The sequence below is a fragment of the Pseudomonas sp. NPDC087803 genome, from assembly GCF_044742995.1.
Lineage (GTDB): Bacteria > Pseudomonadota > Gammaproteobacteria > Pseudomonadales > Pseudomonadaceae > Aquipseudomonas.
In genome coordinates, this window is the sequence record NZ_JBIUVO010000002.1 from 115,085 (window position 1) to 212,507 (window position 97,423).

Below are 97,423 nucleotides of genomic sequence, written 5' to 3' on the forward strand. Positions count from 1 at the left end.
GACAAACGCCGGGCCGAGGGAATATTTGCCGGTGCCGAGCACGTCGTGTTCGGCGGTGGGAAACATCGCCGTCGGACCGAGTCCCCAGACCATTTTGCCGCCGCCATCGAAGCGGATCGGCTCCTTGGGCGAGAACACGCCGACGTAGGCCAGGTCACCGAAACCGCTGGTACGGTCGAACGGATCCTGGATCACCGAAGCGAAATCGCCGCGATCGTGCAGCAATTCGTTCGGTCCCATGCCGATCAGGTTGCCGGCCTTGCGGTTGACCGGGGCGCTGACGTAGCTCACCGGCAGGCGGTTGATCAGGTTCCAGTCTTCGCCGATGGAGATCGGGAAGGTCGGCATGAAGCTGTACTTGCCGAGCATCCGCGTGCCGTTGCTGTGCGGGCCCTTGAGTGCGGTGTAGTCGTACTGATTGAACAGCAGCACCAGGTTGCCGACCGGGTTGTCCATCAGTTTGGCGATCTGTTCGGTGGAGGGATCGCACCCGGCGGCGACGACTTTTTTCAGGTCGATGTCGAAGTCTTGTTGCAGGCGCTGGCAGGTTTCGGGGTCGCCCTTCCGGACGGTTGCCGGCGGTGCTTTGCCAAGGGTCGGCAAATCTCCCGCTGCATAGGCCAGGCCGCTGAAAAGCAGGCCGCATGCCAAGCTACTGTTGACCAAGGCATTCAGGGTTGTGGTGGCTGAGCGGGCCTCTTCGCGAGCAAGCCCGCTCCCACAGGGAATCTGTGTGTGTTGAAAAGCCAATGTGGGAGCGGGCTTGCTCGCGAAGGCCGCACCTCTGTTCCCAGCCTGCCAATCAGCCATCCCTGGCTCCTTCTAGAAAAACGCCAGGGTCATGTTGACGGCAATGCCGTTGCCTTCAGGGCGGTTCTTGGTGTCGAACTCCGGCACCCAGCGCGCACTGATGTTGGCTTGGGCATCGGCGAATTTGCCGGCCCAGGCGATCACCGGCCCGGCGCCGACCGAACGTCCACGGAAGCCATTGAGGCTGTCGGCGGTCTGCCCCTTGTCGTCGGTGACCTGTTGGATATAGCCGGCCGCGAGACCTGCGCTCCAGCCACTGCCGAAGCCATGAGTCCACAAGGCATCGAGGGTGAAAATGTTGCCGTTGCGGTAATCGGTGGCGGTGTTTTCGGTGTAGAACTCCAGGCCACTGGACAGGGTGAATTCGCCCCCCTTGCCGTCCAGATGGGTGAAGGCCACGGTGGGCATGAACGTGTAGTTGTTCTGCCCCGGGTTGGCCAGGCGATTGTCGTTGTAGGCGCCGGTCGGCACGTAGATCGGCAGGGAGAACGCGATGTGGTTCAACTCGTCGAAGTGGTAGCCGGCGGCAATCGGCGTGACCAGCGCATCGGCAAACTGAGTCCCGGAATCGCTGGTGCCGAGGGTGCGTCCGCGCGGGCCGGTGATGGCCGCGTCAATGTCGGTGTACTGCACTGGAACGCCTATTGCCGAGGCGAAGTTCCATGGGCCTTTGCCGGTGTCCCAGATGTGGGTCAGGTTGGTTATGGTGTAGGAGACTTTCATGTCGATCCCGGCACTGACCTCACCGGAAATCGGCGCGCCGCGACTGCCCTTGAGCGAGCCGTCGTACCAGATGCTGGTGACCGAGACGACCCAGCCCGGCTCCGGCGGAATGATCCCCGCGTTGGAGTACACCTGCTGCCCGGTGATCGGCCGGCCGACTCCACCTTCGGCCGCATAGAGTTGAGTACTGCCGATCATGCACAGCGCCAGCAGCGGACGCACAACGTAAGGCTTGACCATCACTGGCTCCGTTTATTGTTTTGAGTCGACCGGGGTGAGCAGTGGCATCTTCCACTCGCCGCTGGCCACTTGCGGTTTCGGCAGGTACAGGCGCAACACGCCGTAGAACGGCCCGTTCGGAGCCGGCAACCAGTTGGCCTGCTTGTCCTTGCCGGGATTGTTGTGCTGCACATAGAGGGTCAGGCCGCCGTCGCCATCGAGCTTGAGATCCGGCAGCATCCGCGAGTTGATCAGGTAGCGACCAAGCGGGTTGGCCACCAGCAATTTGCTCTTGCCGTCATACATGGTCAGCGACCAGAAGGCGTCCGCCGGGGGCAGGGCACCCTTGTCGAAATGCAAGGTGTAGTCATGTTTCGCCGCGTCGACCGGTTGGCCGTCCTTGTCGACGAAATAACCGATGTAGTTCGCCTCTTCGGCAGAGTTGCCGAAAATGCCCATGTTGGCGCCGGCGTAGCGATACAGATAATTGCCCTTGAGGTGATCGCGGGTGCCGAACAGGTCACCGCTGCTGATTTCGTGCGTGTCGACCTTGTCTTTCTTGAATGCGGCAAATTCAGCCTTGGCGTCGCTGATGCCATCTTCGAGGGCCTTGCGTTGCTCGGCGCTGAGCTGTTTCAGGTCGAAGGTCTGACCGGCACCGATGCCGATCTTGGCGAAGCGTGCGAGCAGGTCTTTTTCGACGTCCTGCGGCGGGGTGAAGGCGAGCATGAAGTTCAGGTAGCGAAACTGCTCCGGGGTTTCGCTCATGGTCGGCGTCGGTTTCGGCCAACTGACTTTCGGTGCCGGCGCCGGGGCTTTTTGTTTCACGTAGTGGCTCAGCGGCTCGACCTTGTAGCCTTTCTGGATCTGCTTGACCTTGCCCAGATCTTTTTCGTCGAACAGCTGCGTGCGGTACAGCGCGTAGGCGATATTGCTTTCGCTGCGCAGCAGCCGGTCGATGTTGATCGGTTGCTGACCCTGCCAGTCAGGCCCGGCGATCATGAAATGGCCACCGTTATTACCGGTACTGCGGGTGCCCAGGTAAGCGAAGTTCTGCGTATAGGCGTCGATCAGTTGCACCGAGTAGTAACGGTGTTCTTCGATCGGCGGCAAGGTCAGGATCAACGGCTCGCTGCGCAGGTCCATCCAGACGAACGAGTAGGGCGTGTCGGCGTTCGGCGTGACGAACGCGGTGTCTTTGGCGGTGAAGGCCTTGGCGGTGTTGCCGATCTGGTTGAACGGTGCCTTGAAGTTCGGACTCTTGCTGTCCACGGCCTGGGTGTACAGGGTCTTGTACATTTCTACTACCGGGAAGCCATAAAGATAGGCGTCCTTGGCGATGCCTCGGGCTTCTTCGGGGCTGGCGCTGAAATCGGCCCAGGCGCTGCTGCTCAGGGCGAGGGTCAGAGCGGTCAGCCATAGATTGCGTGTGTTCATGCGGCGTCCTTATTCATTGCACGACAGTGATGTCATCGAGTTTCCAACTCTTGTCGAAATAGGCTTCGGTCGGCGCGTACAGGCGGAAATAGCTGAACCAGTGCTTGCCGGGTATCGTTTGCACCCAGTTGCTCTCGAAGCCTTTGGGTGCGGTCGGGCCGAAGTACAGGTCCACCGAGCCGTCGGCGTTCTTTTTCAAGTCCTGACGCGAGGACAGATCGGCCTTGCGCTGCGGGTTGTCGATCAGGCAACGGCTGTCGATGTCGTACACGGTCATCGACCAGAACTGCTTGGCCGGCGGGTTGGCGTCGACGTGCAGGAGATAGGTCTTGCCGCCGTCGAGCCAGTCACCCTTGGCGTCGGTGTAGGCGCCGAGGTAGGTCTGGCCGAGGCCCGGTGTTTTGGAGACCATGCCTTTGGTGTTGGTCACCGCTTCGTAGAACCAGGCGCTGCGTTCCCACAACTGGTCGTAAAAGGCCACGCGTTGCGACGGTTCGGCGATGTTCAGCACCGTGTCCCAATGCCGGTCGGGCCAGTACTGCGCGTCAGGAAAACGCTTGGCAAAGGTGTTGGCCTTTGCGATCAGTTCACCGACCTGCGCGCCGGACTCCAGTGCCTGACGCTGCTGGGTGTTGGGGTTGAACGGTTTGTCCTTCTCGATGCCGAGACTGGCGAGCATCGCCATGTAGAAGCGGTCACGTTCGTTGACCGGTTCTTTCTGGATGATCTGGTGCAGCCGCTGCCAGTAAGCGATGCCGCGCGGCTGGGTACCCGACCACTTTTTACCGTCAGGCGACAGCAGGCGGGTCTTGCTCGGCTCGGCGCGTTTGGCGTAGGGGTACATCTTGAATTTCTCGACCAGCGCCTTGCCCTTGGCCGGATCCGGATCGAGCACCCGGAAACCCACCAGCACGTTCATGGTTTCCGATTTGGCCAGGTAATACTTGTCGGCATCGGCCGGTGGCTCCGCGCCCGGCGGCAGCACCAGGTATTTGCCACCCTGGCCTTTGTCCGGGCCGGTCTGGCCCATGTCGATGATCGCCCGCTGCCAGAAATCGCCGATGCCGCCGGCGGTCGGTCCCGGTGGCAGTTCAATCACCAGCGGCCCGGTTTCGCTGAGGTCGACGAAGCCGAGAATGTACGGCGTGGTGGCGTTGGCGGTGATCACGCCGAGCTTGTCTTCGTAGTTGTTGAGCACCATCAGATCGCCGCTGCGCGCGCCGAGCTTGTCGCGAAACTCTTCCTGCCATTGCGCGTAGGACACCAGCGGCAACGCCCACAGATAGCTCTGGGTCGCCTGCTGAAAATCCAGCTCGGCGTAGAGTTTGGCGATTGACTCGTGGGCCGGCAGTTCGCCTTCCATGGCTATCTTGCCGATACGGGTGTCGAGCTCCTGAGCACCAACGCCGCAGCTGGCGAACAGGGTCATCAGGCTGAAACCGGCGGCGCGCAAAGCAATGTGCATGGGTATTTCCTTATTTTCCGAACGTCACGTTGATCCCGGCGAACAGGGTGAATTGCGGCACGCCATCGCCTTTGCGTTCGACGGTCCACTGCGGTTCGAGGAAGCCGTTGAGAATGTTGCTGCCGGACTTCCAGACCTTGCCCGCACCCAGGCCGATCGGGATGTAGTGGGTGTCGTTCTTCAGGTCGAAAGTCCAGGTGCCGGTGGAGCGCAGGTACCAGCCTTTTTCCAGGTTATGAATGATGAAGGGCTGCAGGGTTGCGGTTTCGACGTGCGCGCGGTCGTGGTCGCCGGCGAACGAGCTCTGGTACTGCACCAGCGCACCGAGCAGGCCGCGCGGTGACGAGTCAATTGCCACCGCCGCGAGGCCGGCCTGCCACTTGCCGGTGCCCAGTTCATCCTCGGCGGCGGTCGGCGCGGTGATCTGCGGGCCGATGCCCAACTGCACGCCGTCGGTCTTGAGCAGGAAGATGTCGAACAGATTGAGGTCGCCGATGCCAGTGCTGTAGCCACCGTGCGGATCAGGACGGGTGCTGATCGGCATGGTTGCGCGCAGCAACTGCGGCACGCCGATGAAATCGTTGGGTGCGACCGGCAAGGTGCCGCGCAACAAAGCGTCGTTGGTGTGCAGGTTGCTGTCGAACAGCTTCGGCGTGTAGTAGTCCTGCAGGTTGGCGCCGGGAGCCAGGTTCAGCGGGTTGTTGCTTTTGTTGGCCTCTTCGGCGTTATTCGCTTGGGCACAAAACACAGGCGCCAGCGAACTCGCCAGCAGCAAGGCGTGAATCCCCATTTTCTTCGACATGATCCCCGTTTCCCTGGTGGCTACTGCATGGACGACCCGGCACTTCTCGGCCGTTGGACGTATTTCCTTTTTTATCAAGCCTGTAGGACACGTCTGAATGACGCTAGCAGCTAATCGGGAGTTAGCCAGTCGAAAGGATTAATTCTTTGGTTTTGTCTACAGAGTCACAGAACGATGGTGTAACGACTGGACAGCTACCGTTGGTCGAAAAGCGTGGAGCCCCTGTCAGACTTGACAGTTGCAGGGGGCGTGGAACCAGCGCTCTATGGCGGTGAGAGACCGATGTCTATCGGTCACCGAATGGACGGTTGAGAGGTGATGGAAATGGCTACTGGGACGGTCGAGTGGTTTAACAACAACAAGGGGTTTGGTTTTATCACGCCGGATGGCGAGAGCGGCCATGTATTTGTAAAAGACACTGAACTTGGCGCCTTTCGGTTTTCGGGGCTTGTCGAGAATCAAAGGGTTTCTTATGAGCCAAAAATAGACCCGAAAACAAATAAGGTTATAGCTGTAAATGTTCAACCGCTTTGAACATCCTCTTATGTAGGAGCTGCCGAAGGCTCGGGCCGCGATCGGACGATCTTTTGATTTTGCTCTTTAAGGTCAAAGTCAAAAGATCGTCCGATCGCGGCCCGAGCCTGCGGCAGCTCCTACAGGGGGGCGGGGATTACAGGTTTTTCTTGGCTTGCTCGCGGATCCGCTCTTCCTGCGCTCGTGCTTCGGGGGTGAACTCGGCGCCGAAATCCTCGGCGGAGAAGATCTGGCGGATCTCGATATCGGAATCGCCCGGCATCGGGTTGGGGCAGCGCTTGACCCATTCAATGGCTTCTTCTTTCGACTTCACTTCCCAGATCCAGTACCCGGCCACCAGCTCCTTGGTCTCGATGAACGGGCCGTCGATGACGGTGCGCTTGTCGCCGGAGAAATGCACGCGCGCGCCTTTGCTGCTCGGGTGCAGGCCATCGGCGTCGATGAGAATGCCGGCCTTGACCAGTTCTTCGTTGAAATTGCCCATGGCGGTGATCAGCTCTTCACTGGGCATGATGCCGGCTTCGGAATCGGCGCTGGCTTTGACAAGAATCATGAATCGCATGGCGGTTTCTCCAGGGAATGGGGGGATTCATGGTTTAGTCGAATGGGCCGCGCATGAATCGACAGGTCTCTGAATAAAAGATGCAACCCGGCGATTTAACAAATGCAACCCGACACGCTGCACTGCCAATTTAGGAGCTGCCGCAGACTCGGGCGGCGATCGGACGATCTTTTGATCTTGATAAAAAGATAAAGTCAAAAGACCGCAGCCTGCGGCAGCTCCTACAGGGGAGATGGGTTGTATACAATTTTTTGCGCAGGCCCCTGACAATTTTCAGTCAGGGCATAGGTCGTCGGACAATTTCGTGGTTAACTTCGGCCTCTTGCATGCTCAATAACCACGTTCAGAAGGACTAAAGTCATGGCTCAAGTCACCCTCAAAGGCAACCCGGTTCAAGTCAACGGCCAGTTGCCACAAGCCGGTTCCAAGGCGCCAGCCTTTTCCCTGGTTGCCGGCGATCTGTCCGACGTCACCCTGAAAGACTTTGCCGGCAAGCGCAAAGTGCTGAACATCTTCCCAAGCGTCGACACCCCGACCTGCGCCACCTCCGTGCGCAAGTTCAACGCTCAGGCCAACGACGTCGCCAACACCGTGGTGCTGTGCATCTCGGCTGACCTGCCGTTCGCCCAAGCGCGCTTCTGCGGTGCCGAAGGTCTGGAAAACGTAAAGAACCTGTCGACCCTGCGCGGTGCCGAGTTCATCGAGAACTACGGCGTGGCCATCGCTGACGGCCCGTTGAAAGGCCTGACCGCCCGTGCCGTGGTGGTGCTGGACGAGAACGACAACGTGCTGCACAGCGAGCTGGTCAAGGAAATCGCTGAAGAGCCGAACTACGACGCAGCACTCGCCGTACTGAAATAAGCGCTTTTACAATTGTTAACGGCCTGGCCCTGTCCAGGCCGTTTTCATTTGTGTATCAGTGTCTTGCCACACACCTTGAAACGTAAGTTGAAAGTAAATAGCCGGTAAAGCTGCTTTGCTTAAATCCGATCAGTGCTTATCGTTCAGCCTCCCGTAAAAAGAAGCCCACGCGCCCAATGGTTAATCAATCCATGCAATCGTCCTCTCGCAACTCCCGTCGCTGGCTGATCAGCCTGCTCGTCCTGTTGGTCATCGCCGTCCTGTGCTGGAAATTCTGGCCCGCCGGTTCGGCCCACAAGGAGGGCGCGGACAAGGCGGCGAGCGGCCATGCCGGACGTTCGGGGATGATGCGCCCAGGCTTCGGCGGCGCGGCCGGACCGATTCCGGTGCGAGTGGCGCCGGCGGTCACGGGGGACTTCCCGCTGTATTACAAGGCACTGGGCACGGTGACTGCGCTCAACACCATCAATGTGCGCAGCCGGGTCGGCGGCGAACTGGTGAAGATCAACTTCGAAGAAGGGCAGATGGTCAAGGCCGGCGACCTGCTGGCAGAGATCGATCCGCGTCCGTACCAGAACGCCTTGCTCCAGGCTGAAGGCACCTTGCTGCAGAATCAGGCGCAGTTGAAAAACGCCCAGGTCGACGTCGAGCGTTATCGCGGCCTGTTCAAGGAAGACAGTATCGCCAAGCAGACCCTGGACACCGCCGAAGCGCTGGTCGGCCAGTATCTGGGCACGGTCAAGACCAATCAGGCGGCGGTCAACGACGCCAAGCTCAATCTCGAATTCACCAAGATCCGTGCACCGATTGCCGGTCGCGTCGGTCTGCGTCAGGTCGACGTCGGCAACCTCGTCGCCGCCAACGACACCACGTTCCTTGCGGTCATTACTCAGACCCAACCCATCAGCGTGGTCTTCACCCTGCCGGAAAACAGTCTCGAAACCGTATTGGCCCGCTACCACAGCGGTGCCAAGCTGCCGGCCGAGGCATGGGATCGCGGCGATACCAAAATCCAGGCCAGCGGCGTGCTGCAAAGCCTCGACAACCAGATCGACGTCGCCACCGGCACCCTGAAATTCAAGGCTCGCTACGATAACCGCGACCAGTCGCTGTTCCCCAATCAGTTCGTCAATGTGCACCTGCTGGCAGATACCCTCAAAGGCGTGGTGCTGGCACCGTCGGCGGCGATTCAGTTCGGCACCAACGGTACTTTTGTTTACGCGTTGGACGGCGACAAGAAAGTCACCATCCACCAGTTGAAGATCGGCGCCAGCGACGGCAACAACACGGTGATCACCGAAGGACTGGCCGCAGGCGATCGCGTGGTGCTGGAAGGTACAGATCGCCTGAAGGAAGGCAGCGAAGTGGAAGTGGTCAACGACAGCAATGACGTGCCGACCACCCCGACCGGGCACCTGCAAGGCAAACCCGCCGCCAGTGCGCCAGACGCCGCCACGGCTGACAAGGCCAAGAAGGGCGCATGAACATTTCGCGGCTGTTCATCCTCCGTCCGGTAGCCACCACCCTGAGCATGCTGGCCATTGTCCTGGCCGGCCTGATTGCCTATCGCCTGCTGCCGGTCTCGGCGTTGCCGCAGGTCGATTACCCGACCATTCGCGTCATGACCCTGTACCCCGGCGCCAGTCCGGACGTGATGACCAGTGCCGTCACCGCGCCCCTCGAACGCCAGTTCGGGCAGATGCCGGGCCTGACGCAAATGGCCTCGACCAGCTCCGGCGGCGCTTCGGTGCTGACCCTGCGCTTCAGCCTCGACATCAACATGGACGTCGCCGAACAGCAGGTGCAAGCCGCGATCAACGCCGCGACCAATCTGCTGCCAACCGATTTGCCGGCACCACCGGTGTACAACAAGGTCAACCCGGCGGACACCCCGGTGCTGACCCTGGCGATCACCTCGAAAACCATGCTCCTGCCCAAGCTCAATGACCTGGTCGATACGCGCATGGCGCAGAAGATCGCCCAGATCAGCGGCGTCGGCATGGTCAGCATTGCCGGCGGTCAGCGTCAGGCAGTGCGGATCAAGGTCAACCCTGAAGCCCTCGCGGCGAACAGCCTGAACCTCGAAGACGTGCGCACCCTGATCGGCGCGTCCAACGTCAATCAGCCGAAAGGTAACTTCGACGGCCCGACCCGGGTCTCGATGCTCGACGCCAACGACCAGCTGACGTCGCCCAAGGATTACGCCAACCTGATCCTCGCCTACAAGAACGGCGCGCCGCTGCGCCTGAAGGATGTGGCGGAAATCGTCGACGGCGCGGAGAACGAACGTCTCGCCGCGTGGGCCAACCAGAATCAGGCGGTGCTGCTGAACATCCAGCGCCAGCCGGGCGCCAACGTGATCGAGGTGGTCGACCGGATCAAGGCGTTGCTGCCGAGCATCACCGACAACCTGCCGGCCGGCCTCGACGTCACCGTGCTTACCGACCGGACCCAGACCATCCGCGCCTCGGTCACCGATGTGCAGCACGAACTGCTGATCGCCATCGCGTTGGTGGTGATGGTGACGTTCCTGTTTCTGCGGCGAGCCAGTGCGACGATCATTCCGTCGGTGGCGGTGCCGCTGTCGCTGATCGGTACGTTTGGCGTGATGTATCTCGCCGGGTTCTCGGTTAACAACCTGACGTTGATGGCGCTGACCATCGCCACAGGTTTTGTGGTCGACGATGCGATCGTGATGCTGGAAAACATTGCGCGCTTCATCGAGGAGGGCGACAGCCCGATGCAGGCGGCGCTCAAGGGCGCCAAACAGATCGGCTTCACCTTGATTTCCCTGACCCTGTCGCTGATCGCGGTACTGATTCCGCTGCTGTTCATGGCTGACGTGGTCGGCCGGCTGTTCCGCGAGTTCGCCATCACCCTGGCGGTGGCGATCCTGATTTCGCTGGTGGTCTCGCTGACGTTGACGCCGATGATGTGCGCACGTCTGCTCAAACGTGAGCCGGAAGCGCATGAACAGGGCCGCTTTTACCGGGCCAGCGGTGCGGTCATCGACTGGATGATCGCCGCCTACGGGCGCAAGTTGCAGTGGGTCCTCAAGCATCAGCCGCTGACCCTGTTGGTGGCTATCGGTACCCTCGCGCTGACCGTGTTCCTTTATATGGTGGTGCCCAAAGGGTTTTTCCCGGTGCAGGACACCGGGGTGATCCAGGGCATTTCCGAGGCGCCGCAGTCGATTTCCTTCGCGGCCATGGGCGAGCGTCAGCAGGCGCTGGCCAAGGTGATTCTCGAAGATCCGGCTGTGGAGAGCCTGTCGTCTTACATAGGCGTCGACGGCGACAACGCCACGCTCAACAGCGGGCGCTTGCTGATCAACCTCAAGCCGCATGGCCAGCGTGACCTGAGCGCCACGCAGGTGATCGCGCGCCTGCAACCGCAACTGAACAAACTGGTCGGTATCCGTCTGTTCATGCAACCGGTGCAGGATTTGACCATCGAGGATCGGGTCAGCCGTACCCAGTACCAGTTCAGCATGTCCTCGCCGGATGCCGAACTGCTCAGTCAGTGGAGCGGGCGGCTGGTCGAGGCGCTGGCGCAGCGTCCGGAACTGACCGACGTTGCCAGTGATTTGCAGGACAAGGGCTTGCAGGTCTATCTGGTGATCGACCGCGATGCGGCCTCGCGCCTCGGCGTTTCGGTGCAGAACATCACCGATGCGCTGTATGACGCCTTCGGCCAGCGGCAAATTTCGACCATCTACACCCAGGCCAGCCAGTACCGCGTGGTGCTGCAGGCACAGGCCGGGGAGAAGATCGGGCCGGCGGCGCTGGACCAGATTCACGTCAAGACCACTGACGGTGCGCAGGTGCGCCTGTCGAGCCTGGCCCATGTCGAGGAGCGTCAGGCGCAACTGGCGATCACCCACATCGGCCAGTTCCCGGCGGTGATGATGTCGTTCAACCTGGCGCCCGGCGTGGCGCTGGGGCATGCGGTGGACATCATCGACCAGGTGCAGAAGGACATCGGCATGCCGATTGGCGTGCAGACCCAGTTCCAGGGCGCGGCCGAAGCGTTCCAGGCGTCGCTGTCGAGCACCTTGCTGCTGATTCTGGCGGCGGTGGTGACCATGTACATCGTGCTCGGCGTGCTCTACGAGAGTTACATCCACCCGATCACCATTCTCTCGACTTTGCCGTCGGCGGCGGTCGGTGCCTTGCTCGCGTTGCTGCTCAGCGGCAATGACCTGGGGATGATCGCGATCATCGGCATCATCCTGCTGATCGGTATCGTCAAGAAGAACGCGATCATGATGATCGACTTCGCCCTCGACGCCGAACGCACTCAGGGCATGGCGCCGGAGGAGGCGATCTATCAGGCGGCGCTGCTGCGCTTCCGGCCGATTCTGATGACGACGCTGGCCGCGCTGTTCGGCGCGGTGCCGCTGATGCTTGCCACCGGCTCCGGCGCTGAATTGCGTCAGCCTCTGGGTCTGGTGATGGTCGGCGGCCTGCTGGTGAGCCAGGTGCTGACCCTGTTCACCACGCCGGTGATTTACCTGTACTTCGACCGCCTCGGTCGGCGCTTTGGCAAAACCAATACCGAAGAGGTACCGGTATGACTGCCCGTACACATATCCCTTGTAGGAGTGAGCCTGCTCGCGATAGCAGTGTGTCTGTCCCTACCGATATTGAATGTGCCGACCTCATCGCGAGCAGGCTCACTCCTACAGGGAAGTGCGGTGAAAGTAAGGATCTTGGTCAATGAATTTGTCCGGTCCTTTCATCAAACGCCCGGTCGCGACCATGCTCCTGAGCCTGGCGATCATGTTGCTGGGCGGTGTCAGCTTCGGTCTGCTGCCGGTGTCACCGCTGCCGCAAATGGACTTCCCGGTGATCGTGGTTCAGGCCAGTCTGCCCGGCGCCAGTCCCGAGGTCATGGCCTCCACGGTGGCGACGCCGCTGGAGCGCTCGTTCGGCGCGATTGCCGGCGTCAACACCATGAGCAGCCGTTCCAGCCAGGGTTCGACAAGGGTCATTCTGCAATTCGACCTCGACCGCGATATCAACGGTGCGGCGCGGGAAGTGCAGGCGGCGATCAACGCTTCGCGCAACCTGTTGCCGAGCGGAATGCGCAGCATGCCGACCTACAAAAAGGTCAACCCGTCGCAGGCGCCGATCATGGTGCTGTCGCTGACTTCGGACGTGCTGGAAAAAGGTCAACTCTATGATCTGGCCTCGACCATCCTCTCGCAGAGCCTGTCCCAGGTGCAGGGTGTCGGTGAAGTGCAGATCGGTGGCAGTTCGCTGCCGGCGGTGCGTATCGAACTCGAACCGCAGGCACTGAACCAGTACGGCGTGGCGCTCGACGATGTGCGCAAGACCATCGCCGGGGCCAATGTGCGCCGGCCCAAGGGTTCGGTGGAAGACAGCGAACGGTTGTGGCAGATCCAGGCCAACGACCAGTTGGAGAAGGCCAAGGATTACGAATCGCTGATCATCCACTACAACAATGGCGCCGCGCTGCGCCTGAAGGACGTGGCCAAGGTCAGCGACGGCGTCGAAGACCGTTACAACAGCGGTTTCTTCAATGATGACGCGGCGGTGCTGCTGGTGATCAACCGTCAGGCCGGCGCCAACATCATCGAGACGGTCAACGAGATCAAGGCGCAGTTGCCGGCGTTGCAAGCGGTGCTGCCGGCCAGCGTAAAGCTGAATCTGGCGATGGATCGCTCGCCAGTGATCAAGGCCACATTGCACGAAGCGGAAATGACCCTGCTGATCGCCGTGGCGCTGGTGATTCTGGTGGTGTTCCTGTTCCTCGGTAACTTCCGCGCCTCGCTGATTCCGACATTGGCGGTTCCGGTGTCGCTGGTGGGCACCTTCGCGGTGATGTACCTCTATGGTTTTTCCCTGAACAACCTGTCGCTGATGGCGCTGATTCTGGCCACCGGGCTGGTGGTGGACGATGCCATCGTGGTGCTGGAGAACATTTCCCGACACATCGACGAAGGCGTCAAGCCGATGAAGGCTGCCTATCTCGGGGCCAAGGAAGTCGGCTTCACCTTGCTGTCGATGAACGTATCGCTGGTGGCGGTGTTTCTGTCGATCCTGTTCATGGGCGGGATTGTCGAGAGCCTGTTCCGCGAGTTTTCCATCACCCTGGCAGCAGCCATCGTGGTGTCGCTGGTGGTCTCGCTGACGCTGACCCCGATGCTCTGCGCCCGCTGGCTCAAGCCGCACACGCCGGGGCAGGAAAACCGCCTGCAACACTGGAGCCGTCGCGCCAACGACTGGATGGTCGGCAAATATGCGACCAGCCTCGACTGGGTGCTGCGCCATCGACGCCTGACCTTGCTCAGCCTGATCATCACGGTGGGCGTCAACGTCGCGCTGTACGTGGTGGTGCCAAAGACGTTCATGCCGCAGCAGGACACCGGCCAGTTGATCGGTTTTGTCCGCGGTGACGACGGCCTGTCGTTCAGCGTGATGCAGCCGAAGATGGAAACCTTCCGCCGCGCCGTGCTCAAGGACGAAGCGGTCGAGAGCGTCGCCGGGTTCATCGGCGGCACCAACGGCACCAACAACGCCTTCATGCTGGTACGCCTGAAGCCGATCAAGGAGCGCAATCTGTCGGCGCAGAAAGTCATCGAACGCCTGCGCAAGGAAATGCCCAAGGTGCCCGGCGCCCAGTTGATGCTGATGGCGGACCAGGACCTGCAATTCGGCGGCGGCCGCGAGCAGACCACGTCGCAGTACAGCTATATCCTGCAAAGCGGTGATCTGGGGGCGTTGCGCGAGTGGTATCCGAAGGTGGTCACCGCGCTGCGCGCACTGCCCGAGCTGACCGCCATCGACGCCCGCGAAGGACGTGGCGCGCAGCAAGTGACGCTGATTGTCGACCGCGATCAGGCCAAGCGCCTCGGGGTCGACATGAACATGGTCACGGCGGTGTTGAACAACGCCTACAGCCAGCGACAGATTTCCACCATCTATGACAGCCTCAACCAGTATCAGGTGGTGATGGAGGTCAATCCGAAATACGCCCAAGACCCGGTGACGCTCAATCAGGTGCACGTGATTACTGCGGACGGTGCGCGGATTCCGTTGTCGACCATCGCCCATTACGAAAACAGCCTGGAAGACGACCGAGTCAGCCACGAAGGCCAGTTCGCCTCGGAAAGCATCGCGTTCGACATGGCTGAAGGCGTGACCGTGGAGCAGGGCAGTGCTGCGATCGAGCGGGCGATTGCCAAGGTCGGTCTGCCGGAAGACGTGATCGCGAAAATGGCCGGCACCGCCGACGCCTTTGCCGCGACGCAGAAAAGTCAGCCGTTCATGATCCTCGGTGCGCTGCTGGCGGTGTATCTGGTGCTGGGCGTGCTGTATGAAAGCTACATTCACCCGCTGACGATTCTCTCGACCTTGCCCTCGGCCGGGGTCGGTGCATTGCTGTCGATCTATGCGCTGGGCGGCGAGTTCAGCCTGATCTCGCTGCTCGGGTTGTTCCTGCTGATCGGGGTGGTGAAGAAAAACGCGATCCTGATGATCGACCTGGCGCTGCAACTGGAACGCCATCAGGGCCTGTCGCCGCTGGAGTCGATCCGCAGCGCCTGCCTGCAACGGCTGCGGCCGATTCTGATGACCACCCTGGCGGCGATCCTCGGCGCCTTGCCGTTGCTGCTCGGCCGTGCGGAGGGCGCGGAAATGCGCCAGCCATTGGGCCTGACCATCATCGGCGGCCTGATCTTCAGCCAGGTCCTGACCCTTTACACCACGCCTGTGGTTTACCTCTATCTCGACAAGCTGCGCCACCGCTTCAACAAGTGGCGTGGCGTGCGTACTGACGCCGCTCTGGAAACTCCGCTATGACTGACCGTTCGCTTCTCAATCTGGCCACTGCCCGGGGCTCGCGTCTGCTGAGCCTGTCGCTGTGCGTGGCGATGCTCAGTGCCTGCGCCGTCGGCCCGGACTATCAGCGTCCGCAGACCGCCGAGGTCGCGCAATACAAAGAGGCTGAGGGCTGGCGTCAGGCCAATCCGAGCGATTCGCTGGCCCGTGGTGCCTGGTGGGAGTTGTATGGCGATCAGCAGCTCAATGGCCTGATCGAAAAACTCAACAGTTCCAACCAGACGGTCGCGCAATCCGAAGCCCAGTTCCGTCAGGCTCAGGCTCTGGTGCGCAGTGCCCGTGGGGCGTTTTATCCCAGTGTCGACCTGAGCGTGGGCAAGACTCGTTCCAGCCAGGGCACCGGCAGCAGCAGTTCGAGCCTGAGCAGTTCGGCCAGCGGTATTCGCGACACCTACAATGCGCAGCTGGGCGTGAGTTGGGAGGCGGATATCTGGGGCAAATTGCGCCGTGGCCTGGAAGCCAATGAGGCCAGCGCCCAGGCAAGCTTCGCCGATCTGGCGGCGATGCGCCTGAGCCAGCAGTCGGAACTGGTGCAGAACTACCTGCAACTGCGGGTCATCGACCAGCAGAAGCGCCTGCTCGAAGCCACCGTCGCGGCCTACGAAAAATCCCTGCAAATGACCCAGAACCAGTATCGCGCGGGGATTTCCGGGCGCGATGCGGTGGCGCAGGCACAGACCCAGTTGAAAAGCACCCAGGCCGATCTGGTCGACCTGATCTGGCAACGCGCGCAGTTCGAAAATGCCATCGCCGTGCTCACCGGGCAGGCGCCGGCCGAGTTCAGCATCGCTGAAAGCCAGAACATTCCGAACCTGCCGCAGATTCCGCTGAGCCTGCCTTCGCAATTGCTGGAACGGCGTCCGGACATCGCCTCGGCGGAGCGCTCGGTGATCGCCGCGAACGCCAACATTGGCGTGGCGAAAGCGGCGTATTACCCGGACCTGAGCTTGAGCATGAGCGGCGGTTACAGCAGCAGTACCTCGAAAAATCTGTTAACGCTACCGAACCGTTTCTGGTCGGTCGGGCCGAAACTGGATTTGCCGATCTTCGACGGCGGGATCCGCTCGGCTGAGGTCGATCGCACCGAGGCGGTGTATGACCAGACTGTCGCCAAGTACCGCCAGACTGTGCTCGACGGTTTCCGTGAAGTGGAAAACTATCTGGTGCAACTGAAGGTGTATGAAGACGAAGCCGCTGTGCGTCAGGAAGCTCTGGAGGCGGCGCGTGACTCGCTGCGCCTGACCCAGAACCAGTACAAGGCCGGATTGATTGCCTACATCGACGTCGTGGTGGTGCAGGCCACGGCGCTGAATAACGAGCGCACGGTGCTGAATATCCTGCAGAATCGCCTGATTGCCAGCGTGCAATTGATTGCCGCGCTGGGCGGCGGCTGGGACGGACAGCTGGCCAGCGAATAACCTGTAGGAGCTGCGGCACGCTGCGATCTTTTGACTTTGTTTTTAAACATCAGGATCAAAAGATCGCAGCGTGCCGCAGCTCCTACAGGCTGTGATGGTTGTTCCAGAGCCTTGCAGAACCATCAAACAAGCGTTTCATCGGGTTGATGGCAAAATGGTTACTTTGTCAGTGCGTTCTTCTGCGCAATCAGTACAATCGCCGCATTTGCCCGGCCGAGAATGGACGCAGTACGGCGCGGGTGGTTGCGAGAATCCCCATGCTCATCGGTAATTATTCCTTCACCCTGGTTTTCATTTCTTTGTGTGTGGCGATCCTCGCGTCCTACACCGCGCTCGACCTGACCGGGCGCATCGCCAGCGCCCGTGGGCGCGCAGTGCATTTCTGGACGGCGGGCGGTGCACTGGCGATGGGGGTCGGCGTCTGGTCGATGCACTTCATCGGCATGCTGGCCTTCAAGCTGCCGATCGACCTGGGCTACGACATTGCGATTACCGCGCTGTCGCTACTGATCGCAGTGCTGTCCTGCGGGTTTGCCCTGTGGCTGGTCAGCCAGCCGAAACTGCCGATTCTGCAACTGGCCTTTGGTGCTTTGATCATGGGCGCCGGCATCAGTGCAATGCATTACACCGGCATGGCCGCGTTGCGCATGACACCGGGCATCGACTACGACCCGACGCTGTTCGGTGCCTCATTGCTGATCGCGGTCGGTGCTTCGGCGGCGGCGTTGTGGATTGCCTTCCGCCTGCGCCAGCACTCGCCGTATGTACGCCTGATTCGCGGCGGTGCGGCGGTGATCATGGGCATCGCGATTGTCGGCATGCACTACACCGGCATGGCCGCCGCGCAGTTTCCCGAGGGCAGTTTCTGCGGTGCAACGCTCGACGGTCTCAAGGGCAACGGCCTCGATAATCTGGTGCTGATCACCACGCTGGCGGTGCTGTCGATCGCCTTGCTCACGTCGATTCTCGATGCCCGCCTCGAAGCGCGCACCGCCGATCTGGCGCATTCGCTGACCCTGGCCAACCGTGAACTGACGCAACTGGCGCTGCACGACACCCTGACCGGTCTGCCGAACCGCATGCTGCTGGACGACCGGATCAATCAGGCGATGAAAAAGGTCGAGGAACAGGGCGGCTGTTTTGCGTTGATGTTCATTGATCTGGATGGTTTCAAACCGGTCAACGATGCCTTTGGCCATCACATGGGCGATCAGTTGCTGCGTGAAGTCGGCGGGCGTCTGCGTGAAGACCTGCGCAGCCAGGACACATTGGCGCGGATCGGCGGCGACGAATTCGTGCTGCTGGTACGCCTGAGCGAACCCGACGATGCGCTGGGCCTGGCCGCGCGTCAGGTCGGGTTGATCGGCCAGGCGTTCCGCGTGGCCGAGCACGACTTGCAGATTTCCGCCAGCGTCGGCATCGCCGTCTACCCCGGTAATGGCCAGAGCGCCCAGGAACTGCTGATGAACGCCGACGCGGCGATGTATCACGCCAAGGGCGGCGGCAAAAACGGTTACAGCTTCTTCGATGCCTCGATGAACAGCAACGCACGCAAGCAGTTGCAGTTGTTGCAAGATTTGCGCGCAGCGCTGGAGCACAGTCAGTTCAGCTTGTACTTCCAACCCAAATTCGACGCCGCCAGTGGCCGTCCGGTCGGCGCCGAGGCGCTGCTGCGCTGGCAGCATCCGACCCAGGGCATGCTGCTCCCGGACAAGTTCATCGATCTGGCGGAGAAGACCGGCCTGATCATCGCCATCGGCGAATGGGTGCTCAACGAAGCTTGCCGGCAGATGCGCGAATGGTACGTGCTCGGTTACACCGACTGGCGCATTGCGGTGAACCTCTCGGCGTTGCAGTTCTGCCACGCCGGGCTGGTGCGGAGCGTGGCCAGGGCGCTGGCCACGCATCATCTGCCGGCGAACAGCCTGACCCTGGAAATCACCGAGACCACCGCCATGAGCGACGCCGATGCGAGCATGACGGTGTTGCAGGAGTTGTCGGACATGGGCGTCGATCTGTCGATCGACGACTTCGGCACCGGCTATTCGAGCCTGATGTACCTCAAGCGCCTGCCGGCCAACGAGCTGAAGATCGACCGTGGATTTGTCCGTGATCTGGAGCATGACAGCGATGACGCGGCGATTGTCTCGGCCATCGTCGCGCTGGGCCAGGCGCTGGGTTTGCGGATTGTTGCCGAGGGTGTGGAGACCGGCGTGCAGCAGGATTTCCTTACGCAGTTGGGGTGTGATTCGTTGCAGGGCTATCTGTTGGGGCATCCGCTGCCGGCGGACGCGTTCATGCAGAACATTGCCCGTGGAGAGGCCCTGGCGGCTGTCTGACTGCCTGCTGTGGCGAGGGAGCTTGCTCCCGCTGGGGCGCGAAGCGGCCCCTCTCTTAAAGCATGGCCTGCTGCGCAGGCCAGCGGGAGCAAGCTCCCTCGCCACAAAGGCACTCCAACGTCGAAACTGCGTGAGCGCTCAAGCCTTTGACACAGCCCATGCAAAACCCGTGAATGGCGGTTATTCTTCCACCCGACTGTTACGTGTGCATTGGGGGAAGGGCCAGCATGGATAAAGTCATTGTGATTACCGGTGGCGGGCGCGGAATTGGCGCCGCTACGGCGTTGTTGGCTGCCGAGCAGGGCTATCGGATCTGCATCAACTATCAGTCGGACGAACAGGCCGCGCAAAGTGTGCTGGAGCAAGTGCGCGCGCTGGGGGCGCAAGCCATTGCAGTGCGCGCCGATGTCAGTATCGAAGATGAAGTGGTCGCGCTGTTTCAGCGGGTCGACAGCGAACTGGGCCGGGTCACCGCGCTGGTGAACAACGCCGGCACCGTCGGGCACAAGTCGCGGGTCGATGAAATGTCCGAATTCCGCATTCTCAAAATCATGAAAACCAACGTGCTGGCACCGATCCTCTGCGCCAAGCACGCGATCCTGCGCATGTCGCCCAAACACGGCGGGCAGGGCGGCAGCATCGTCAACGTCTCGTCAGTCGCGGCACGTCTGGGTTCGCCCAACGAGTACGTCGACTATGCCGCGTCCAAAGGTGCGCTCGACACCTTCACCATCGGTTTGTCGAAGGAAGTGGCGGGTGAGGGAATTCGCGTCAACGCGGTGCGTCCCGGCTATATCTATACCGATTTCCATGCATTGAGCGGCGATCCGGACCGGGTCAGCAAGCTTGAATCGGCGATCCCGATGGCCAGGGGCGGGCGGCCGGACGAGGTGGCGGAGGCGATTGTCTGGTTGCTGTCGGACAAGGCTTCGTATGCGACCGGGACGTTTGTTGATTTGGGGGGTGGGCGCTGATCTTTGGTATTTGTGTTGGCTGGTCTGGCTTCTTCGCGAGCAAGCCCGCTCCCACAGTAGACCGAGTTTCTTCAGGTGGAATACGGTCGACAGTGGGAGCGGGCTTGCTCGCGAAGGCGTCATTAGCGGCAACATCAATCTGTCAGAACGACCGCACAATCCGCCCCAACGTCTCCATCGCTTTCTCCGAGTCCTCAGTCCACGGGCTGCCGTAATTCAGCCGGATGCAATTCCTGAAACGCTGGGTCGGCGAGAAGATCGGCCCCGGCGCGATGCTGATGCCCTGCGCCAATGCCATCTGAAACAACTTCAAGGAATCCATCTGCGGTGGCAGTTCCAGCCAAAGGAAGTAGCCGCCGGCCGGTTGGCTGACGCGGGTCTGCGCCGGGAAGTAGCGGGCAATCGCCGCGAGCATCGCGCTTTGCTGTTCTTCCAGGGCGTAGCGCAGTTTGCGCAGGTGGCGGTCGTAGCCGCCGTGTTGCAGGTAGTCGGCGATGGCCGCTTGCGCCGGCATCGAGGCGCACAGCGAGGTCATCAGTTTCAATCGTTCGATTTTCTGTGCGTAGCGCCCGGCGGCGACCCAGCCGATGCGGTAGCCGGGGGCCAGGCTCTTGGCGAACGAACCGCAGTGCATCACCAGCCCTTCGGTGTCGAACGCCTTGGCCGGTTTCGGCGCTTGCTGGCCGTAATAGAGTTCGGCGTAGACGTCATCTTCGATCAGCGGCACCTGATGCCGGCGCAGCAGTTCCACCAGTTCCTGTTTCTTCGCCTCGGGCATGGTCGCGCCCATCGGGTTCTGGAAACTGGTCATGCACCAGCAGGCCTTGATCGGATGGCGCTCCAGAGTTTGCGCGAGCACGCCGAGGTCGATGCCGTCGCGCGGGTGCACGGGGATTTCCACGGCTTTGAGTTTCAAGCGCTCCAGCACTTGCAGGCTGGCGTAGAACGCCGGGGCTTCGATGGCCACCAGATCGCCCGGTTCGGTCACCGCCTGCAGGCACAGGTTCAGCGCTTCGAGGGCGCCGTTGGTGATCAGCAGTTCTTCCATCGGCAGCATCAAGCCGCCAACCATGTAGCGCAAGGCGATCTGCCGGCGCAGTTGCGGGTTGCCCGGCGACATGTCGGTGACCACCATGCGCGGGTCCATCTCGCGCGCGGCACTGGCCAGCGAGCGCGACAGGCGCTGCAACGGGAACAGGGTCGGGCTGGGGAACGCCGAGCCGAAGGGCACGGTGCTCGGGTCCTTGATCGACTCCAGCACCGAGAACACCAGTTCGCTGACGTCGACTTCGGTGGAGTCGTTGACGTGGCTGCTGATCACCGGCTCCGAAAACGGGCTCGGCGCGTGGGTGTTGACGAAGTAGCCGGAGCGCGGCCGCGCGCGGATCAGGCCGCGACGTTCCAGCAGGTAATAGGCCTGGAACACCGTTGACGGGCTGACCCCGTAGGTCTGGCTGGCGTAGCGCACCGATGGCACCCGCTGCCCGGGGCCGAGCACGCCGGAGCGGATCAGTTCAGCGATGTCGTCGGCGAATTTTTCGTAGCGTTTCATCGGTATCCCGCGATGGACTGAATTTGGATTGCTCTTTGTGGCGAGGGAGCTTGCTCCCGCTTGAGTGCGTAGCACTCACAAGCTATTGGGGCTGCTACGCAGCCCAGCGGGAGCAAGCTCCCTCGCCACAGGGATCGCATTGTGAAAAAGAGGGCTGCATCTTAAGGGATCAGCGATTCATCGGCGCCACAAACCTGCTTTTTGCCACGCTGTAAATCTCTGGCTCGTCGCTGTCGGCGATCTTGAAGCTCAAGGTCTGCGAGCTGCTGGCCGGCCGCTCGGTGGTCATCGCCACCGACACCGGCACATCGACAATCTCCCCCGGCGCCAGGCTCAGTTCGGTCTTGCCCTGCAACTGGAAGCCGTCACCGTCCACCAGGCTCAGGTTGTAGTCTTGGCGCTGCTGGGTTTTGTTGATCACTTTCAGGGTGTAAATATTCTCGATCTGGCCCTGACCGTTTTCGCGGAACAGCCCGCGGTCCTTGGTCACGTCCAGCGAGACCATCGGCCGTTCGACCAAGGCCAATGCCAGGGCGCCGATCATCACCAGCAGCACCGCGACATAGCCGATCAATCGTGGGCGCAGCAGATGGGTCTTGCCGCCCTGCAATTCGCGCTCGGAACTGTAGCGGATCAAGCCGCGCGGGTAGTTCATTTTGTCCATGATCGAATCACAGGCGTCGATGCACGCCGCGCAGCCGATGCATTCCATCTGCAGGCCATCACGGATGTCGATGCCGGTCGGGCACACCTGCACGCACAACTGGCAGTCGATGCAATCGCCAAGGCCGGCCTCGGCGGGCTTCACGTCACGCTTGCGCGGGCCACGGTTTTCGCCACGGGCGACGTCGTAGGAAATCGCCAAAGTGTCTTTGTCGAACATCACGCTCTGGAACCGCGCATACGGGCACATGTGCATGCACACCGCTTCGCGCAGCCAACCGGCGTTTATGTAGGTAGCGGCGGTGAAGAACAGTACCCAGAACAGACTGACCCCGCCGATTTGCAGGGTGAACAGTTCTTCGGCCAGCGGCCGGATCGGCGTGAAGTAGCCGACGAAGGTCAGCCCGGTCAGCACGCTGATCGCCAGCCACAGGGTGTGCTTGGCCGCGCGCCGCGCCAGTTTGTTCAGGCCCCAGGGCGCGGCCTGCAGTTTGATCCGCTGATTGCGCTCGCCTTCGGTGACTTTCTCGCACCACATGAAAATCCATGTCCACGAGCTCTGTGGGCAGGTGTAGCCGCACCAGACCCGGCCGGCGAACACGGTGATGGCGAACAGGCCGAACGCGGCAATGATCAGCAGCGCCGAGAGCAGGATGAAATCCTGTGGCCAGAAGGTCGCGCCGAAGATGTGGAATTTGCTTTCGGCCAAGTCCCACAGCACGGCCTGACGACCGCCCCAGTTCAGCCACACGGTGCCGAAAAACAGCAGGAATAGAAAGCCCGCGCCGCTCATGCGCAAGGTGCGGAACAGGCCGGTGAAACTGCGGGTGTGGATCTGATTATCGGTGGAGCCGGCCTTCGCCTTCATTGGGCGACCAGGCACATTTTTAATGGTGGGGCTTGCTTCTACGGTTCGGACGGGGATTTGTTCGCTCATGGTCGTTCGCTCATCAGCCTCCATCAGGCGGATGAACTATGAGCGCCGATCTGTTTGCATAACAGACTCAGCTATTTGAATAAAAAGCGTATCAGATGGCTTGCGGCCCACGCCCTGCGACAACTTGAAGCAGCGCCGCAGCGCGGGCGCAAACGCCTATCGCAGGCGTCTGCACCGGGTGTTGATCCGGGTCAGTCAAATCACCGAATCACTCTCGTCAGCCTTCAGATGCTTGCGGCCGTCTTTTGCGCCGGCAACGGTCAATGCATCGGCTTCTGCTTCAGTGATGTAAACGCGCCGGCCTTCCATCTCAACGAACGACATGGCTTTTTCACTATCCGTTTTGACTTCCAGCGTGTCGCAGATACGAATTTCTTCGCCATTTTCGACGGTGAAGAAACACACTTTGGATTCGGGATTGGATTCATCGATTCGAACGGGCATGAGGCTGTCCTTTTTTCATGGGTACCTGAAAGGTTAGGGCGCGTGCTGCGCCGATCGTTCTGCGCAACTGATTAATGGTCGCCGCTGTCCATCACCTGACGACAAATAAAAAGGACGGAGCGATGAACGCCTGGTGGCATGAAGTGTGGGAAACGCTGCAAGCGGAGTTCGCCGACGTCGGCGATGCCTCGCAACTGACGCGCATCACCGTGCGCCTGTTGATGGCGGCGGTGCTCGGCGGGATTCTCGGGTTCGAACGCGAGCACAAGGGCAAGGCCGCCGGGGTGCGTACGCACATGCTGGTGGCGCTTGGCGCGGCGTTGTTTGTGCTAGTGCCGCAGACCTCCGGGGCTGAATCCGATGCGATGAGCCGGGTGTTGCAGGGCGTGATCGCCGGGATCGGCTTTCTAGGCGCGGGGACTATTCTGAAGAATCAGCAAGGTGATGAAGGCCACGTCAAAGGGCTGACCACGGCGGCCGGGTTGTGGATGACGGCGGCGATCGGGGTGGCGGCCGGGTTGGGCAGGGAAGCGACTGCGCTGCTCAGCACGTTGTTGGCGTTGGGGATTTTCAGCGTGATGCCACGGGTGGTGAGGTTGTTCGAGAAGGACGGCGAGAAAAACCAACACCTGTAACACACCGCAACCCCCTGTAGGAGCTGCCGCAGGCTGCGATCTTTTGCCTTTGATTTTTAAAAAAAAGATCAAAAGATCGCAGCCTTCGGCAGCTCCTACACGGGGCGCGCTGCTCAGACGATTACGGGGGGCATCGTCGTCGGCGGTTCTTCTTGCGGCGGTGGCGTGGTGCCCGGTGGTTCCTGTTCGGGGATCGGCTGTGGCTCGGTCTCCGGCAGGGTGGGGTTGTCGATGTTCGGATCAGGCGTTTCAGCCGGGATCGGGATGTTCATCTGTAGAACTCCGTGTGGCACATGGCGTGAGAAGTGCTTAAGTGGATTGACCGCCATGTGGCGAATTCGATCCGCTTTTTTATTCAGGCAAATCCCTGTGAACTTTTCCCCGCGCCGGTCGCTCGGAACCTAAGTCAGTTCACGTCGGGGCCGGTGCCTCATTGTGCACACTGTTCCGGTACAAGAGCGTCCTTGGGGCGTTAAGGAGAGATGCTCGATGTCTGCTGAAAAACCTTCAGAACAGAGCTACAACCCGCACATGCCGCTGTCGCAGGCGTTGCTGCTGCCGCGCATCGTGATCGAAAACACCATGCCGACCCTCGATGGCGGGCAGTTTGCCGTGAAGTCGATCGTCGAGCGTGAGGTGATCGTTACCAGCAAGGTGTTTGCCGACGGCCACGACAAGCTGGCCGTGCGCATTCGCTGGCGCGCCGAGGGCGAAGAGACCTGGCACAGCGAGGTGATGACCGAGCTGGGCAATAACAGTTGGCAGGGGCGGTTTCGTCCTGAGCGCCAGGGTCGCTATCTGTACTGCATCGAAGCGTGGATCGACCATTTCGCCAGTTTCCAGTACGAGCTGGAGAAAAAGCACAACGCCGCCGTCCCGGTGTCGCTCGAACTGCAAGAAGGCCGCAGCATGGTGCAGCAGGCCGCCGAGCGTAGCGAAGGTCAGCTCAGCGAACAACTCGCCGCCTTGCACCATGAATTGTCCGGCCTGCTCGAAACCGAGCAGGTGGCGCTGTTTCTGCACTCGCGCAGTGCGCAATTGATGGCGCAGGCCGATCACCGCGCCTACCTGAGCCTGAGCGCCGAATTCCCCATGGATGTCGAACGGGAACTGGCCGAGTTTGCCAGTTGGTACGAGCTGTTTCCGCGCTCGATCACCGACGATCCCAACCGTCATGGCACTTTCAATGACGTGCACTCGCGTTTGCCGATCATTCAGGACATGGGTTTTGACGTGCTGTACTTCACGCCGATCCACCCGATCGGCCGCGCCCACCGCAAGGGCCGCAATAATTCCCTGACGGCCGGCCCGGATGATCCGGGCAGTCCTTATGCGATCGGCAGCGAGGAGGGTGGCCATGAGGCGATTCACTCGCAGCTCGGTACTCGCGAAGACTTCCGCCGGCTGGTCGCCGCCGCCGCTGACCATGGGCTGGAAATCGCCCTCGATTTCGCCATTCAGTGTTCCCAGGATCACCCGTGGCTCAAACAGCATCCGGGCTGGTTCAACTGGCGCCCGGACGGCACGATCAAATACGCGGAAAACCCGCCGAAGAAATACCAGGACATCGTCAACGTCGATTTCTATGCGCCGGACGCGATTCCCAGTCTGTGGGTCGAGTTGCGCGATATCGTCGTTGGTTGGGTCAATGAAGGCGTGAAGATCTTTCGCGTCGACAATCCGCACACCAAGCCGCTGCCGTTCTGGCAATGGCTGATCGCCGATGTGCGGGCACTGCACCCGGAAGTGATCTTCCTCGCCGAAGCCTTCACCACGCCGGCGATGATGGCGCGGCTGGGCAAGGTCGGTTACAGCCAGAGCTACACCTATTTCACCTGGCGTAACAGCAAGTCGGAGCTGGCGACTTACTTCAGCGAACTCAACGAGTCTCCATGGCGCGAATGCTACCGGCCGAACTTCTTCGTCAACACGCCGGACATCAACCCGGCGTTCCTGCATGAGTCGGGGCGGCCGGGGTTTCTGATCCGCGCGGCGCTGGCGACCATGGGTTCGGGTTTGTGGGGCATGTATTCCGGTTATGAGCTGTGCGAAGCGGCGCCGGTGCCGGGCAAAGAGGAATACCTCGATTCGGAGAAGTACGAGATCCGCGTCCGCGACTTCAATGCGCCGGGCAACATCATTGCCGAAATCGCCCAACTCAACCGCATCCGCCGGCAGAACCCGGCGCTGCACACGCATCTGGGCCTGAAAATCTACAACGCCTGGAACGACAACATTCTGTATTTCGGCAAGCGCAGCTTTGATGGCAGCAACTTCATTCTGGTGGCGGTGAGCCTCGATCCGCACAACGTGCAGGAGGCCAATTTCGAACTGCCGCTGTGGGAGATGGGCCTGCCCGACGACGCAACGACCCATGGTGAGGATTTGATGAACGGGCATCGCTGGGACTGGCATGGCAAATACCAGTTCATGCGCATTGACCCGGCGTACCAGCCGTTCGGGATTTGGCGGATTACTGCCGCGTAAGACACACACCGTCCAGTGTAGGAGCTGCCGAAGGCTGCGATCTTTTGCCTTTGATTTTAGAAGCAAGATCAAAAGATCGCAGCCTTCGGCAGCTCCTACAGAGGAATCGCACAGAATTCAGCAGGAGTTTCACATGGCGAAGAAACCCAAGGCAGCCACCTTTATCAAAGACCCGCTCTGGTACAAGGATGCGGTGATTTATCAAGTTCACGTCAAATCGTTTTTCGACTCCAACAACGACGGGATCGGCGACTTTCCCGGCCTGATCGCCAAACTCGATTACATCGCCGATCTCGGCGTCAATACCATCTGGCTACTGCCGTTCTATCCGTCGCCCCGTCGCGATGATGGCTATGACATCGCCGAATACCGTGGCGTGCACAGCGACTACGGGACCATGGCCGACGCCAAGCGCTTTATCGCCGAGGCGCACAAGCGGGGTTTGCGGGTGATCACCGAGTTGGTCATCAACCACACCTCGGATCAGCACCCGTGGTTCCAGCGCGCGCGCAAGGCCAAGCCCGGCTCGGCGGCGCGAGACTTTTACGTGTGGTCGGATGACGATCAGAAATACGACGGCACGCGAATCATCTTTCTCGACACCGAAAAATCCAACTGGACCTGGGACCCGGTCGCCGGCCAGTACTTCTGGCACCGCTTCTATTCGCACCAGCCCGACCTCAACTTCGACAACCCGCAAGTGATGAAAGCGGTGCTGTCGGTGATGCGCTACTGGCTGGACATGGGCATCGACGGCCTGCGTCTCGACGCGATTCCGTACCTGATCGAACGCGACGGCACCAACAACGAAAACCTGCCCGAGACCCACGACGTCCTCAAGCAGATTCGTGCCGAGATCGACGCCAATTACCCCGACCGCATGCTGCTGGCCGAGGCTAACCAGTGGCCGGAAGACACCCAGCTGTACTTCGGCGACACCGATGCCGCAGGCGTCAACGGCGACGAATGCCACATGGCCTTCCACTTCCCGCTGATGCCGCGCATGTACATGGCGCTGGCCCAGGAAGACCGCTTCCCGATCACCGACATCCTGCGGCAAACCCCGGAAATTCCTGCCAACTGCCAGTGGGCCATTTTCCTGCGTAACCACGATGAATTGACGCTGGAGATGGTCACCGACAAGGAGCGCGACTACCTGTGGAATTACTACGCCGCTGACCGTCGCGCGCGGATCAACCTCGGTATTCGCCGGCGTCTGGCGCCGTTGATGGAGCGTGACCGCCGCCGCGTGGAACTGCTCAACAGCCTGCTGCTGTCGATGCCCGGCACGCCGACTTTGTATTACGGCGATGAAATCGGCATGGGCGATAACATCTACCTCGGTGACCGCGACGGCGTGCGGACGCCGATGCAATGGTCGATCGACCGCAACGGCGGCTTCTCCCGCGCCGATCCCGCGAGCCTGGTGCTGCCGCCGATCATGGACCCGCAATACGGTTATCTGTCGGTCAACGTCGAAACCCAGGCCGGCGATCCGCATTCGCTGCTCAACTGGACGCGGCGCATGCTCGCCGTGCGCAAGCAGTCCAAGGCTTTTGGGCGCGGCACGCTGAAAATGCTCTCGCCGAGCAACCGACGGATTCTGGCCTACACCCGGGAATTCACCGACGCCGACGGCAAGCACGAAATCATCCTCTGCGTGGCCAACGTCTCGCGTAGCGCGCAGGCGGCGGAACTTGATCTGTCGGCTTACGTCGGCATGGTCCCGGTGGAGATGCTTGGCGGTAATGCGTTCCCGCCGATCGGCCAGTTGAATTTCCTCCTGACCCTGGCGCCGTACGGTTTCTACTGGTTCGCCCTGGCTGCGGAAAACCAGATGCCGAGCTGGCACGTGGAACCGGCGCAGAGCCTGCCGGACTTCACCACGCTGGTGCTGAAAAAGCGCATGGAAGAACTGCTCGAAGCGCCAACCCGTACCACGCTGGAGCAGGGCATTTTGCCGAGCTGGCTGCAGAACCGCCGCTGGTTCGCCGGCAAGGACGCCGCCATCGAGCAGGTCAATCTGGCCTACGGCGTGCGCTTCGGCGATGCGCAGCATCCGGTGCTGCTCAGCGAGATCGAAGTCACCAGCGGCGGACAGACCAGCCGCTATCAACTGCCGTTCGGCTTCATCGCCGAGGATCAGGTCGGCCCGGCGTTGCCGCAGCAACTGGCACTGTCCCGTGTCCGTCGCGGGCGTCAGGTCGGTCTGATCACCGACGCGTTCAGCCTCGAAACATTTGTGCATGCGGTGCTGCACGGCATGCAGAACAACACCGTGCTCAGCTCCGAACAGGGCGAGATTCGTTTCGCACCGACCGCGCAGCTGGAAAAACTCGGCCTCGGCGCCGAATCGGAAGTGCGCTATCTGTCGGCCGAGCAGTCGAACAGTTCGGTGGTGATCGGCAACAGCCTGGTGCTGAAGCTGATCCGCAAGGTCGCCTCGGGTGTACACCCGGAACTGGAAATGAGCGCGTACCTGACCGAGGCCGGTTTCCAGAACATCTCGCCGCTGCTCGGCTCGGTGATCCGTCGCGATGGCGCCGGCGAAGACAATCTGCTGATGATCGCCCAAGGCTATCTGAGCAATCAGGGCGATGCCTGGGAGTGGACCCAGAACAACCTCGAACGAGCGTTGCGTGATGAGCTGGCCGACTCGATGTCCGAGCAGGAACAGCATTACAACGCCCTCGGCGAGTTGAAGGACTTTGCCGGCATGCTCGGCCAGCGTCTGGGTGAAATGCACCACGTGCTGGCGGCGCCAAGCGACAACCCCGACTTCGCCCCGCAAACCACCAGCGCCAAGGACGCCCAAGCAACCGGCAAGGACGTTGCGGCGCAGGTCGAACATGCGTTGAAGCTGCTCAAGCAGCATCAGAGTCATCTGAACGCGGCGGATCAGAAAATGGTCGCGCGGCTGCTCGACAACAAAAAGGTCATCCTCGGCCATGTGCAGGAACTTGCGCAGAAAGCCGTGGGCGGTTTGCGTATCCGCGTCCACGGCGATTTGCACCTGGGTCAGGTGCTGGTGATCAAGGGCGATGCCTACCTGATCGACTTCGAGGGTGAACCGGCGCGGCCGCTGCACGAACGGCGCGGCAAACACAGTCCGTACAAGGACGTCAGCGGGGTGCTGCGTTCCTTCGATTACGCGGCGGCGATGACGATCAACGTGCACAACGTCGATCACAGTCCGGAGTCGGAAGCGGCCCGGCATCGGGTTGCCGAGCGCTATCTGCGTGAAGCGCGCGAGGCATTTGTTCAGGCATATCGCCAAGCGGCAGCTAGTCTTGATCATGCCTGGCAGGATCCTGCGGGTGCCGACGCAGCGCTTGCGCTGTTCGGTCTGGAGAAGGCGGCCTATGAAGTGGCCTATGAAGCCGAAAATCGCCCCACGTGGCTGCCCGTGCCGTTGCACGGTTTGTATGGGTTATTGACGGGGCTTAAACCCTTTTCCGATCTTGGTGGAGAGTAGTCATGAGTTTCTCGAACAAGGAACAGGGTCACGCTAAAGAAGCGTTATTGCCGGCGGCGCAGGACATCGACGCACTGGTGCGCGCTGAACATCACGATCCGTTTTCCATTCTTGGTCCGCACGGCGATGGTGCCGGCGGGCAGTTCATCCGCGCTTATCTGCCGGGTGCGTTGAAAGTTGAAGTGCTGGACAAGGACAGCGGCGAAGAGCGCGGCGAGTTGACCGCCACGGAAACCCCGGGGCTGTTTGTCGGTCACTTCGATCAGGCGCGGCCGTATCTGCTGCGCACGCGTTGGGCCGGTGGCGAGCAGGTGGCGGAGGATCCCTACAGCTTCGGCCAGTTGCTCGGCGAAATGGATTTGTATCTGTTCGCCGAAGGCAATCACCGTGATCTGAGCAGCTGCCTCGGCGCGCAACTGACCACGGTCGATGGCGTCGACGGCGTGCGTTTTGCCGTATGGGCGCCAAATGCCCGGCGGGTGTCGGTGGTCGGCGATTTCAACGTGTGGGACGGTCGCCGCCATCCGATGCGCCTGCGCCATCCATCCGGGGTTTGGGAGTTGTTCATTCCGCGCCTGCAAGCGGGCGAGTTGTACAAATACGAAATCCTTGGCGCCCACGGCATCCTGCCGCTGAAGGCCGACCCGATGGCCCTGGCCACCAGCCTGCCGCCGGACACCGCCTCGAAAGTTGCCGCGCCGCTGCAGGTCAACTGGCAGGATCAGGACTGGATGAACAGCCGTCGTGAGCGGCAGAAGCATTCCGCGCCGCTGTCGATCTACGAATTGCATGCCGGCTCGTGGCAGTGCGAACTGGACGATCTGGGCGAAGTCGCCCGCCAGTACACCTGGCCGGAGCTGGCCGAGCGGCTGATTCCTTACGTCAAGGAACTGGGCTTCACCCACATCGAACTGATGCCAATCATGGAGCACCCGTTTGGCGGCTCATGGGGTTATCAGTTGCTCTCGCAATTCGCCCCGAGCGCCCGATACGGCACGCCGGAGCAGTTCGGCGAGTTCGTCGATGCCTGCCACCGTGCCGACATCGGCGTGATCCTCGACTGGGTGCCGGCGCATTTCCCCACCGATACTCACGGCCTGGCGCAGTTCGATGGCACGGCGTTGTACGAATACGGCAACCCGCTGGAAGGCTTCCATCAGGATTGGGACACGCTGATCTACAACCTCGGGCGCACCGAGGTGCACGGCTACATGCTGGCGTCGGCCTTGCACTGGTTGAAGCATTTCCATATCGACGGCCTGCGCGTCGATGCGGTGGCCTCGATGCTGTATCGCGACTATTCGCGCAAGGCCGGCGAGTGGGTACCAAATCGTCACGGCGGGCGCGAGAATCTGGAGGCGATTGATTTCCTTCGCCACTTGAATGACGTGGTCGAGCTGGAAGCCCCGGGGGCGTTGGTGATCGCCGAAGAATCCACCGCATGGCCGGGCGTCAGCCAGAGCACTCAGCAGGGCGGCCTCGGTTTCGCCTACAAATGGAACATGGGCTGGATGCACGACTCGCTGCACTACATCCAGCAGGACCCGGTGTACCGCGCGCATCACCACAACGAACTGAGTTTCGGTCTGGTCTACGCCTGGTCCGAGCGCTTCATCCTGCCGATCTCCCACGACGAAGTGGTGCACGGCAAGCATTCGCTGATCGACAAGATGCCCGGCGACCGTTGGCAGAAGTTCGCCAACCTGCGGGCTTATCTGAGTTTCATGTGGACCCATCCGGGCAAGAAGCTGTTGTTCATGGGCTGCGAATTCGGCCAGTGGCGCGAGTGGAATCACGATCAGCAACTGGACTGGTACCTGCTGCAATACTCGGAACACAAAGGCGTACAGAAACTGGTCGGCGACCTCAACCGTTTGTACCGCGAGGAACCGGCGCTGCACGATCAGGACGACGCGCCGCAGGGTTTCCAGTGGTTGATCGGTGATGACGCGATCAACAGCGTGTACGCGTGGCTGCGCTGGAGCAAGGACGGCAAACCGGTGCTGGTGGTGGCCAACTTCACCCCGGTGCCGCGTCAGGCCTACCGGGTTGGCGTGCCGTTCGCCGGGCGCTGGAACGAACTGCTCAACAGTGATGCCGACACTTACGCCGGGTCGAACTATGGCAATGGCGGCGGGGCGTTTACCGAAGAGGTGGCGAGCCATGGCCAGTCGCTGTCGCTGGAACTGAACCTGCCGCCGCTGGCGGTGTTGATTCTCAAGCCAGAGGGTTGATCCAGCACCCTGGTGCTGCCATTCGCGAGCAGGCTCGCTCCTACAGGGAAACGCATTTCAATTGTAGGAGTGACCCTGCTCGCGATGGCGTCAGTTGAAACGCCATCGCCCTTCGAGCCGAAAATCACCAACGCATACGCACCCCCAGACTGCCAATCAACCCGTTCAGATCATTGTCATCCACATCGCTGCTGTAATCGGCGCTGACATACAGGCTGACCGCCGGCGTCACCCGTGCCACCAATCCCAGCCCTAATTCGACCGTTGATGATTTGCGGCTGCTGCTGATCTTGTCGACCTGGTCCAGGGTCACCGTGTTGCCGGTATAGACCGTGTGCCAGAGGTTGGTGCGCACGTAGGGCTCCACGGGCAGACCGTTCACATCGTAACTGCCTTTGAGGCGGGCGCCGACGCGGCCGCTCCACGCCGACAGATCCGTTGACGAAGCATTGCCGGAACCCGCGTACGGCGTGTCGAGGGTGATGCGCTGGTTGATCAGTTGCGCCTGGGGTTCGACCACCCAGTTCCCGCCCAGGCCGATCGGGTAGCCGCCTTCGACCGAGAAGGTCAGCGCGCTGCCCTCGGTGGCCTGGCGCGCGCCTTGTTCGTTGCGACTGAAACCGCTGACCCGGCCACCGCTGGCCGACAGGTCGACATGCCAACCCTGCGCGCCAGTCAGGCTGTAATAGGCGCCGAGGCTCTGGCCTTGCAGGTTCAGGGTGTCGGTGGTCGGATCGGCGAGGGCGTGGCTGCTGATCAGGCCGCCGCTGTTGGCCATGATCTGATTTTGTCCGCCAATCAAGCCGATGGTCTGGGTGTGTCCGCCGGGGCTTTGTATGGTCATTACTGGCGGGCCTTTGAAGTCGCCATTGCCGGGCGTGGCAAAAACTGACGACAGCACGGCGGTTTGCGCTTGCCGAGCGCTTTGCCCGTACAGCCGGTCCCAGGCCGCTGGCGCCAGATCCTCGGTGATGAGGTCGGCGCCTTGCAAATCGGGACGCGGACTCAGGCGTTGTGGCTCGGGGGTGACAACGGTCGCCGGCAGGGTCAGAACGGGCATGTCCTGGCGATACCAGGGAGTGGTTTCATCCGCCGCAGGAGCGGCCTGCGCCTCCATGGATGAGCACAGCAGAATCGAACTCGACACTGTGCAAAACGTCACTTTGATTTCTTGTGGGGTGAATGAGCTTTTCATGGAGGTCTACCTTGCAAGCGCATGCGTGATCTCTTTTCTGGCGACTCTCCTACCCCGAACGAGGGGCGACCGAATGGAGCGGGGCGAACCGTGGCGCTCGATTTCGCGAGTGCCGCAAGGGTCGCCCCGGTTAGTGATTCCGGGGGTAGTAAGGTAGAGATAAGAAGAGTGATGCCCATGCGTCAAGAAACTGCACGATGAGCGGTAAAGCTAAATCAGGCAGCACAAGTGTTTGTTTTTCTGCACATATATAAGTCGTTGTTTGCAGGGGCAAACAGTACGAGCGCCGTGCTATAGAGGGTTCCAGTAGCCTGCTATCGATTTACCAACTGACACGAATCCCCAGATTTCCTGCCAGACCACGCAGGTCATTGCTGTCGATGTTGCTGCTGTAATCGGTACTGGCGTAGACACTTACCGCACGGTCAAGCGTCAACACCACGCCGAGGCCAACGTCTGCGGTCGAGGATTTCTGCTGAGTGTTGAGGGTGTCGGTGCCGTCAAAGGTCACCGAATCGGTACCGGAAAAGGTGTGCCACAGATTGGCTCGCAGATACGGTTCCAGCGGCAGGCCATTGACCTGATAACGGCCCTTGAGCCGCGCGCCGAGGCGACCGGTCCAGGCGCCGTCGGAGTCGAATGACACCCGCGAGATGCCATCGTCCTGGCTGTCGAGGGAGATTTTCTGATGGATCACCTGTACTTGCGGTTCGACCACCCAGGTGTCGTTGAGCGCGAACGGGTAGCCAGCCTCGGCCGAGAGCGTCAGGGCATGCCCGCGATTGTCCAGTTTCAATCCACGGTCGGAACGATTGTCGCCGTCGAAACGTGTGCCCATGGCCACGGTGTCGATGTACCAGCCGTAGGGATCGGTCAGCGTCCAGTACAGGCCATAGCTGTCGCCCTCGAGTTTGATCTTGCCCGCGCTGTTGTTTTCGAAGCCTTCGTTGAAGCCGTCGACATCGCCTTGAATCCGGCTATGGCCGACGAACAGGCCGATGCGTTGCGTCTGCCCGCCCGACGTCTGTGCGCTGTACAGGTCATTGCCGACCTGAAAACCATTGAGCGAACCGTTCAGGCGTGGCGTGACAGTCCCGGCCCAGGTCTGGTCGATGTTCTTGCCGTAGACCCGGCCCCAACCGGCACCGAAGGCACCGGTTTCGCTGAGCAGGCGTTGATCGCCCTGACGGTCGTGAAACGTGCCGAGTGCGCTGAGGGTCAGTTGCGCGGCGGCGGGGGGCAGCACCGACCAGTTCGGTACTTCCGGACGATAGATCGGGATTGGCGCAGCGCCCGCCACGGCGGCAGGCAGTACCGGCAGATCGGCGCTGGCGAGCGGTGGCGCGGGTTCACCGGGCGTTGTTGCCAACGGCGTAATTGCTGCAGCAACCGGGGCTGCCACCACCGGTACGAGAATCGGCGGCAGACTCGGATCGGGGTTGGGCACACTGACCACCTGCGGTGCGACGATGGCGGAACGCAGGTACCAGCTGTTTTCGCTCCCGGCGGTGACGCCGCCCTTGAACAGGTAGTAATCGTAAGCCCCGACAGACACAGGACCGCTAGAGCTGAAGGCAGTGTTGGTGCTGACAGTGGACCCCTGAGCCTGCACCACTTGAATGCCGTTTTCCTGGGTCAGTCCACCGAGCCCGCCGATGTTGGTGACGCTGATGACCGTGGCACCGCTGAGGCTGCCGTTGTTGACCACCAGTTTGTCGCTGGGCGCGCCATCGGCCCCCAACTCGCTTTGCAGCAACAACTGGCCGCCGTTGCCGACGTAGTTGCCGTTGACCGTCAGGGTGTCATCGGTGCGGCTGTTGTTGCGAGTCAGGTCGATGACCCCGGCGTTGTTGAAGGTCACGGCCTGGCCGGCCACGGCGGGTGAAACCGCGCCTTGGGTGGAGAACACGCTGCTGTTGGCATCGACGTTCAATACACCGCTGCCACTGCTGGCATCGCCCAGCACCAGACTGCTCGACCCCAGGTCCAGTTGCGAGCCGTTATTCAGATTGACTGTTTCCCAATTGGCAAAGCGTCCGGGCAGCGCGGTGCGAGTGTTGTCGAAGGTCAGGGTGTCGTTGCCCGCGCCGCCATCCACGTTGGGGGTCAGCGCCAGCACGCTGTCATCGAGGTTGCGCAGCGTTGCGCTGTCGTTACCGTCGCCCATCAGGATCGCCGAGCGGATGATCCCGCCGCCGTCCCACAGCAGCGTGTCGTCGCCGACACTGGCGCGGATCTCGCCGACGATTTCGCCGCCGGTCACAGTGATGCTGTCGTTGCCGCCGCTGACACTGATATTGCCGCCAATGCGCCCGCCGGAGACGATGATGGTGTCGGTGCCGAACCCGGTGACGAGGTTGCCGAGGATCTGCCCGCCGGACAGGTCGAAAATATTGTTGTCGAGTTTCATATCGACGCGGCCGATGGTGCCGCCGGTCATGCGCGCGACATCGCCGTCTTCGAAGGCGCCGACGATGGTACCGCCGGTCATCAGGAAGGTATCGCGGCCATCGCCTTGCGCGAGCGAGCCGATGGAACCGGCGCTCATGACGAAATCGTCGATGCCGGCGCCCTGGTTGACGGCGCCGGTGATGGTCCCGGAATTGATCACCACCCGGTCAACGCCGGCGCCAAAGGTCACGCTGCCATTGATCTGGCCGGTGCCATTGGCGGGCAGGGTCAGGCTGTTGTTACCGGCAAGATCGGTCAGCGAGCCGCTGCTGCCACTGTCACAGGTGAAGGCGTCGTTGCCGGGGCCTGGAATCAGTGAACAGGCGGCGGAGGCGGGTGAACTGGCGAGCAGCAGTGAGGCAGGCAAGAACAGCGTCTGCGGCAGCGCCCGCAGGTATCTGGAGTAGCGCGTCATGGCGATTCCCTGCGGCCACATTTGGGGAAATCATCCTTGAACGAGCATAGGTCTGCCTCGTGATGCTACTGAGGCACTACATGAAATCCATGCTCTAACGAATTGAATGCGCTACTCCTTGAGCTGATTTAGGTGTAGATGGTTTTGCTCTGCGTTCAAGTGCGACTGACCGACGGTCATGCCCGAACTACGATTACAGATGCACCTCGACCGCCAGCGGCAAGTGGTCCGACAGGTGCGTCCACGGCTTGTTGCCGAGGATCTGCGGGTCGTGGCTGCTGGCATTGCGCAGGTAGATGCGGTCCAGGCGCAGCAACGGGAAGCGTGCCGGATAGGTCTTGGCCGGCCGGCCGTGATGCCGTTCGAACGCTTCGTGCAGGTAATCGCGGCGGGCCAGGGCGGCGTTGCCTTGCAGCTGCCAGTCGTTGAAGTCACCGGCAATGATCACTGGCGCATCGTCGGGCAAGGATTCGAGCAACTGGCAAAGCAGCTGCAACTGCAATTGGCGATGGCTTTCCAGCAGACTCAAATGCACGCAGATCGCGTGAACTTCGGCGTGGCCCGGCACATCCAGCACGCAGTGCAGCAAGCCGCGACGCTCGGGGCCGGTGATCGACACGTCAAGGTTGCGGTATTCGCGGATCGGGTATTTCGACAGCAGGGCATTGCCGTGGTGGCCATCGGGATAGACCGCGTTGCGCCCGTAGGCGAAATCGCTCCACATGCTGTCGGCGAGAAATTCGTATTGCGAGGTTTGCGGCCATTCGTTGTAGCGATTGGAATGTCGCTCGTGTTCGCCCACGACTTCCTGGAGAAACACCAGATCGGCCGAGGTACTGCGCACCGCTTCGCGCAGTTCCGGCAGGATGAAGCGCCGGTTGAGGGCGGTGAAGCCCTTGTGGGTATTGACCGTCAGCACGCGCAGGCGATGGATGACGGCGGCGTCGACGGCGTGACGCTTGGGATCGCTGGACACGTTCACTCCTCTGAAAAAAACGGCTTCCTTTTCATGCGACTGGTCTGTGGGTGAGCAGTTCCTTCCCGATGCCTCAGGCCTGAACACAAATCTTGGAGCCGCCAGGAAACTGTGGGAGTGGGTGTTGCCATGAGCCATTAGCTCTGCGTTGGTCATGGGTTATGTGCCCTGACAAAAATCCCCTGTGGGAGCGGGCTTGCTCGCGAAGGCGTTCGACCAGACAACAGTAAAACAACCGAGCAAACCTCGGACATAAACGTAACCCCGCAAGGACGTTTAAAGTACACGAACCGTTACTCCATAACGGCTACAACGCCTTGCGCCATTACCTACGCGTACGCCAGAATCCGCCGGCTTACACGGCTATGGGCCGGGCTATATCGTTTCCCTGTCACTGAAAATAGTGATCGGGTTTGGTAGCCCGTCTTGAATTGTCGTTCTTGCGACACCTCCAAATGCTGTCTCTTATTGAGGACGGCTTTGTATGGTGGTCATGCGTGGGGCTCATTCGTGAGCGCCGGGTTTTGCCAATTCGACCGGTCTACCAACCCGCGCATGGCCGCCACCCATCGTTTGGTAGCGAGGGGTGATGGCTCCCATTTTTCAAATTGGAGCTTCATCTATGTTCAAAGCCACACCCAACCCCCCAGACGCCTCGATCCCATACGACCCAGCCCTCGACCCGCAGAAGATAAAAGCGGCAACCGACCGCGCCATCAACTTCTACCTCAACCCCGGCGCACTGAAAATTTCGATCCCTACAGCCTCGTCATGCAAGTCGAACAGAATCTTCCTCATCGATCCCACCGTGGATGAAGAAACCTTGCTCGTCGAAGCCTGCGAATCATTAGCCGCCGCCAGTGACATGGCCCGCGATATCGGCGACACCGTCGACCACTCACAGCGCCGGGCCATGCTGATGCTGCATCAGGTGATCATGCTCAGTGAACTGATGGTCAACCGAGTACTGGACGGCCACCGCGTGCCGAACTAATCACGCGGTCCCCTGTAGGAGCTGCCGCAGGCTGCGATCTTTTGATCTTGTTTTTAAAAAGCAACATCAAAAGATCGCAGCCTGCGGCAGCTCCTACAGGTCGTCATTCATTCAAAGTACCTCGATCGGAGTTCCAGCTGATGTCCGAAACCCCACCCAATCCGCCGGCCACAGACCCGGTGTCACCCTACGAAACCCTCAACTCCAGAAAACTCCACGAAGCCGCCGAACGCGCCCTCGACCACTACCTCGCGCCCGCGCACATCATGGCAACGCCCTACAGCCCCAGCAGCATGTTCCTCGTCAATCCACAAACCGACACCGAATCGCTGCTGGCCAACGCCTGCGAATCCCTGGCCTCGGCCACGGTCATGCTCGGTGACTTCGCCGGGACGCTGGAAGGGCCGAGCCGCAATACCGCGCTGGGCATTGCCCAAGTAGTGATGCTGGGGGAGTTGGCGGTGAATCAGGCGCTGGATAATGTGGTGCCAAAGGAATAGGCGCCGGCAGTTCTGGCCTCTTCGCGAGCAAGCCCGCTCCCACATTGGCTCTGCGTTGGTCATGGGTTATGTGCCCTGACAAAAAAAACCTGTGGGAGCGGGCTTGCTCGCGAATGCGGTGTGTCAGCCAACACCTTAGGTGCCTGACACGGCCTCTTCGCGAGCAAGCCCGCTCCCACAGGGGGGAATGTATTTCTTCAGATGAAGACGATTTCGTACGGCAAGCGCATGCGTTCGAGGATCACCCGGGGCAGCATCGGTGCGATGCCGATCGCCGGTTCGCCTTTGAGCTGGCTGGCGTAGGCATGGGTGGCGTGGCTCTTGCGGGCCACGGTCCAGGTGTCGAGTCGCACTTTGCGCGCGCGTTCCCAGGGGATCAGGTTTTGCTCGCGCTCCGGCCAGTGCCAGGCCCAGACCGGCACGTCATGGAAGGTTGCGCCGACTTGCGCTGCGGCTTTGGCACTGGCGCTGCCGACCGCCTGGTGGTCGTCATTGCCATCGTCGCGCCAGGTGCTGAACACCACGTCGCCGGGGCGCAGGTAGCGGGCGATGAAGTCGGTGAGGTCGGCCTCGCGGTCGAGCAGGGCGTTATCGGTGAAGCCGCCGCGCACCCATTTCAGGCTGTGCATCGGCAGGCCGAGGCGGCGCAGGGCTTCGACGCTTTCCTGAGGGCGGAACACGCTCAGGCGTTTTTCCGACCATTGTCGCGAGCCGGGATGGCTGGCGCTGCCGTCAGTGATCGACAGCAGTTGCAGCGGATGGCCGAGGCTGGCGAGCAATTGCAGGAGACCGCCGCAGGTCACCACTTCATCACCCGGATGCGGGGCGACGACGACGGCTCGGGCACCGGGGGGAACCAGACTGTGGGTATTGATGACGGGAATGTTGTCCAGCTGCTGGGCGCTGTTCCATATCTGCGCCGGCAGCGGATTTTCGCTGAGGGTTAACGGTTTCATGGGTGTTACGTCCTTGTCGTCTCTGGCCCTCAGTCATGCAGACGCCGTGGAAAAATCAGGCGCGCGCGACCCGTGAAGGCGGATGGATTGCCGTGCGACGCTCCGAACCCTGGATTGCCGCGCAGCAGAGTATTGCTCATGAAAGGTGATTCGTCGCGTCACAGATCAATCTGATCCGCTTTTTTTTGGCCAAGCTGTGCCACGTTTCGCAGATAGTCACCAAATCCACCGCGTGCCCGGCTGTCCAGTCGGGCGCTGGTATGCACTTGCGGGCGATGGCTCCAGGCGATATCGGCGCCACACCGCTCCAGCTGCCGCACCAGTTGCACATCTTCGTCGCAGGCCAGCGGCGGGAAGCCGCCGGCCCAACGATAGGCGTCGGCGCTGATGCCGAGGTTGGCGCCATGGATGTGCCGATGGCCGTCACGCGCCTGATAGTGGCTGTGATAGCGGATTTGCGCGGCTTCATCGAACAACGGATCCCAGTGTTCGACGGTCACCGTGCCGCACACTGCGTCGGCGCCCAACCCAAGCTGTGCCACCAGCCAGTCATCGGCCACCCGGCTGTCGGCGTCGGAGCAGGAAATCCAGCGTGCGCCGCGCTCCAGCAGGATCTGCGCGCCGGCGGCCCGGGCCTGGCCGACATTGCGCGCGTCGATGTGCAGGCTCAGCACCGGAAAGCCGCTGACGATCCGCGCCGAGCGGTCGGTGCAGCTGTCGAGCACCACCAGCACTTCGACCGGCTCGCCGGCCAACAGCCCGTGCTTACTGGCGCGCAGCGCGGCGCTCAGGCATTGCTCGAGCAGGTCTTCCTCGTTATGCGCCGGAATCAGAATGCCGATCATCGCAGGCCCTCCAGTGCGGCCACCGAGCGCGGCTCGCGGCTCCAGACTTCAAGGATGAAGTCCGCTTCCTGATGCAGCGCCAGACGCGGCAGCGGCAATTGCTCATGAATCAGGTCATGCACTTGACGGGCATTGAGCGGGCAGCCGTCGATGGGCGGACGCCAGTGGCAAGCGAGCAATTGCCCGTCGGCCGTCAAGGAATCACTGATGCGCCGGATCACTTCTGTCAGATCCCGGGCATCGAGGTAGTAGCCGATTTCGCTAAATACAATCAGGTCGAATTTTTCCTCCGGCCAGTCGCCGGGCAGACGACTTTGGCGCACCTCGGCGTGGTCAAAAAGGCTCAATCGGGTACGCGCCAGATTCACCGCCGCACTGGCGGTATCGCAACACAGCAAACGGTCGCAGCGGCCGGCGAGCTCGGCGCTGAGTTCACCATTGGCGCAACCGGGTTCGAAGATTGCCCGGTAATGTGCGCGGGGCAGGGCGGCGAGGGTGATCGCGCGTTTGCGCTGTTCATACCAGCGCTCGCGGAAGGCCCAGGGGTCGTCGTTGGCGCTGAATAACCCATCGAAATAGCGATCATCGACGCTCATAGGAACACCACCTCAAACGGTTGCAGCAGGCGATCCAATACGTACGGTGCCAGCACCGGTTGCAGCCCGGCCTGCGGATCGCCTTCCAGTTGGCTGGCGAAGGCATGTACCGCGTGGCGTTTGCGCGCCACTTGCTCGGGGGACAGCAGAATCTTGCGCGCGCGCTGCCACGGTACCGAGGCGTCTTCGGGGGAGGCCCAGTGCCAGGTCCATACCGGCAATTCGTGGCAGGTGGCGCCGACCCGCCGCGCAGCTTCGATACTGGCGCGGCCGGCGGCTTCGTGATCGCAGTGGCCGTCTTCGCACCAGGTGCTGAACACCACGTCGCCGGGGCGCAAGTGGCGCTCGATGAACGCGACCAGCGACGATTCGTCAGCGGCAACCTGGCTATCGCTGAAACCGCCGCGCAGCCATTTCATCCGGTGCAGCGGCACGCCGAGGCGGCGCAAGGCTTCGGCCGATTCCTGCGGGCGGACCACACTCAGACGCTCCACCGGCCAGCGCTCGGAGCCAGGGTGACTGGCGCTGCCATCGGTGACCGAGATCAGTTGCAACTGACGCCCGGCGGCCGCCAGCAACTGCAACAGGCCGCCGCAGCCGAGCACTTCGTCGTCCGGGTGCGGGGCGACAATCACCGCACGGGCGCCCGGCGGCACCAGACTGAGCACATCGACGCTGTCCAGCGCCGCAAGGTGCCGGGAGTGTTGCCATTGCAGCAGGGACGTTCCCTGGTGACCGATGATCGGATCGGGTTTGTTGGCGGCATTCATAGTGTCCAGGCCTCCTCAGGGTGTTCGGCCAGCGATTGACCGAGGGCGGCGAGGTCACGCTCGGCATGGCTCTGACGCAGAAACACCGGCAGGTCAGCGATCAGCCGGGCGAAGTGCCGATCCTTGCAGAACGGTCCGGCACCCAGCGCCCGCCCGACGTCGCGCATCACCTGCTCAGCCGACTGTTCGACCACCGCACGGGCACGCCGGGCCAGCAGTTGGGCATCGGCCTCGGGGTGCGCGTCGATGTGCAGCGCACTGAAACGCAGTACATTCGCCGCCGCGCACAGCGCCGCATCGACTGCGCCGAGATGGGCGAGGGCATGCGGCTCCGGGCGTTGTGCGCACTGTTGACGTAGCGCCTCGCCGATCTGCCGCGCCGCGCCGTACCAGCAGGCGGCGATACCGATCCCGCCCTGCCAGAAGCCCGGACGATTCAGGTAGTCGCCGGGTTCGCCGATGGCCTGGGCTTCGGCCGCGTCGAACAACACTTCGACGCTGCCGGTGGCGCCCATGCCGACCGCTTGCCAGCCCTCATTGGTAATGGTCACACCCGGTTGATCAAGCGCCACCGCGACCAGTTGCTGACGGTCCTCGGCGTCCCACGCGGTGAGCAGCGCATGGCTGAGCACCGCCGCGCCGGAGCACCAGGCCTTGCGCCCGTCGAGGCGCACCATGTGCCCGGCCGGGCGCACTTGCACCCGTGCCTGCGGCGGTTCGGCAGCCCACATGCCCCAGGTGCTGCCCGGCGTGGGCGAGCCTCCGAGCTGTTCGATGATCGCCAAGGCGTCGGTGTGGCCTTCGTAGAGCTTGCACAAGCCCAGATCGTGTCCGCCGACTTCGGCCAGACGCTGAAAGCGCTCCAGCGTGCGGCCGCTGCCCGGTAACGACAACTGATCCAGACCGGCCTCGACCAGCGCCCGCAGGCAATGACCGAGGGCCGCCGTGTCGGGATAATCAGGCGGGCGGCGCGCCAGATAGTGTTGCAGGTCCATATCAATCTTCTTCTTCGCGTTGCAGTTCGAACAGCAGCAGCGAGCGGCCAGTGACCGAATACTCATGGCCGAACTCGAAGCGCTCCTGACCGCGAATCGACGGCTGATTGGTGTCGATCATGCAGGTCCAGAAACTGCCTTCAGGCACTTCCGGCAGGCTGAAGTTGACGATGTCGTGATGGGCGTTGACCACCAGCAGCAAGGTCGCATCGGCGCCCTTGCGGCGGATCCCGGTTTCCTGCGCGCGACCGTCGAGCAGCATGCCGAGGCAGCGGTTGTTCGCGTCATGCCAGTGTTCGGTGGTCATCTCGGTGCCGTCCGGCGCCAGCCAGGTGACGTCCTTGACGCCGATGTCCTCGTTGTATTCACCGACCAGGAAACGCCCGCGACGCAGGATCGGGTAAGCCATACGCAGCTTGATCAGGCGTTTGACGAATTTGAGCAGCGCCTTGCCGTCCTCGCTCAGGTCCCAGTTGACCCAGCCGATCTCGCTGTCCTGGCAATAGGCGTTGTTGTTGCCGTCCTGGGTGCGGGCGAACTCGTCGCCGGCGACGATCATCGGCGTACCTTGTGACAGCAGCAGCGTGGCGAAGAAGTTGCGCATCTGCCGATGGCGCAGTGCGTTGATCTCCGGATCGTCAGTCGGGCCTTCGACGCCGTGGTTCCACGACAGGTTGTTGTTGCTGCCGTCCTGGTTGTTCTCGTCGTTGGCCTCGTTGTGTTTGTCGTTGTACGACACCAGATCGTTGAGGGTGAAACCGTCATGCGCGGTGATGAAGTTCACCGACGAGTACGGCCGCCGTCCACGCTGATTGAACATCTCGCCGGACGCGGTCATACGGCTGGCGAAGTCGGCAACCTGAGCGTCGTCACCTTTCCAGAACGCGCGCACGGTGTCGCGGAATTTGTCGTTCCACTCGACCCAGCCGGGTGGGAAGTTGCCGACCTGATAGCCACCGGGGCCGCAGTCCCAAGGTTCGGCGATCATTTTCACCTGACGCAGCACCGGGTCCTGACGGCAGGCGACGAGGAAGCTGTGACGCTCGTCGAACCCGTCGTGATAGCGCCCGAGAATCGTCGCCAGATCGAAGCGGAAGCCGTCGACATGCATCTCGCTGGCCCAATAGCGCAGCGAATCGGTGACCATCTGCAGCACGCATGGGTGACTGAGGTCGAGGGTGTTGCCGGTGCCGGAATCGTTGATGTAGTAGCGCTTGTCGTCCGGCATCAGGCGGTAGTAGGAGGCGTTGTCGATGCCGCGCATCGACAGGGTCGGGCCTTGTTCGTTGCCCTCGGCGGTGTGGTTGTAGACCACGTCGAGGATCACTTCCAGATTGGCCTCGTGCAGGTGCGCGACCATCTCCTTGAATTCGGCGATCTTGCCGCTGGCCAGGTAACGCGGGTCCGGGGCGAAGAAGGCGATGCTGTTGTAGCCCCAGTAGTTGGTCATGCCCTTGTGCAGCAAATGCTGGTCGTTGACGAAGGCATGGATCGGCAGCAACTCCACGGTCGACACGCCGAGTTTGCGGATGTGCTCGAGCACGTCGTCGACCATCAGCCCGGCAAACGTACCGCGCACGTTTTCCGGCACCGACGGGTGACGCATGCTGATGCCGCGCACGTGGGTTTCATAAATGATGGTTTTGTCCCACGGCACGCTGACCCGATGGTCGTTGCCCCAGGTGTGCGCCGGGTCGATGACCTTGCACTTGGGCACGAACGGCGCGCTGTCGCGTTCATCGAAACTGAGGTCGGCGTCGGGGTGGCCGATGGTGTAGCCGAACAGCGCCTCGGACCATTTCAACTCGCCGACCAGTTGTTTGGCGTAGGGGTCGATCAGCAGTTTGTTGTGGTTGAAGCGGTGGCCGTTGGCCGGGTCATACGGGCCGTAGACACGGTAGCCGTAGATCAGCCCCGGATGGGCGTCGGGCAGATAGCCGTGGAAAATCTCGTCGGTGTATTCCGGCAGTTCGATGCGTTCGAGTTCGACTTCACCGGCATCGTCGAAGATGCACAGCTCGACTTTAGTGGCGTTGGCGGAAAACAGCGCAAAGTTCACCCCCAGACCATCCCAGGTTGCGCCGAGCGGGAAGGGCAGGCCTTCACGGATTCTGGACGGCTCAGCGTGCGCTGCGGGCTCGGCTTTTTTTGGACTGGACATGATTGCTCCTGCAAAACGGGTTGGTTCGAATAACGGATCAACTGTGGGAACAGAATCTGTGGTGAGGGGATTTATCCCCGATGGGCCGCGCAGCGGCCCTGCGACTGCTTCGCAGCCGATCGGGGATAAATCCCCTCACCACAGACATCTCTTCCTGACAGAGGTTATTTGAGGTTTCTCGAGGACGAGTTATCCCAATGTGGCGAGCGAACCCGCCACACGGTCATTCAGTTCAATAATCCGGGTGGGTCAGTTGGCCGGGGGCTTGCGCGGGGCGCGCGGCTTTTTCTCGGCGGCTTTTTCGCCCGGTGGAATCACTTTGGCGGCGCTGGAGGGCTTGGCTTTGGCGTCCGTAGGCGCCTTGGGCTTGGCCGCCGGCGTCTTGCTTTCGGTGGCTTTGCCGTTCGCAGTCTTGCCAGCGGTTTTACTGCCAGCGGCTTTTGGCGATTGCTTCGGCGCCAGGGCCTCGGCTTCGGCCAGTTTGCGCGCCATTTCCCAATGACGGGATTCATGACCTTCAGGTTTGCCCTCGGATTCCCAGATCTGATAGGCAAACTCGCGGATGCGTTTATCGTCGGTACTCATCGCAATGCTCCTGAACTGAACTCGTCGTTACGTAAAGAGTTGGATAAACAGATTGACCGGGAAATCCCCCAGCGCGGCGCTGACGTTCAGCTCCCTGTTTTTTGTGACTGCGCTGCTGTGAAAAAGTCCCTTCAGGTTTGTGTCAGAGGCGGCGAACGGTAAAACCACTCGCGTATCGCCCCAGCGCAGCGCATCCACCTGTGGCACGGCACTGTTTTCCAGCAACGTCGCGCAGCGGATCGGCACGATCACGATGGCGTGGTTGCCCTCGTGCTCACGGGCGAACGCGAGGACGTTGTGCGCCTGCTCGCCCAGCACCTCCAAGGCCTGATAGGTGCCCCGGCGAAACAGCTCGGCGTGTTCGGCGCGCAGGTTCAGCACTTGGGCGATCAACGCTTGCTTGATACGCCCGTCACGCCAGTTCGCCAGCAGTTCCTCGAGCGGCGCGTGTCCGTCCAGGGCTTGCTCGCGCGCGGCGTAATCCACCGGCCGGCGGTTGTCCGGATCGACCAGGCTGAAATCCCAGAACTCGTTGCCCTGATACAGATCCGGCACCCCCGGCACGGTCATGCGCAGCAAGGTTTGCGCCAGACTGTTGAGGGCGCCGGCCGCCGCGATACTGTTGACGGTCTTGCTCAGCGCCGCACGCAGCAGCTCGCCTTCCTCACCGGTGAGCAGTCTTTGAGTAAACGTCTGCGCAGCGTTTTCGTAGGCTTCGTTGGGCGCACTCCAGCTGCTTTGCAGCTTGGCTTCGCGCAGGGCTTTCTGTTGCCACTGCCAGATACGCTCGGCGTAGTCGGCAAAACCTGACTGATCGTCATCACGCAATTGCAGCGGCCAACTGCCGAGCAGCGCCTGATAAAGGATCAGTTCATCGCCGGACGACGGCAGTTGATCATCGTCGCGCAGCGGCCGGGCGAGGGCGCGCCACAACTCGACCTGCTCGGCGTACCAGTGACTGCGTTCGCTGAGTATCGCCAGCCGTGCGCGGGTGTCTTCGCCGCGTTTGTGGTCGTGGGTGGCGGTGGCCAGCAAGTTGTCGGGAAACGCGTCCAGGCGTTGCTGATTGACCGCATGGAAGTCGCTGACCGGTGCGCTGAACTGTTCGGTGTTGTAGCCGACATCATTGCGCGACAGCAGCACTGCCGAACGATACAGCGCGGTATCTTCCACGGCTTTGGCCGCTGCCGGCGAAGTCAGTTGCTGGAAACGTACGCAGGCGTGCTTGAGGATCTTGCGCGAGCGCCCGCGCGGCTTGTGCCGCCAGGGCGTGCCACCGAGCCAGGCGGCGACGCAGTCGAGCACCGGCCAGTCGCCTTCGCCCAAGGTCTGCCGAGCGCCGGCCATGGCCTGCTGGAAGAATTGCTCATCCTGCGCCGCGCGACCGAGCGCGCTGATGTAAGTGCGATACACCGGGAAATGCACGATCAGCGCCTGCAACACGCGGCGGATCGCACCGAGGGTCAGGTCGCGGGTCATCAGGTCGTCGCGCGCCACTTGCAGCAGCGCCTGGGCGACGCTTTCAAAATCGCTGGCCAGCGAACCGTTGAGGATCTGCTGGCGCGCCAGTTGCGCTTCTTCGATGAACGCCGCCGGGCGCTCGGTACGGCGCTGCCACAGGTCGCCGAGTACGTGTTCGCCATCCGGGTCGTGTTGCAGCAACGACAGTTGATTCATGAACTCGTAACCGGTGCTGCCATCCACCGCCCAGTCGGTGCGCAGGGTTTCGCCGGCGCCGAGAATCTTCTCGACGTAGATCGGCAAGTGCCGGTCCGGCGCGAGTAAATCCAGGCGCCGCCGTAGTTTGCGGCAGTAACCGCGCGGGTCGGCGAGGCCGTCTATGTGGTCGATGCGCAAACCGTCGACCAGCCCTTCGGCAATCAACTGGAAGATCTTGCCATGGGTCGCTTCGAACACCGCCGGGCGTTCGACACGCAGGCCGCCGAGTTCGTTGATGTCGAAAAAACGCCGCCAATTGATGTCGTCCGCGGCGGTGCGCCAACTGGCGAGACGGTAGCTTTGGCGCTCGAGCAACTGGTGCAGCTTGTCGAAGCCTTCCGCAGTCGTGGAATCGTAATGCGCGAGACTTTCCTCGATTGCGGCGCGGATCTGTGGATCGCTAGCGAGCTCTTTCAGTTCTTCCTTTAGCGGCATCGCCAGCGCATACGCGTCGGTCTGGTAGCTGAGGGTACTGAAACGATCGGCCAGGGACTTCAGCGCCTCGACCGGTTTGAGCAGTTCGCCGTAGTCATTCGGGCAGATCGGGAAGTGGTGGTCGTAATGCTCGACGTGGAAGCGTCCTTGCTGCGCATCGAAGTGCAGTTTCAACGTGCCTTCCTGCAGGGCAATGCCGTAGTCGCTGCCGAGAAACGGCAGCAGCAACTGGCCTTCCATCAACGGGTCGGGCGAATGCCACTGAATGTCGAAGAACTCGCCGTAGGGGCTCAGTCGGCCCCATTCCAGCAAGTCCAGCCACCACGGGTTGTCGCCGCCACCGACCGCCATGTGGTTGGAGACGATGTCGAGGATCAGCCCCATATTGTGCTCGCGCAGGCTGCTGACCAGACGCCGCAGCGCCGGTTCGCCACCGAGTTCCGGATTGACTTGGGTCGGGTCGACCACGTCGTAGCCGTGCATCGAACCGGCGCGGGCCGCGAGCAGCGGCGAGGCATAAATGTGGCTGATACCGAGGCGGGCGAAGTACGGCACCAGCGGCACGGCCTGTTCCAGGGTAAAGCCTTTGTGAAATTGCAGGCGCAGGGTGGCGCGCAACGGTTGGTTGAACGAGCAATTCATTGGTCACGCTCGGCAGCTTGCAGGCGGGCGCAGGCCAGCAGTTCCAGACGGCGCGCCGCGTCGACACCATCGAGCAATGCTTCGCTGTTGCCGGGCAACCGCCGCGACCAGTTCGGGTGGCTGTCGATGGTGCCGGGCAGGTTGGCCTGTTCGTCAATGCCCAGCGCGTCCTCCAGCGGAAGCAGCACCAGCGGCGCGCGGGTATGACCGAGGAAGCGTACGCTGGCATCGACCACTTGATCGGCCTCGTGGGATTCCTCGCGAAAGTTCTGCGGGTCCTGACTCAGTGCGCCGCGCAGACCTTCGCGTTCACGCTGGCGATGGCGGCGCCATTCGATTTCACCGTTGGCATCGACGAAGCCTAAACGGGAGTTCCAGTCGATATCGCGGCCATGCCACCAGCCATTGAGCGTTGGCAGATCGTGGGTGCTGGTGGTCGCCAGCGCGTTGTCCGGCCAGTCGAGAATCGGTTTGAAACGGGTGTTGTCCTGTTCGAACAGCAGCACGCGCATGCCGAGGATCGAGCGGGTGCTGAGCTTTTCCCGCAGGCCGTCGGGCACGGTGCCAAGGTCTTCGCCGAGGACGATCGCCTGATGCCGGTGTGATTCGAGGGTCAGCAGGCGCAGCAGATCGTCAAACGGGTAATACAGATAAGCGCCATCGGCCGGCGCGGCGCCGTTGGGGATCACCCACAGCCGTTGCAGGCCCATCACGTGGTCGATGCGCAATCCGCCGGCGTGGGCGAAGTTGGCGCGCAGCATGTCGATGAACGCCCGAAAGCCGTTGCGGATCAGGCCTTCAGGGGAAAACGCGGAGATCCCCCAGCCCTGACCGGAGCGATTGAGAATGTCCGGCGGTGCGCCGACAGTGAGCGAGGCGAGCAGTTCGTCCTGGAAGCTCCAGGCCTGGCTGCCGGCGCCGTCGGCACCCACTGCCAGGTCAGCGATCAGGCCGATGCCCATGCCAGCGCTGCGTGCGGCGGTTTGTGCACGTTCCAGGCAGCGGTGGATCAGCCATTGGCAGAAGGCGAAGTAGCCGATGCGCTCGGCGTATTCCTCGGCGAAGGCTTCGAGGGCGGCGCCGCGCGGGTCGTGCCAGTGTTCTGGCCATTCGCGCCAGTCGAGGTTTTCGCCACGGGCGGCGCGCATTTCCTGAATCGCTTCGAAGCGGCAGTGATTTTCCAGGGCTTCGCCACCGGCATGGCGGAAACTGGCGAAATCCGGGTGCAGCGGATGCTCGCCGGCGACGAAACCGTCGTACAGGGCTTGCAACAGCTTTTGTTTGGCGGCGGCGGCGCTGGGCCAGTCGATGAGTTTGAGGTCTTCCAGATGCTGGAATTGTTCGGCCAGACCGCTGGCGTCGATTGCATCACGCAAGGCCCGCTCGCCAAGGATGGCGCCCGGCGCCGCGTAGAGGGAATTAAGGAATAGCCGACTGGACGGCGAATAAGGGCTGTAGCGCCCGGTATCGGCGCTGAACATCGCATGCAGCGGACTGATCGCCAGTGCCTCGGCACCGCGCTCGCCGGCCACCCGGGCCAGCTCTTCCAGCGCCTGAGTGTCGCCGAAACCGCCATCGCCGGGGCGGCGCAGACTGTACAGTTGCGCGCTCAGGCCCCACACGCGAGGGATCGGATTGTCCACCGCATCAGCGACGCTGAAACAGCGCTCCGGCGCTACGGCGAGGGTGAAATACTGATCGGCGATGTGCACCTGCTGGTAGCCGACCGGGATCAACCCCGGCAGTTTGGCTTCGGCGTCGAGCTTGAGGTTCAGCCGCGAGCCGTCTTCGAGATGGATTTCGCACGGCGTTTCCGGTTCGAAGTAGCGCGCCAGATCGACACCGACACCGACGTCGGCGGTCAGCAGCGGCGGCAAGTGACGGTCCTGCTGCACTTGTTGCAGTTGCAGCAGGCTGGCGTCGATTTCCTGCGCGGTATTGGCCGGATGCCCCAGCCCGGTGAGGACATTGCGCAGCACCGCCGGAGCGACTTTTTGCGGGCGGCCGTTGGCGTCGATCCAGTCGACGGCAAGGCCGGCGCGGCTTGCGAGTATTTCCAGTTGCGCATCGCTCATAGGCGCTCTCCATCCAGAGGTTGCAAGGGGGTTGCGGCCGTGAGGCTGACAAGCGCGCAATACGGGGCGAGAACGCCCGGTTCCGACAGGTCGTCTGCGGGCGGCTGTTGAAACAGCCACACGGCGTCGGTCTGTGCAGGGTTGACCACTGGCGTGTCGCTGAGGTTCAGGTCAATTCGCAGCTCACTGCCATCGCCCAGACGCCAGCGTGCACTGACCGCGCCAAAGCCGAGCATGTGCGCCCCGAGCGCCTGGGTGCCGGACAGATTGGGAATGATGTAGCGGTGGCGCAATCGCAGCAGTTGCCGGTACAGCGCGAGGGTTTCCTGCTGTTTTGCGGTGCCGCTGCCGATCAGGCGCGGCTGCGAGGCGTGGAAGGTCTGCTCGGCATTCGGATCGGGAATTTTCTCGCGTTTGTGCGGATCGGCGAAGGCGCTGAACCCGGCGAATTCGTTGCGCCGACCTTCGCGTACCAGATCCGCGAGTTCGCCGTGGTGACTAGTGAAAAACAGGAACGGTTGCTCGGCGGCGTATTCATCGCCCATGAACATCAGCGGGATCATCGGCGACAGCAGCAACAGCACGGTGGCGGCCTGCAGCGCGCGCGGGTCGGCCAGGTGATGCAAGCGCTCGCCGAAAGCCCGGTTGCCGATCTGGTCATGGTTCTGCAGGAACAACACGAAAGCGGTCGAGGGCAGGTGTTCGCTGGGCTCGCCCCGGGGTTCGCCATGACGGGTGATATGGCCCTGGAATACGAAACCCTGGCTCAGGCAGCGCACCAATTGCTCGGTGGGTTGCAGCGCATAGTCAGCGTAGTAAGCGTCAGTTTCGCCGGTCAGCAGCACGTGCAGGGCATTGTGCCCGTCGTCGTTCCACTGCGCGTCGTAATCCTCTTCGAGCAGGCTCGACTGGTTCAGCTCGTTTTCCACGGTGAGCCAGACGTGACGCGTCGGATCGACCTGCTGCCGGATGCATTGAGCCAGTTCGGGCAGGAAGTCCGGGCTCTCAATCGCATGCACCGCGTCCAGGCGCAGACCATCGAAGCGGTATTCGAGTAACCACATCAGCGCGTTTTCAATGAAGAAATCCCGCACTTCACGTTGGCGGAAGTCGATCGCCGCGCCCCACGGCGTGTGTTTGTCTTCGCGAAAGAAGCCTTTGGCGTAGCGCCCGAGGAAATTGCCGTCGGGGCCGAAGTGGTTGTAGACCACGTCGAGAATCACCGCCAGACCATGGCCGTGGGCGCTGTCGATCAGGTGCTTGAGTTGTTCCGGGGTGCCATAGGAGGCTTGCGGTGCGAAGGGCAGCACGCCGTCGTAGCCCCAGTTGCGGGTGCCGGGGAACTGCGCGAGCGGCATCAGTTCGATGGCGGTGATGCCCAGTTCGGCGAGACGCGCCAGATGCTGCTCGACTTCGGCAAAGCCGCCGAGTGCGCCGACGTGTAGCTCGTAGATCACCGCTTCGCTCCACGGCCGGCCGTGCCAGGTGGTGTGACGCCACTGATAGGCCAGCGGATCGACCACCACGCTGTAGCGGTCGATGTCGCCGTCCTGGGCACGGGAGGCGGGGTCGGGCACTTCCAGTTCGCCATCAATGTTGAAGCGATAACGGGTGCCCGCCGGGCACCGGGTCTTGATCACAAACCAGCCATCGGCCTGCGGCAACATCGGCAGAGACTGGCCGGTTTCAAGTTCGACACTGACGTAAAAAGCATCCGGTGCCCACAGCGCAAACTGAGTGTGTTCGGCGTCCTGCATGATCGCGCCGTGGGGCCAGTTTTCTTGGGTCCGTAACGGCATCGTGAAAAGCTCCGTGAATTATTTGTGGCCGGCTTTACCCAGCGCCTTGGCGACCAGTTGTTCATAAAGTTCGGCGTAGGGTTCGACCGCTTTGCACCAGTTGAACGGCGCGGCCATCGCCCGGCAGCGCATGGCGTTGAGCAGTTCGGGGAAGGCGAATACCTTGAATGCGCGGCTCAGGGCTTCGCGGTAGCTGTCGGCAGTGGATTCGTCGAAGAGGAAACCGGTGACGCCGTTTTCGATGGTGTCAGCCAATCCGCCGGTGTTGCGCGCCACCGGCAACGAGCCGAAACGCTGGGCGTACATCTGGCTCAGGCCGCACGGCTCGTAACGCGACGGCATCAGCAGGAAATCGCTGCCGGCGAACATGCGCCGGGCGTCGGTTTCATTAAAGCCGATGCGCACGCCGATCTGCCCCGGGAAGCGCAGCGCCAGTTCACGCATGGCCTGTTCTTCTTCCGGCTCGCCACGCCCGATGATTGCGATCTGGCCGCCGTTCTGCACGATGTATTCGGAGACGGCTTCGGTCAGGTCCAGGCCTTTCTGATAAACCAGCCGCGAAACCACCGCAAACAGCGGGCCGCTGGAATCTTTCAAACCAAACAGTTCACGCACATGAGCGGCGTTGACCGCTTTGCCTTCCCAATCGCCGATGGCGAACGGTGCGAACAGGTGCGGATCGGTGGCCGCGTCCCAGCTTTCGTCGATGCCGTTAGGGATACCGCTGAGCAAGCCTTGCTGGGTCTTGGCGGCGAGGAAACCGTCGAGACCGCAGCCGAAATCCGGGGTGGTGATTTCTTGCGCATACGTCGCGCTGACCGTGGTGATATGGCTCGAATAGGCCATGCCGGCCTTGAGGAACGACATTTTGCCGTAGAACTCCATGCCTTCCTGCTGCAGGGCATGGGTCGGGATGCCGAGTTCCGGGCACGAGCCGAGGCTGGTTACACCTTGATAGGCCAGGTTATGAATGGTGAACAGGGTCGGCGTGCGCTGCCCGCGCCAGTGCATATAAGCAGGGGCCAGACCGGCCGGCCAGTCGTGGGCGTGCACCAGATCCGGGCACCAGTGAATTTGTGCGAGGTTGGCGGCGATGTCGGCAGCGGCCAGACCCAGACGGGCGAAGCGAATATGGTTGTCCGGCCAGTCGCGACCGTTGTTGGCGCCGTAAGGCGAGCCTTCACGCTCATACAGCTCAGGGCAGATCAGGACGTAGATCACCAGCCCGTCCGGCATGTCCATACGCCCGATCTTGCACGGAGGCAGCGCGGCATGGCCGCCGAGTTCGCCGATGATATGGATCGGGTTCTCGCTGTGCATCACCTGCGGGTAACCGGGGATCAGCACGCGCACATCGTGCAGGTGCGCCATGGCGCGGGGCAGGGCGGCGGAGACGTCACCCAGACCGCCGGTCTTCACCAGGTCGGCGATTTCCGAGGTCACGAACAACACTTTCTTCTTGTTGGGATTCTGGCTGGCGACCGGCGTCAGCGTTTTGGTGCCCGGGACGTTGATCGACCGGCTGCCGGGAAGACTCAATGTGCTCGCTTCGCCAACTGACTGCTGAGCACGCTCTCCCTGAATATCCAATGCCGCACTGATCATATGAATCTCCCGTGTCGTTGATCTGTTTCTTGTCTGGAACAAGCCATATCCGTGGCCAAATCCTGTGGCCGGGCGCAAACGCGCCTCGCATCGGTGAGCAAACGCTACCCAACACGCGCAAGCAGAATGGGTGGAGGGGGCGTTGCAAGGATTGCACCAGTCACGTTGCCCCTGTGTTGCAGATGACCAGCCGCGTCACGCAAAAGTTTCGACTTTTTTTGCGTGCGGTGACCGACTGGTCTAACCCCGCGAAAATCAGTCTAGGCCAGATCCTAGAGCGGGCCGGGGCAAATAGGTAAATTGTTCGACAATCGGTTTGCGCGCGGCGAAAGACGTGGCGTGCAGGGCTGAACGCACCGACGAAGTGCAGGTTTTTTTCTATGGAGGGGCTAAAACGGTGACTGGCCGGTCACGTTTCTGTGCTAGCGGCAAGGGAGGGCGCACTGTTCTGGTGCGGGCAGTTTGTTGATCTTGTGTCTGTCAGGGCCCCTTCGCGAGCAAGCCCGCTCCCACAGTTGATTTGTGTACGACGCATTTCCAATGTGGGAGCGGGCTTGCTCGCGAAGGCGTCAGTCGATTCAGCGCAATCGAAAGGTTACGATCAATTCAACAGGCGCAGCGGGCTCCCCGCCGCCCAGGCCTGAATATCCTCGATCATCTGCGCAAAGAACTGCGCATAATTCTGCCGACTCACATACCCCACATGCGGCGTAGCCAGCACATTCGCCAGGGTGCGAAACGGGTGCAGTTCAGGCAGCGGTTCCTGATCGAATACGTCCAGCGCCGCTCCGGCGATCTGTTGTTTCTGCAATGCCTTGATCAGCGCCGCTTCGTCGACGATCGGCCCACGGGCGGTGTTGACCAGCAGGGCGGTGGGTTTCATCCAGCCCAGTGCCTGCGCGTCCACCAGTGCACGACTGCGCTCGCTCAAGACCAAGTGCACCGAAAGGATGTCGGCCTGTTCGAACAGTTGCTGCTTGCTGACGTAGGTCACCCCGGCCTGCTGCGCGCGTTCGGCGCTGAGGTTTTCGCTCCAGGCAATCACGCGCATGCCGAACACCTGAGCGAATTGCGCGACCTTCTGGCCGATACTGCCCAGACCGAGGATGCCCAACGTCTTGCCATGCAGGTCACCGCCCAGCCCTTGCTGCCAGCCACCGGCGCGCAGGGCGTTGGCTTCGTTCACCAGATTGCGTGTGGCGGCCATGATCAGTGCCCAGGTCAGCTCCGGCGCCGCATGTTTATAGCTGTCGGTGCCGCAGACCTTGATCCCGAGGTCGGCGGCCGCCTGCATGTCCAGTGCCGCGTTGCGCATGCCGCCGGTGACCAGCAGCTTGAGGTTGGGCAGGCGCTGCAGTAGATCCTGATCGAAACGCGTGCGCTCGCGCATCACGCAGATCACCTGGAACTGGCCCAGTCGTGCGGCCAGTGTGGCGTTGTCCGCCGGATAGTCATGCACGAAGCTGACTTCGCCGATGCTGTCGAGTACCGACCAGTCGACCACCTCGCGTGCCACGTCCTGCCAGTCATCAATCACTGCAATCTGCACCGCCATCAGCCTTACCTCATCAACGAACGGGATTGGGGTTGTTCAGCCAGCCGAGCAAGGCCTGATGAAATTTCGCCGGTTCTTCCATCTGCGGCGCGTGGCCCATGCCGGGGAATTCCACCAGTGTCGACTGTGGTATCAGCTTGGCCACCTGCTGGCCGAGCACATCATAGTGGCCGATTTTCGCCTTGACCTCAGGGGAGGCAAGGTCCTTGCCGATGGCCGTGGTGTCGGAGGTGCCGATCAGCAACAGGGTCGGCATCTTCAGATCCTTGAACTCGTAGTACACCGGCTGAGTGAAGATCATGTCGTAGATCAGCGCCGAGTTCCACGCCACCCGGGTTTTGCCCGGGCCGTTGCTCAGGCCGGCGAGCATGTCGACCCAGCGGTCGAACTCGGGTTTCCAGCGCCCGTCGTAATAGGTGCTGCGCTCGTAGTCGCGAATGCTTTGGGCGGTGACTTTCAATTCGCGCTGATACCACTGATCAACGGTGCGATACGGCACGCCGAGGGCCTTCCAGTCTTCCAGACCGATCGGGTTGACCAGGGCCAGTTGTTCGACCTGATCCGGGAACAACAGCGCATAGCGAGTGGCGAGCATGCCGCCGGTGGAGTGGCCGAGCAGGGTGGCTTTCTGGATGCCCAGGGCCTTGAGCAGTTGTTGGGTGTTGGTCGCCAGTTGCTGAAAGCTGTACTGATAGTGATCGGGTTTGCTGGAGGTGCAGAAACCGATCTGATCCGGCGCGACGACCCGGTAACCGGCCTCGCTCAAGGCTTTGATCGAACTGTCCCAAGTGGCGGCGCAAAAGTTCTTGCCGTGCATCAGCACCACGGTCCGCCCGTTGGCCTTGCCGTGGGCGGCAACGTCCATGTAACCCATCTGCAGGGATTTACCCTGGGACTCAAAAGCAAAGTGCTTGAGCGTGTAGGGGTATTGGAAACCTTGCAGCTCCGGGCCATAAGTCGGGGCATTTTCCTGGACTGCAGCAGGTGTTGCGGCGTGGGCAAACAGGGGCAGCGCAGCGCTGAGAAACAGGCCGGGCAGCCAGCGGGATGGCGAGAGGGACATAGGGGCAAACTCCATGGAAATCGGCCGATGCTGGAACGCCCGGATTAGGGCGACGTTAACCACAGGCAACGGCATGGCTGGAATGTTCAACCGAGCCAGCCCAGGGTCAGTATTGCCACCACGGCGTAACGCGCACCTTTGGCCAGCGTGACGATCAGCAGAAAGCGCCCGAGCGGTTCGTGCATCACGCCGGCGATCAGGGTCAGCGGATCGCCGATCACCGGCAGCCAGCTGAGCAGCAACGACCAATGCCCGTAACGCTCATAGTGTTTGCGCGCAGTGGCCATGTGTCTTGGGCTGACGGGAAACCAGCGTCGATCCTGAAAGCGTTCGATGCCGCGCCCCAGCCACCAGTTGACCAGCGAACCGAGGACATTGCCCAGCGTCGCCACGCCCAGCAGGCCCCAGAGCCAGTAACGGTCGCTGGCGATCAGCCCGACCAGCAGCGCTTCGGATTGCAGCGGCAACAATGTCGCGGCGCCGAACGCTGCCGCGAACAGCCCGAGGTAACCAGTGGCCATCAGTGCGCCGGGTAGTCCGCCACCACCACATCCGTGCCGTCCTTTTTCAGGCCGATCACTTGATAGGCATCGCTCATGCCGTCCATTTCCATGCCCGGCGAACCCATCGGCATGCCGGGTGCGGCGATACCCAGCAGATCGTCGCGTTTGCTCAGGGCCAGCACCTGTTCAGCCGGCACATGGCCTTCGACGAACTTGCCGTTGATCAGCGCGGTATGGCAAGAGCCGAGGCGCGGTGGCACGCCGTGTTGCTGTTTGAAGCTGCTCATGTCGCTTTCGACGTGATCTTCGACTTTGAAGCCGTTAGCTTCGAGGTGGCTGATCCATTTTTTGCAGCAGCCGCAATTGGCGTCGCGATGCACTTCGATCGGGATCAGATCGGCGGCCTGGGCCAGGGAGGACAGAAGCAGGGCGCTGAGGGCGGTCAGGCGCAAAAGGTTTCGCATGAGGGGGTTCTCGACTCGCAGACAATCCAATGATGGGCAGTTGTAGCCTGTCGGGGATAAATCCCCTCACTACAGGTCACTTTTCAAACGGCCATTTTGACCGGATTATCCTGCCGGGCATCAACCGAGTGTTTCAAGTTGATACAGGGCAGGCTGGCAGGATGATCATGGATCAAGCCTGACAGTCTGCTGAGAGGGAGATTACAAATCTGTCAGGCAGAATGGAGACGCGCTCTGTGGCGAGGGAGCTTGCTCCCGCTCGGCTGCGTAGCAGTCGTCAATTGGTCAATTTCGGCTTCCTGTCTATCGCGGTGTCAGAGTTGGGGCCGCTTCGCGACCCAGCGGGAGCAAGCTCCCTCGCCACAATAGACTGGTCGGAGAATCAACGGACTTTGAAGCGCCCCATGATCGCGCTCACCCGGTTGTTGGCTTCCAGCAGCTGGCGGGTATTGAGTTCGCTGGCCTGGCCGCTGTGGACCAGTTCTTCGACCATGTGACGGATCTGCACCATGCTGCGGTTGATCTCTTCGGTCACCGCGCTTTGCTGTTCGGCAGCGGTGGCGATCTGCGTGCTGAGGCTGTTGATGTGGCTGACCGAACCGGCCATTTCATCCAGGCCCGAGGTGACCCGTGCCGTGGCGTCAGCGGCGGACTGGCAACTGGCCTGAGTGTTTTCCATGGCGCTGACCGAAGAGCTCACGCCTTGCGTCAGACGCGTCAACATCTCGTTGATTTCCGAGGTGCTGGCCTGGGTGCGAGCGGCGAGGGCGCGGACTTCATCGGCCACCACGGCAAAGCCGCGACCCTGTTCACCGGCGCGGGCGGCTTCGATGGCGGCATTGAGTGCCAGCAGGTTGGTCTGCCCGGCAATCGCGCCAATCACCCCGAGAATTTCGGTGATGCGCTGCGCGTCCTGCTGCATGTTCTCGACTTTCTGGGTGGCACTCGCCACCTCGTCGATCAAGGCCACCACGCTGTTGGTCGCTTCCCCGACCACTACTCGCGAACGGTCGGCGTTTTCGTTGGCGCGCTGGGTGAACGCGGCGGTTTCGGCGGCGTTCTGCGCAACGCTTTCGGCGGTCGAACTCATTTCGGTGATGGCGGTGACGGTCTGATCGGTTTCCGAAGCGTGGCGCAGCAGGATCTGGCTGGTGTTGGCCGACGTACGCTGCAGGTTATCCAGGCTCGAAGCCATGGCACCGGTGGCCTGCGTCACTTCGCCGATCATGTTTTGCAGATAGGCAATGAAGGTGTTGACCGAGTGGCCGATGGCGCCAAGCTCGTCTTCGGCGCGGATGGTGATGCGTCGGGTCAGGTCGGCATCGCCGCTGGACAGCGAGTCGATGTTGGCCTTCAGCGCTTTCATCCGTGCAACCAGTTGGCGGATTGCGTAGACCTGCAGCAGCACCAGCAGGATCACCAGCGGAATCTGCAACAGGCTCAGGCTGCTGAGCACGTCGTCGCGCTGGGCAGTGAGCATTTTCGTTGGCAGGGCGGTGGCGAGGAACCACGGCGTGCCTTCGATCGGGCGCATGAAGAAGGTGCTGGCTTCGCCATTGTTGTCGAATTCGACGCGTTGCGCCTGATCGCGGTTCTGCAGGCCCGCCTTGACCTGACTGGCAAACGTCGAACCGGCGGCCAGCTCGCTGATGTTCTTCAGCACGATCGGGCCACTGATGCGCGAGCTGTTGCTGATGATCTTGCCGTCGGCCTCGACGATCAGCATTTCGGCGTTGAGGTCTTTTTCCTTGCGCGCCACCAGATCGTTGAAGAAACCCAGCGTCACGTCGATGGTCGACACGCCCCACGCCGCACCGTTTTTCTGGATGGCCATGGCGCAGTTGGTGCGCGGCTCGGCGCTCGCATCGTCTTTATAGGCCGCAGCCCAGGCGCACTGACCGCGCGGGGTCTGCATGCCGCCCTTGTACCAGCTCTGGTCGTAGTAGTTGGGGGCCGCGTCGCTGTTCCAGAAGGTGTTCACCGCCAGTTTGCCCGAGGCATCGCGGTGCCAGAAGGTGCTGAACTTGTTGCGCCCGGCCTCGCGCTGGCCCGGCAGCGGCCAGATCCCGCCGCCAAATACTTTCAGTTCGCCGTATTGATCCACCAGCCCCGGCAGCACCGTGTCGATGGCCGCGCTGTCGAGCAGCGGAATGGTCTGGGTGATGCTGCGCTGCTGCGACTGCACTTTGTTCAGTTCGCCCTGAATCTGTTCGGCGACTTCGGCGATGCGGTTGAGCACCACCTGTTCTTCGGTCTGGCGCAGCTTGGGCGCGACCAGTTGGCTGATACCGACCACGGTCAGCACCGACAGCAGCAGGATGAACAGAACCAGAAACAGCGTGTAGCGAGCCTGAATGGTGCGGAATGCGGGCATGGATACCGGTCCTTGAGCTGCGATTTTTTATTGTGGGTCGAGGGGAAAACGGCGGGATTACACCAGCGTATCGTCGGCGAACGGCGAAGCTTTAGGTACTTTCGTGCAAGAAAGCAGCGGGCTGACAGAAGGGGCGTATTGACCTCGATACAAATGAATTCACCGGCACGTCAATCGGCGTAACAAGGCAATCGGCAACCATCGTCAAACTGCCATGAAGCCGCGTCATAGTGCGCCTCTGGCGATTTGTATCGAGAATGTACAGAAATTGTAAGCGACTGCACCAAAAGGGTTGGTGCCATCACTGGGCCGGTAGATACTTCCCGGCATTCGAGTAGTCCAGCAAGGACATTTCATGGTTATTTCACAGGGAGTCTTCTCATGACGATCGGCATTGTCGGCGGCTGGGAGAGCAAGGCAGGGGTGCTGGTTCGCAATACAGGCGCGAAAAAGCAGGTGGCGCAGAGCGTCAAGGTGCAACAGATGCTGACCATGGTCGGCAACGATCCGAACGCGCTGAACACCGCTGAAATGGACAAGCAGGGCCTGCGCAAGAACATCAAGGGCTTCGATCCGGCGAACACTTCGGTCAAGCAACTGGGCAATCTGAGTGCCTTCCTGCGTGGCCGCGGGCTGATTTCGGAGATCACGTCCTTTACCTTGATGAACGCCGGCGACAAGTTCGACCGGTTCGGCGTGACCAAAGACGTCGATGCCAAATTCAATGCGCTGGAGTATTTCGCCACCCAGCTCGACGCGATCCAGACCAATGGCCTCAATGGCAACGCGTACGGCAAGAACCTGATCCCCGAATACAAGAAGGCGATCTACGTGCTGCAGAACCTGAAAACCTACGGTGAAGGCAATGCGCCGAAACCTGTGGATCAAGGCGTCAAGGCCAAGGCATAAGCCTTGAAAAAAAACGGCCCGCCCATTCTTTGGGCGGGCCGTTTGCGTTTCTGGCGTCGCTACTTTTTCGTCGGTCTAGCGAGCCTGATCCAGCAGGCGCTGCATGTGCGGACAGTGCAAGGTCAGCGTGGGTGGCTGATAGCCGCGATGAAACAGCGCCAGCCAGCCCTCGCTGCGCTCATCGGGAACAATTCCGGTGAAGGCAAACCCCACGCCGACCAGCTTGTGCAGTGACGAGGCAAAGCCCTGAGCCAGCCTGAGCCTGAGCGAAATCAGCCAGTGCGCCGGCAGTTGCAGCAACTGCTTGAGCAGGTCGTCATCGAGCGCCTTGAGTAGCACGTCATAGCGCCCCGCAGTCTGTTCAAAATGCACGCTCGGCCCCTTCCAGGGGGCGACCGTGTCAGTGGCGCCGAACACCGTCTGCAGATGCACCATCAGTTCGCGGCAATACGCCGGCCAGTCCAGTGCCGGCAGCGGTCGTCGATAGCCGTCGATGCTGCAGTGGCCGACCACAATCGTCTCTCGCCCCTGCGTACCGAAGGGCGAGGGGGCGTAGTCCGGCAACAGGCCGCTGCTGTGAAATCCAAGGCCGGCGGCCATGCGTTGGGTGTAGGGGTGATGGGTCACCTGTTTGATCGTCACGCCCCGACAATCAAGGGCCTGCGCATGAATCAGCAGTTGCCGACCCAATTGTGTGGCGATGTGTTGCCCGCGAGTCTGCGGGTGCACCACCGTCAGGGCCAGTTCCGCAAGCGCGCTGCGGCCAGACTGGCGAAACAGGCTGGCGTGGCCACGGATCTGCTCGTTGACCAACGCCACCAGCGAGTGCCAGCGACCTTGCCGATGGTTCTGGTTGATCATGCTCGGCAGGTAAACCTGCGGTTGTGGGTAATGGTCAGCATAAATCTCCTGGAACAGGCTGCTGACTGCCGGCGCATCGCTAATCCGGTAGCGTCGGATGATGACCGTGTCCATCAACCCTGCCTCTGGCTGAGGTGGTCATAAGCCCGGCGATCGACGACGCGCTGCTGTTTACCCGAGCGCGGATGACAGCTCAGCTCATCCCTCGCGCAGGCGACTACGTGCAGGTCGAGCAATTGCTCGGCGTGCAGTTGCTCGATCAACGGGTAGTGCTCGATCAGAGCGCAGCGCAGCCTTGCGCTGGCCAGAGCAACGTCAGGCGTGCGCGTACCCGGCACCCATTTGAGGCTCAGCAGGTCTTTTTTCCCTTGCTGTTCGATGAGCAGTTGCCAGTCATCACTGGCGCCGAAGGTGAGCACCTGTTCGCCGATATCGGCGGTGTCCAGGCTCAACACACCGACCCGCACACGCTGACTGTGCATGCTGCGGCCCATCAGGGCGAACTTGCGCATCGGCGTGCCGGGCGGTTCGCGCCAGCAGGCGAGGTCGCCGACGGGGTAGCGGATCACCGGCATCAGGCGTCGGGTCAGATTGGTCAGCACCAGCCGACCATTGCGGTTGCACGCGTCGATGACCTCGCCGCTCGCTTCATCGATGATCTCCAGCACGCTGTGACGTTGCAGCATCCGGTGTTCGCCCAAGGCGCAATCGCGGGCACTGATGCCGATCAGCCCGGCATCGACGCTGGCGTAGCCGATCGAAGCCATGCGCGCGTTGGGGAACACTCGTTGAAGCAACTGCTGTTGCGCGGCGAACAGGCTTTCCCCGCCGTAGAGCAGGGTTTCGACACCTTCCAGGGTCTGTGCGCGGCGCTCAAGCCAGGCGGCAAATTTCAGCAATTGCGCCGGCACGCCCGCCAGCACGTTGATGCGGTAGGCCACGATCGAATCGGCCAGCACGGTGCTGTCGACAGCGCCGGTGAACGGAAACTCGCTGACCGTTGTTTCGACATGCGTCAGGGCGCCATGCACGAACATGAAACTGGCATACAGGTCGCCGACGAAAAACAGGTTGGCGACGCGGTCGCCGGGGTTCAGTTGCGCGGTCAGCTGGCGGCCGAAATCACTCACCAGCGTCTGCCATTCCGCGCGGGTGAACAGCGACAGCTTGCCCGAGCCGGTGGTGCCCCCGGTCCTGAAGATCAGCGCGTCCTCCATGGGGCCCGTCAGTACCGGCCATTTTTGCGGATCGTGACTGCCGCGCCAGTATTGCTCAGGGTCAATCAGCGGCAGTTCGCTCAATACGCTGACGTGCGCGGCGACGTCCTTGAAATGCTCGCGCCAGAAATTGGAATGTCGGCGGGCGAAGCCGAGCAAGGCGTTCAAATCAACGGTTGTGGTCATGGTGTTTTCTTAGAAAAGTAGGCATGGGGCGCCAGCAGGCGCCCGTATTCAGCGGCGCGAATCAATCACCGGCGGCGTCTTGCCGCTGTGGCGGTTTCGGGAAAATTGCTCGGGGGCACACTGTTCGATGTCGATCGTGAGCAACCCGGTCTGCACCAGCGTGGTCAGCGCCAGATAGTCATGCAGCAGGCGATCGGCCTCGGCCGGCGCCAGAGGACAGCGCAGGCGCAGACGTTCCCGGCCGTCAGGGCCGTGGTCGAGGACCAGTTGAAACGGCGCTTGCAGGTGCTGCGCCAGGGTCTCCAGCGAAATGAAGTCGCTACCGATGCGCAGCAGCTTGCCGTGGCGTCCGAGCAGTTCGAAGCGCGGCGAAGTCAGACCGCAGGCGCACGGCCCGGCTAACCAGCGCCCGCTGTCACCGATGTCATAGCGCTGCACGGTCTGGCCCTGGCGTGCCCGGGAGCTCACTAACAGCCGGCCCGGTTCGCCGTCACGCACCGGCGCGTCCTGAGCAAAATCGACGATTTCCAGCTGCTGGATGTCGCTCATCAGGTGAAACACGCCATCTGCCGTGGCCGTACAGGCATGGCCCAACGGGCCGGCATCGACACTGCCGTAGATTGCCGAGCGAATCAGCCTGACGCCGCAGCCATGCAGCAATTGGCGGGTCGGCTCGCTCAGGTGTTCGCCACCGACAAACACTTTGTCGATCGCGCCGTAGCGGCGCAGCGTCTGCTGTTCGTTGAGAAACAGCCGGTGCAGGGTGCTGGGCATGCCGATCAGCACGCTGATCTGCTGGTCGACGATCAGTTGCGCGATTTCCCGGTAATCGTCATCCGCCGGAGCACCCATCGGCCAGTGTCGGGCTTCAAGTAGCTCCAGCACCTTGGCAAAACTGGAGAAACCGCCGTACAGCCCGCCGCTGAAGAACAGGTTCATGACCCTGTCCCGTGCCGGGTCGAGTCCGGCCGCCAGCAGACCATCAGCGGTGGCCCGCATCTGGCGCTGGAAATCGTGGTAACTGAAGCCGGAAAGCGCCGGTGTGCCACTGCTGCCTCCGGAGCGGAAATACAGCTGCGCCGCCGGGTTCTGCGGCTGACCGGTGAACGTAGCCTTGTCCATGATCGGCCCACCGGCCAGCGGCGCCGGGGGTGGTTGGCGATCCAGCGTGGCATGGTTTGCCAGTGAGTCTGGCGCCAGACTGACCGACACCCGCCGGCTCAAACGCTGCAGGGCGTAGACACCGTCGTGCGGTTCGCCATCGTAGCCATCGTGAATGGCGTCAATCGGCGCAATGCGGGTGACGCCGGCGGCAATCAGCGTCTGCGCCAGTTCGGCGAGCTGCGCCTCGGGGCACAACAGGGCACAGCTCTGCAGTACGTTGCGCCACGGCAGCAACCCGGCGCTGAGCCGTTCGCGGGGCAGGGGCTTGAGCAGCAGGCTGCGAAACAGCGCAGACGGTTCGAGCTGGCGGTCATGACGCCAGATCACCCGCCAGCCCGGAGCCTGCCAGACCCGGCCGGTGTGTCCGGCAAAGCTCTGTGCCAGGCGTGCCATGGCCGTGCCGGTGGTGATTTGCGAAGCTTCCGCCAGCGTCGGCGTGAGGGCCGGCCATTGTCCGGCGCGGCGTTCGAATGCGGCCGCCAGTTGCTCGCCGATCTCGCCGAGCACGGCACTGTCGTCACTGTCCACCAGCAGCCATTGCGGGCTGGAGCAGGCTTGCTGATCGAAGCGACAGACTTCATCCACCACCGCGTCGAGCAGTGCGGGCGAGACCACGCTCGGGGTCAGATAGACGAAACTGATGCGGTGCCCCCAGTCGATCCAGCGACAGCCTGCCGGCAGCTGTCGGCGGATGGCTTGCAAGGCGCTGTCGCCACCCCAGGCGGAAACGCCGTCGGCGTGCTGGCACAGCTGGCCGATTTGCCCGGTGGTGGCCGGCAACACCGCCACATGACCATTGAGCTGCCCGCTCGGGTCGCAGTCGAGCAGCGCCTGCAGCAGTTGCGCGGTAAAGCCGCCGTCGCTGCTGCTCGGGCGCAGCCAGTTGACGTTGCCGCACAACAGGCTCTCGATCACCGCGCAGAACGCCAGCAAAGGGGCGTTGCCCGGGGTGATATGCACCACCAGACCCAGTGGACTCCAGCGCTCGAAGCGCGACTGTCGATAGTCGATGCGCCGCAGTGAGTCGGGTTGCGGGCCGAGTTCACGCTCAAGCTTGGCCAACAGCGCGGCGGGCTGGCAGAAGTCGACCAGTGCCTGGCGTTGCCCTTCGTCGAGTGCCAGCGCCAGAGGCTGCTGTTGCAGACGTTCGGCGAACGCCTTGGCCGCCGTCAGCAACGTGGTGCTGGCGAGTGGAGTCTGCAACCGTTGCGGCAACTCCAGCTGAAGTTGTTGCAAGGCGTCATCCAGCGTGCAATCGCGGTTCAGTTGTCCGTTGATCAAGTACATCTCAGTGTCTCCCCAGCAGTTCGGACGCGGCCATCGCGCAGCTTCTCGCCGCAGCGGTACCGGCGCGGCCATGCAGTTGGAACCAGTCGCCGGGCAGGCCGCAGTCGCAACTTGTGCCTGGGTGCAGCGTGGCGAGGTCGCTCATGACTACCGAATGCGCCGGGCTCGAGGAAATGTAGGGCGACACCGGATTCAGCAGGCCGGGTTGCCCATACGGCAGCACCGAAAGGTCCACCGGGCTGCGCACGTAGACTTGCGAATAGACCGGCACGTGAAAGTGATGGTGGGCACATTCGATGTAGGGCACCGCGTGTTCGACGGCGCCATAACCATCGCGGCAGTGCTGAACCGCGATACCCAATTGCTGCTCGATCCGCGCATACAACTGGTGTTTGGGCACCTCTTCGGCGGCCCGGGTCTTCCAGCCACCGCCGAAAAATGCCAGCGATTCCGCCGGCAGTTTTACCGCTGGCACCGCCGTGGCGCGCATGCGCTGCAAGGTTTCCCAGAGAAACGCCGGAAACCCGAAGATGCGCACCGGCAGACCTTCTTCGGCAAATGCCTGCAAGGCCGTCATCACGCCGAACAGATCGAACCGGTGACCGTCGCCGTCCGCCCGCAGCGCGTAAACCAGCCGATTGACCGGGGCGAAGCTGCACAGGAACTGATCGGTGAACGAGGTGCCGAGGGTGATCCGCTCCTGCGGTTCGTAGCTCAGCAGCAGGTAATTGCAGGGCGTATGCGGGGTGATCCAGCCGTACTCGGCGAAAATCCGCTCGACCATGTGCTGCGCGGCCCCCAGGCTGCGCGCGTCGTAGCGCATGCGGCTCCGCTGGCCGCTGGTGCCGGAGGACGTCAGTTCCAGGGCGTCCGCGCCAGTGGAACTGAGCAGCAAATGCTGTTTGAAGAAACTGGCGAAAATCGGCGGCAGTCGCGACCAGTCATCGAAGCTTTGCAGGTCGCTGGCTTCGACGCCATTGGCGTTGAGCCAGTGCTCATACCCAGGGGTCTGCTCAATGTGAAAGCGGCTGATTTCGCTCATCGCTCGATCAAACAGGCCCGGCGCCACGGAGTCCGGGCAATAGGCCGCCGTTGACGCACAGAGTGCGTCGCTGTGAGGGAAAAGGTGCATTTAGTTGACGTCCTCTGGTGTAGCCAATGCGAGGGTGGTGGGTGTGGACAGGCGCAGAAAGCGCAGAATGAGTGGCAGGCACAACAAGCCGCCAAGTGCTGCCCACAGGGCGAAACTTGCGAGACTGGCGGCGCCGCCGATGGCGGCGATCAGCGAACCGCCGGCGCCCATCACGACAATCGAGAGCATGCCGATGGTCGCGGACACCAGACCTTTGCTGTCATCGCTGGCGAACAGCGCCAGCCGGTACAGCGCCGCGTTGCTCATGCCCAGGCCTGTGGCATACAGCGACAAGCTGGCAATCAGCAATGGCAGCGCCGCGTTCGCCAGCGCGGTGCCGATCAATGCGATCAGGCCCAGGCACAACGGCCAGAGCGCGAAGCGGATGACCTGGGGCAATGAGTGGCTGACGAGCAGCCGGTCGAGGATCAGATTGCCGGCAATCACGGCACAGAAGACCGGTACTTGCCACAGGCCATATTCGCGTGCGGACAAGCCCAGCAACTGCATCAACAGCAGTGGCGACAGCCCGATCCAGGCAATCAGCGGCAGGCTCATCAGGCCCAGGGCGACGTTGGCGCAGAGGAAACGGCGGTTGCCGAGCAGTGCGAGATAGCGCTGTCCGATCTCCCGGACGTTGAACGCAACGGGCGCCTGTTGCTGGCCGTCGTTGCGCAGCACACCGATTGTCTCGGGCATGCACAGATAGAGCCCGAGCCAGGCAACGGCCGCCGCCAGGCCCAGTCCAAGAAACAGCGTTCGCCAGTTCAGCCATTCGAGTAACAGGCTGCCGAGCAATGGTCCGAGCAACGGCGACAGCAGCGCGACATTGCCCAGCAGCGCCATCAGGCGTACGGCATCGGCTTCACGGAAGACTTCCTGCAGGGCCGGATAGCTGACGGCCACAACGAAGCCCAGGCCCATCCCCTGTATCAGGCGCAACAGGTTGAACGCTTCGATGCTGTGGGTAATGAAGGTCGCGGCGCAGGCCACGCCGAACAGCATGCACCCGCTCAACAGCAGGCGCCGCCGGCCAAAGCGGTCGGAGAGCGGACCGATCAGCCATTGCAGGCAGACCCCGCCGAGCAGGTACAGATTGAAGGCGTACGGTACATGCCGCGTGTCAGCGTCGAACTCCGAGGTCACAGCCAGCATCGCCGGCATGATCAGGTCACTGGCCATGTAGGTCAGCAGTTCGAAAAGGGTGATGCCCAGACAGAAGACGAGCGCTTGTCCGGGGCTGATATCAAGCAGGGTTCTTTGCATGCGCGAGTGAGCTCGTGGGTCGATTTCAGAAGCGCAGAGGGTAGGGCGGCGGAGCGGGGGATTTACATCAACTTGGTATGACGGGAAATATCAAAAATGTACAGAGTATTGCGGGGTAAAAAGTCCTACGAGGGTGTGGGTAAATGTCCTATTTGCAACGGGTAAATAGCGAACAGAAAACGCCTACTTTTCAGTAGGCGCGGACGTTGTGGTAACACGTTTTGTGACGTTTGCTCGTTGAGCCATCACCTATCGATGCTGGTAATAACCGGGACCTTCCTGATAGCGATGGTGGTCGTCGTGCCAACCGCCGTGAGGGAAAATGATGCAGCCACTCATGGTCAGTACGGCCAGGACGGGAATCAGCCAGGTGATTCGACGGAACATTTCAAAAATCCTCATGGTTACGCCGTCATGAAGCCAAATCTCTTCATCGGCTGTAACATGAGACCGCGTTCGCCCCGGCCCATCCCCGCAACACGGTATGAGCATGGCATGCAACCGGATACAAACCGGATACATTTGAAAGTTTCAGGAACCCGCAATGACCCAGAAGCAACGTTTGAAATACTCGATACTGATCGCCCTGTCGGTGCTGGCGATCATGCTCGGCCTGTCCTGGCTGCAGAATGCCGGGATGATCAGTCAGAAGATGTTCCAGTACATCGCCATCGGTGTGGCGGTAGTCGTGGTGGTGATCAACGGGGTGATGCGCCGCAAGGTCAAACCCTGACGGCGATCGCGGGACGCTTCAATCGTGATTGAGCACGGCGGCAGCCTGCGGATGCAGGCTGTAACTTTTGTCCGGGTTGAAGGTGACTACACCTTCGGCGCACAGACGCTTCAACACTTCGCGCACGCTGAGAAAGGACAGCGGAATATCCAGGTCCAGCAGTTGGCTGTGCACCCCACGCACGCCCAGGCGCCGATCGCTTTGCGCGGCCACCAGCAGGGCGTCGATGACTTTCAGGCGAATCAGACTGGTGCGCAGGCCGAAACTCTTGAGCAGCAGGCGAATGCGCTCATTGCCCAATCGTTCGGGGCTGGGTGCGAAACTGCTCGCGCGAGGGCTCATGGAAGCTCCTTGTGATGCCTGGCTACCGTCCGTTGGTAGTTGCGAGTTGTACATGGGGTTACTCCTTTTCAGAGTGTGTTTTCAGCGCCTGATCAGCAAACGGTTTGGCTGCTCTCAGTAAACAAGACGTTTCAGCACGACAAATCATGAAAGAAAATATGTAGAAAATTTGTCGCATATTCGTTGTTTTCCCGTAATCACTGGCTCGCCCCGGCATTCATGGGGCTAAATTTTTTTTCCCGCATTCGTTTCCTGAACAGTCGTCTTGCGCCCGGGCGCAGGCCTCAACTTCAGACCGGATCCGCTGCTTGCGCAACGCACGCGCCGATCTGGTCCTTTCGATCAGGAGCGAGTGTGATTATTTCCAGACAGTTAACCGGGCTGGCCCTCGCCAGTGCATTTCTCGGGCTCAGTCTGTCGGCCCATGCGTTCAGCCCCGCCACCCAGGCCAGCGCCGATATCCGCCGCACCTCGTTTGGCGTGCCGCACATCCGCGCCGAGAACGAACGCGGTCTGGGGTTCGGCATCGGTTATGCCTACGCGCAAGACAACCTGTGCCTGCTGGCCAACGAGATCGTCACGGTCAATGGCCAGCGTTCGCGCTATTTCGGGCCGGATCAACTGACCGTCGAAGAACGCGAGAATCGGGTCAGCGATCTGTTCTTCACCTGGCTCAATACTCCGCAAGCGGTGCAGGCGTTCTGGGACGCGCAATCGAGCGAAGTGCGCGACCTCGTGCAAGGCTACGCCGCCGGCTACAACCGCTATCTGGCCGAGCGTCGCCAGCAAGGCCTGCCGCAGCAATGTCAGGGTGAATGGGTACGTGACATCGCCGCCGAGGACCTGGTCAAACTGACCCGCCGGTTGCTGGTCGAGGGCGGGGTCGGGCAGTTCGCCGAAGCGCTGGCCGGGGCGACGCCGCCGCAGGCCACGGCGCAGGCTGGCAGCAGTGCGCAGGCTTATCAGGTTGCGGACGCGCGCCTGCAGCGCTTCGCCCTGGATCGCGGCAGCAACGCCGTGGCGGTCGGCAGCGAGCGCTCCTTCAATGGTCGCGGCATGTTGCTGGCCAACCCGCATTTTCCGTGGGTCGGCGGCATGCGTTTTTATCAGATGCACCTGACCATTCCCGGCAAGCTCGATGTGATGGGCGCGGCACTGCCGGGGTTGCCGATGATCAATATCGGGTTCAACCAGCATCTGGCCTGGACCCACACCGTCGATTCATCCAAGCATTTCACCCTGTATCGCCTGCAACTCGATCCCAAAGACCCGACACGCTATCTGCTCGACGGCAAATCGGTGCCTCTGAGCAAGCAGAGGGTGACCGTGCAGGTCAAACAGGCGGACGGGCAGGTGGTGCCGGTTGCGCGTGACCTCTACAGCTCGCAGTTCGGCCCGATCGTGCAATGGCCGGGCAAGCTCGACTGGGATAACCAGTACGCCTACAGCCTGCGCGATGCCAACCTGGAAAACGATCGCGTGCTGAAACAGTGGTACGCCATGAATCAGGCGTCGAGCCTCAAGGATCTGCAAGATTCGGTGCACAAGATCCAGGGCATCCCGTGGGTCAACACGCTGGCTGTGGATGACCAGGGCCAGACGCTGTACATGAACCTGTCGGTGGTGCCGAACGTCAGCGCCGACAAACTGGCCAAGTGCAGCGACCCGCGCATCGGCGTGCAGATGATCGTGCTGGACGGTTCCAACAGCGCTTGCGCCTGGGATATCGATCCGCAGGCCGCGCAGAAGGGCATCTACGCCGCGAGCCAGCTGCCGCAACTGTTGCGCAAGGACTTCGTTCAGCACTCCAACGATTCGGCGTGGCTGGCCAACCCGGCACAACCGCTGACCGGGTTCTCGCCGCTGATCAGCCAGGACGGCCAGCCGCTGGGCCTGCGCTCGCGCTTTGCGCTGGAGCGCCTGACCACTCTGGGCAAAAAGGCGCCGCTGGCGGTGAAGGATCTGCAACAGATGGTGATGGACGACAACGTCTATCTGGCGAGCCAGGTGCTGCCCGATCTGCTGAAGTTCTGCGCGGCTGACCTGGGAGCGGATGCAGCCTCGCTGAAGCCGGTTTGCGCCAGCCTCAAGGCTTGGGACGGTCGGGCGAATCTGGATTCCGGTACCGGGCTGGTGCACTTCCAGAACATCATGCAAACCCTGCAAGAGTCGCCGGATGTATGGCGCGTGGCGTTCGATCCGCAAGATCCGCAGCACACCCCGCGCGGGCTGGCGATCGAGCAACCGGCGGTGGGCAAGGCATTGCGTGAAGCGATGCTGGCATCGCTGCAAACCACCAGCAAAATGGGCCTGAAATCCGACACCCGCTGGGGCGACATTCAGGTGGTGAGCAGCGGCGGTCAGCAAACCGCGATTCACGGCGGGCCGGGTACTCTGGGGATCTACAACGCGATCCAGAGTGTGCCGCGTGAAGACGGCAAACTCGAAGTGGTCAGCGGCACCAGTTACCTGCAAGTGGTGAGCTTCGACGACAAGGGCCCGCACGCCCAGGGGCTGCTGGCGTTCTCGCTGTCCAGCGACCCAGAGTCGAAATACTCCCGCGACCAGACCGAGGCTTTCTCGAAGAAACAGTGGAGCGTGCTGCCGTTTACCGAACAGCAGATTGCCGCCGATCCGCAGTATCAGGTGCAGACCGTGCGTGATACGTCCGGCAAGGGTGCCGAGGTGGTTGTGCAGTAAGTCGTCCGCAACGAAAAAGCCGCTGCCCCTCGAACAGGGACAGCGGCTTTTTTATTGCCTGGAACGGGTCATGACGGGGTTCAGCTTTTTGGCGGCTGCCGTGGTATCGAGTTGATCACCGGATCACCCTCGGTGTTGCGCGTCAGGTACACCGGCAGCACTTTGGGTAGGGTGTTGACGAGGCCGTTCAACTCTTTGATGTTGTACACGCCGCCGACGCGGATCGCGCCGGTGCTGGCGTCGGCGAGTTTCAGCGGTTTGTTCAAATAACGATTGATCAGCGGCAAGGCGTCGTTCAGCGCCAGGTTGTCGAGTACCAGTTTGCCGCTGCGCCAGGCCAGTGCGTTGTCGTTGGCGTAGGTCTGGCTGATCTGTGGCATGTAGTCGCCGTGCCGGTACTGCGCTTGCATGGCCGGCCCCAGGCGCAAACCATCGCCGGGCAGTGCGGCGTTACTGGTCACCAGTACCGAGCCTTCGATCAGGTTGACCCGCACCTGATCTTCATAGAGCCAGACATTGAAGCGGGTACCGGTCACGCGGATCTTGCCCTCGGCGGCCCGGACCACGAACGGGTGGGTGAGGTCGTGACTGACTTCGAAAAACGCCTCGCCCTTTTTCAGCGTGACCCGGCGCTCGTCCTTGTAATTGCTGAAGGTCAGCTCGGTATTGAGGTTGAGTTCGACCTGGCTGCCGTCCTTCAGGGTCACCTGACGGACATTGTCGCTGGCTTCGAAGCGCTGGTAGCTGTTGGGCAGCCAGCCGAGGTTCCAGCCGCTGTAGGCGGCCAGCGGTAGTGCGAGGGCGCAGACGCTGGCAGCGATGGCATAGCGACGCCAGGCCGGGGCCGGTTTGTTCAGCGGCACACTCGGGGTCGGCTGCGGACGCGGCAAGTGTTCGGCTACGTCCCAGATTTCCAGCATGGCCTCATATTCGAATGCATGCAGCGGATGGGCGTCACGCCATTGCTCGAAAGCCAGCTGCTCCTCGGCAGAGCAGTCGGCAGCGTGCAGACGCATGCACCAATGCGCGGCGGCATCGGTGATCGCATCGTATTCGGCTTCCGAGAGGGATTCTTGGGTCATTGACTCGTCCTGATTTGCTGCATTCTAACCTTGCGGGCAAGGCGCCGAGAACATCCGTCATGGCAATTGCCCATCAAAGTGGAACTTATTTTTCCGTCAGACGCCCAAAAACGGGACATCCGACGAACATCATCCACAAATGGAGTGAAAAAATGATCAAAAAAACCTTTGCCGCTGTTGTTGCCACTGCTGCCTTGTTCAGCGCCGGTGCCGCCATGGCTGATCGTCCCGGTGCGGGCTGGGTCACCATCGAGAAGGCGATCGAGATCGTGAAGACCAAGGCCGGTTACGTTGAAGTCTATGAGATCGAAGCGGACAACGATGGCTACTGGAAAGGCGAGGGCCGCAAGGCTGATGGCTCCGTTTATGAATTCCGTATTGATGGCGCGTCGGGCAACGTACTGCGCGATCAGAAAGACTGATTTTCACGGGCAATAAACCGATGCGCAGGCTGCACAGGCCTGCGCATTTTTTTTGCTCAGGGTGCACTGTCCGGGTTGGCGACCGGGTCGAGCTGGCGCCCCATCTCGCCAATCAGGAAGGCAATCGAATCGGCGTTGCGCAAGATCGTGTCGATGCGCGGATGCGGGTTCGCCGGGTCGAGAAATACCTTTCGGGCCTCCTCCATGTCAGGGCTGCGTGTGACCTTGAGGATTTCCTTGGCGACATGCGCAAGGCCCGGGATTTCATCCAGATCGACCCACTCCCGCAGCTCGTCGCTCCAGCGTGCGAACAGCTCTTCGCGCGGCGTGCCCAGCGACAAGGCCTCGCGCTGGAATTGCGTCTGGTTGTGCTTCATCACCGCGCCGTAGCCGGTTACCGTGGAAATCAGGTCAGTGAACGGGCGCCGCGCTTCGAGGCTGGCAATGTCCACGGCTTTGCTGGCCTGATGGGCCAGCTCATGGATCAGCGTCGAAGCCCGCGCATGCCCTTCGACATTGAACGGCTCAGTCAGGCCAACCTTGTACCAGTCCAGATCCTGATGGAAGTACTTCTCGGTGAAATGCACTTTCTTGCGCGAGTCGTCATCCAGCACGAAAGCAATCAGCCCGGTATTGCGAAAGCGGTTTGAGCCGACGACAAACCGCTCGCTATCCAGCAGATCCTCGGTAGGGTCCACCAGCGCATTGCAGACCGGCACGATGGCCTGCCTGAGCTTGTCGAGAATGGTCGTATCGATCTGTTCGGCATCAAAGAACGCCTTGAGGAACGTATCCAGACGAGTGCCGCTGCGCTGGTTCTTTTGCTGTGCCAGATTGTGCAGACAGTTGAACGCGTAGAACCGCGCCAGATCGACGGCCTCGGTGAGCATGCGTGCCTTGTCCGGGTGGCGGGCACGAATCTGTTCCATGCCCTGTGCCTCGATGTTCAGCCAGATCCGGCGTTCGCGATCGTTGGTGTAGCGGTTGTACATTTTCGACATGGCTTTGCCCCAGTGCACCGTGTGCCGATCCGGGTCCAGCACCAGCTTGCCAGACGCAGTGGGTTGCAGCACCGGGCCCGGCTGTTCCGCGTCCTTGATCTGCCAGACCGCGCCCGGCTTCTCCACGGGATAGACTTTGCCCGAGACGGGTGCGTAAGTCTGCCGCGTCGCAAGGTCGGTATAGGTGCCGTTCGCCGGTACCGGCGTCAGGTCCTTGAGTGCCACGTCCTTTGCCTCGAAGGGTTGCAGCGAAGTGCGTAGCGGGTCGGTGGTGTGGATGTCTTGCAGCTCCGGCGCACTGAGCACGCTGGGCTGCGGAGCCGGCGGCGTCACTGCCTGGGCCTCGAGGTTGGACTCCAGTGACAGGCGTCCGAGGGAAACCATCTGCACCGCGCCGGCGATAAATGCCTCGAGTGCACGCTTCCAGTGGTGATCCTGCAACGCTTCGGCGGAGGTCATGAAGTCCTTGAAGCTTTGCCAGAGAAACTGCACATAGGCCAGTTTGCCGGGGAGCAGGCCCCAGATCAGCTTGATCCCTTTGCTGAACAGGTTTTTCGCCGCGTCCCAGTCCTCTTGCGCCGAGGGCTGGGCGTGGGCGGCGAGCAACTTGGGCAGCAACGCGAGGTTATCGCTGAACAACTGCCGAAGCAGGTTGCCCTGGATCGGATTCGACGCCAGGGTCATTTCACTGGTCCGGCCAACGCTGCTGTTGAATAACGCCGTGAAGATCGACTGCTGAGCTTGCGGCAAACGTCGCAGCAACAGGTCTTGCAGGGCGCCCGGAATGTTCAGTGCGGCGATCAGTGCGGCTTCGTTCTCGAACTCGCTGAAGGCCTGTTCGCCGTGATACGGCGTATAGAGCACCAGCGGCCCGACATGGCCGGCGCCCGGGCCGATCAGGTACATGCCCAAGGCTTTGACCGCCGCCGCGCCGTCGGTTTTGATCAGTTCCAGCGGGCGGATCAGCGCATGGGCACCTTGCACTGTGGCGCGGGCGATGGCATCCGGCATGTCGAGCACCTGGGTGATCAGTCCGAAGGCGGCGGCAGACAGACGTTGCTGCAGTTTCAACTGATGGGCATGTTGCAGCAGTTGCCAGGGTAACTGGCGCAGAAAACGCTGTTGGCGCTGTTCGGTCTCGGTATCCGTGGCGGACAGGGCGGCCGTGATTTTGCTGGCGAAAGTGGTCGGAATGTCCAGGGACAACAGCAGGCTTCTGATGGCCTGCTGGTCGAGTCTTGCCGGCAGCGCTTCGTGGGTGTTCGACGCCACGGTAAACGAGGTGTGTTGGGCGATGTGGCTGTAGTTCAAGGCGAAATCGGTCAGGCTCATGTGCGGGCCGGCCAGCGTGAGTGCCGGGATGATCCGCACCTGTTCGGGATCGATATGGTGTGCCTGGAACCGGCTGGACAGCAGGCTGGTGAGGGTTTGCTGAATGTGCTCACGCAGGCTCGGCAAGGCATGCAGGTAATCCTTGTCGTCGCTGACGCTGTTACGCCATTGCTCCAGCAGTTCAAGGTGCAACTGCTGCTCCTCGAGCGTCGCCATGCCCAGCCAGCCGGGCAGGGAGTGCCGCTCGCCGAGCGCTCGGGCCAACGCGCTGGCCCGTTGCAGGTTGGTGTTGATCGGGGTGGCGGCCAGGGATTTCAGCAGCTGTTCCTGCTTGCGCACGGGCAACTTCAGTTGGCGGGCCCGCTCACAGCGCTCGAGAAACTGCGTGATCGCCGTCTGCACGCGATCCTGCAGGACATTCCCGGTGATCAGGCGCAAAGGGCCGAGGCGATAGTCCTGATGCAACCCGTCGAGCAGCGGTGAGAGGTTTTCCAGCAACACCTGACGTTTTTCCGGGTTGAGCAAACGCCGGTCAAGGGTTTTGCGGGCACTGTCGACGGAGGCAAATACTTCCAGACCCAGGGCCGGCGTCCACAGCAGCGCACGTCCCGAGTGTTGTTCATCGAGGCCGCCGCGTTCCGTCAGCAGAACGCAGCTGGCCAGTGGCAGCGCCTCGGTCTGGCCGCTGCCGAACAGGGTCAGCGACCAGGCATCGGGGCGAAACCCTTTGAGCCCGCGACGCTGGGCGCGATCCGCCAGCGTGGGGTCGAACACGGTGTCGACGATGGCCTGAACCTGGCGACTCAGGCTGCCATCGAGTACGCGCAAGCGTGCCTCTCCACAGACACCGACGAACAGCGTATGCGCAAGCTGCGGCATGAGCTGTTGCAGATAGCTGCGTTGCAGGCTATGCGGGGTCAGTGGTTGCGCGGCGAAAAGGCTGCTGATTGACGGCAGGATGCTGGCGAATTTCTTGACCTCGCCTGCAGCAGCGTTGGCCAGCAACATTGACGGTAACTGGCTGCCGCCGAGCACAGGCCGGATACTCCAGCGACCACGGGTATCGAGCGCCAGCAAGCGATCATGGATCATCGAACGGATGTCCAGCGCCTTGTCGAACAACGCGGGAATGTTTACCGAGTCGTCGCTGTGGCGGAACATCTGCAAGGCGTATTCGATGTTCTGCCGCTGCTTGGTGATGATGCTTTCGAAGAGCACGCTGAAGATGTCGCCGGCGATTATTTCGCCGGAAACATGGGGCTTGTCGAAGCCGAGAAAACGCTGGCGCTCTTCCAGGTTCAACAAGCCATAGAGCTCGTCTTCGTGTCCGCTACTGGCGAACTTGGCGAGCAAGGTGTCTTTGAGGTCCTTGTAGTCCCTGAGAACCTGCAAGCCATGCGAAGGGGTGTAAAGGCAGGCATCGGTGTGGCTGATCATCAGCGAGCCGGCCAGTTCGACGAAGTTGGCCTGGTATTCCCACAGTCGTACCGTTTCCAGGGTGGCGCGGCGTCCTGAGTGGTCGTTGACCTCGACCCAGGTCAGCAGGCTGTCGAACTTTGCGGCGTCGATGATCCCGGCTTCGCGTTTGAGCAGAATGTCGGCCAGGGCCTGTTGCCGGATCGTTTGACTGAACAGGTTGCGGCGCGACATGCCGTCTGCGGAGGGGGCGTTCCAGTAGTGCTCGAGGTGTTGGTAGAGCAGCGCCAGCAGCTTGCCGGAGGCGGTTTCGACCGCCTGTGCCCAATGGGCCTGATCACTGGCCAGCTCAGGCCTGCGCGGGTTGGAAAACCTGCGGGTCTGGCGCTCCGCCCTGCCGCGTTGACGATAGTGCCGGAGTACGGCGTTGACCAGTGACAGGGTTTCGAGGGGGTGTCCCGCATCGCCGGGAGCAACATCGGTGTAGAAACTGACCAGGGTTTGCGCTTGATCCGTGCCGGGCATCCGTGCACTCAATTGTTGCTCAAGGAGGGTCTCAAGCACGGTTCCAAGCCCGGGCAGACGCAGCAGTTCATCGAGTAACGCCTGGGCGTTGAGCTGCTGGCAGTGCTCGATGGCGCTCCGTTGCTCGTCGAATATGTCGCCCTCGATGAGCTGGTAGGTCACGCTGACAGGGCCGTTTTCCAACAGGCGCTTGCGCTGCGAAAAGGCCAGAAAGGCCAACAGCCGATCCGTCTCGTCGGCCTGGTTGAGCCGCTGTTCGAGGTGTTCGGTCACGGCGCGGAAGGTGGCGAATTTTTTCAGGCCGTCGAATGGCGTGTAGAGCATGAAGCCGCGATCCTCAGGCGTGGGGCTGAGAATGAAACTGCCGGCGAGGGTCACGTTTGGCGGGTCTTCGCTGTTGAGCAGGATGCGGTGGGCCAGCATCGGCGGGGTCTGCTGGCTGCGCAACAGATGGGTCGCCAGTTGCACGTCGGTCAGCCACTGAAAATCCCGCAGCGACAGGCCATGGGCAGCGCGCAGCGCAGGCCACAGCCCAGGTGAATCGACAAAGGAGGAGAACAACAGCGGGGGAGCAGGTGCAGGCATCATCGCGTCTCGATCTGGGCACACTCGGGTGCACCGGTGAATTGAGACGCCAGCCTAAAAGCCGAACGGATGACGAAGGTGGTACATAGTTACCGCACAGGCGACGCGCAAATGTGCTGGCTGCGTCGCGCAGCACTGCAATGGTTGACAGCACCGGGGCCGGACGTGGTTAATCGGCGAGCAAGCTGTTCGTACGCTGTTGTTCCCTCCAATAATTAGTCTGGAGCTTCAGATGTCTGCGCCACACGAATCCGTGTCTTCCCCTGCGTCCACGCTCTCGTTCGAAGCGCTGACGCAACTGCTTGAAAAGATTTTTTTGCGCCATGGGACGTCGGCGTCCGTCGCCCGCACCCTGGCCGCCAATTGCGCCAGTGCCGAACGCGACGGTGCGCACAGTCATGGCGTGTTCCGCATTCCCGGCTATGTCTCGACGCTCAACAGCGGCTGGGTCAATGGTCTGGCTGTGCCACAGGTCGAGGACGTCGCCTCCGGTTTTGTGCGGGTCGATGCCGGCAACGGTTTCGCCCAGCCAGCGCTGGCCGCCGCCAGACCGCTGCTGGTGGAGAAGGCGCGCAGTGCCGGGATTGCGGTGTTGGCGATTCGTAACTCCCATCACTTTGCGGCGCTGTGGCCGGATGTCGAGCCATTCGCCGAAGAAGGGCTGGTGGCGCTCAGCGTGGTCAACAGCATGACGTGCGTGGTGCCACATGGCGCCGACCGGCCGCTGTTCGGCACCAACCCGATTGCCTTTGCTGCGCCGCGGGCCGGTGGTGCGCCGATTGTCTTCGATCTGGCGACCAGCGCCATTGCCCATGGCGATGTGCAGATTGCCGCGCGCAAGGGTGAACGCCTGCCAGCGGGGATGGGTGTGGATGGCCTTGGGCAGGCGACTCAGGATCCGAAAGCGATTCTTGAGGGCGGCGCGCTGTTGCCGTTTGGCGGCCACAAGGGCTCGGCGCTGTCGATGATGGTTGAGTTGCTGGCAGCGGCACTGACCGGCGGCAATTTTTCCTTCGAGTTCGACTGGTCGAACCATCCGGGGGCCAAGACCCCGTGGACCGGGCAACTGCTGATCGTTATCGATCCGAGCAAATCCGCCGGACAGGGTTTTGCCGAGCGCAGCGAAGAGCTGGTGCGGCAGATGCATGGGGTGGGGTTGAAGCGCTTGCCGGGTGATCGTCGGCATTTGCAGCGCGCACGGTCGCTGGCCGAAGGAATTGTGCTGGATGAGCCGACGCTGAGGCAGTTGCGCGAATTGGCCGGGGAATAATTGGCAGAGAACAAATGTGGCAAGGGAGCTTGCTCCCGCCGGGTCGCGAAGCGGCCCCCCTTTGTCTACTTGAGAACAGGGGGACTGCTGCGCAGTCCAGCGGGAGCAAGCTCCCTCGCCACAGGTTTATTGTCAGAGGTCGATCAACGAGTTGTGATGGATGAGCAGACGCTGAGGCAGTTGCGCGAATTGGCCGGGGACTAATTGGCAGAGAACAAATGTGGCGAGGGAGCTTGCTCCCGCCGGGTCGCGAAGCGGCCCCCTGTGTCTACTTGAGAACCAGGGGGACTGCTGCGCAGTCCAGCGGGAGCAAGCTCCCTCGCCACAGGTTTATTGTCAGACGTCGATCAACGACGACCGAGCAGCAAGCCCACTACCAGACCAAAACCGGCGGAAATCGCCACGGTCTGCCATGGATGGCCGCCAATGTAGGTCTCAGTGGCTTCGACCGCCGGTTTGGTGCGCTCACGCACGCTCGATACCGAATCCAGCGCCTGTTGCAGCTTCAGGGCGATTTGTCCGCGCAGGGTCTCGGCTTCCTCGCCAACCAGTGAGGCGCTGCTCTTGAGCAGTTTGTCCGACTCTTCGATCAGTGCCTGGAGTTCACTGAAGGCTTGATCCTTGATTTGGTCTTCGACGGCTTGCACGCGGGATTTGCGGGCCATTGGGTGACTCCTTGCAGATGGATGAACAGTGTTCAATGGAGTGTGGCGCTGCCTGAAAAGTTGCACTGATTTTAGGCGCGAAAGAAAAACCTGCGCGGGAGATTTCCGCCGAGCGTGTAAGATGTCGCCATTTTACGCAGCAGGTATTTCCCCATGAGTTTCAATCTGGCCGACAAATCCCTCGCCGAGCGCGCTGCGCTGGAAGACGAGAAATCCCGTCTGTTCGAACTCTGGCAGAACAATCTGGGCAAAGCCAAAGGCGAAGCCGCGCGGTTGTTCGGCGAACGCTCCAAGCGCAAGGGCAAATGGGCCGAGTGGGTGCGCGCCGAGCTGGATGGCATGTCCCCGCCGGAATTCGCCAACATGGTGCGCAGCGAGGTCAATCGACTGATGGCGGCCAACAAGTAACAGCGCCTCAGTCGGTGATGAAACAGCCGACAATCGCCTCACGCACCTTGATCACCACCGGATCGATCTGCGTGCTGGTCCGCCAGCCCAGTTCGATCGGGTAGCGCGGCAACGCCAGCGGGCAGGGCAGCAGCGCCAGCCCGCTGAGCTCGGCAATGGCCCTGGCGGCATGGCTCGGGATGGTTGCCACCGCGTCGCTGCCTTTGAGCAGATGCGGAAGGGCGGCAAAGTGCGTGGTCGACGCGCAGACCCGCCGGCTCAGGCCCAGCGCCGCCAAGCCCTCATCAGTGATGCCGATAAAACCGCCCGAGGACACCAGAATGTGTTCGCGGGCGACGAATTCCGGCAAATCGATGCGCTGTTGACCTGGCGCCAGACCGCGCGGATCGACCAGACACGCATAATCCCCTTCAGCCAATACCTGACGACTGAGCAGACGCTCGGCGAAACCGCCGGCGGTGATCGCCAGGTCGATGCTGCGCTCCATCAGCGCGCGAGCGACGATCTGGCTGTGGGTCTGGCGGAAAATCAGCCGTAGCTTGGGCGCGCTGCGAGCGATGGCTTCGATCAGGCGCCGGCCGTAGGCAATTTCAAAATCATCCGACAGGCCCACGGTGACTGAGCGACCGTCGTAGTGATGGGCCGACGGGTCGACCATCGCCAGGCTTTGCCGGCATTTGTTCAGCGCCTCGCTGACCACCGGTTTCAGTTGATTGGCCTTGAGCGTTGGCGCCAGTCCCCGGCCGGTACGCACGAACAATTGATCGCCGTATACCTCGCGCAAGCGGCGCAATGCCGCGCTGACCGCCGATTGCGTCACGCCCAGGCGCAGCGCCGCACGGCTGGCGCTGGACTCTTCATGCAAGGCTTCGAAAACTTTCAGCAGGTTCAAGTCGACGGTGGCGATATTCATTTGGCTCATATCAATCAGCAGTGAATCGGTCTTTATTCATGATCCCGCGCCGCCGCAGAATCGGCAACACTTGAACCCGATGGAGTGACTGCAATGCCCACATCAATCGTCGCCGCCCTGCAGATCGGCGCCTTGCCCGGTGGCAAGGGTGAAACCCTGGAACAGATCCTCAGTTGGGAAACCGCGATCAGCGAGTCCGGCGCAGCGCTGGTGGTGATGCCGGAGGCGTTGCTTGGCGGCTACCCGAAAGGTGAAGGTTTCGGCACGCAACTGGGTTATCGCTTGCCCGAGGGACGCCAGGCCTACGCCCGGTACTTCGCCAACGCCATTGACGTGCCGGGAGCAGAAACCGAAGCACTGGCCGGTTTGTCGGCGCGCACCGGGGCCAATCTGGTGATCGGCGTGATCGAGCGCGCCGGCAGCACCTTGTATTGCACGGCGCTGTATTTCGATCCGCAAGCGGGGTTGGTGGCCAAGCATCGCAAACTGATGCCGACCGGCACCGAACGGCTGATCTGGGGCAAGGGCGATGGCTCGACGTTGCCGGTGCTCGACACTCAGGTCGGCAAGCTCGGTGCGGTGGTCTGCTGGGAAAACATGATGCCGCTGCTGCGCACGGCGATGTATGCCAAAGGCATTGAAGTCTGGTGCGCACCGACGGTGGACGAGCGCGAGATGTGGCAGGTCAGCATGCGTCACATTGCCCACGAGGGTCGCTGCTTTGTGGTCAGTGCCTGTCAGGTACAGGCTTCGCCGAACGAACTGGGCGTGGACATTGCCAACTGGCCGGCGGATCGGCCGTTGATTGCCGGCGGCAGCGTGATCGTCGGGCCGATGGGCGATGTGCTGGCCGGGCCGTTGCGTGGCGAGGCGGGGTTGCTCGCGGCTGAGATTGACACCGATGAACTGATTCGGGCGCGCTATGACTATGACGTGGTCGGCCACTATGCGCGGCCGGATGTGTTTGAGCTGAGTGTCGATGAGCGCGCCAAACCGGGGGTGCGCTTCACCGCATAACCTCAGGACTGATAAAACACCTGTGGGAGCGGGCTTGCTCGCGAATGCGGTGTCACATTCAGCGATGATGTTGGCTGATCTGACGCTTTCGCGAGCAAGCCCGCTCCCACAGGGGAGAAGTGTGCGCAGTGGGTTACCACGTCGCAGCAGTGGCTTTCGGCAAACTCAGCTTGCCACTGTCGACAAAACGCATCGTGCCGAACACCCCGCCGGCCAATTTGCCGCGCAGCACGTAGGGCAGGTTGTCGAGGGTTTGTGTCTGGCTCAGGCCCAGGGTCTGGCGCAATACCGAGAACGCGGAAACACTGACCGGCACGCTGACCACGGTTTCCGAGAAGCGTGGGATCGAGCCGACCTGATCGCTGACGCCCGATGCCAGTGGGTGGCCGTTGACCTCAAGGTCGAGAGCGATGCCGCTGTAGTCGATCGCGGTTTCGTTGGGGTTCTGCACCCGTAACTTGAGGGCGAAGCGCATTTCCAGGTCCTGGCTCGGCAACGGTTCGAGGCCGACCACGTTGATGTTCACCGGATCGCGATTGGGAAACAGCGCGCAGGCGCTCAGTGACAACAGCAGCAGGGACAGGATGACGGCGTGGACGCGGCGCATAAACAGTCTCTCAACGAAAAAGGGCTGAACCGTTGCCGGCTCAGCCCTTTTTTCATGGCGCAGCGTCAGCGGTTCAACTGTGCGACAGCCGCCGGACGGGCAGGTTCAGCCTTGGCCGGCAGATCGGGGTTTTCCATGACTTGCAGAATCGACGCTTCCGGATCGAAATCGTCTTCTTCCAGCTCAATGAATTCTTCCGGCAGGAAGATATTCAGCACGATAGCGCACAACGCACCGACGGTGATCGGCGATTCGAAGATGTTACGCAGCGCTTGCGGCAACTCGCGCAGCACCTCCGGCACGGCGGCGATGCCCAGGCCCATGCCGAGGGAAATCGCCACGATCAGCATGTTGCGCCGGTGCAGGCCGGCCTCGGCGAGGATCTTGATCCCGGCCACGGCCACGGTGCCGAACATCACCAGTTCGGCGCCGCCGAGCACCGGTTTGGGCATCAGTTGCAGCACCGCACCGATCATCGGGAACAGCCCCAGCAACACCAGCAGGCCGGCGATGAAGAACGCCACGTAGCGGCTGGCTACGCCGGTCAACTGGATCACGCCGTTGTTCTGCGCGAAGGTCACCATCGGCATGCTGTTGAACACCGCCGCCATGGCCGAGTTGAGGCCATCGGCGAGCAGACCGGACTTGATCCGGCGGATGTACAGCGGGCCTTTGACCGGTTGCCGCGAGATCATCGAGTTGGCGGTCAGGTCACCGGCTGCTTCCAGCGGCGAAACCAGGAAGATCACTGCCACCGGCACGAACGCCACCCAGTCGAAATTGAAGCCGTACTTGAACGGCACCGGCACGCTGACCAGCGGCACTTCGGGCATCGAGGCGAAATCCACCGTGCCCATCAGCCAAGCGACCACGTAGCCGAGGGTCAGGCCGATGACGATCGCACCTAGGCGCAGAAACGGTACGTCGACGCGGTTTAGCACAACGATAGTGCCGATCACCAACGCGGCCAGAAACACATGGCTGGCTGCGCCCAGATCGGGCGCGCCGAAGCCGCCGGCAATGTCGGTCATCGCCACTTTGATCAGCGACAGACCCATCAGGGTGATGATGGTGCCGGTGACCACCGGGGTGATCAGCATTCGCAGTTTGCCAATGAACTGGCTCAGCACCACTTCGATGAATGCGGCGAAAAAGCACACGCCAAAGATCGTCGAGAGAATTTCATCGGTGCCGCCGCCCCGGGCCTTGACCATGAACCCGGCGCTGAGAATCACGCTGATGAAGGAAAAACTGGTGCCTTGCAGGCACAGCAGACCGGAACCGACCGGGCCGAAACGCTTGGCTTGAACGAATGTGCCGAGGCCCGAGACGAACAGCGCCATGCTGATCAGGTATGGAATTTCGCTTTGCAGACCGAGCGCGCCGCCCATGATCAGCGTCGGGGTGATGATGCCGACGAAGCTGGCCAGCACGTGTTGCAGCGCGGCGAAGACGGTGGCGGTGAGGTGCGGACGGTCGTTGAGGCCGTAGATCAGATCGTTGTTGCGTGGGACTTTTTCAGAGGCGGTCATGGTGTTTTGCGCGCCGTGAGGCGGGGCCGGGTCAGAAAATGGAGGCGCAGGATGCCGGAAGAGGGCGGCGAGGGCAACGAGCAAAAATTGCCTGAAAGGTCAGGTTTTATTGGGTTTCAAAGGGTTTTACTTGAAATCAAAAGATCGCAGCCTTCGGCAGCTCCTACATTTTGCATTCCTGTAGGAGCTGCCGAAGGCTGCGATCTTTTGATCTTCAGGCAAAGGCTGCGAGCAAATCCTCCTCAAATGCCTTCTGCGCATCCCCCGGCACCTGCGCCCGGTGTCGGGCCAGATGAAACGCCACTTCGAAACTCAATTCCCCAGGCCGCAGCGCGTGCAACAAGCCCTTGTCCTCCCAGACCCGCGCGTAGTGATCCGGCAGATAATCGACGTGCTTGCCAGAGAGAATGAAGGCCAGGGTGCCTTCGACCTGTTCCGAACGCGCGGAAAAGCGCTTGTCCGGGAACGGCTCGCCACTGCGCATGACCCGATACGGATGGTCAACCCGGTCGCAGGCCTGCAACGCCGCGTCATCCGGCTTATCGACGGAGAACAGCGGATGCCCCGGCGCGCAGTACAGATGCTGGGTTTCCTTGAACAATTCGCGGTAATCGAAAGCGCTTTGCACCTGGGAAAAATAACCGATGGCCAGGTCCAGCCGCTGTTGCAGCAACAGACGCTCCATCTCGCCGGGCATCGCGCTGATCAACTCGATGCGCACCGACTCGTCGCGCTCGCGAAACCGCCGGATCGCCTCCGCCACCCGCAGCAGCACCGACTGATCAAGCGCCTCGGACAAGCCCAGCCGCACCTCACCGATCAAGCGTCCGGCGACGCCGTTGGATTGATGGCGGAAGGTTTCGATGGATTCGAACAGCGTGCGAATCGCGATCAGCAGTTGCTCACCTTTTGGTGTGACGTTGAAACCGCCCTTGCCCCGGCTGCACAGGCGATAGCCGAGGCGGGTTTCGAGTTTGGCCATTTGCTGGCTGATGCTCGACTGGCTCAGCCCCAGTTCACCTTGCGCCGCACTGAAGCCGCCACACTCCACGACCCGCACAAACAGGCGCAGCAACTGCAAATCGACGTCGTGAAGCTGACCGAGCATTACATTACTCCGGGATAAAGTCAGGTTAACAAACTTGATATTTCTGCAATGTATCCGAGCGCGCATTCTGCGACCACTTCCTCCGGTCAGGTGTTCGTCATGGCTCCCGTGTTCAAGCTGTTTTTTCCCGCGCTGTTGTTGTCCGTGGCCCTCAATGCCCAGGCCGAAGATAAAACCCTGAATCTCTATAGCTGGGCCGATTACGTGCCGGCGCAAACCCTGCAGCGTTTCGAGCAGGAAACCGGCATTCATGTGCGCTACGACACCTTCGATACTTCCGAGGTGCTGGAAACCAAACTGCTGACCGGCGGCAGCGGCTATGACGTGGTGGTGCCGTCGTCCAGCGTGCTGGCTCGGGGTTTGGCGGCGGGTGCGCTGAAGGAAATACCGCATGAAGGCCTCAAGGGGTACGCCAACCTTGATCCCGATCTGCTGGAGAAACTCGCTGCCGTCGATCCCGGCAATCGCTACGCCGTGCCCTACACGTGGGGCACGCTCGGGCTGGGGTTGAATGTCGAGGCAGTGAAAAAACGCCTGCCGAACGTGCCGCTGAACAGCCTCGATCTGCTGTTCAAGCCCGAGTACGCGAGCAAACTCAAGGACTGCGGGATTGCCGTGCTCGATTCGCCGCAGGAAGTCATCGGCCTGGCGCTGCATTACCTCGGTAAGGATCCCTACAGCACTGACAAGAATGATCTGGCAGCCGCCGAAACCTTGTTGCAGAAACTCCAGCCTTCGGTGCTGTATGTCGCCACCGGCCGGCAGATCAACGACCTGGCCAATGGCAGCGTGTGTCTGGCGCTGACCTACAACGGTGATGTGAGCATGGCAGCCGATCAGGCGCACAAGGCCAACAAATCCTACGAAGTCGCCTACCGGATACCGCGCGAAGGCACGTTGATCTGGCAGGACAATCTGGCCATTCCCAAGGACGCGCCAAACCCGCAAGCGGCGCGGGCGTTCATCGAATTCATGCTGCGCCCCGAATCGGTCGCCGAGCTGACCAATACGCTGTTTTTCGCCACTGCCAACCAGGCCGCGACGCCGCTGGTGGATGAGGCGGTGCGCAACGACCCGGACATCTATCCGCCCGCCGAAATGCGTGAACGCCTGTACGCCGACCGCAGCATGAGCCTCAAGGACATGCGTCAGCGCACGCGTCTGTGGACCACTTTCCGTAGCCATCAATAACAAAAGGAGCACACCGATGGACGTGCCGATGCTCAATGACCAAGCCATCACCCGCGACAGCCTGTACGGCACTGCCGCCGAAAGCACCTACGCCGGAATCACCAGTTTCATGCGTCGCCGCTACAGCCGGGATTTGCGCGGCGTTGATGTGGCGGTCAGTGGCGTGCCGTTCGATACCGCCACCAGCAACCGCCCGGGCGCACGTTTCGGGCCACGGGGGATTCGCGCCGCGTCCACCGGGATCGCCTGGGAACGGCACTGGCCGTGGGCGTTCGACCCGTTCGATCATCTTGCGGTAATCGACTACGGCGATTGCGACTTCGATTACGGCTCGCCGCATACCATCCCGGAAAGTATCGAGGCCCACGCCGAGCGCATTCTTGAGGCCGGCAGCGCGATGCTGACGTTTGGCGGCGACCACTTCATCACCTATCCGCTGCTCAAGGCCCATGCGCGCAAACACGGCGCGCTGTCGCTGATCCACTTCGATGCGCACAGCGACACCTGGCCGGACGAGGACGGCAAACGCGTCGATCACGGCACCATGTTCTGGCATGCGGCCAGGGAAGGGCTGGTGGATCCGGCGCGCTCGGTGCAGATCGGGTTGCGCACCACCAATGACGATCACCAGGGCTTTGCCGTGCTTGATGCTCGCCAGGTGCATCGACGTGGCTGCGAGGCGATTGTCGAGGCGATTCGCGCACGGGTCGGCGACCATCCGGTGTACCTGACGTTTGATATCGACTGCCTCGATCCGGCCTTTGCGCCAGGTACCGGCACCCCGGTGTGTGGCGGGCTGAGCACGGTGCAGGCGCTGGAAATCCTTGGCGGTTTGCGCGGCATCAATCTGGTGGGCATGGACGTGGTCGAAGTGGCGCCGGCCTATGACCATGCGGACGTGACGTCGCTGGCAGCGGCAACGCTGGCGATGGAAATGCTCTGCCTCTACGCCGCCCGACACAAAGTCGACCGCTGACACCCCACAAACCCATGTGGGAGTGGGCTTGCTCACGAAAGCGGTGTGTCATTCAACGATGATGTTGGCTGACCTGACGCCTTCGCGTGTAGGAGCTGCCGCAGGCTGCGATCTTTTGATCTTGATCTTGAAAAACAAAAATCAAAAGATCGCAGCCTCGTTGCACTCGACAGCTCCTACACGGATATATACTGCCGCGCATGACTTTTGACTCTCCCCTAAGCGCCTGGCAGCACGCGATCGAGCACAAGGGTTTCATCCAGGATGAAGCCCAGGAGCACGCGGTCTGGGCCCTGCAAAAATGCCATGAAGCCTTGCATGCCGGTGCCCGTTCGGTCACGGGCGTGTACTTGTGGGGCCCGGTCGGGCGCGGCAAGACCTGGTTGATGGATCAGTTTTATCAGAGCCTGCGGGTGCCGGCCCGGCGTCAGCACTTTCATCACTTCATGGGCTGGGTGCATCAGCGCTCGTTCCAGCTCACCGGGATTGCCGATCCGCTGCGGGCGTTGGCCAAAGAGCTGGCAGCTGAAGTGCGGGTGCTGTGTTTCGATGAACTGTTCGTCAATGACATCGGCGACGCGATCATCCTTGGCCGCCTGTTTCAAGTGATGTTCGACGAAGGCGTGGTGGTGGTCTGCACCTCCAATCTGCCGCCGGACGAGCTGTATGCCGATGGCTTCAATCGCGACCGGTTCGTCCCGGCGATTGCTGCGATCAAGGCGCACATGCAGGTCGTGGCGGTGAACGGCGCCGAGGACCATCGCCTGCATCCGGGCGCGGGTCTGCAGCGTTATTTTGTCGCCGCGCCGGGGCAGGACAGTGCACTGCAGCAGGTCTTCCAGGCACTCAACGCCGGGCAGCCCGCCAGCGCCGAGCCGGTGTCCGTCGGCCATCGCCTATTGAACGTGGTGCAGGCCAGCGCGACGCTGCTCTGGTGCCGCTATGCCGATCTGTGCGAGCAACCGTTTGCCGCGATGGACTTCATCGCGCTGTGCGACAGCTATCGGTCTATTCTGTTGAGCGACGTGCCGAACCTCAGCGCACAAAAACGCGAAGGGCGTATCGCCCGTGGTACCGAAGATGGCTCGGCGCAGGTGGTGGCCGGTGACCGCGAACTGCCACAACTGTCGGTGCACGACGACGGCGTGCGCCGCTTCATTGCCTTGGTCGACGAGTGTTACGACCGTAAAGTCCCGCTGTACATCGAGGCTCAGGTGCCGATGGAAGCGCTGTACACCGAGGGGTATCTGGAATTCCCGTTCCGGCGCACCCTCAGTCGTTTGCAGGAGATGCAGTTGCAGCGTTTTGCCGAATCCTGAGCGAAGAGGGCGCGAGCATGAGCCAACCGTTGTCGCATCATTTACTGACCATGGCTTACCAGAATGCCTGGGCCAATCATCGCCTGGGCAAAGCCTGGAACCGGCTCGATGCCACTGAGCTGGCGGCGCCACGGGTGAGCTTTTTTCCGAGCATCCGCCTGACCCTCAATCACATCCTGACCTGCGACTGGTTCTACGTCGATGCGCTGGAGCGCGAGTTGCGCGGTGACGAGCCGCATCCCGATTGCTATGTGTTTTTCAAGCGTGATGAGCCGTTTACCGAGGCCGCAACGCTGCGCGAAGAACAGGCGCACGTTGACCGGCGACTGATCGCCTATTGCGAGCAATTGCGCGATGCCGATCTGGGGCGGATCGTCAGCATCGCCCGGGAAACGCCGCAACACGACAGCCGCCTGCGCCTGCTTTCGCACCTGTTCGAGCACCAGATGCATCATCGTGGCCAGGTGCATACGATGCTCAGCGCGACATCGGTAAAACCGCCGCAACTGGATGAGTTCTTCTGTGCCGGCGAGAGTGGGTTGCGTGCTCAGGATTTTGCCGAGTTGGGGTGGACCGAAGAGCTGATTTGGGGGCGTTGATGTTTGAAAAGTCAAAAGATCGCAGCCTGCGGCAGCTCCTACAGGGATTTGTTATCGGATCAATATTTGAGTTTCTTGGGTTGTGGCGCGCGACATCCTCGCGTTAAGGTCGAGCAGCCTTTCAGGTGCGCACTTTGCACGCCGGGGCCATGATCGGGGATGGAAATGGATTCCGCGGAAATTCTTGTGCTGCAAGCCAGTTACACCAATCCACTGCACGCCGAAGCCATCGGCATCGTGCTCAATCATTACGCAGAAGATCCCATGGGCGGCGGCCATTCGATTGCCCCGGAGTTGCTGCGTCGTCTGCCTGAAGAGCTGGCCCGCAGACCTCATGCGTTCAGCGTGCTGGCGTTCGTCGGCGGTGAGCCGGCGGGGTTGGTGAACTGCTTTGAGGGGTTCTCGACGTTTGCCTGTAAACCGCTGGTCAACGTGCATGACGTGGCGGTAGTGAACAAATTTCGCGGCCTCGGACTGAGCCAGAAGATGCTGCGCAAGGTCGAGGACATCGCCCGTCAACGCGGTTGCTGCAAGATCACACTGGAAGTGCTCGAAGGCAATGCGGTGGCGCAGAACGCCTATCAAAAGTTCGGTTTCGCCGCCGGCATGTTCGACCCCGCGCATGGCCGCATGCTGTTCTGGATCAAGGATCTGCAGGCATAAAAAAAGGCGCCCCGTCAGAGCGCCCAACTGTCATCTCCAAGGCCAGAGCGGAGCCATCGGAGGTCCATCGGTTGCTCGCTGAATCAGTCGCGATAAGACTCGGTGACTTGCGCGGTCTGATCGTCCGGAACCTTCAGTTCCGGCGCTTTGCTGTCGGTCTGCGGCGCGCCTTGCGCGTGGTGGACCGGGAAGTTGTCATAGTAATGCCGCATGCGTTCGGCGCCGCCCTCGGCAAAGGCGCTGGCGGAACCGAGAGCGAGAAGCCCGGCAAGAATTACGGTGCTGGTGTTCATGGTGCCTCCTACTGAAAATCGTCGGAGCCGTTCGTCCATGAAGCAGATCTCGGGGCACAGTGTCCCTGAGGGGAATTAACTCGGGGTTAACAGTGGTGGTGAGGGGGTTTGGTGATGCATTGCGCGTCACTGAGAGAGTGGGGCCGCTTCGCGACCCATCGGGGATGAATCCCCTCACCACAGGGGTTCTGTTTGCGTGGATTGGTCAGAGTTTCCAGTCCAGGCTCAGGGTCACCGTGCGCGGGTCGCCCCAGTACACACCGTTGTAGAAGCCGACGTTGTCGTAATACTTCTTGTCGAACAGGTTATCGACATTCAGCGATGCCGACAGGTGCTTGTCGAATTCATAGCGCGACATCAGCTTGACCACGGTGTAGGCGCTCTGATTGATCCGCGACCGTTCGGTGATGATCCGGCCGTTGGCGCCACGGCCGACCGGGCGGTTGGCCGCACCATAGACGTCGCTCTGCCAGTTCACCGCACCACCGACGGTCAGCGCGTGCCAGTTGCCCGGCAGACGATAGGCCGTGGACAGGCGCAGCATGTTCAGCGGCTCATTGGTATTGGTGCGCTGTTTTTCACCGTTGACCGAGTGGGTGTAGGTGTAGCCGGCGGTCATGTTCCAGCCCTCAAGAACCTCCCCGGAGACCTCCGCTTCAAAGCCGTTGACCTTGTTGCCCTTGCCGCCGGACTTGTAGAACTGCTCGCCGGTCACCGGATCCGGCGCCACCGAATCGTCCAGCTCGGCGACGTTGTCCTGCTTGCTCCAGAACAGCGCCGTGCTGAGGTTCAGGCGTTCCTCCAACAGACTGCCCTTGAGGCCCAGCTCGTAGTTGCTGCCGACCACCGGGTCGATGTATCGGCGACTGGCATCGCGCTTTGTCTGCGGTTTGAAGATATCGGTGTAGCTGACATACGCGGTGTATTCCGGCGTCAGGTCGTACAGCAGGCCGGCGTATGGCGTCCACATGTCGTTGTGTTGCTGGGAGCTTTTGTCGACGCCGCTCAGTTGCAGATTGTCGTTGTAGCTGTTGGTGGTGCTGGCGGTCTTCCAGCTGCCGTAGCGGCTGCCGAGCACAGCATGCAGCTCGTCGGTAAGGCTCAGGCGGGTCGCCAGATAACCGGCCTTCTGCCGGGTGTAGTCCTTGAAGCCGCTCAAGTCGGTCACGGTGTCCGGGAATTTGCCGATGTCGCCCATGTATTTCCAGTCGCGGATGTTTTCATAACCGGCGGGTACTGCGCCGGCGATGGTGTAGGGATCATCCGAGCGGCGTTCGGCTTCGCCATAGCCGAACATCATTTCGTGCTCGCGACCGAGCAACGAGTAAGGGCCTGCGACATTGAAGTCATACGCCTTCATGCTTTGTTCGCCGGCCATGTGGCTGGTGTTGGCGGACATGCCGCTGCGATCGGCTTCGGGGAAGCCACCACCGCCGTAATAGATTTTGCCGTCAGTGTCGCTCTTGCGATGGGTGTAGGCGGCTTTCAGATGCCAGCCACCTGCCAGTTGCTGGTCGAGCGTGGCGAAGGCGGTTTTGTCGCGCAGCGGCCAGGAACTCCAGGACGTGGCCATGTTGGTCGATCGGCCGAGTCCGGCCTTGCCGCCTTCGGCATTCCAATAGGGTACGGTGCCCCACGAGGTGCCCTGAACCTGCTTGTCCTGATAGTCGTAACCGACGGCGAGGGTGGTGGACTCGGTCAGGTCGGCTTCGAGGATGCCGTAGCCGACCTCGCGTTGCAGCGCGTATTTGTCACGGAATGACTGGCTGTCGCGATAAGCCAGCACCGTGCGCCCGCGTAACCGGCCATCGAACGCCAGTGGACCACCGACATCGACGTAGCTGTAGTAGTCGTCATAGCTGCCGCCGCTGACGCCCGCCAGCGCCTGTATCTGGGCGGTCGGGCGCTTGCGGACCATGTTGATGGTCGCCGAAGGATCGCCTGCGCCGGTGGTGAGTCCCGTGGCGCCGCGGACCACTTCGATGCGGTCGTAGATAATGGTGTCGGCATCGGATTTCATGTAGCTGAAGGTGTTCAGCATGCCGTCGATCTGGAAGTTGTCGATCGAGTAGCCGCGCGCCGAATAGCTGACCCGATCCGAGTCGTTGTGCTGCACCACGATGCCGGTGGTCTGGCTCATGGCCTCGGACAAGGTACCGAGCTTGAAATCATCCATCTGCTGGCGCGTGACCACGGACACCGATTGCGGGGTTTCCTTGATCGACAGGTTCATCCGCGTCGCGGTGCTCATCGCGCCGGTGGTGTAGGACTCGCTGTTCTCGGTGTTAATGCCCAGGCCCTGGGCGGTGACGCTGGTGGACTCCAGCTCCAGCGCCTGAGCGGCAGTTTCAGGAGCGGTTTCAGCCAGCAGATCGGCACTCAACGCCGCGCTGCACAAGCCGAAAGTGAGGGTCATGGAACGGGTAATGGGCGCGAACATCGCAGCCGACTCCTTGTCTTCGAGGGGAAAAATCCATTGGTTCAAAGACGAGGTACAGCCTGGCGATTTAGTAACAAACGAGAAATATTATTATCTGGAGATGTTTCCCGGCAGCGCTGATCGAGGCGAAAAGCTGCGCACAACGCTTGCCCAATGGAGCGCTGCAGGTATGCTGATGGCCTGCCGAGGAGATAGAAATGGCCTACGATTTTGACCTGTATGTGATTGGCGCCGGTTCCGGCGGTGTGCGCGCTGCACGTTTTGCCGCCGGTTTCGGCGCGAAAGTGGCGGTGGCCGAGAGCCGTTACCTGGGGGGCACCTGCGTCAACGTCGGTTGCGTGCCGAAAAAACTGCTGGTGTACGGCGCGCATTTCGCCGAAGACTTTGAGCAGTCCTCCGGTTTCGGCTGGAGCCTGGGTGAAGCGAATTTCGATTGGGCGACGCTGATCGCCAACAAGGACCGCGAGATCAATCGCCTCAACGGCATTTATCGCAACCTGCTGGTCAACAGTGGCGTGACCCTGCACGAAGCCCACGCGAAGATCGTCGGCCCGCATGAAGTCGAGGTCAACGGCGAGCGTTTTACCGCGAAAAACATTCTGATCGCCACCGGTGGCTGGCCGCAGATTCCGGAAATTCCGGGGCACGAACACGCGATCAGCTCCAATCAGGCATTCTTCCTCAAAGAACTGCCGAAGCGGGTGCTCGTGGTCGGTGGCGGTTACATCGCCGTCGAGTTTGCCGGGATTTTCCACGGCCTGGGCGCGAACACCACGCTGCTGTATCGCGGCGATCTGTTCCTGCGCGGTTTCGATGGTTCGGTGCGCAAGCATCTGCAGGAAGAACTGACCAAGCGTGGCATGAACCTGCAATTCAACGCCGACATCGCGCGTATCGACAAACAGCCTGACGGCAGCCTGAAGGCGACCCTCAAGGATGGCCGCGTGCTGGAAGCCGACTGCGTGTTCTACGCCACGGGCCGGCGTCCGATGCTGGACAACCTGGGGCTGGAAAACACCGATGTGCAGCTCACCGACAAGGGATTCATCAAGGTCGACGAGCAATACCAGACCAGCGAGCCGTCGATTCTGGCGCTGGGCGATGTGATCGGTCGCGTGCAACTGACGCCCGTGGCGCTGGCCGAAGGCATGGCGGTGGCGCGACGCTTGTTCAAGCCTGAGCAATATCGCCCGGTGGATTACAAGATGATCCCGACCGCCGTGTTCAGCTTGCCGAACATCGGCACCGTCGGCCTGACCGAAGAAGAGGCGCGGGAGGCGGGGCATGAGGTGGTGATTTATGAGAGCCGCTTCCGCCCGATGAAGCTGACCCTGACCGAATGTCAGGAGAAAACCCTGATGAAGCTGGTGGTCGACGGCAAGACCGACAAAGTTCTCGGTTGCCACATGGTCGGCCCGGACGCGGGTGAGATCGTTCAGGGCCTGGCGATCGCGCTGAAGGCTGGCGCGACCAAGCGTGACTTCGACGACACGATCGGGGTTCACCCGACGGCCGCCGAAGAGTTCGTCACCATGCGTACGCCGGTCGGCGCTTAAACGTCTTTCGCTTTCGCTTTGGCTGTGTCTGGCGCTGCCGCAACGGTAGCCGCCAGACGCAAGCTGTCTTCGAGGCTGGCCTGAGTTTTGGTCAGTTCCTTCTCCAGTGACTGATTGAGCAGCAGCTGTTCGTCGACGTTCTGTTTCAGCGTCTGACTTTCCAGCAGGGCCACGCGTAGGCGCTCCTGGAGGAGGGTGCGTTCGTTGTCGACGCGAGTCGCTTGCTCCAGCAACTGATCCTGGCGCTGGTTGCTGTGCTTGAGCTGATCTTGCATCAGGCCCAATTCGCGCTGCGTGCCACGGTTTTCCGTGAGCAGACGTTCGTTGTCGCGATGCAGTTGCGTGATCTCGTCCTGACGCACCAGCGCACTTTGTTGCGCCTGGCGTAATTCCATCTGCAACTGCTGAAGCTGTCCTTCGTGGCGGGCTTGTTCCTGCTCGCGCTGCTCTTTGCTGGCGTTGCGGTAATGCTCAAGCGCATCGCGGGCGTGCAGGTGTTTCTCTTCCAGCGAGCGGATCTGCTCGTCTTTGTCCTGCAGGCGCAACTCGAAATCCGCCAGCGCCTGATTCAGTCCGGCGTTGCGGGTTTGCTCGGTCTGCAGCATCGAGCGGGTTTCTTTCAGCGCTTCGGATTCTCGCGCCAGTGCAGCGCCTTGAATGTCGTGCTGTTGTTCCAGTTGTTCGAGTGCCTGGCGCACCTGTTTCAGTTCCGATTCCAGCGCTTCACGTTGCTCTTCGAACTGCTCGCGAGCCTGCTCGATGGGCTCTTGCGCCTGTTCTTTCAGGCGCTGGGCGAGACGCGAGACCAGTGCGCTCAGCTCGTCATTGATCGGTTCGGCGGACGCTTCGACCGGTTGGCTGCCGTCATCCAGCTCTTTCAGATAGCGATGGATCGTGGTTTTCGAACCGGTGTTGCCCAGCTCGATGCGTACTGCATCGATGCTTGGGTGTTCGCCTCGGGCCAGAATCGCTGTGCGCGCGATCTGCACCACTGCTTTGTTTACGCCACCACGGGCCATGTGAACTCCTACCTTTTCGTACTGTGGTACATGCCACCAAAGAACGCAGTGTACCACGCTAAAAATAAAGATAAATAATTGGTTAATAAGAGGCGGGATATACTGGTATTACCCAGTGTCAGGTGCTTAAATTGCGTTTTCCAGCCCTGAATCAGTACGCCTGCGAGAGCCCTGCCCATGAGCGATATCGATCGCTACCTGCAAGCCGCCACCCGTGACAACACTCGCCGCAGCTATCGCTCGGCGATTGAACACTTTGAAGTGAAGTGGGGCGGGTTTCTGCCGGCGACGGCCGACAGCGTGGCGCGGTACCTGGTCGAGCATGCCGGCGTGCTGTCGATCAATACGCTGAAGCTACGCTTGTCGGCGCTAGCGCAGTGGCACAACAGTCAGGGCTTTGCCGATCCGACCAAGGCGCCGGTGGTGCGCAAGGTGTTCAAAGGCATTCGCGCGCTGCACCCGGCGCAGGAAAAACAGGCCGAGCCGCTGCAGTTGCACGATCTGCAGCAGGTGGTCGACTGGCTGGAGCAGGAAGCCAGCAACGCCAGGCAGAATCAGGATCGTCCGCAACTGCTCAAGGCCTATCGCGATCGGGCGCTGATCCTGCTGGGCTTCTGGCGTGGCTTTCGCAGTGATGAGCTGTGTCGTCTGCAAATCGAGCATGTGCAGGCGCACGCCGGAAGCGGCATCACCCTGTATCTGCCACGCAGCAAAGGCGATCGCGACAATCTCGGGCAGACCTATCAGGCGCCGGCGCTGCTCAAGTTGTGCCCGGTGCAGGCCTACATCGACTGGATCACCGAGGCCGCGCTGGTGCGCGGTCCGGTGTTTCGCGGCGTTGACCGCTGGGGCCATCTGAGCGAGGAGGGGCTGCACGCCAACAGTGTCATTCCACTGCTGCGCCAGGCGCTGGAGCGCGCCGGCATCTCGGCCGAGCGTTACACCAGCCACTCCCTGCGCCGCGGCTTCGCCACCTGGGCGCATCAAAGCGGCTGGGATCTGAAATCGTTGATGAGTTACGTCGGCTGGAAGGATATGAAGTCAGCCATGCGCTATGTTGAAGCCAGCCCCTTTCACGGGATGGCTCGGATTACGGATAAGCCGCTATCGCCGTAGATATGGTTTTCTTCTATTAATACAGTCAGCTAATAGCGAAAACAAATCAGCAGCATCAGGTTTGCCAATGAGCCATCCGTCGAGTGAGTGGGTAGGATTCACCCATCGAATTCACAACCCTGACGGAGAGTCATCAATGCCTATCATCAACAGCCAAGTAAAACCGTTCAAAGCTACCGCGTTCAAAAACGGCGACTTCGTACAAGTCTCGGACGCTGACCTGAAAGGCAAATGGTCCGTAGTGTTCTTCTACCCAGCCGACTTCACCTTCGTTTGCCCAACCGAGCTGGAAGACCTGGCCGACAACTACGCTGCGTTCCAGAAACTGGGCGTAGAAATCTACAGCGTTTCGACCGACACCCACTTTGCTCACGCTGCCTGGCACAACACCTCGCCAGCCATCGGCAAAATCGAATACACCATGATCGGCGACCCGACCCACGTCATCTCCCGCAACTTCGA

Annotated in this window: 75 protein-coding genes and 2 pseudogenes (1 of these 77 only partly in view); 30 read left to right on the top strand and 47 right to left on the bottom strand. The window is 61.6% G+C overall.

Annotation, left to right across the window (positions count from 1 at the left end):
* The 5 genes from ACIOUG_RS03635 to ACIOUG_RS03655 form a co-directional block, all read right to left on the bottom strand.
* A protein-coding gene (locus tag ACIOUG_RS03635; protein WP_401062584.1) for a hypothetical protein crosses the window boundary here: on the bottom strand, positions 1–603 show its 5' portion. It extends 372 nt beyond the left edge of the window; 603 of the gene's 975 nt are visible here — the first part of the coding sequence; its start codon is at positions 601–603; its stop codon lies off the left edge, out of view.
* 219 nt (positions 604–822) lie between these two features.
* Positions 823–1,773, bottom strand: a complete 951-nt coding sequence (locus ACIOUG_RS03640; protein WP_401062586.1) for a transporter — start codon at positions 1,771–1,773, stop codon at positions 823–825.
* 12 nt (positions 1,774–1,785) lie between these two features.
* Positions 1,786–3,189, bottom strand: coding sequence for a DUF1254 domain-containing protein (locus tag ACIOUG_RS03645; RefSeq protein ID WP_401062588.1), 1,404 nt, complete (start codon positions 3,187–3,189; stop codon positions 1,786–1,788).
* 13 nt (positions 3,190–3,202) lie between these two features.
* Positions 3,203–4,654 (bottom strand): DUF1254 domain-containing protein, encoded by a 1,452-nt coding sequence (locus ACIOUG_RS03650; protein WP_401062589.1) that lies wholly within the window; start codon positions 4,652–4,654, stop codon positions 3,203–3,205.
* A gap of 10 nt (positions 4,655–4,664) precedes the next feature.
* Positions 4,665–5,456, bottom strand: a complete 792-nt coding sequence (locus ACIOUG_RS03655) for a hypothetical protein (protein ID WP_401062591.1) — start codon at positions 5,454–5,456, stop codon at positions 4,665–4,667.
* Between the two features lie 324 nt (positions 5,457–5,780).
* On the opposite strand from ACIOUG_RS03655, the gene ACIOUG_RS03660 reads away from it, so the two are divergent.
* A complete protein-coding gene (locus tag ACIOUG_RS03660) occupies positions 5,781–5,990 on the top strand; it encodes a cold-shock protein (RefSeq protein WP_401062825.1) in 210 nt (69 codons plus the stop codon).
* 136 nt (positions 5,991–6,126) lie between these two features.
* Here ACIOUG_RS03660 and ACIOUG_RS03665 read toward each other — a convergent pair whose 3' ends face one another.
* On the bottom strand, positions 6,127–6,552 hold the full coding sequence (locus ACIOUG_RS03665) for a YciI family protein (protein ID WP_401062593.1): 426 nt from the start codon (positions 6,550–6,552) through the stop codon (positions 6,127–6,129).
* Positions 6,553–6,912: 360 nt separating this feature from the next.
* Between ACIOUG_RS03665 and tpx the strand changes: the two genes are divergently transcribed.
* The 7 genes from tpx to ACIOUG_RS03700 all read left to right on the top strand — a co-directional run bounded on the left by tpx (position 6,913) and on the right by ACIOUG_RS03700 (position 20,009).
* Positions 6,913–7,413, top strand: coding sequence for a thiol peroxidase (gene tpx, locus ACIOUG_RS03670; protein ID WP_401062595.1), 501 nt, complete (start codon positions 6,913–6,915; stop codon positions 7,411–7,413).
* Positions 7,414–7,589: 176 nt separating this feature from the next.
* The gene (locus ACIOUG_RS03675) at positions 7,590–8,897 is read left to right on the top strand and encodes an MdtA/MuxA family multidrug efflux RND transporter periplasmic adaptor subunit (RefSeq protein WP_401062597.1); all 1,308 of its coding nucleotides are present in this window, start codon (positions 7,590–7,592) and stop codon (positions 8,895–8,897) included.
* Positions 8,894–11,989 carry an MdtB/MuxB family multidrug efflux RND transporter permease subunit gene (locus ACIOUG_RS03680; RefSeq protein ID WP_401062599.1) on the top strand — a complete coding sequence of 1,032 codons (3,096 nt, stop codon included), beginning with the start codon at positions 8,894–8,896 and terminating at the stop codon, positions 11,987–11,989. Before ACIOUG_RS03675 ends, ACIOUG_RS03680 begins: the two co-directional genes overlap by 4 nt.
* A gap of 142 nt (positions 11,990–12,131) precedes the next feature.
* Entirely contained in the window at positions 12,132–15,239 is a 3,108-nt protein-coding gene (locus ACIOUG_RS03685) for an efflux RND transporter permease subunit (protein WP_401062601.1), read from the top strand.
* Positions 15,236–16,696: an efflux transporter outer membrane subunit gene (locus ACIOUG_RS03690; protein ID WP_401062603.1), complete on the top strand. Its 1,461-nt coding sequence runs from the start codon at positions 15,236–15,238 to the stop codon at positions 16,694–16,696. Before ACIOUG_RS03685 ends, ACIOUG_RS03690 begins: the two co-directional genes overlap by 4 nt.
* Positions 16,697–16,953: 257 nt before the next feature.
* Positions 16,954–19,035 (top strand): putative bifunctional diguanylate cyclase/phosphodiesterase, encoded by a 2,082-nt coding sequence (locus ACIOUG_RS03695; protein ID WP_401062605.1) that lies wholly within the window; start codon positions 16,954–16,956, stop codon positions 19,033–19,035.
* A gap of 227 nt (positions 19,036–19,262) precedes the next feature.
* On the top strand, positions 19,263–20,009 hold the full coding sequence (locus ACIOUG_RS03700) for an SDR family oxidoreductase (RefSeq protein ID WP_401062606.1): 747 nt from the start codon (positions 19,263–19,265) through the stop codon (positions 20,007–20,009).
* Between the two features lie 142 nt (positions 20,010–20,151).
* Here ACIOUG_RS03700 and mapR read toward each other — a convergent pair whose 3' ends face one another.
* The 3 genes from mapR to ACIOUG_RS03715 form a co-directional block, all read right to left on the bottom strand.
* On the bottom strand, positions 20,152–21,561 hold the full coding sequence (gene mapR / locus ACIOUG_RS03705) for a GntR family transcriptional regulator MpaR (RefSeq protein WP_008087199.1): 1,410 nt from the start codon (positions 21,559–21,561) through the stop codon (positions 20,152–20,154).
* Between the two features lie 169 nt (positions 21,562–21,730).
* On the bottom strand, positions 21,731–23,161 hold the full coding sequence (gene ccoG, locus ACIOUG_RS03710) for a cytochrome c oxidase accessory protein CcoG (RefSeq protein WP_401062608.1): 1,431 nt from the start codon (positions 23,159–23,161) through the stop codon (positions 21,731–21,733).
* 195 nt (positions 23,162–23,356) lie between these two features.
* Positions 23,357–23,605 (bottom strand): DUF3203 family protein, encoded by a 249-nt coding sequence (locus ACIOUG_RS03715; RefSeq protein WP_401062610.1) that lies wholly within the window; start codon positions 23,603–23,605, stop codon positions 23,357–23,359.
* A 122-nt stretch (positions 23,606–23,727) separates the two neighbouring features.
* Here ACIOUG_RS03715 and ACIOUG_RS03720 point away from each other — a divergent pair, with 122 nt between their 5' ends.
* Positions 23,728–24,240 carry an MgtC/SapB family protein gene (locus ACIOUG_RS03720; protein ID WP_401062611.1) on the top strand — a complete coding sequence of 171 codons (513 nt, stop codon included), beginning with the start codon at positions 23,728–23,730 and terminating at the stop codon, positions 24,238–24,240.
* 113 nt (positions 24,241–24,353) lie between these two features.
* Here ACIOUG_RS03720 and ACIOUG_RS03725 read toward each other — a convergent pair whose 3' ends face one another.
* Entirely contained in the window at positions 24,354–24,512 is a 159-nt protein-coding gene (locus ACIOUG_RS03725; protein WP_401062613.1) for a hypothetical protein, read from the bottom strand.
* A 217-nt stretch (positions 24,513–24,729) separates the two neighbouring features.
* Between ACIOUG_RS03725 and ACIOUG_RS03730 the strand changes: the two genes are divergently transcribed.
* The 3 genes from ACIOUG_RS03730 (at position 24,730) to glgB (ending at position 32,436) form a co-directional block, all read left to right on the top strand.
* The gene (locus ACIOUG_RS03730) at positions 24,730–26,727 is read left to right on the top strand and encodes an alpha-1,4-glucan--maltose-1-phosphate maltosyltransferase (RefSeq protein ID WP_401062615.1); all 1,998 of its coding nucleotides are present in this window, start codon (positions 24,730–24,732) and stop codon (positions 26,725–26,727) included.
* Between the two features lie 133 nt (positions 26,728–26,860).
* Entirely contained in the window at positions 26,861–30,202 is a 3,342-nt protein-coding gene (gene treS / locus ACIOUG_RS03735) for a maltose alpha-D-glucosyltransferase (RefSeq protein WP_401062617.1), read from the top strand.
* Between the two features lie 2 nt (positions 30,203–30,204).
* The gene (glgB, locus tag ACIOUG_RS03740; protein ID WP_401062619.1) at positions 30,205–32,436 is read left to right on the top strand and encodes a 1,4-alpha-glucan branching protein GlgB; all 2,232 of its coding nucleotides are present in this window, start codon (positions 30,205–30,207) and stop codon (positions 32,434–32,436) included.
* 124 nt (positions 32,437–32,560) lie between these two features.
* On the opposite strand, the gene ACIOUG_RS03745 is transcribed toward glgB, so the two are convergent.
* The 3 genes from ACIOUG_RS03745 to ACIOUG_RS03755 form a co-directional block, all read right to left on the bottom strand.
* On the bottom strand, positions 32,561–33,631 hold the full coding sequence (locus ACIOUG_RS03745; RefSeq protein WP_401062621.1) for an autotransporter domain-containing protein: 1,071 nt from the start codon (positions 33,629–33,631) through the stop codon (positions 32,561–32,563).
* 322 nt (positions 33,632–33,953) lie between these two features.
* Positions 33,954–36,497: an autotransporter outer membrane beta-barrel domain-containing protein gene (locus ACIOUG_RS03750; RefSeq protein WP_401062623.1), complete on the bottom strand. Its 2,544-nt coding sequence runs from the start codon at positions 36,495–36,497 to the stop codon at positions 33,954–33,956.
* Positions 36,498–36,690: 193 nt separating this feature from the next.
* On the bottom strand, positions 36,691–37,473 hold the full coding sequence (locus ACIOUG_RS03755) for an endonuclease/exonuclease/phosphatase family protein (protein WP_401062625.1): 783 nt from the start codon (positions 37,471–37,473) through the stop codon (positions 36,691–36,693).
* A gap of 622 nt (positions 37,474–38,095) precedes the next feature.
* Between ACIOUG_RS03755 and ACIOUG_RS03760 the strand changes: the two genes are divergently transcribed.
* Together ACIOUG_RS03760 and ACIOUG_RS03765 are read left to right on the top strand one after the other, a co-directional pair.
* Entirely contained in the window at positions 38,096–38,467 is a 372-nt protein-coding gene (locus tag ACIOUG_RS03760) for a DUF6124 family protein (protein WP_401062627.1), read from the top strand.
* A gap of 140 nt (positions 38,468–38,607) precedes the next feature.
* A complete protein-coding gene (locus tag ACIOUG_RS03765; protein ID WP_401062629.1) occupies positions 38,608–38,967 on the top strand; it encodes a DUF6124 family protein in 360 nt (119 codons plus the stop codon).
* 197 nt (positions 38,968–39,164) lie between these two features.
* Here the strand turns inward: ACIOUG_RS03765 and ACIOUG_RS03770 are convergent, their stop codons facing one another.
* The 17 genes and pseudogenes from ACIOUG_RS03770 to ACIOUG_RS03850 form a co-directional block, all read right to left on the bottom strand.
* Positions 39,165–39,923, bottom strand: coding sequence for a PIG-L deacetylase family protein (locus ACIOUG_RS03770; RefSeq protein ID WP_401062631.1), 759 nt, complete (start codon positions 39,921–39,923; stop codon positions 39,165–39,167).
* Positions 39,924–40,081: 158 nt separating this feature from the next.
* Entirely contained in the window at positions 40,082–40,768 is a 687-nt protein-coding gene (locus tag ACIOUG_RS03775) for a glycosyltransferase (RefSeq protein WP_401062633.1), read from the bottom strand.
* A complete protein-coding gene (locus ACIOUG_RS03780; protein ID WP_401062635.1) occupies positions 40,765–41,364 on the bottom strand; it encodes an SAM-dependent methyltransferase in 600 nt (199 codons plus the stop codon). Before ACIOUG_RS03780 ends, ACIOUG_RS03775 begins: the two co-directional genes overlap by 4 nt.
* Positions 41,361–42,134 (bottom strand): PIG-L deacetylase family protein, encoded by a 774-nt coding sequence (locus ACIOUG_RS03785; RefSeq protein WP_401062637.1) that lies wholly within the window; start codon positions 42,132–42,134, stop codon positions 41,361–41,363. The genes ACIOUG_RS03780 and ACIOUG_RS03785 overlap by 4 nt, the downstream gene beginning before the upstream one ends.
* Positions 42,131–43,129, bottom strand: a complete 999-nt coding sequence (locus ACIOUG_RS03790; protein WP_401062638.1) for an acyl-CoA dehydrogenase — start codon at positions 43,127–43,129, stop codon at positions 42,131–42,133. The genes ACIOUG_RS03785 and ACIOUG_RS03790 overlap by 4 nt, the downstream gene beginning before the upstream one ends.
* A 1-nt stretch (position 43,130) precedes the next feature.
* On the bottom strand, positions 43,131–45,290 hold the full coding sequence (glgX, locus tag ACIOUG_RS03795) for a glycogen debranching protein GlgX (protein WP_401062640.1): 2,160 nt from the start codon (positions 45,288–45,290) through the stop codon (positions 43,131–43,133).
* A 249-nt stretch (positions 45,291–45,539) separates the two neighbouring features.
* Positions 45,540–45,875 carry a DUF2934 domain-containing protein gene (locus ACIOUG_RS03800; protein ID WP_401062642.1) on the bottom strand — a complete coding sequence of 112 codons (336 nt, stop codon included), beginning with the start codon at positions 45,873–45,875 and terminating at the stop codon, positions 45,540–45,542.
* 27 nt (positions 45,876–45,902) lie between these two features.
* Positions 45,903–48,671: a malto-oligosyltrehalose synthase gene (locus ACIOUG_RS03805; protein WP_401062644.1), complete on the bottom strand. Its 2,769-nt coding sequence runs from the start codon at positions 48,669–48,671 to the stop codon at positions 45,903–45,905.
* Complete coding sequence (gene malQ / locus ACIOUG_RS03810) at positions 48,668–50,746, bottom strand: 4-alpha-glucanotransferase (RefSeq protein WP_401062646.1); 2,079 nt, start codon at positions 50,744–50,746, stop codon at positions 48,668–48,670. Before malQ ends, ACIOUG_RS03805 begins: the two co-directional genes overlap by 4 nt.
* Entirely contained in the window at positions 50,743–52,545 is a 1,803-nt protein-coding gene (gene treZ / locus ACIOUG_RS03815) for a malto-oligosyltrehalose trehalohydrolase (protein WP_401062648.1), read from the bottom strand. Before treZ ends, malQ begins: the two co-directional genes overlap by 4 nt.
* 18 nt (positions 52,546–52,563) lie before the next feature.
* Entirely contained in the window at positions 52,564–54,150 is a 1,587-nt protein-coding gene (gene glgA, locus ACIOUG_RS03820) for a glycogen synthase GlgA (RefSeq protein WP_401062649.1), read from the bottom strand.
* Between the two features lie 601 nt (positions 54,151–54,751).
* Positions 54,752–55,705, bottom strand: a complete 954-nt coding sequence (locus tag ACIOUG_RS03825) for a D-2-hydroxyacid dehydrogenase family protein (protein WP_401062651.1) — start codon at positions 55,703–55,705, stop codon at positions 54,752–54,754.
* 13 nt (positions 55,706–55,718) lie between these two features.
* Entirely contained in the window at positions 55,719–56,768 is a 1,050-nt protein-coding gene (locus ACIOUG_RS03830; protein ID WP_401062652.1) for an alpha/beta fold hydrolase, read from the bottom strand.
* Between the two features lie 86 nt (positions 56,769–56,854).
* Positions 56,855–57,289 (bottom strand): YqaA family protein, encoded by a 435-nt coding sequence (locus ACIOUG_RS03835; RefSeq protein ID WP_401062654.1) that lies wholly within the window; start codon positions 57,287–57,289, stop codon positions 56,855–56,857.
* Entirely contained in the window at positions 57,289–57,735 is a 447-nt protein-coding gene (locus ACIOUG_RS03840; protein WP_401062655.1) for a DUF411 domain-containing protein, read from the bottom strand. Before ACIOUG_RS03840 ends, ACIOUG_RS03835 begins: the two co-directional genes overlap by 1 nt.
* A gap of 382 nt (positions 57,736–58,117) precedes the next feature.
* Positions 58,118–58,645, bottom strand: a pseudogene (locus ACIOUG_RS03845) (methyl-accepting chemotaxis protein); the annotation flags it as partial.
* Between the two features lie 333 nt (positions 58,646–58,978).
* Positions 58,979–60,109: pseudogene (locus tag ACIOUG_RS03850) on the bottom strand (cache and HAMP domain-containing protein); the annotation flags it as partial.
* A gap of 381 nt (positions 60,110–60,490) precedes the next feature.
* On the opposite strand from ACIOUG_RS03850, the gene ACIOUG_RS03855 reads away from it, so the two are divergent.
* Complete coding sequence (locus ACIOUG_RS03855; protein WP_003224565.1) at positions 60,491–61,018, top strand: hypothetical protein; 528 nt, start codon at positions 60,491–60,493, stop codon at positions 61,016–61,018.
* Positions 61,019–61,093: 75 nt separating this feature from the next.
* On the opposite strand, the gene ACIOUG_RS03860 is transcribed toward ACIOUG_RS03855, so the two are convergent.
* The 6 genes from ACIOUG_RS03860 to ACIOUG_RS03885 all read right to left on the bottom strand — a co-directional run bounded on the left by ACIOUG_RS03860 (position 61,094) and on the right by ACIOUG_RS03885 (position 68,518).
* A complete protein-coding gene (locus ACIOUG_RS03860; RefSeq protein WP_401062657.1) occupies positions 61,094–61,993 on the bottom strand; it encodes a GNAT family N-acetyltransferase in 900 nt (299 codons plus the stop codon).
* A complete protein-coding gene (locus ACIOUG_RS03865; protein WP_401062659.1) occupies positions 61,993–63,282 on the bottom strand; it encodes a phenylacetate--CoA ligase family protein in 1,290 nt (429 codons plus the stop codon). The genes ACIOUG_RS03860 and ACIOUG_RS03865 overlap by 1 nt, the downstream gene beginning before the upstream one ends.
* Positions 63,283–63,330: 48 nt before the next feature.
* Complete coding sequence (locus ACIOUG_RS03870) at positions 63,331–65,733, bottom strand: aldehyde dehydrogenase family protein (RefSeq protein ID WP_401062661.1); 2,403 nt, start codon at positions 65,731–65,733, stop codon at positions 63,331–63,333.
* 1 nt (position 65,734) lies between these two features.
* Positions 65,735–66,865, bottom strand: a complete 1,131-nt coding sequence (locus ACIOUG_RS03875) for an acyl-protein synthase (RefSeq protein WP_401062663.1) — start codon at positions 66,863–66,865, stop codon at positions 65,735–65,737.
* Entirely contained in the window at positions 66,866–68,131 is a 1,266-nt protein-coding gene (locus ACIOUG_RS03880) for an MFS transporter (protein WP_401062664.1), read from the bottom strand.
* Between the two features lie 249 nt (positions 68,132–68,380).
* Positions 68,381–68,518, bottom strand: a complete 138-nt coding sequence (locus tag ACIOUG_RS03885; protein WP_401062666.1) for a hypothetical protein — start codon at positions 68,516–68,518, stop codon at positions 68,381–68,383.
* Positions 68,519–68,675: 157 nt separating this feature from the next.
* Here ACIOUG_RS03885 and ACIOUG_RS03890 point away from each other — a divergent pair, with 157 nt between their 5' ends.
* The gene (locus ACIOUG_RS03890) at positions 68,676–68,864 is read left to right on the top strand and encodes a hypothetical protein (RefSeq protein ID WP_047602259.1); all 189 of its coding nucleotides are present in this window, start codon (positions 68,676–68,678) and stop codon (positions 68,862–68,864) included.
* An 18-nt stretch (positions 68,865–68,882) separates the two neighbouring features.
* On the opposite strand, the gene ACIOUG_RS03895 is transcribed toward ACIOUG_RS03890, so the two are convergent.
* Positions 68,883–69,260: a fe2+ zn2+ uptake regulation protein gene (locus ACIOUG_RS03895; RefSeq protein ID WP_401062668.1), complete on the bottom strand. Its 378-nt coding sequence runs from the start codon at positions 69,258–69,260 to the stop codon at positions 68,883–68,885.
* A 300-nt stretch (positions 69,261–69,560) separates the two neighbouring features.
* Between ACIOUG_RS03895 and ACIOUG_RS03900 the strand changes: the two genes are divergently transcribed.
* The gene (locus ACIOUG_RS03900) at positions 69,561–71,906 is read left to right on the top strand and encodes an acylase (RefSeq protein WP_401062670.1); all 2,346 of its coding nucleotides are present in this window, start codon (positions 69,561–69,563) and stop codon (positions 71,904–71,906) included.
* 80 nt (positions 71,907–71,986) lie between these two features.
* Here the strand turns inward: ACIOUG_RS03900 and ACIOUG_RS03905 are convergent, their stop codons facing one another.
* A complete protein-coding gene (locus tag ACIOUG_RS03905) occupies positions 71,987–72,988 on the bottom strand; it encodes a FecR family protein (RefSeq protein ID WP_401062672.1) in 1,002 nt (333 codons plus the stop codon).
* 152 nt (positions 72,989–73,140) lie between these two features.
* Here ACIOUG_RS03905 and ACIOUG_RS03910 point away from each other — a divergent pair, with 152 nt between their 5' ends.
* Positions 73,141–73,410 carry a PepSY domain-containing protein gene (locus tag ACIOUG_RS03910; RefSeq protein ID WP_103483325.1) on the top strand — a complete coding sequence of 90 codons (270 nt, stop codon included), beginning with the start codon at positions 73,141–73,143 and terminating at the stop codon, positions 73,408–73,410.
* Positions 73,411–73,466: 56 nt separating this feature from the next.
* Here the strand turns inward: ACIOUG_RS03910 and ACIOUG_RS03915 are convergent, their stop codons facing one another.
* Positions 73,467–78,269 carry a hypothetical protein gene (locus ACIOUG_RS03915; protein WP_401062674.1) on the bottom strand — a complete coding sequence of 1,601 codons (4,803 nt, stop codon included), beginning with the start codon at positions 78,267–78,269 and terminating at the stop codon, positions 73,467–73,469.
* A gap of 232 nt (positions 78,270–78,501) precedes the next feature.
* On the opposite strand from ACIOUG_RS03915, the gene ACIOUG_RS03920 reads away from it, so the two are divergent.
* Positions 78,502–79,539 (top strand): Ldh family oxidoreductase, encoded by a 1,038-nt coding sequence (locus ACIOUG_RS03920; protein ID WP_401062675.1) that lies wholly within the window; start codon positions 78,502–78,504, stop codon positions 79,537–79,539.
* A 347-nt stretch (positions 79,540–79,886) separates the two neighbouring features.
* On the opposite strand, the gene ACIOUG_RS03925 is transcribed toward ACIOUG_RS03920, so the two are convergent.
* Positions 79,887–80,204: a YqjD family protein gene (locus ACIOUG_RS03925; protein ID WP_401062676.1), complete on the bottom strand. Its 318-nt coding sequence runs from the start codon at positions 80,202–80,204 to the stop codon at positions 79,887–79,889.
* 153 nt (positions 80,205–80,357) lie between these two features.
* Between ACIOUG_RS03925 and ACIOUG_RS03930 the strand changes: the two genes are divergently transcribed.
* Positions 80,358–80,612, top strand: coding sequence for a hypothetical protein (locus ACIOUG_RS03930; RefSeq protein ID WP_003224595.1), 255 nt, complete (start codon positions 80,358–80,360; stop codon positions 80,610–80,612).
* Positions 80,613–80,619: 7 nt separating this feature from the next.
* Here the strand turns inward: ACIOUG_RS03930 and ACIOUG_RS03935 are convergent, their stop codons facing one another.
* Complete coding sequence (locus ACIOUG_RS03935) at positions 80,620–81,534, bottom strand: LysR family transcriptional regulator (protein ID WP_401062678.1); 915 nt, start codon at positions 81,532–81,534, stop codon at positions 80,620–80,622.
* Between the two features lie 84 nt (positions 81,535–81,618).
* Here ACIOUG_RS03935 and ACIOUG_RS03940 point away from each other — a divergent pair, with 84 nt between their 5' ends.
* Positions 81,619–82,542 carry a carbon-nitrogen hydrolase family protein gene (locus tag ACIOUG_RS03940; protein ID WP_401062679.1) on the top strand — a complete coding sequence of 308 codons (924 nt, stop codon included), beginning with the start codon at positions 81,619–81,621 and terminating at the stop codon, positions 82,540–82,542.
* Between the two features lie 133 nt (positions 82,543–82,675).
* Here the strand turns inward: ACIOUG_RS03940 and ACIOUG_RS03945 are convergent, their stop codons facing one another.
* The 3 genes from ACIOUG_RS03945 to ACIOUG_RS03955 form a co-directional block, all read right to left on the bottom strand.
* A complete protein-coding gene (locus tag ACIOUG_RS03945; RefSeq protein ID WP_401062680.1) occupies positions 82,676–83,149 on the bottom strand; it encodes an LEA type 2 family protein in 474 nt (157 codons plus the stop codon).
* A gap of 65 nt (positions 83,150–83,214) precedes the next feature.
* Entirely contained in the window at positions 83,215–84,681 is a 1,467-nt protein-coding gene (locus tag ACIOUG_RS03950; RefSeq protein ID WP_401062681.1) for a nucleobase:cation symporter-2 family protein, read from the bottom strand.
* A gap of 214 nt (positions 84,682–84,895) precedes the next feature.
* Positions 84,896–85,789: a LysR family transcriptional regulator gene (locus ACIOUG_RS03955; RefSeq protein ID WP_401062683.1), complete on the bottom strand. Its 894-nt coding sequence runs from the start codon at positions 85,787–85,789 to the stop codon at positions 84,896–84,898.
* Positions 85,790–85,888: 99 nt separating this feature from the next.
* Between ACIOUG_RS03955 and ACIOUG_RS03960 the strand changes: the two genes are divergently transcribed.
* From ACIOUG_RS03960 to ACIOUG_RS03980, 5 genes are all read left to right on the top strand, one after another.
* On the top strand, positions 85,889–86,980 hold the full coding sequence (locus ACIOUG_RS03960) for a polyamine ABC transporter substrate-binding protein (protein ID WP_401062685.1): 1,092 nt from the start codon (positions 85,889–85,891) through the stop codon (positions 86,978–86,980).
* Between the two features lie 16 nt (positions 86,981–86,996).
* Positions 86,997–87,956: an agmatinase gene (gene speB / locus ACIOUG_RS03965; RefSeq protein WP_401062687.1), complete on the top strand. Its 960-nt coding sequence runs from the start codon at positions 86,997–86,999 to the stop codon at positions 87,954–87,956.
* A gap of 200 nt (positions 87,957–88,156) precedes the next feature.
* Positions 88,157–89,275 (top strand): cell division protein ZapE, encoded by a 1,119-nt coding sequence (zapE, locus tag ACIOUG_RS03970; RefSeq protein ID WP_401062689.1) that lies wholly within the window; start codon positions 88,157–88,159, stop codon positions 89,273–89,275.
* 17 nt (positions 89,276–89,292) lie between these two features.
* Complete coding sequence (locus ACIOUG_RS03975; RefSeq protein WP_401062690.1) at positions 89,293–89,874, top strand: DinB family protein; 582 nt, start codon at positions 89,293–89,295, stop codon at positions 89,872–89,874.
* A gap of 165 nt (positions 89,875–90,039) precedes the next feature.
* Positions 90,040–90,537, top strand: coding sequence for a GNAT family N-acetyltransferase (locus tag ACIOUG_RS03980; RefSeq protein ID WP_401062827.1), 498 nt, complete (start codon positions 90,040–90,042; stop codon positions 90,535–90,537).
* Between the two features lie 83 nt (positions 90,538–90,620).
* On the opposite strand, the gene ACIOUG_RS03985 is transcribed toward ACIOUG_RS03980, so the two are convergent.
* Both ACIOUG_RS03985 and ACIOUG_RS03990 read right to left on the bottom strand, forming a co-directional pair.
* A complete protein-coding gene (locus tag ACIOUG_RS03985) occupies positions 90,621–90,830 on the bottom strand; it encodes a hypothetical protein (protein WP_401062692.1) in 210 nt (69 codons plus the stop codon).
* Between the two features lie 205 nt (positions 90,831–91,035).
* Complete coding sequence (locus tag ACIOUG_RS03990) at positions 91,036–93,270, bottom strand: TonB-dependent siderophore receptor (protein WP_401062694.1); 2,235 nt, start codon at positions 93,268–93,270, stop codon at positions 91,036–91,038.
* Between ACIOUG_RS03990 and ACIOUG_RS03995 the strand changes: the two genes are divergently transcribed.
* Positions 93,257–93,484 (top strand): hypothetical protein, encoded by a 228-nt coding sequence (locus tag ACIOUG_RS03995; RefSeq protein ID WP_401062695.1) that lies wholly within the window; start codon positions 93,257–93,259, stop codon positions 93,482–93,484. The two genes, ACIOUG_RS03990 and ACIOUG_RS03995, sit on opposite strands and share 14 nt — an antisense overlap.
* Positions 93,468–94,826, top strand: coding sequence for a glutathione-disulfide reductase (gene gorA / locus ACIOUG_RS04000; protein WP_401062697.1), 1,359 nt, complete (start codon positions 93,468–93,470; stop codon positions 94,824–94,826). Before ACIOUG_RS03995 ends, gorA begins: the two co-directional genes overlap by 17 nt.
* Here the strand turns inward: gorA and ACIOUG_RS04005 are convergent.
* Positions 94,823–95,845 carry a DNA-binding protein gene (locus ACIOUG_RS04005; protein ID WP_401062698.1) on the bottom strand — a complete coding sequence of 341 codons (1,023 nt, stop codon included), beginning with the start codon at positions 95,843–95,845 and terminating at the stop codon, positions 94,823–94,825. The two genes, gorA and ACIOUG_RS04005, sit on opposite strands and share 4 nt — an antisense overlap.
* A gap of 177 nt (positions 95,846–96,022) precedes the next feature.
* Between ACIOUG_RS04005 and ACIOUG_RS04010 the strand changes: the two genes are divergently transcribed.
* Entirely contained in the window at positions 96,023–96,961 is a 939-nt protein-coding gene (locus ACIOUG_RS04010) for a site-specific integrase (RefSeq protein WP_401062700.1), read from the top strand.
* Positions 96,962–97,097: 136 nt separating this feature from the next.
* The coding region (locus ACIOUG_RS04015) for a redoxin domain-containing protein (RefSeq protein WP_401062702.1) at positions 97,098–97,423 on the top strand (326 nt) is incomplete at its 3' end.

What these genes read in the sequence shown, in the direction of transcription:
- ACIOUG_RS03640 (WP_401062586.1), bottom strand. Translation starts at nt 1,773, where the DNA reads ATGGTCAAGCCTTACGTTGTGCGTCCGCTGCTGGCGCTGTGCATGATC.
- ACIOUG_RS03645 (WP_401062588.1), bottom strand. Translation starts at nt 3,189, where the DNA reads ATGAACACACGCAATCTATGGCTGACCGCTCTGACCCTCGCCCTGAGC.
- ACIOUG_RS03650 (WP_401062589.1), bottom strand. Translation starts at nt 4,654, where the DNA reads ATGCACATTGCTTTGCGCGCCGCCGGTTTCAGCCTGATGACCCTGTTC.
- ACIOUG_RS03655 (WP_401062591.1), bottom strand. Translation starts at nt 5,456, where the DNA reads ATGTCGAAGAAAATGGGGATTCACGCCTTGCTGCTGGCGAGTTCGCTG.
- ACIOUG_RS03660 (WP_401062825.1), top strand. Translation starts at nt 5,781, where the DNA reads ATGGCTACTGGGACGGTCGAGTGGTTTAACAACAACAAGGGGTTTGGT.
- ACIOUG_RS03665 (WP_401062593.1), bottom strand. Translation starts at nt 6,552, where the DNA reads ATGCGATTCATGATTCTTGTCAAAGCCAGCGCCGATTCCGAAGCCGGC.
- tpx (WP_401062595.1), top strand. Translation starts at nt 6,913, where the DNA reads ATGGCTCAAGTCACCCTCAAAGGCAACCCGGTTCAAGTCAACGGCCAG.
- ACIOUG_RS03675 (WP_401062597.1), top strand. Translation starts at nt 7,590, where the DNA reads ATGGTTAATCAATCCATGCAATCGTCCTCTCGCAACTCCCGTCGCTGG.
- ACIOUG_RS03680 (WP_401062599.1), top strand. Translation starts at nt 8,894, where the DNA reads ATGAACATTTCGCGGCTGTTCATCCTCCGTCCGGTAGCCACCACCCTG.
- ACIOUG_RS03685 (WP_401062601.1), top strand. Translation starts at nt 12,132, where the DNA reads ATGAATTTGTCCGGTCCTTTCATCAAACGCCCGGTCGCGACCATGCTC.
- ACIOUG_RS03690 (WP_401062603.1), top strand. Translation starts at nt 15,236, where the DNA reads ATGACTGACCGTTCGCTTCTCAATCTGGCCACTGCCCGGGGCTCGCGT.
- ACIOUG_RS03695 (WP_401062605.1), top strand. Translation starts at nt 16,954, where the DNA reads ATGCTCATCGGTAATTATTCCTTCACCCTGGTTTTCATTTCTTTGTGT.
- ACIOUG_RS03700 (WP_401062606.1), top strand. Translation starts at nt 19,263, where the DNA reads ATGGATAAAGTCATTGTGATTACCGGTGGCGGGCGCGGAATTGGCGCC.
- mapR (WP_008087199.1), bottom strand. Translation starts at nt 21,561, where the DNA reads ATGAAACGCTACGAAAAATTCGCCGACGACATCGCTGAACTGATCCGC.
- ccoG (WP_401062608.1), bottom strand. Translation starts at nt 23,161, where the DNA reads ATGAGCGAACAAATCCCCGTCCGAACCGTAGAAGCAAGCCCCACCATT.
- ACIOUG_RS03715 (WP_401062610.1), bottom strand. Translation starts at nt 23,605, where the DNA reads ATGCCCGTTCGAATCGATGAATCCAATCCCGAATCCAAAGTGTGTTTC.
- ACIOUG_RS03720 (WP_401062611.1), top strand. Translation starts at nt 23,728, where the DNA reads ATGAACGCCTGGTGGCATGAAGTGTGGGAAACGCTGCAAGCGGAGTTC.
- ACIOUG_RS03725 (WP_401062613.1), bottom strand. Translation starts at nt 24,512, where the DNA reads ATGAACATCCCGATCCCGGCTGAAACGCCTGATCCGAACATCGACAAC.
- ACIOUG_RS03730 (WP_401062615.1), top strand. Translation starts at nt 24,730, where the DNA reads ATGTCTGCTGAAAAACCTTCAGAACAGAGCTACAACCCGCACATGCCG.
- treS (WP_401062617.1), top strand. Translation starts at nt 26,861, where the DNA reads ATGGCGAAGAAACCCAAGGCAGCCACCTTTATCAAAGACCCGCTCTGG.
- glgB (WP_401062619.1), top strand. Translation starts at nt 30,205, where the DNA reads ATGAGTTTCTCGAACAAGGAACAGGGTCACGCTAAAGAAGCGTTATTG.
- ACIOUG_RS03745 (WP_401062621.1), bottom strand. Translation starts at nt 33,631, where the DNA reads ATGAAAAGCTCATTCACCCCACAAGAAATCAAAGTGACGTTTTGCACA.
- ACIOUG_RS03750 (WP_401062623.1), bottom strand. Translation starts at nt 36,497, where the DNA reads ATGACGCGCTACTCCAGATACCTGCGGGCGCTGCCGCAGACGCTGTTC.
- ACIOUG_RS03760 (WP_401062627.1), top strand. Translation starts at nt 38,096, where the DNA reads ATGTTCAAAGCCACACCCAACCCCCCAGACGCCTCGATCCCATACGAC.
- ACIOUG_RS03765 (WP_401062629.1), top strand. Translation starts at nt 38,608, where the DNA reads ATGTCCGAAACCCCACCCAATCCGCCGGCCACAGACCCGGTGTCACCC.
- ACIOUG_RS03770 (WP_401062631.1), bottom strand. Translation starts at nt 39,923, where the DNA reads ATGAAACCGTTAACCCTCAGCGAAAATCCGCTGCCGGCGCAGATATGG.
- ACIOUG_RS03775 (WP_401062633.1), bottom strand. Translation starts at nt 40,768, where the DNA reads ATGATCGGCATTCTGATTCCGGCGCATAACGAGGAAGACCTGCTCGAG.
- ACIOUG_RS03780 (WP_401062635.1), bottom strand. Translation starts at nt 41,364, where the DNA reads ATGAGCGTCGATGATCGCTATTTCGATGGGTTATTCAGCGCCAACGAC.
- ACIOUG_RS03785 (WP_401062637.1), bottom strand. Translation starts at nt 42,134, where the DNA reads ATGAATGCCGCCAACAAACCCGATCCGATCATCGGTCACCAGGGAACG.
- ACIOUG_RS03790 (WP_401062638.1), bottom strand. Translation starts at nt 43,129, where the DNA reads ATGGACCTGCAACACTATCTGGCGCGCCGCCCGCCTGATTATCCCGAC.
- glgX (WP_401062640.1), bottom strand. Translation starts at nt 45,290, where the DNA reads ATGTCCAGTCCAAAAAAAGCCGAGCCCGCAGCGCACGCTGAGCCGTCC.
- ACIOUG_RS03800 (WP_401062642.1), bottom strand. Translation starts at nt 45,875, where the DNA reads ATGAGTACCGACGATAAACGCATCCGCGAGTTTGCCTATCAGATCTGG.
- ACIOUG_RS03805 (WP_401062644.1), bottom strand. Translation starts at nt 48,671, where the DNA reads ATGAATTGCTCGTTCAACCAACCGTTGCGCGCCACCCTGCGCCTGCAA.
- malQ (WP_401062646.1), bottom strand. Translation starts at nt 50,746, where the DNA reads ATGAGCGATGCGCAACTGGAAATACTCGCAAGCCGCGCCGGCCTTGCC.
- treZ (WP_401062648.1), bottom strand. Translation starts at nt 52,545, where the DNA reads ATGCCGTTACGGACCCAAGAAAACTGGCCCCACGGCGCGATCATGCAG.
- glgA (WP_401062649.1), bottom strand. Translation starts at nt 54,150, where the DNA reads ATGATCAGTGCGGCATTGGATATTCAGGGAGAGCGTGCTCAGCAGTCA.
- ACIOUG_RS03825 (WP_401062651.1), bottom strand. Translation starts at nt 55,705, where the DNA reads ATGGCGGTGCAGATTGCAGTGATTGATGACTGGCAGGACGTGGCACGC.
- ACIOUG_RS03830 (WP_401062652.1), bottom strand. Translation starts at nt 56,768, where the DNA reads ATGTCCCTCTCGCCATCCCGCTGGCTGCCCGGCCTGTTTCTCAGCGCT.
- ACIOUG_RS03835 (WP_401062654.1), bottom strand. Translation starts at nt 57,289, where the DNA reads ATGGCCACTGGTTACCTCGGGCTGTTCGCGGCAGCGTTCGGCGCCGCG.
- ACIOUG_RS03840 (WP_401062655.1), bottom strand. Translation starts at nt 57,735, where the DNA reads ATGCGAAACCTTTTGCGCCTGACCGCCCTCAGCGCCCTGCTTCTGTCC.
- ACIOUG_RS03855 (WP_003224565.1), top strand. Translation starts at nt 60,491, where the DNA reads ATGACGATCGGCATTGTCGGCGGCTGGGAGAGCAAGGCAGGGGTGCTG.
- ACIOUG_RS03860 (WP_401062657.1), bottom strand. Translation starts at nt 61,993, where the DNA reads ATGGACACGGTCATCATCCGACGCTACCGGATTAGCGATGCGCCGGCA.
- ACIOUG_RS03865 (WP_401062659.1), bottom strand. Translation starts at nt 63,282, where the DNA reads ATGACCACAACCGTTGATTTGAACGCCTTGCTCGGCTTCGCCCGCCGA.
- ACIOUG_RS03870 (WP_401062661.1), bottom strand. Translation starts at nt 65,733, where the DNA reads ATGTACTTGATCAACGGACAACTGAACCGCGATTGCACGCTGGATGAC.
- ACIOUG_RS03875 (WP_401062663.1), bottom strand. Translation starts at nt 66,865, where the DNA reads ATGCACCTTTTCCCTCACAGCGACGCACTCTGTGCGTCAACGGCGGCC.
- ACIOUG_RS03880 (WP_401062664.1), bottom strand. Translation starts at nt 68,131, where the DNA reads ATGCAAAGAACCCTGCTTGATATCAGCCCCGGACAAGCGCTCGTCTTC.
- ACIOUG_RS03885 (WP_401062666.1), bottom strand. Translation starts at nt 68,518, where the DNA reads ATGTTCCGTCGAATCACCTGGCTGATTCCCGTCCTGGCCGTACTGACC.
- ACIOUG_RS03890 (WP_047602259.1), top strand. Translation starts at nt 68,676, where the DNA reads ATGACCCAGAAGCAACGTTTGAAATACTCGATACTGATCGCCCTGTCG.
- ACIOUG_RS03895 (WP_401062668.1), bottom strand. Translation starts at nt 69,260, where the DNA reads ATGTACAACTCGCAACTACCAACGGACGGTAGCCAGGCATCACAAGGA.
- ACIOUG_RS03905 (WP_401062672.1), bottom strand. Translation starts at nt 72,988, where the DNA reads ATGACCCAAGAATCCCTCTCGGAAGCCGAATACGATGCGATCACCGAT.
- ACIOUG_RS03910 (WP_103483325.1), top strand. Translation starts at nt 73,141, where the DNA reads ATGATCAAAAAAACCTTTGCCGCTGTTGTTGCCACTGCTGCCTTGTTC.
- ACIOUG_RS03915 (WP_401062674.1), bottom strand. Translation starts at nt 78,269, where the DNA reads ATGCCTGCACCTGCTCCCCCGCTGTTGTTCTCCTCCTTTGTCGATTCA.
- ACIOUG_RS03920 (WP_401062675.1), top strand. Translation starts at nt 78,502, where the DNA reads ATGTCTGCGCCACACGAATCCGTGTCTTCCCCTGCGTCCACGCTCTCG.
- ACIOUG_RS03925 (WP_401062676.1), bottom strand. Translation starts at nt 80,204, where the DNA reads ATGGCCCGCAAATCCCGCGTGCAAGCCGTCGAAGACCAAATCAAGGAT.
- ACIOUG_RS03930 (WP_003224595.1), top strand. Translation starts at nt 80,358, where the DNA reads ATGAGTTTCAATCTGGCCGACAAATCCCTCGCCGAGCGCGCTGCGCTG.
- ACIOUG_RS03935 (WP_401062678.1), bottom strand. Translation starts at nt 81,534, where the DNA reads ATGAGCCAAATGAATATCGCCACCGTCGACTTGAACCTGCTGAAAGTT.
- ACIOUG_RS03940 (WP_401062679.1), top strand. Translation starts at nt 81,619, where the DNA reads ATGCCCACATCAATCGTCGCCGCCCTGCAGATCGGCGCCTTGCCCGGT.
- ACIOUG_RS03945 (WP_401062680.1), bottom strand. Translation starts at nt 83,149, where the DNA reads ATGCGCCGCGTCCACGCCGTCATCCTGTCCCTGCTGCTGTTGTCACTG.
- ACIOUG_RS03950 (WP_401062681.1), bottom strand. Translation starts at nt 84,681, where the DNA reads ATGACCGCCTCTGAAAAAGTCCCACGCAACAACGATCTGATCTACGGC.
- ACIOUG_RS03955 (WP_401062683.1), bottom strand. Translation starts at nt 85,789, where the DNA reads ATGCTCGGTCAGCTTCACGACGTCGATTTGCAGTTGCTGCGCCTGTTT.
- ACIOUG_RS03960 (WP_401062685.1), top strand. Translation starts at nt 85,889, where the DNA reads ATGGCTCCCGTGTTCAAGCTGTTTTTTCCCGCGCTGTTGTTGTCCGTG.
- speB (WP_401062687.1), top strand. Translation starts at nt 86,997, where the DNA reads ATGGACGTGCCGATGCTCAATGACCAAGCCATCACCCGCGACAGCCTG.
- zapE (WP_401062689.1), top strand. Translation starts at nt 88,157, where the DNA reads ATGACTTTTGACTCTCCCCTAAGCGCCTGGCAGCACGCGATCGAGCAC.
- ACIOUG_RS03975 (WP_401062690.1), top strand. Translation starts at nt 89,293, where the DNA reads ATGAGCCAACCGTTGTCGCATCATTTACTGACCATGGCTTACCAGAAT.
- ACIOUG_RS03980 (WP_401062827.1), top strand. Translation starts at nt 90,040, where the DNA reads ATGGATTCCGCGGAAATTCTTGTGCTGCAAGCCAGTTACACCAATCCA.
- ACIOUG_RS03985 (WP_401062692.1), bottom strand. Translation starts at nt 90,830, where the DNA reads ATGAACACCAGCACCGTAATTCTTGCCGGGCTTCTCGCTCTCGGTTCC.
- ACIOUG_RS03995 (WP_401062695.1), top strand. Translation starts at nt 93,257, where the DNA reads ATGGGCGCGAACATCGCAGCCGACTCCTTGTCTTCGAGGGGAAAAATC.
- ACIOUG_RS03990 (WP_401062694.1), bottom strand. Translation starts at nt 93,270, where the DNA reads ATGTTCGCGCCCATTACCCGTTCCATGACCCTCACTTTCGGCTTGTGC.
- gorA (WP_401062697.1), top strand. Translation starts at nt 93,468, where the DNA reads ATGGCCTACGATTTTGACCTGTATGTGATTGGCGCCGGTTCCGGCGGT.
- ACIOUG_RS04005 (WP_401062698.1), bottom strand. Translation starts at nt 95,845, where the DNA reads ATGGCCCGTGGTGGCGTAAACAAAGCAGTGGTGCAGATCGCGCGCACA.
- ACIOUG_RS04010 (WP_401062700.1), top strand. Translation starts at nt 96,023, where the DNA reads ATGAGCGATATCGATCGCTACCTGCAAGCCGCCACCCGTGACAACACT.